This is a genomic window from Bacillus sp. FSL K6-1003 (assembly GCF_037964945.1).
In the GTDB taxonomy this organism is placed as follows: Bacteria; Bacillota; Bacilli; order Bacillales; family Bacillaceae; genus Bacillus; species Bacillus mojavensis.
Map to the genome: position 1 here is coordinate 3,218,725 of NZ_CP150176.1, position 115,343 is coordinate 3,334,067.

The 115,343-nt window shown below is 45.0% G+C and carries 113 protein-coding genes, 1 tRNA gene, 1 other RNA gene, 2 pseudogenes and 1 other annotated feature (1 of these 118 running past the window's edge); of the genes and pseudogenes, 31 read left to right on the plus strand and 86 right to left on the minus strand.

Annotated elements, in window-relative coordinates; all coding sequences use genetic code 11:
- Nucleotides 1–56: 56 nt before the first annotated feature.
- From NSU16_RS16490 to csoR, 6 genes are all read right to left on the minus strand, one after another.
- The gene (locus tag NSU16_RS16490; RefSeq protein ID WP_168748741.1) at nt 57–473 is read right to left on the minus strand and encodes a disulfide oxidoreductase; all 417 of its coding nucleotides are present in this window, start codon (nt 471–473) and stop codon (nt 57–59) included.
- Nucleotides 474–477: 4 nt separating this feature from the next.
- Nucleotides 478–1,146, minus strand: coding sequence for a DsbA family protein (locus NSU16_RS16495; RefSeq protein ID WP_010331877.1), 669 nt, complete (start codon nt 1,144–1,146; stop codon nt 478–480).
- A gap of 118 nt (nt 1,147–1,264) precedes the next feature.
- Nucleotides 1,265–3,376, minus strand: coding sequence for a heavy metal translocating P-type ATPase (locus tag NSU16_RS16500; protein ID WP_339191522.1), 2,112 nt, complete (start codon nt 3,374–3,376; stop codon nt 1,265–1,267).
- Between the two features lie 168 nt (nt 3,377–3,544).
- Nucleotides 3,545–5,956, minus strand: coding sequence for a copper-exporting P-type ATPase CopA (gene copA, locus NSU16_RS16505; RefSeq protein ID WP_168748744.1), 2,412 nt, complete (start codon nt 5,954–5,956; stop codon nt 3,545–3,547).
- 83 nt (nt 5,957–6,039) lie between these two features.
- The gene (copZ, locus tag NSU16_RS16510; RefSeq protein ID WP_339191525.1) at nt 6,040–6,249 is read right to left on the minus strand and encodes a copper chaperone CopZ; all 210 of its coding nucleotides are present in this window, start codon (nt 6,247–6,249) and stop codon (nt 6,040–6,042) included.
- Between the two features lie 76 nt (nt 6,250–6,325).
- Complete coding sequence (csoR, locus tag NSU16_RS16515; protein ID WP_010331880.1) at nt 6,326–6,628, minus strand: copper-sensing transcriptional repressor CsoR; 303 nt, start codon at nt 6,626–6,628, stop codon at nt 6,326–6,328.
- A 157-nt stretch (nt 6,629–6,785) separates the two neighbouring features.
- Between csoR and NSU16_RS16520 the strand changes: the two genes are divergently transcribed.
- Nucleotides 6,786–7,832: an oxidoreductase gene (locus tag NSU16_RS16520; protein ID WP_339191527.1), complete on the plus strand. Its 1,047-nt coding sequence runs from the start codon at nt 6,786–6,788 to the stop codon at nt 7,830–7,832.
- A 35-nt stretch (nt 7,833–7,867) separates the two neighbouring features.
- Here NSU16_RS16520 and azoRB read toward each other — a convergent pair whose 3' ends face one another.
- From azoRB to secG, 13 genes are all read right to left on the minus strand, one after another.
- On the minus strand, nt 7,868–8,494 hold the full coding sequence (gene azoRB / locus NSU16_RS16525) for an FMN-dependent NADH-azoreductase AzoRB (protein ID WP_168748747.1): 627 nt from the start codon (nt 8,492–8,494) through the stop codon (nt 7,868–7,870).
- Nucleotides 8,495–8,655: 161 nt separating this feature from the next.
- On the minus strand, nt 8,656–10,554 hold the full coding sequence (locus tag NSU16_RS16530; protein ID WP_339191528.1) for an FUSC family protein: 1,899 nt from the start codon (nt 10,552–10,554) through the stop codon (nt 8,656–8,658).
- Nucleotides 10,555–10,692: 138 nt separating this feature from the next.
- Nucleotides 10,693–11,349, minus strand: a complete 657-nt coding sequence (locus tag NSU16_RS16535) for a GntR family transcriptional regulator (protein ID WP_339191530.1) — start codon at nt 11,347–11,349, stop codon at nt 10,693–10,695.
- A 6-nt stretch (nt 11,350–11,355) separates the two neighbouring features.
- Entirely contained in the window at nt 11,356–12,297 is a 942-nt protein-coding gene (locus tag NSU16_RS16540) for a DMT family transporter (RefSeq protein WP_326332048.1), read from the minus strand.
- A gap of 93 nt (nt 12,298–12,390) precedes the next feature.
- Nucleotides 12,391–12,780 carry a YvaD family protein gene (locus NSU16_RS16545; RefSeq protein WP_168748751.1) on the minus strand — a complete coding sequence of 130 codons (390 nt, stop codon included), beginning with the start codon at nt 12,778–12,780 and terminating at the stop codon, nt 12,391–12,393.
- A 1-nt stretch (nt 12,781) separates the two neighbouring features.
- A complete protein-coding gene (locus tag NSU16_RS16550) occupies nt 12,782–13,135 on the minus strand; it encodes a multidrug efflux SMR transporter (protein WP_339191532.1) in 354 nt (117 codons plus the stop codon).
- 15 nt (nt 13,136–13,150) lie between these two features.
- Entirely contained in the window at nt 13,151–13,705 is a 555-nt protein-coding gene (locus tag NSU16_RS16555; protein WP_026014608.1) for a TetR/AcrR family transcriptional regulator, read from the minus strand.
- A gap of 113 nt (nt 13,706–13,818) precedes the next feature.
- Nucleotides 13,819–14,613, minus strand: a complete 795-nt coding sequence (locus NSU16_RS16560; protein ID WP_268449167.1) for an SDR family oxidoreductase — start codon at nt 14,611–14,613, stop codon at nt 13,819–13,821.
- A 178-nt stretch (nt 14,614–14,791) separates the two neighbouring features.
- Nucleotides 14,792–15,154, minus strand: a transfer-messenger RNA (tmRNA) gene (ssrA, locus tag NSU16_RS16565).
- A 174-nt stretch (nt 15,155–15,328) separates the two neighbouring features.
- Nucleotides 15,329–15,799 carry an SsrA-binding protein gene (gene smpB, locus NSU16_RS16570; RefSeq protein ID WP_010331890.1) on the minus strand — a complete coding sequence of 157 codons (471 nt, stop codon included), beginning with the start codon at nt 15,797–15,799 and terminating at the stop codon, nt 15,329–15,331.
- Between the two features lie 142 nt (nt 15,800–15,941).
- Nucleotides 15,942–18,278 (minus strand): ribonuclease R, encoded by a 2,337-nt coding sequence (gene rnr, locus NSU16_RS16575; RefSeq protein WP_010331891.1) that lies wholly within the window; start codon nt 18,276–18,278, stop codon nt 15,942–15,944.
- 18 nt (nt 18,279–18,296) lie between these two features.
- A complete protein-coding gene (locus NSU16_RS16580) occupies nt 18,297–19,037 on the minus strand; it encodes a carboxylesterase (protein WP_010331892.1) in 741 nt (246 codons plus the stop codon).
- Between the two features lie 130 nt (nt 19,038–19,167).
- The gene (gene secG, locus NSU16_RS16585; protein ID WP_003220028.1) at nt 19,168–19,398 is read right to left on the minus strand and encodes a preprotein translocase subunit SecG; all 231 of its coding nucleotides are present in this window, start codon (nt 19,396–19,398) and stop codon (nt 19,168–19,170) included.
- 152 nt (nt 19,399–19,550) lie between these two features.
- On the opposite strand from secG, the gene NSU16_RS16590 reads away from it, so the two are divergent.
- On the plus strand, nt 19,551–20,315 hold the full coding sequence (locus tag NSU16_RS16590; protein ID WP_339191533.1) for an alpha/beta hydrolase: 765 nt from the start codon (nt 19,551–19,553) through the stop codon (nt 20,313–20,315).
- Nucleotides 20,316–20,358: 43 nt separating this feature from the next.
- Here the strand turns inward: NSU16_RS16590 and NSU16_RS16595 are convergent, their stop codons facing one another.
- Entirely contained in the window at nt 20,359–20,592 is a 234-nt protein-coding gene (locus tag NSU16_RS16595) for a helix-turn-helix domain-containing protein (RefSeq protein WP_010331894.1), read from the minus strand.
- Nucleotides 20,593–20,744: 152 nt separating this feature from the next.
- Here NSU16_RS16595 and rghR point away from each other — a divergent pair, with 152 nt between their 5' ends.
- The 4 genes from rghR to NSU16_RS16615 all read left to right on the plus strand — a co-directional run bounded on the left by rghR (nt 20,745) and on the right by NSU16_RS16615 (nt 23,848).
- Complete coding sequence (gene rghR / locus NSU16_RS16600; protein WP_339191535.1) at nt 20,745–21,152, plus strand: transcriptional repressor RghR; 408 nt, start codon at nt 20,745–20,747, stop codon at nt 21,150–21,152.
- 28 nt (nt 21,153–21,180) lie between these two features.
- Entirely contained in the window at nt 21,181–21,600 is a 420-nt protein-coding gene (locus NSU16_RS16605) for a helix-turn-helix transcriptional regulator (RefSeq protein ID WP_168748757.1), read from the plus strand.
- Between the two features lie 92 nt (nt 21,601–21,692).
- Nucleotides 21,693–22,019 (plus strand): catDE operon transcriptional regulator CatR, encoded by a 327-nt coding sequence (catR, locus tag NSU16_RS16610; protein ID WP_168748758.1) that lies wholly within the window; start codon nt 21,693–21,695, stop codon nt 22,017–22,019.
- A gap of 128 nt (nt 22,020–22,147) precedes the next feature.
- Nucleotides 22,148–23,848, plus strand: a complete 1,701-nt coding sequence (locus tag NSU16_RS16615) for a methyl-accepting chemotaxis protein (RefSeq protein WP_339191537.1) — start codon at nt 22,148–22,150, stop codon at nt 23,846–23,848.
- Between the two features lie 44 nt (nt 23,849–23,892).
- Here the strand turns inward: NSU16_RS16615 and NSU16_RS16620 are convergent, their stop codons facing one another.
- The 4 genes from NSU16_RS16620 to opuBA are packed head-to-tail and all read right to left on the minus strand — an operon-like array spanning nt 23,893 to nt 27,334.
- Complete coding sequence (locus NSU16_RS16620) at nt 23,893–24,573, minus strand: ABC transporter permease (RefSeq protein WP_010331899.1); 681 nt, start codon at nt 24,571–24,573, stop codon at nt 23,893–23,895.
- Between the two features lie 15 nt (nt 24,574–24,588).
- Nucleotides 24,589–25,509, minus strand: coding sequence for a choline ABC transporter substrate-binding lipoprotein OpuBC (opuBC, locus tag NSU16_RS16625; RefSeq protein ID WP_339191538.1), 921 nt, complete (start codon nt 25,507–25,509; stop codon nt 24,589–24,591).
- Between the two features lie 11 nt (nt 25,510–25,520).
- The gene (gene opuBB, locus NSU16_RS16630; protein ID WP_339191539.1) at nt 25,521–26,174 is read right to left on the minus strand and encodes a choline ABC transporter permease OpuBB; all 654 of its coding nucleotides are present in this window, start codon (nt 26,172–26,174) and stop codon (nt 25,521–25,523) included.
- Between the two features lie 14 nt (nt 26,175–26,188).
- Entirely contained in the window at nt 26,189–27,334 is a 1,146-nt protein-coding gene (opuBA, locus tag NSU16_RS16635) for a choline ABC transporter ATP-binding protein OpuBA (RefSeq protein WP_326331496.1), read from the minus strand.
- Between the two features lie 284 nt (nt 27,335–27,618).
- Between opuBA and NSU16_RS16640 the strand changes: the two genes are divergently transcribed.
- The 4 genes from NSU16_RS16640 (at nt 27,619) to sdpC (ending at nt 30,472) form a co-directional block, all read left to right on the plus strand.
- Complete coding sequence (locus NSU16_RS16640; RefSeq protein ID WP_168748771.1) at nt 27,619–28,152, plus strand: GbsR/MarR family transcriptional regulator; 534 nt, start codon at nt 27,619–27,621, stop codon at nt 28,150–28,152.
- Between the two features lie 221 nt (nt 28,153–28,373).
- Nucleotides 28,374–28,850 carry a sporulation-delaying system protein SdpA gene (gene sdpA, locus NSU16_RS16645; RefSeq protein ID WP_326127873.1) on the plus strand — a complete coding sequence of 159 codons (477 nt, stop codon included), beginning with the start codon at nt 28,374–28,376 and terminating at the stop codon, nt 28,848–28,850.
- Nucleotides 28,847–29,818: a sporulation-delaying protein SdpB gene (gene sdpB, locus NSU16_RS16650; RefSeq protein WP_339191541.1), complete on the plus strand. Its 972-nt coding sequence runs from the start codon at nt 28,847–28,849 to the stop codon at nt 29,816–29,818. Before sdpA ends, sdpB begins: the two co-directional genes overlap by 4 nt.
- Before the next feature lie 42 nt (nt 29,819–29,860).
- Nucleotides 29,861–30,472: a sporulation delaying protein SdpC gene (gene sdpC, locus NSU16_RS16655; protein WP_339191543.1), complete on the plus strand. Its 612-nt coding sequence runs from the start codon at nt 29,861–29,863 to the stop codon at nt 30,470–30,472.
- Nucleotides 30,473–30,517: 45 nt separating this feature from the next.
- Here the strand turns inward: sdpC and sdpI are convergent, their stop codons facing one another.
- From sdpI to opuCA, 6 genes are all read right to left on the minus strand, one after another.
- Nucleotides 30,518–31,141 (minus strand): immunity protein SdpI, encoded by a 624-nt coding sequence (gene sdpI / locus NSU16_RS16660; RefSeq protein WP_326127876.1) that lies wholly within the window; start codon nt 31,139–31,141, stop codon nt 30,518–30,520.
- Nucleotides 31,138–31,410 carry a sporulation delaying system autorepressor SdpR gene (sdpR, locus tag NSU16_RS16665; protein WP_003243541.1) on the minus strand — a complete coding sequence of 91 codons (273 nt, stop codon included), beginning with the start codon at nt 31,408–31,410 and terminating at the stop codon, nt 31,138–31,140. Before sdpR ends, sdpI begins: the two co-directional genes overlap by 4 nt.
- A gap of 219 nt (nt 31,411–31,629) precedes the next feature.
- Nucleotides 31,630–32,319, minus strand: a complete 690-nt coding sequence (gene opuCD / locus NSU16_RS16670; RefSeq protein ID WP_339191545.1) for a glycine betaine/carnitine/choline/choline sulfate ABC transporter permease OpuCD — start codon at nt 32,317–32,319, stop codon at nt 31,630–31,632.
- 17 nt (nt 32,320–32,336) lie between these two features.
- Nucleotides 32,337–33,203, minus strand: a complete 867-nt coding sequence (gene opuCC, locus NSU16_RS16675; RefSeq protein ID WP_286059821.1) for an osmoprotectant ABC transporter substrate-binding lipoprotein OpuCC — start codon at nt 33,201–33,203, stop codon at nt 32,337–32,339.
- A gap of 64 nt (nt 33,204–33,267) precedes the next feature.
- Nucleotides 33,268–33,921, minus strand: a complete 654-nt coding sequence (opuCB, locus tag NSU16_RS16680; protein WP_339191546.1) for a glycine betaine/carnitine/choline/choline sulfate ABC transporter permease OpuCB — start codon at nt 33,919–33,921, stop codon at nt 33,268–33,270.
- A gap of 21 nt (nt 33,922–33,942) precedes the next feature.
- Complete coding sequence (gene opuCA / locus NSU16_RS16685) at nt 33,943–35,082, minus strand: osmoprotectant ABC transporter ATP-binding protein OpuCA (protein ID WP_010331907.1); 1,140 nt, start codon at nt 35,080–35,082, stop codon at nt 33,943–33,945.
- Between the two features lie 262 nt (nt 35,083–35,344).
- On the opposite strand from opuCA, the gene opcR reads away from it, so the two are divergent.
- From opcR to NSU16_RS16700, 3 genes are all read left to right on the plus strand, one after another.
- Nucleotides 35,345–35,902, plus strand: coding sequence for an opuC operon transcriptional regulator OpcR (gene opcR / locus NSU16_RS16690; RefSeq protein ID WP_339178230.1), 558 nt, complete (start codon nt 35,345–35,347; stop codon nt 35,900–35,902).
- Nucleotides 35,903–36,083: 181 nt separating this feature from the next.
- The gene (locus tag NSU16_RS16695) at nt 36,084–36,698 is read left to right on the plus strand and encodes a PH domain-containing protein (RefSeq protein WP_010331909.1); all 615 of its coding nucleotides are present in this window, start codon (nt 36,084–36,086) and stop codon (nt 36,696–36,698) included.
- A 157-nt stretch (nt 36,699–36,855) separates the two neighbouring features.
- Nucleotides 36,856–37,560, plus strand: coding sequence for a zinc ribbon domain-containing protein (locus NSU16_RS16700; protein ID WP_339191548.1), 705 nt, complete (start codon nt 36,856–36,858; stop codon nt 37,558–37,560).
- Between the two features lie 39 nt (nt 37,561–37,599).
- On the opposite strand, the gene NSU16_RS16705 is transcribed toward NSU16_RS16700, so the two are convergent.
- Entirely contained in the window at nt 37,600–39,417 is a 1,818-nt protein-coding gene (locus NSU16_RS16705) for a zinc-ribbon domain-containing protein (RefSeq protein ID WP_339191549.1), read from the minus strand.
- A gap of 132 nt (nt 39,418–39,549) precedes the next feature.
- On the opposite strand from NSU16_RS16705, the gene NSU16_RS16710 reads away from it, so the two are divergent.
- Nucleotides 39,550–40,011, plus strand: coding sequence for a GNAT family N-acetyltransferase (locus NSU16_RS16710; RefSeq protein ID WP_168748777.1), 462 nt, complete (start codon nt 39,550–39,552; stop codon nt 40,009–40,011).
- A gap of 45 nt (nt 40,012–40,056) precedes the next feature.
- Here the strand turns inward: NSU16_RS16710 and eno are convergent, their stop codons facing one another.
- Genes eno through NSU16_RS16730 form a run of 4 tightly spaced genes read right to left on the minus strand, consistent with a single transcriptional unit; the run spans nt 40,057 to nt 44,881 of the window.
- Entirely contained in the window at nt 40,057–41,349 is a 1,293-nt protein-coding gene (eno, locus tag NSU16_RS16715; protein ID WP_003151625.1) for a phosphopyruvate hydratase, read from the minus strand.
- A gap of 27 nt (nt 41,350–41,376) precedes the next feature.
- Nucleotides 41,377–42,912, minus strand: a complete 1,536-nt coding sequence (gene gpmI, locus NSU16_RS16720) for a 2,3-bisphosphoglycerate-independent phosphoglycerate mutase (RefSeq protein ID WP_339191550.1) — start codon at nt 42,910–42,912, stop codon at nt 41,377–41,379.
- Nucleotides 42,905–43,666 (minus strand): triose-phosphate isomerase, encoded by a 762-nt coding sequence (gene tpiA, locus NSU16_RS16725; protein WP_010331914.1) that lies wholly within the window; start codon nt 43,664–43,666, stop codon nt 42,905–42,907. Before tpiA ends, gpmI begins: the two co-directional genes overlap by 8 nt.
- Before the next feature lie 30 nt (nt 43,667–43,696).
- On the minus strand, nt 43,697–44,881 hold the full coding sequence (locus NSU16_RS16730) for a phosphoglycerate kinase (protein ID WP_268504629.1): 1,185 nt from the start codon (nt 44,879–44,881) through the stop codon (nt 43,697–43,699).
- Nucleotides 44,882–44,929: 48 nt separating this feature from the next.
- Between NSU16_RS16730 and NSU16_RS16735 the strand changes: the two genes are divergently transcribed.
- Complete coding sequence (locus NSU16_RS16735; RefSeq protein ID WP_154648864.1) at nt 44,930–45,082, plus strand: hypothetical protein; 153 nt, start codon at nt 44,930–44,932, stop codon at nt 45,080–45,082.
- Nucleotides 45,083–45,194: 112 nt separating this feature from the next.
- On the opposite strand, the gene gap is transcribed toward NSU16_RS16735, so the two are convergent.
- The 3 genes from gap to araE all read right to left on the minus strand — a co-directional run bounded on the left by gap (nt 45,195) and on the right by araE (nt 48,962).
- Nucleotides 45,195–46,202: a type I glyceraldehyde-3-phosphate dehydrogenase gene (gap, locus tag NSU16_RS16740; protein ID WP_010331916.1), complete on the minus strand. Its 1,008-nt coding sequence runs from the start codon at nt 46,200–46,202 to the stop codon at nt 45,195–45,197.
- Between the two features lie 46 nt (nt 46,203–46,248).
- The gene (cggR, locus tag NSU16_RS16745) at nt 46,249–47,271 is read right to left on the minus strand and encodes a gapA transcriptional regulator CggR (RefSeq protein ID WP_339191552.1); all 1,023 of its coding nucleotides are present in this window, start codon (nt 47,269–47,271) and stop codon (nt 46,249–46,251) included.
- A gap of 296 nt (nt 47,272–47,567) precedes the next feature.
- Nucleotides 47,568–48,962, minus strand: a complete 1,395-nt coding sequence (gene araE, locus NSU16_RS16750; RefSeq protein ID WP_010331918.1) for an arabinose-proton symporter AraE — start codon at nt 48,960–48,962, stop codon at nt 47,568–47,570.
- Between the two features lie 203 nt (nt 48,963–49,165).
- Here araE and araR point away from each other — a divergent pair, with 203 nt between their 5' ends.
- Complete coding sequence (araR, locus tag NSU16_RS16755; protein WP_339191553.1) at nt 49,166–50,254, plus strand: arabinose utilization transcriptional regulator AraR; 1,089 nt, start codon at nt 49,166–49,168, stop codon at nt 50,252–50,254.
- Between the two features lie 46 nt (nt 50,255–50,300).
- On the opposite strand, the gene NSU16_RS16760 is transcribed toward araR, so the two are convergent.
- Both NSU16_RS16760 and NSU16_RS16765 read right to left on the minus strand, forming a co-directional pair.
- Complete coding sequence (locus NSU16_RS16760) at nt 50,301–51,311, minus strand: LLM class flavin-dependent oxidoreductase (protein WP_339191555.1); 1,011 nt, start codon at nt 51,309–51,311, stop codon at nt 50,301–50,303.
- Between the two features lie 160 nt (nt 51,312–51,471).
- Nucleotides 51,472–52,344: a LysR family transcriptional regulator gene (locus NSU16_RS16765; protein ID WP_339191556.1), complete on the minus strand. Its 873-nt coding sequence runs from the start codon at nt 52,342–52,344 to the stop codon at nt 51,472–51,474.
- Nucleotides 52,345–52,444: 100 nt separating this feature from the next.
- Between NSU16_RS16765 and NSU16_RS16770 the strand changes: the two genes are divergently transcribed.
- Nucleotides 52,445–53,362 (plus strand): DMT family transporter, encoded by a 918-nt coding sequence (locus NSU16_RS16770; protein WP_339191557.1) that lies wholly within the window; start codon nt 52,445–52,447, stop codon nt 53,360–53,362.
- 39 nt (nt 53,363–53,401) lie between these two features.
- Here NSU16_RS16770 and NSU16_RS16775 read toward each other — a convergent pair whose 3' ends face one another.
- From NSU16_RS16775 to NSU16_RS16815, 9 genes are all read right to left on the minus strand, one after another.
- A complete protein-coding gene (locus NSU16_RS16775) occupies nt 53,402–54,745 on the minus strand; it encodes an amino acid permease (protein ID WP_268504627.1) in 1,344 nt (447 codons plus the stop codon).
- A 69-nt stretch (nt 54,746–54,814) separates the two neighbouring features.
- Nucleotides 54,815–55,053: a binding site (T-box leader), on the minus strand.
- 97 nt (nt 55,054–55,150) lie between these two features.
- Complete coding sequence (locus NSU16_RS16780; protein ID WP_339191560.1) at nt 55,151–56,185, minus strand: glycosyl hydrolase family 18 protein; 1,035 nt, start codon at nt 56,183–56,185, stop codon at nt 55,151–55,153.
- 105 nt (nt 56,186–56,290) lie between these two features.
- Nucleotides 56,291–57,013, minus strand: coding sequence for a lactate utilization protein LutC (lutC, locus tag NSU16_RS16785; protein ID WP_339191561.1), 723 nt, complete (start codon nt 57,011–57,013; stop codon nt 56,291–56,293).
- The gene (gene lutB, locus NSU16_RS16790; protein ID WP_010331926.1) at nt 57,013–58,452 is read right to left on the minus strand and encodes a lactate utilization iron-sulfur protein LutB; all 1,440 of its coding nucleotides are present in this window, start codon (nt 58,450–58,452) and stop codon (nt 57,013–57,015) included. Before lutB ends, lutC begins: the two co-directional genes overlap by 1 nt.
- Before the next feature lie 27 nt (nt 58,453–58,479).
- Nucleotides 58,480–59,196 (minus strand): lactate utilization iron-sulfur protein LutA, encoded by a 717-nt coding sequence (gene lutA, locus NSU16_RS16795; protein ID WP_213417999.1) that lies wholly within the window; start codon nt 59,194–59,196, stop codon nt 58,480–58,482.
- A 415-nt stretch (nt 59,197–59,611) separates the two neighbouring features.
- Nucleotides 59,612–60,214: a two-component system response regulator YvfU gene (gene yvfU / locus NSU16_RS16800; RefSeq protein WP_010331928.1), complete on the minus strand. Its 603-nt coding sequence runs from the start codon at nt 60,212–60,214 to the stop codon at nt 59,612–59,614.
- 19 nt (nt 60,215–60,233) lie between these two features.
- Nucleotides 60,234–61,349, minus strand: coding sequence for a sensor histidine kinase (locus NSU16_RS16805; protein ID WP_339191563.1), 1,116 nt, complete (start codon nt 61,347–61,349; stop codon nt 60,234–60,236).
- A gap of 3 nt (nt 61,350–61,352) precedes the next feature.
- Nucleotides 61,353–62,090 (minus strand): ABC transporter permease, encoded by a 738-nt coding sequence (locus NSU16_RS16810; protein WP_326331491.1) that lies wholly within the window; start codon nt 62,088–62,090, stop codon nt 61,353–61,355.
- Between the two features lies 1 nt (nt 62,091).
- On the minus strand, nt 62,092–62,997 hold the full coding sequence (locus NSU16_RS16815; protein ID WP_168748785.1) for an ABC transporter ATP-binding protein: 906 nt from the start codon (nt 62,995–62,997) through the stop codon (nt 62,092–62,094).
- 306 nt (nt 62,998–63,303) lie between these two features.
- Between NSU16_RS16815 and NSU16_RS16820 the strand changes: the two genes are divergently transcribed.
- Nucleotides 63,304–64,116 (plus strand): alpha/beta hydrolase, encoded by an 813-nt coding sequence (locus tag NSU16_RS16820; protein WP_026014611.1) that lies wholly within the window; start codon nt 63,304–63,306, stop codon nt 64,114–64,116.
- Between the two features lie 29 nt (nt 64,117–64,145).
- Nucleotides 64,146–65,345: a SpoIIE family protein phosphatase gene (locus NSU16_RS16825; protein ID WP_268504622.1), complete on the plus strand. Its 1,200-nt coding sequence runs from the start codon at nt 64,146–64,148 to the stop codon at nt 65,343–65,345.
- Nucleotides 65,346–65,399: 54 nt separating this feature from the next.
- Here NSU16_RS16825 and NSU16_RS16830 read toward each other — a convergent pair whose 3' ends face one another.
- The 7 genes from NSU16_RS16830 to lutR form a co-directional block, all read right to left on the minus strand.
- Nucleotides 65,400–66,689, minus strand: a complete 1,290-nt coding sequence (locus tag NSU16_RS16830) for an arabinogalactan endo-beta-1,4-galactanase (protein WP_339191567.1) — start codon at nt 66,687–66,689, stop codon at nt 65,400–65,402.
- A 63-nt stretch (nt 66,690–66,752) separates the two neighbouring features.
- Nucleotides 66,753–68,816, minus strand: a complete 2,064-nt coding sequence (locus tag NSU16_RS16835) for a beta-galactosidase (RefSeq protein ID WP_339192709.1) — start codon at nt 68,814–68,816, stop codon at nt 66,753–66,755.
- Nucleotides 68,817–68,834: 18 nt separating this feature from the next.
- Nucleotides 68,835–69,686, minus strand: a complete 852-nt coding sequence (gene ganQ / locus NSU16_RS16840) for an arabinogalactan oligomer ABC transporter permease GanQ (protein WP_339191569.1) — start codon at nt 69,684–69,686, stop codon at nt 68,835–68,837.
- Between the two features lie 3 nt (nt 69,687–69,689).
- Nucleotides 69,690–70,946, minus strand: a complete 1,257-nt coding sequence (gene ganP / locus NSU16_RS16845; RefSeq protein ID WP_339191571.1) for an arabinogalactan oligomer ABC transporter permease GanP — start codon at nt 70,944–70,946, stop codon at nt 69,690–69,692.
- Nucleotides 70,947–70,985: 39 nt separating this feature from the next.
- Nucleotides 70,986–72,251: an extracellular solute-binding protein gene (locus tag NSU16_RS16850; RefSeq protein WP_268447130.1), complete on the minus strand. Its 1,266-nt coding sequence runs from the start codon at nt 72,249–72,251 to the stop codon at nt 70,986–70,988.
- A 150-nt stretch (nt 72,252–72,401) separates the two neighbouring features.
- Nucleotides 72,402–73,394 (minus strand): LacI family DNA-binding transcriptional regulator, encoded by a 993-nt coding sequence (locus tag NSU16_RS16855; RefSeq protein ID WP_229149281.1) that lies wholly within the window; start codon nt 73,392–73,394, stop codon nt 72,402–72,404.
- 172 nt (nt 73,395–73,566) lie between these two features.
- The gene (lutR, locus tag NSU16_RS16860; protein WP_339191574.1) at nt 73,567–74,289 is read right to left on the minus strand and encodes an L-lactate utilization/bacilysin biosynthesis transcriptional regulator LutR; all 723 of its coding nucleotides are present in this window, start codon (nt 74,287–74,289) and stop codon (nt 73,567–73,569) included.
- Nucleotides 74,290–74,513: 224 nt separating this feature from the next.
- Between lutR and lutP the strand changes: the two genes are divergently transcribed.
- Nucleotides 74,514–76,205, plus strand: coding sequence for an L-lactate permease LutP (gene lutP, locus NSU16_RS16865; RefSeq protein WP_268504619.1), 1,692 nt, complete (start codon nt 74,514–74,516; stop codon nt 76,203–76,205).
- A 25-nt stretch (nt 76,206–76,230) separates the two neighbouring features.
- Here lutP and rpoN read toward each other — a convergent pair whose 3' ends face one another.
- Nucleotides 76,231–77,541 carry an RNA polymerase factor sigma-54 gene (gene rpoN, locus NSU16_RS16870; RefSeq protein WP_339191576.1) on the minus strand — a complete coding sequence of 437 codons (1,311 nt, stop codon included), beginning with the start codon at nt 77,539–77,541 and terminating at the stop codon, nt 76,231–76,233.
- Between the two features lie 78 nt (nt 77,542–77,619).
- On the opposite strand from rpoN, the gene yvfG reads away from it, so the two are divergent.
- On the plus strand, nt 77,620–77,838 hold the full coding sequence (yvfG, locus tag NSU16_RS16875) for a protein YvfG (protein WP_024122922.1): 219 nt from the start codon (nt 77,620–77,622) through the stop codon (nt 77,836–77,838).
- 9 nt (nt 77,839–77,847) lie between these two features.
- On the opposite strand, the gene NSU16_RS16880 is transcribed toward yvfG, so the two are convergent.
- The 15 genes and pseudogenes from NSU16_RS16880 to NSU16_RS16950 all read right to left on the minus strand — a co-directional run bounded on the left by NSU16_RS16880 (nt 77,848) and on the right by NSU16_RS16950 (nt 93,588).
- Nucleotides 77,848–78,816 (minus strand): polysaccharide pyruvyl transferase family protein, encoded by a 969-nt coding sequence (locus NSU16_RS16880; RefSeq protein WP_229149291.1) that lies wholly within the window; start codon nt 78,814–78,816, stop codon nt 77,848–77,850.
- On the minus strand, nt 78,795–79,961 hold the full coding sequence (locus NSU16_RS16885) for an aminotransferase class I/II-fold pyridoxal phosphate-dependent enzyme (protein ID WP_333513264.1): 1,167 nt from the start codon (nt 79,959–79,961) through the stop codon (nt 78,795–78,797). The genes NSU16_RS16880 and NSU16_RS16885 overlap by 22 nt, the downstream gene beginning before the upstream one ends.
- A gap of 16 nt (nt 79,962–79,977) precedes the next feature.
- Complete coding sequence (locus tag NSU16_RS16890; protein ID WP_229149294.1) at nt 79,978–80,616, minus strand: acetyltransferase; 639 nt, start codon at nt 80,614–80,616, stop codon at nt 79,978–79,980.
- Nucleotides 80,613–81,221, minus strand: coding sequence for a sugar transferase (locus NSU16_RS16895; protein WP_010331947.1), 609 nt, complete (start codon nt 81,219–81,221; stop codon nt 80,613–80,615). The genes NSU16_RS16890 and NSU16_RS16895 overlap by 4 nt, the downstream gene beginning before the upstream one ends.
- Nucleotides 81,218–82,735: an MATE family efflux transporter gene (locus tag NSU16_RS16900; protein ID WP_339191580.1), complete on the minus strand. Its 1,518-nt coding sequence runs from the start codon at nt 82,733–82,735 to the stop codon at nt 81,218–81,220. Before NSU16_RS16900 ends, NSU16_RS16895 begins: the two co-directional genes overlap by 4 nt.
- A complete protein-coding gene (locus NSU16_RS16905; RefSeq protein ID WP_268449100.1) occupies nt 82,732–83,766 on the minus strand; it encodes a glycosyltransferase in 1,035 nt (344 codons plus the stop codon). Before NSU16_RS16905 ends, NSU16_RS16900 begins: the two co-directional genes overlap by 4 nt.
- A complete protein-coding gene (locus NSU16_RS16910; protein ID WP_339191582.1) occupies nt 83,763–84,839 on the minus strand; it encodes a polysaccharide pyruvyl transferase family protein in 1,077 nt (358 codons plus the stop codon). Before NSU16_RS16910 ends, NSU16_RS16905 begins: the two co-directional genes overlap by 4 nt.
- A gap of 4 nt (nt 84,840–84,843) precedes the next feature.
- Complete coding sequence (locus NSU16_RS16915; protein ID WP_268447120.1) at nt 84,844–85,878, minus strand: glycosyltransferase; 1,035 nt, start codon at nt 85,876–85,878, stop codon at nt 84,844–84,846.
- A 24-nt stretch (nt 85,879–85,902) separates the two neighbouring features.
- Nucleotides 85,903–87,006: a biofilm exopolysaccharide biosynthesis protein EpsG gene (epsG, locus tag NSU16_RS16920; protein ID WP_339191583.1), complete on the minus strand. Its 1,104-nt coding sequence runs from the start codon at nt 87,004–87,006 to the stop codon at nt 85,903–85,905.
- 3 nt (nt 87,007–87,009) lie between these two features.
- Nucleotides 87,010–88,158, minus strand: a complete 1,149-nt coding sequence (locus tag NSU16_RS16925) for a glycosyltransferase family 1 protein (protein WP_339191584.1) — start codon at nt 88,156–88,158, stop codon at nt 87,010–87,012.
- Entirely contained in the window at nt 88,151–88,987 is an 837-nt protein-coding gene (gene epsE / locus NSU16_RS16930; protein ID WP_010331954.1) for a glycosyltransferase EpsE, read from the minus strand. The genes NSU16_RS16925 and epsE overlap by 8 nt, the downstream gene beginning before the upstream one ends.
- The gene (locus tag NSU16_RS16935) at nt 88,984–90,123 is read right to left on the minus strand and encodes a glycosyltransferase family 4 protein (protein ID WP_339191586.1); all 1,140 of its coding nucleotides are present in this window, start codon (nt 90,121–90,123) and stop codon (nt 88,984–88,986) included. The genes epsE and NSU16_RS16935 overlap by 4 nt, the downstream gene beginning before the upstream one ends.
- 11 nt (nt 90,124–90,134) lie before the next feature.
- On the minus strand, nt 90,135–91,955 hold the full coding sequence (locus tag NSU16_RS16940) for a nucleoside-diphosphate sugar epimerase/dehydratase (protein ID WP_339191588.1): 1,821 nt from the start codon (nt 91,953–91,955) through the stop codon (nt 90,135–90,137).
- Between the two features lie 234 nt (nt 91,956–92,189).
- Entirely contained in the window at nt 92,190–92,873 is a 684-nt protein-coding gene (epsB, locus tag NSU16_RS16945) for a protein tyrosine kinase EpsB (RefSeq protein WP_168748808.1), read from the minus strand.
- A gap of 5 nt (nt 92,874–92,878) precedes the next feature.
- Nucleotides 92,879–93,588, minus strand: a pseudogene (locus tag NSU16_RS16950) (YveK family protein).
- 245 nt (nt 93,589–93,833) lie between these two features.
- On the opposite strand from NSU16_RS16950, the gene NSU16_RS16955 reads away from it, so the two are divergent.
- The 3 genes and pseudogenes from NSU16_RS16955 to NSU16_RS16965 all read left to right on the plus strand — a co-directional run.
- Entirely contained in the window at nt 93,834–94,292 is a 459-nt protein-coding gene (locus tag NSU16_RS16955; protein WP_010331959.1) for a helix-turn-helix domain-containing protein, read from the plus strand.
- Nucleotides 94,293–94,366: 74 nt separating this feature from the next.
- Entirely contained in the window at nt 94,367–95,827 is a 1,461-nt protein-coding gene (locus NSU16_RS16960; RefSeq protein ID WP_339191589.1) for a carboxylesterase/lipase family protein, read from the plus strand.
- A gap of 10 nt (nt 95,828–95,837) precedes the next feature.
- Nucleotides 95,838–96,026: pseudogene (locus tag NSU16_RS16965) on the plus strand (hypothetical protein); the annotation flags it as partial.
- A 30-nt stretch (nt 96,027–96,056) separates the two neighbouring features.
- Here NSU16_RS16965 and padC read toward each other — a convergent pair.
- The 9 genes from padC to NSU16_RS17010 all read right to left on the minus strand — a co-directional run bounded on the left by padC (nt 96,057) and on the right by NSU16_RS17010 (nt 102,305).
- The gene (gene padC / locus NSU16_RS16970) at nt 96,057–96,542 is read right to left on the minus strand and encodes a phenolic acid decarboxylase (RefSeq protein ID WP_010331962.1); all 486 of its coding nucleotides are present in this window, start codon (nt 96,540–96,542) and stop codon (nt 96,057–96,059) included.
- 22 nt (nt 96,543–96,564) lie between these two features.
- Nucleotides 96,565–97,020, minus strand: a complete 456-nt coding sequence (locus NSU16_RS16975) for a DUF3237 domain-containing protein (protein ID WP_026014613.1) — start codon at nt 97,018–97,020, stop codon at nt 96,565–96,567.
- A 107-nt stretch (nt 97,021–97,127) separates the two neighbouring features.
- Entirely contained in the window at nt 97,128–97,835 is a 708-nt protein-coding gene (locus NSU16_RS16980; RefSeq protein ID WP_339192711.1) for an amino acid racemase, read from the minus strand.
- 15 nt (nt 97,836–97,850) lie between these two features.
- Entirely contained in the window at nt 97,851–99,206 is a 1,356-nt protein-coding gene (locus tag NSU16_RS16985; protein WP_339191591.1) for a serine hydrolase, read from the minus strand.
- 131 nt (nt 99,207–99,337) lie between these two features.
- Nucleotides 99,338–99,904 carry a hypothetical protein gene (locus NSU16_RS16990; RefSeq protein ID WP_010331966.1) on the minus strand — a complete coding sequence of 189 codons (567 nt, stop codon included), beginning with the start codon at nt 99,902–99,904 and terminating at the stop codon, nt 99,338–99,340.
- A 13-nt stretch (nt 99,905–99,917) separates the two neighbouring features.
- Entirely contained in the window at nt 99,918–100,175 is a 258-nt protein-coding gene (locus NSU16_RS16995; RefSeq protein WP_339191594.1) for a hypothetical protein, read from the minus strand.
- A gap of 37 nt (nt 100,176–100,212) precedes the next feature.
- Nucleotides 100,213–100,632, minus strand: coding sequence for an arsenate reductase (thioredoxin) (gene arsC / locus NSU16_RS17000; protein WP_168748814.1), 420 nt, complete (start codon nt 100,630–100,632; stop codon nt 100,213–100,215).
- 21 nt (nt 100,633–100,653) lie between these two features.
- Nucleotides 100,654–101,952, minus strand: coding sequence for an arsenic transporter (locus NSU16_RS17005; RefSeq protein WP_339191596.1), 1,299 nt, complete (start codon nt 101,950–101,952; stop codon nt 100,654–100,656).
- Between the two features lie 11 nt (nt 101,953–101,963).
- Nucleotides 101,964–102,305, minus strand: a complete 342-nt coding sequence (locus NSU16_RS17010; RefSeq protein ID WP_010331969.1) for a metalloregulator ArsR/SmtB family transcription factor — start codon at nt 102,303–102,305, stop codon at nt 101,964–101,966.
- 561 nt (nt 102,306–102,866) lie between these two features.
- On the opposite strand from NSU16_RS17010, the gene sacB reads away from it, so the two are divergent.
- The 6 genes from sacB (at nt 102,867) to NSU16_RS17040 (ending at nt 109,012) form a co-directional block, all read left to right on the plus strand.
- Entirely contained in the window at nt 102,867–104,288 is a 1,422-nt protein-coding gene (gene sacB, locus NSU16_RS17015) for a levansucrase (RefSeq protein ID WP_339191598.1), read from the plus strand.
- A gap of 76 nt (nt 104,289–104,364) precedes the next feature.
- A complete protein-coding gene (locus NSU16_RS17020) occupies nt 104,365–105,915 on the plus strand; it encodes a glycoside hydrolase family 32 protein (protein WP_339191600.1) in 1,551 nt (516 codons plus the stop codon).
- 126 nt (nt 105,916–106,041) lie between these two features.
- Nucleotides 106,042–107,604 carry an aspartate/proton symporter AspP gene (gene aspP / locus NSU16_RS17025; RefSeq protein WP_229149345.1) on the plus strand — a complete coding sequence of 521 codons (1,563 nt, stop codon included), beginning with the start codon at nt 106,042–106,044 and terminating at the stop codon, nt 107,602–107,604.
- Nucleotides 107,605–107,700: 96 nt separating this feature from the next.
- Nucleotides 107,701–108,285, plus strand: a complete 585-nt coding sequence (locus NSU16_RS17030; protein ID WP_339191602.1) for a TetR family transcriptional regulator — start codon at nt 107,701–107,703, stop codon at nt 108,283–108,285.
- A 77-nt stretch (nt 108,286–108,362) separates the two neighbouring features.
- The gene (locus tag NSU16_RS17035; RefSeq protein ID WP_268449058.1) at nt 108,363–108,698 is read left to right on the plus strand and encodes a multidrug efflux SMR transporter; all 336 of its coding nucleotides are present in this window, start codon (nt 108,363–108,365) and stop codon (nt 108,696–108,698) included.
- Nucleotides 108,698–109,012, plus strand: a complete 315-nt coding sequence (locus tag NSU16_RS17040; RefSeq protein ID WP_268449056.1) for a multidrug efflux SMR transporter — start codon at nt 108,698–108,700, stop codon at nt 109,010–109,012. The genes NSU16_RS17035 and NSU16_RS17040 overlap by 1 nt, the downstream gene beginning before the upstream one ends.
- Nucleotides 109,013–109,056: 44 nt before the next feature.
- Here NSU16_RS17040 and NSU16_RS17045 read toward each other — a convergent pair whose 3' ends face one another.
- Both NSU16_RS17045 and NSU16_RS17050 read right to left on the minus strand, forming a co-directional pair.
- Entirely contained in the window at nt 109,057–109,572 is a 516-nt protein-coding gene (locus tag NSU16_RS17045; RefSeq protein ID WP_339191605.1) for a DUF3231 family protein, read from the minus strand.
- Nucleotides 109,573–109,725: 153 nt separating this feature from the next.
- Nucleotides 109,726–109,801: transfer RNA gene (locus NSU16_RS17050), tRNA-Arg, on the minus strand.
- 280 nt (nt 109,802–110,081) lie between these two features.
- Here NSU16_RS17050 and clpP point away from each other — a divergent pair.
- The gene (gene clpP, locus NSU16_RS17055; RefSeq protein WP_003326811.1) at nt 110,082–110,678 is read left to right on the plus strand and encodes an ATP-dependent Clp endopeptidase proteolytic subunit ClpP; all 597 of its coding nucleotides are present in this window, start codon (nt 110,082–110,084) and stop codon (nt 110,676–110,678) included.
- A gap of 116 nt (nt 110,679–110,794) precedes the next feature.
- On the opposite strand, the gene pgmB is transcribed toward clpP, so the two are convergent.
- The 3 genes in view from pgmB to NSU16_RS17070 are tightly spaced (each overlapping or abutting the next) and all read right to left on the minus strand, a layout consistent with a single transcriptional unit that may run on beyond the window.
- Nucleotides 110,795–111,475, minus strand: a complete 681-nt coding sequence (pgmB, locus tag NSU16_RS17060; protein ID WP_268472079.1) for a beta-phosphoglucomutase — start codon at nt 111,473–111,475, stop codon at nt 110,795–110,797.
- Nucleotides 111,472–113,157 carry an alpha-glucosidase gene (locus tag NSU16_RS17065; protein WP_326196696.1) on the minus strand — a complete coding sequence of 562 codons (1,686 nt, stop codon included), beginning with the start codon at nt 113,155–113,157 and terminating at the stop codon, nt 111,472–111,474. The genes pgmB and NSU16_RS17065 overlap by 4 nt, the downstream gene beginning before the upstream one ends.
- A protein-coding gene (locus NSU16_RS17070; protein ID WP_339191606.1) for a glycoside hydrolase family 65 protein crosses the window boundary here: on the minus strand, nt 113,150–115,343 show its 3' portion. It continues 80 nt past the right edge of the window; 2,194 of the gene's 2,274 nt are visible here — the last part of the coding sequence; its start codon lies off the right edge, out of view; it ends in the stop codon at nt 113,150–113,152. The genes NSU16_RS17065 and NSU16_RS17070 overlap by 8 nt, the downstream gene beginning before the upstream one ends.

Below are 115,343 nucleotides of genomic sequence, written 5' to 3' on the forward strand. Positions count from 1 at the left end.
GCTCCTATCATTTGTACAAGTAAAAAAAGCGCCCTGCATTCGCGGGCGCTTTTTTCTTATTCAGATTTTTCACCTTTTAAAAGGCACATAAAAATGATGATCAAAATAAAAGCAATCAAGGCCAGAAACGGAATGGTTACAAAACCGAACCAGTTAATATATTGACCCGAGCAAGGCACACCGCTTATACATGGCTTGATGCCGCTAAAGCCCGGCACTTTTTGCTCCAGATAGTGCATAATCGAAATAAATGCGCCGATAATCGCCATCGGCAGCACATATTTTTTCACGCGTGTGTCACCCTGAAAGGTGGCGATTCCTAAAATCAGAACGAGCGGATACATGAGAATACGCTGGTACCAGCACAGTTCACACGGGATGAATTTTCTGATTTCACTGAAATACAGGCTGCCCAGCATGGCAATTAGAGCGACAACCCAGGAAGTATATAAAAAAACCATTCTATTTTTCATGCGCTTACTTCCCTTTCAGCTCTTTTTCTATCGTTTTTTTAATTTCTTTATAACTCGAAAAATCGCTTATCACTTTATCATTAACGTAAATCGTAGGCGTTGCTTTTATGTTCATTTTATTATTAAGAGCTGAATCCTTTTCCACTGCAGAAGCAAACGTTTCCTTATCAAGATTGTCCTTCAGCGTATCAGGGTTTACCTTCGTCGTGCTTTTTGCAATATCACCGAGAACCGCTGGCGTTACCCATTCCTGCTCTGTGTCCGGCTGCTTATCAAACAGCTTCTCATGAAATGCCCAGAAAGAATCAGGATCTTCTTTCCATACTTCCTCTGAGGCAAGAGCTGCTAACGTTGAGCCTTTTCCATGGAACATGACGTTCACGAAAGAAAATTTCACATCGCCCTTGTCAATAAAGTCTTTTTGGATTTTGGGGAAGATGTCGCTGTTAAACATCTTGCAAGACGGACATTTGTAATCTCCGAATTCCACTACTGTTACCGGTGCATCATCCTCGCCAAGCACAGGCTGGCCTTTGATAGACGGCTGTCCTGACACTGCTTCGTTGCCTTGCTCTGTTTTGTTATTAATGATGACAATTGCTGCTAATAAGACAACAACGACAACCGTAAGGATGACCGCGAATTTCGCAGAAGACTGCTGTTTCTTTTTCACTCCGACACCTCATCGTTTTAAAATTAAAAAAGAAGCGGATCTCCATTGACCCACTTCTTTATTTTAACAAGACAACCGTCTATAAGAAAAGCCCGAAATAGTGAATTCTGTCCGACAATTATCTCATTTTGAGGCGCATCACACGCATGGCGTTTGCAACAGCAAGAAGCGTAACACCGACATCTGAGAAAACCGCCTCCCACATGGTCGCAAATCCAAACGCTCCGAGTAAGAGGAAAATAGCCTTAACACCTAAAGCAAAGCCGATGTTTTGCCACACGATTCGCCGAGTCCGTTTGGCAATCCGAATCGCTTCCGCTATTTTCGACGGCTGATCTGTCATCAGCACAACATCCGCGGCTTCTACAGCTGCATCTGATCCGAGTCCGCCCATCGCCGCTCCGATATCCGCGCGCGCAAGCACCGGCGTGTCATTAATTCCGTCACCGACAAAAATGAGCTTTTCATTCGGGAGCAGCTTCAATTCCAGTGCTTCTACCCGCTCCACTTTATCCTCCGGCAGCAGCTCCGCATAAACCTCGTCGAGGCCGAGCTGTTTTCCGACTGTTTCTCCTGTCTGTTTTGAATCGCCCGTCAGCATGACTGTCTGTTTGATACCGAGTGATTTCAAATCTGCGATTGCTTGTTTTGCGTCTTCCTTTACTTCATCTGCTATGATGATCGCCCCGGCATAGCGCTGATCAATAGCCACGTGAACAATTGTACCGGCGTTTTCATCCGGGACGCTCTTAATCTGTTCTCTTTCCATCAGCTTCTTGTTCCCCGCAAGGATTTCTTTTCCGTTCACCTTAGCGAAAATACCGTGGCCGGATATTTCCTCATATGACTCGATTTTGTCTGGAGAAAGCGGCTTACCATAGGCTTTCCGGACAGATTCTGCAATCGGGTGCTGAGAGTGAAGCTCAGCGTATGCCGCGGCTTCGAGTAAAGTCTCCTTCGAAAGGCCTTCCGCAGGTTTGATCTCTGTCACTTCAAAGCTGCCTTTTGTCAGGGTGCCTGTTTTATCAAACACAGCGTACTTCACTTGATGTAAGGCTTCTAAATAATTGCTTCCTTTCACAAGCACCCCGGCCTTCGAAGCTGCGCCGATTCCGCCGAAGAAACCGAGCGGAATTGAGACAACAAGGGCGCATGGGCATGAAATGACTAAGAAAATAAGCGCGCGGTACACCCAATCAGAAAGTAAAGCGCCAGGAATAACCAGCGGCGGGACAAATGCAAGCAGAGCGGCGATGATGACGACAGCCGGTGTATAATACTTGGCAAACTTCGTGATAAAGTTTTCAGTCCGCGCTTTGCGGCTGCTCGCATTTTGAACCATATCTAATATTTTGGATACCGCGGAATCCTTATAGCCTTTTGTTACTTCGATATGCAGAACGCCGTTTTGATTGATAAAGCCGGACATGACTTCTTGTCCTTCTGCCGCTTTTCTTGGAACAGATTCTCCTGTCAGCGCTGATGTATCAACCATCGCTGATCCCTGTACGACTTTTCCGTCCAGCGGGATGCTTTCTCCCGGGTTGACGACAATGATATCTCCTGTTTGCACGTCCTCCGGAGAAACGGTCTTGATGCCGTCCCCTATTTTCATATTGGCGTAATCCGGCCTGATATCCATTAATGCACTGATCGATTTTCTTGAACGGCTGACCGCGGCTCCTTGAAACAGCTCACCGATTTGATAAAACAGCATTACAGCAACGCCTTCCGGGTATTGCTGAATCAAAAAAGCGCCGATTGTAGCAAGAGCCATTAAAAAATGTTCATCAAACACTTGTCCGCGGCTGATGTTTTTGACCGCTCGAACGACAATATCCCCCCCAATTATCAAGTAGGCGGCAAAGAATAATAAAAATTCCAGTATTGGGCCGGCATGAATCAAATATGCCGCTGCTCCGAGAATGACCGCTGCTGCCATTCTGATCAGCATATTGATCATTCTTTTTCGATAACCGTCATCTGCTGATTTCTTTTTATGTTTCGGACGAACAGTTACATGAGGATCAATTGATTTTACTTTTTTCTCGACCTTATTGGTGACCCATTGTTCTTCTTTGCCATCGGCTGAGACAGTCAGTGTGCTTGCTGCAAAGTTAACCGCGCATCCGTCAACGCCTTTGATGCCTTTGACGCCATTTTCAATTTTTTGTGCGCAGTTGCTGCAATCCAAACCGTCCAGAACATATTCCCGCTTCACTTGTTTCATTTGTCTCACCTTACCTTCCGATTTAGGATTCCCTCATCAAAGCAGATGAATGAGTGTGAGTATTAAAATTACATATATGAGCATATACTCATATACTAGTTACATTTATTATATGGTGTCTTCCAAGAAAGTGTCAATGAAAAATAAAAACCGGCAAAACACCGGTTTTTATTTTACTTTTTGCAGACGCAATGCATTCAGAACAACAGATACAGAGCTAAAAGCCATTGCCGCTCCCGCTATCCATGGCGCTAAAAATCCAAGGGCCGCGACTGGAATGCCGAGACTGTTATAGCCAAGTGCCCAGAATAAGTTTTGTTTAATGTTTTTCATGGTAAGTCTGCTCATACGGATGGCGTCCGCAATACTGTTCAGATCACCGCGAATGAGCGTGATGTCCGCTGTTTCCATCGCGATGTCGGTGCCTGTTCCAATTGCCATGCCGATATCCGCTGTGGCAAGCGCGGGTGCATCGTTGATTCCATCACCGACCATTGCTGTCTGGCGTCCTTCTTTTTGCAGGCGGGAAATTTCCGCTGCCTTTTGCTCAGGAAGGACCTCAGCAATGACGCTGGCAATTCCAGCTTCCTTCGCAATTGCTTCTGCCGTTCTGCGATTGTCCCCGGTCATCATGATGACATCCAGCCCCATCTCTTTCAGGCGGGTGACTGCCTCCCGCGATGTGTCTTTTATCGTATCGGCAACCGCTATAAGTCCCGCTGCGGCACCATCAATGGACACGAGCATCACTGTTTTCCCTTCTCCTTCAAGCTCCTCCATCCGAGGAAGAAGAGCCTCATGCTCAATCCGTTCGCTCTCCATTAACCGTCTTGTGCCGACGAGTATCGTTTTGCCTCCGGCTTCGGCTGATATACCCGCGCCTACTTTTGCTTCAAAATGGGTCAGCTTTGGTATCTCCAGCCCTTTATCTTTCACACCGGCAACGATCGCTTCACCTAGCGGGTGTTCCGAGCCCGTCTCAGCAGCTGCTGCGAACCGGAGCAGCTCTGTTTCTTCAAAGGCATCAGATGGAAGGGCATCCGTCAGCTTCGGCTTTCCGTTTGTCACTGTTCCTGTTTTATCAAGAACAATGGTATCAAGGCGATGTGTTTTTTCTAAATGCTCTCCGCCTTTAAAAAGAATGCCAAATTCAGCCGCCCGTCCGGATCCTGCCATAATGCTTGTCGGGGTGGCAAGTCCCAGTGCACATGGACAGGCGATGACGAGAACCGCAATAAACTTGCTGATCGCTTCAGCAAAATCACCTGGAGACGCCCAAAGATACCAAATAAGGAACGTGAGAACGGCGATCCCCAATACAATCGGCACAAAAATGCCGGAGATCTGGTCGGCGAGACGCTGAATCGGCGCTTTTGATCCCTGTGCTTCCTCCACAATTTTGATGATATGAGAAAGCGCTGTTTCTTTCCCGACGTTCACAGCCTTGATTTTCAGAAAACCGTTTGAGTTCACAGTCGCCCCTGTCACGCTGTCACCGGGAGATTTGTCAACGGGAAGACTTTCTCCTGTGATCATGGATTCATCTACAGCCGAGCGGCCTTCCAGCACCTCTCCATCGACAGGAATTCGTTCGCCTGGTTTGACATGAACAATATCACCAACAGCCACTTCATCTATCGGGATGATTTGCTCCTGTCCGTCTCTTACAACCGCCGCTGTTTTGGCTTGCAGCTTCATGAGCTTTTTAATCGCATCTGATGAGCGCCCTTTCGCCTTTGTTTCAAACAGCTTTCCTAACAAAATGAGCGTCAGCAAAATCGCGCTAGTTTCATAGTAAAGGCCGTCAGTATGCCCATGGGAACCGAGGCTTTGAATCGTAAGATAAAGACTGTAAGCATAAGCAGCCGTTGTTCCGAGTGCAACCAATACATCCATATTGGCGCTTTTATTTCTGAGCGCCTTATATGCGCCGACGTAAAACGGCCAGCCGATCAAAAACTGCACCGGAGTCGCAAGGGCAAATTGCATCCACGGATTGAGGAATAAATCCGGCACCCAAATGAACGAAGTAAATGTAAAATGGCTCACCATTGCCCACAGCAAAGGAAATGACAGAATAGCTGAAAAGATCAGTCTCGCTGTTTGCTGCCGTTCTTCTTTCTTTTTAGAAGCAGCGGCTTCGCTATCCTCATCGCCTTTCAGCTTAAGCTTATATCCGAGCTTATCAACGGCTTCTTTAAAATCGCTGACAGCCGCTTCTTTTGGGTTGTATTCAACTGTCACAGTTTCTAAAGCAAAGTTCACCGGAGCATTTGTAACGCCTTCTAATTTGTTAAGCCGTTTTTCAATCCGATTGGCGCATGCCGCACAGGTCATGCCCTCAATATCAAACTCAGCTTTTTCCGTTACGACGTGATAGCCCAGTTTTTCTATTTTTTCTTGGATTTTTTCTGTTCCTGTTTCAGCAGGGTCATAGGTGACATTTGACGTTTCCGTCGCCAGATTCACATTGGCGTCTGTGACACCAGGCATCCGTTTCAAGCCTTTTTCAATTCTGGCGGCACACGCCGCACAAGTCATACCAGATACTTGCATCGCAATTTCCTTTTGCTCACTCAATACACTCACTCCTTTATATACACCAGGGGGGTATATAAAAATGAAAGAAATATCGCACCTTCATCAAGGTGCGATACCGTGAATCAGTTGGCTACATCATAGCCTTGGTCTTCTATCGCATCCGCAATGTCTTTGACTGACACTTTGCCGGCATCAAACGTGACATCAACTTTCCCTGCTTCAAGATGAACGCGAACAGCGCTAACGCCGTCCAGCTCTCCCACACTCGTTTCAACTGCTTTGACGCAGTGCTGACAAGACATGCCTTCAACTTGTAATGTTTTGTGTTCCATATCAATACCTCCTATTTGTTTTGTCTGTTTTCATCCTACCATACCCCCGTAGGGTATTACAATGATGAAAGCATGATTATTTCGTTAATTTTTTAAATACGTCTAATAGCTCGGAAATGGCTTGGTCTCCGTCTCCGCTTTTGATGGCGTCTGCTACGCAATGATGGGCGTGATCTTCAAGCAAGTGGAGAGCCACTTTTTGCATCGCCGCCTGAACAGCTGAAATCTGCACAAGAATGTCAACGCAATATCGGTCGTTTTCCACCATATTTTGAATGCCTCTGACCTGGCCTTCAATCCGTTTCAATCGGTTTGTAATTTGATCCTTTTCTTTCGAGCTTTTATGGTTTAATGCTTTATGTTCATTATGCTTCTCCATGCGCACACCTCTGTTTCATATATTAATTCCCATTATACTGATTGTCCAAACCGTTGTCTAAGCTTGCGGCGGCAAAAAAATTCACTATGCAGGTTTTACCATTTGAAGAAAAGGGTATATACCTTTATCAAAGCACTTTTAAAAGGGGAGAAGAAAAGTGGATACGATACAGGTAGGGATATTAGGGTATGGACTGTCAGGCTCTGTCTTTCACGCGCCGCTGCTTGCCGTTCTGGATGAGTATCATATCAGCAAGGTGATGACGTCGCGAACGGAAGAGGTGAAGCGTGATTTCCCTGATGCCGAAGTAGTGCATGAGCTTGAGGAGATGACAAATGACCCGGCAATTGAGCTTGTCATCGTCACCACTCCGAGCGGCCTCCACTACGAGCACGCATTGGCATGCATTCAGGCGGGAAAACATGTCGTCATCGAAAAACCAATGACAGCCACTGCTGAAGAAGGGGAAAAATTAAAAAAAGCAGCCGACGAACGAGGCGTATTGTTAAGCGTATACCATAACAGACGATGGGATAATGACTTTTTAACAATTAAAAAACTGATTGATGACGGGTCTCTTGAAGATATCAATACATATCAGGTCTCCTATGACCGATACAAACCAGAGGTTCAAGCAAGATGGCGGGAAAAAGAAGGGGCTGCCACCGGTACGCTGTATGATCTCGGCTCCCATATCATAGACCAGGCACTGCATTTATTCGGAATGCCTAAAGCTGTAACCGCAAAAGTCATGGCTCAAAGAGAACATGCTGAAACCGTTGATTATTTTCATCTGACAATGGATTACGGTAAGCTTCAAGCCATTCTATACGGCGGATCAATCGCCGCGGCAAACGGCCCGCGTTATCAAATTCACGGACAGCATTCAAGTTTTATCAAATACGGGATCGACGGACAGGAAGATGCCCTCAGAGCCGGAAAAAAACCGGAGAATGACAGCTGGGGTGCGGATGATCCCGAATCATACGGTCAGCTGACAACAGTTCATGGCGAAAACAAAAAAACTGAAACCATTCCATCAGTTAACGGCTCTTACCTTACCTATTACCGCAAAATAGCGGACAGCATACGCAAAGGCGCGCCGCTCCCTGTCACAGCTGAAGAGGGAATTGATGTCATCCGGATTATTGAAGCGGCTGTGAAAAGCAGTGAAGAGAAACGGACCATTTCGTTAGAACAATAATTAAAGCCTCCCTTTATACGGGGAGGCTTTTTTCATTAGAATGTTTTTCCTGCTTCTTTTGCGCGGGCAATTGCATCTTCTTTGATTTGCTGTGCTTTGTCAGGCTCTGCATTATGGCCCTCTACGAAAATGCCATCGAAGGATGGAACGCCGAAGAAGTTCATCATAATGCCGATGTAGCGGTGGCCCATTTCCATTTCAGCCGCAGGGCCTTCTGAATAATAGCCGCCGCGCGCTTGAATGTGAATCGCTTTTTTATCAGTTAACAAGCCGACTGGACCTTGTTCAGTGTATTTAAAAGACTTTCCTGCTACTGCAACTGAATCAAGGTATGCTTTCATCACTGGCGGGAATGAGAAGTTCCATAGTGGCGTGACGAATACATATTTATCAGCAGATGCAAATTGATCGCTAAGCTCTCCTAAACGGCCCACTTTCGCTTTTTCGTTTTCAGAAAGTTCGTCGCCTGACTGGAGCTTGCCCCAGCCGCTGAATACATCAGCATCAATGTGAGGAATGTTTTCTTTGTACAAGTCGATATGTACAACTTCATCATTTGGATTTGCTTCTTTGTATGATTCAATAAACGCTTTACCTGTTGCCATGCTGTAAGAAGTCGCTTCATCATGCGGGTGAGCAGTGATATACAATACTTTTGCCATTTTTACCAGCCCTTTCAATTTTAAAATTACACATCCGTTATTATCATTCAGACGCGTCATGATTATTCTTTATCTCTTAAACCTTATTATAGGTGCAATAAAAATTGCTTTCAAATAAAATATCTCGAATTAAAGATTTTTTTCAAATCCGTACGAACAGCTTACTTTTCATAAGCTGTTCGCAAACCTGTATACAATGTGTAGAGCTCCCCGCTGATTCGCGGATAATACGGAAAACGCGGCACTTCTACAACAGCGGGCGGCATTTTCATCAGTACTGATTGCTCAGCCTGTTCAAAAAACGCTCTCAAATGGTTTATTTCTTGTTCAGAAACCGGAGAGGGCGGACGGTGATGGGCTTGAGCCGAGAGCAAATAATAACCTAAGTGCTGTACTCCAGAGATCGCCGCCCACAGCGTATCCGCTTTCGCTTTTGGAAAATCTCCAAGTGCTTTATCATATGCATCCCGAAGCCTGACTAAGCTCACTCTAAGCTGATGTCCGTCTATTTGCTGTCCTGCTAACAGCCTCTCCATAAACTGTCCTTCCAGCCGGATCACTTCCCTCATGTGTTCAGGCAGGCGTTTTGCTGAAAAACGTCTCCACAAAAGGATCGTTCCCAATAGCCCAATTGTGCTGCCGACAGCCACATCGGTCAGCCTCGCCGCTATAAAATAACCGGTCCCTAAGCCGCCATGCATGCTTTCTGTTATGACAAGCGCATTTGCGGTCAGAAAAGGAACCGCCAAAGCATAATTGCGGACAATCAGCATTTCAAGAAGAAATTGAAGCATTGTGATACATAAAGCGATATACACGCCGGCTGGCTTAAAGAACAGGATCGCCCCTGCCAGCATCACGCCAAGTACGGTTCCTGCCGAACGCTGAATAGCTCTATGCAGCGTAAAGACAACAGTCGTGCCCAGCATCACTGCCGCTGCAGAGAGCGGGATCCAATAAGAACGGTGAAAACCGAAGGCATTGGCAAACAAAGCAGCCGCAAACAGCACAATTCCATACTTTAATGCCCGAATCAAAACAGGTGACTTCCAGTCAAAGGCATTTCTCAGAAAATAATAGGAGGATGGCAGCCGGCTTGGCTCCGCATCCGATGGATCATCATTCCGTCCTGAAGCGATGCTCAAAACCTCGTTGATTCCTTCATACAGCTTCCGGGTTGGCTCCGCTTCATCCTCCTTGATCAGAAACGCATCGGAACAACGAGCCTGTCCAAGCATATCGGCAGTTTGGCGAAGTGCCTTTTCGAGCTGAACTGTATCTGCGTTTGGTGTTTCAGCAGAAAAATGAATGATGGCGATAAAGAGATTATCAGCTTTTTCCAGCAAGCGGATAAACCGTTCATCATGAGGCGACTTTCTCCATCTGTTTCCTTTGCCGAGCACCGTTTGACGGGCTGTTCTCAGCATCAGCACGGTCTGATGCTGCGCGTTATGAAAATCAGGAGCTCCGACAGCAGAAAGGCAAGATGCCAGCTGGCGGTATGTGGTTTGCAGCACTTCATTTTCCGGTCCATGTCTGTTATTGATCCAGCCAATCAAGGCGATTCCGGTGGCGAAAAGCCCGCCGGCAAATGTCAGTCCCGCTCTGAACGGAGCTTCTGAAGGATCTGCCGGCAAACCCGAACTCACCAAAAACGCAAGGACAAAAAACATGGGTGCTGGACCTTGAATCCCAAGCGCGCCAAAAATAAACATTGCAGCTGCCCCGATAAGCCCTAGAACAGCTGCCATGCTCCAAAAAGTCCCTGCCAACAGCATCCCCAGTCCAAACGAGACGGCGATCCCTATTGAAACAAACAGCAGCTTCAGGATACGTTTCGTATACGATTCCCCGCCTGCATATATAAAAACAAAACCGCCGATGCTTGCGGTTAGACCATAATCCGTGTGTCCCGACAATGCGCCGACAAACACAGGAAATCCTGAAGCGATGCCTGAACCGATCGCCTTTTTCCATGGAAAAGGAGTTGCATGAATGCGAAAGGCATCCTTGACGACACTTGGCACTGTTCTACGATTTTGATCAGAACACTTGTTCATATAACATAACCCTCTTCTACAACGAAATGATGTAGGTCTCTTCCCGTTTATTCGCCATAGTATGCCCAGAAACCGACTCATCTTCTCATTGGATATGCTCTCATCAAAAAAGACAGAGACCCATCTTCTCTGCCTTCATTACACAAGTTTTTTCGCAATGTCCTGCATTGGTTTGATCCAGTTGCTGTATGTCAGCTCAACCGCCTTTTTCCGGTCCTTCGCCTTATATGCTTGAATGATTTGCTTATGTTCTTCAATAGAATTCTGTGGAGACTTGAAAAAGAGGTACTCAAGCCGAAGAATATGCATATGAAGAACAGAGGTAAAATTGCTGATATATTCATTATCAGCCGCCTCAATAATCACATCATGAAACGCTTTATCAATGCCAAGCACTTCATAGATTTCGTTTTGATCAATTGCCGCTTTCATTTCGTGATTGATGGCTGTCAGCTGCTCTATATGAGACGATTGAATGTTTTCAATCGCCAATTCGGCAGCGGTGGACTGGAGAGACGCCATCGGCGGATAGACTTTGAAGACATCGTTTTTTTCAATCTGTGAAATTCGTGTTTCTTTTCCCGGCGACATTTCAACAAACCCCTGCATCTCTAATAATTGCAAGGCTTCTCTGACCGGTGTTCTGCTGACGCCAAGCGCTTTGGCTAATGCGTCATCATTCAATTTTTCTCCGGGCATGAGCACTCCTTCCACGATCCACTTTTGAATTTGCTCAAACGCAAGCTTTTTGGCAGTCTGCCGTTTCGGCTTCGGGGCATTTGACGGTATCGGCATAAAGCATCACCTCTGAATATTGTTTTTTAATGCTGCCGTTTTGCCGGCACTTTTCTTCTGTGAAAGGACAAAAATCATGACTAAAATGCATGCCGCTCCTGCCGCCTGAAACAACCCAAAGGACACGCCAAGCCAAAGAATAGAAGACGCGACTGCGGCAACTGGCTCTGTGCATCCCAGCATGCTCGCCTCTTGGGGAAATAAATATTTCAAGCTTTCTAGATACATGCAGAATCCCAATAACGTTCCGAAAATGACAATAAAAGCGACCGATACAATTCCAGAAACCGTCCAGCCTTCTGCCTGGACAGCCCAAGGCGGATGAATAAAGCTCATGCCGACGCCCCCGATCAGCATCCCCCAGCCTATGACGATAGCCGACCCCCATGTTTTCAAAAGAGAACTGGAATACAGCGTATAGAAGGCAAGCGCGCCAGCAGACAGAATCCCCCACACAACAGACAAAGGAGAAACTGTTAAATTGCTGATGTTTCCATTCGTCAGCAGCAAAAAAGTGCCTCCTAAAGCCAACAAAAGCCCCAAAAAATCGAAAAACTGAAAGGAATTCTTTCGGGTTAGAAGCAAATACAGCATAATCAGAACAGGCGCTAAGTATTGGAGCAGCGTGGCCACCGCTGCGTTCCCGTTGCCGATTGAAGCTAAAAATGTATACTGAACACCCAGCATGCCGGCAATCCCGAAAACAATAAGCTGGACAGCCGCTTTTTTATCTTTCCATATGCCCCAAACTGCCCTCCTGTTTTTACCGGCGGATACTATAATCAGCACCAACAGGCCTGATAACAGTAAACGCACCGTTACAAGCCACTCCACCGATACATCACTCGTTTCAAATAAATGCTGGGCAACCGTACCCGATAATCCCCAAAAAGCGGCTCCGACAATCACCATAAAAAAGCCGTACAACCGTTGTTTCTGAGTCGCCAACGTATATCCTCCTGACATGTAATATGCAATATATTACATATTGTATCGTTAAATTTTCTGAAAACAAGGTGTTTTCGATAAATAAAAGCAGTGCTACTCGCACTGCTTAGATAAAAGTCTGTGAATAAAAAATAAAGGATAAATCAACAGGTATCCATTAAACAGCCACCATGCAAGATCAAAATCCCCGCTAAATGTCCAGAATGATAAAGCCTGAAGGCCTGAACAGAAGGTCAGCACAAGAGAAATCAGCGCCATTTGCCTCCATATTGCTCTTTTGACGCGCTGCAAATACAAGCTGTACAAACCAGTCATGGAGATTAAAATATCCAAGGGAAAAAAGGACCAATTCCAAGCGATCATAAACGGATCTTGATAATGTTTAAAGGCCCAGCTTTCCGGCATTAATGAAAAGCCGGCAGACAGCCAGTACAATATAAAACCGATATCAGTCACGAGAAAGAACAGTTTCATCACTCTCATGTTACTGCTCACTTTTATGTACCGTTTGAGGCTCCGCCCCTTGATCGATCAGGTTTAAAGACACAACACCGGCAATAATCAGCCCGATTGAAATCAGTTTCATGACACTTATATTCTCTTGAAAATACAAAAACCCAACAATTGTGATCAGGACAATGCCCATCCCCGACCAGACTGCGTAAGCAACAGATACATCGATAGATTTGAGCGTAAGCGTCAGAAAGAAAAGACTCCCGCCATAAAAAAACATCAATAGCACGCTCGGCAGAAGCCTCGTAAAACCCGATGAAAGCTTCATACTGACTGTTCCGGCAACTTCAAATAAAATGGCCATACATAAAAACATCCACTGCACGCGCCACCAGCCTCCTCATTTTTCTGTTATGCCGTTACATAATACATCTACGATTGATTCAAGAACCTCTCCTGTTGTGTACTGATGTTTAAGGGGATAATCAGGATCGTACACTTGGTTGATGCTCCCTATATACATTTGAACCAATAAATCTATATTGATGTTTCTGATCTTCTTTTGCTCCTTGCATTCGTTTAACAAATCGATAACAACTGACCATTCTTCCTTCATAAAGATGTCTAATGTGAGCCACGCATCGTAATGGGATTTCTTCAGCTCTTGTAATAACCCCATGTTCAGCAGTTCCATTTCCTTTGGAAGACCGATCAGCAATTGCTTCACCTTTTCAAGCGCATCTAGGGTCTCATCTTCATAGATGCTTTTTTCCATTTGCTTCATCTCTGAGATGAACTGCTCCACGACGGCCTCCGCAAGCTGATCTTTCGACGAATAGTGCGCATAAAGCGTCCGCTTGCTTGTTCCAAGCGCTGCCGCCAGATCGTTCATTGTAAATGAAAAACCTTTCTGTCTGATCAGCCGAATGGTTTCCGCCAATATTCTTTTCTCCAAATCAACCACCTCGCTTTTGGTACTATAAAAACTATTTCGGTACCAATATTATACGATAGCAGGTTCTGGAAATCAATATAATAAAAAAACCTCATCCCAGAGGGAGAGGTTTTCTAAAAGACGCTGCGGACCAAGCCGCCGTCCGCCCGCAGTGCCGCGCCATTAATTGCGGAAGACAGCGGACTGCTTAGGAATGTAACAAAATGGGCAATTTCTTCCGGCCGAATCAGCCTTTGGATAATTGAAGTCGGACGGTTTTCCTTCATAAAACGGGTCTCGGCTTCTTGAACAGTCAGGTTTTCACCAGGATAAAGAGAGTTCAGCATTGTTTCCACTCCCTCTGTTAAGGTTGAACCCGGCATGACTGTATTTACCGTTACATTTGTGCCGGTTGCCAGCTCAGCCAAGCTGCGGGAAATGGAAAGCTGCATCGTTTTCGTCGCGCTGTAATGGGCCATTTCCTGTGAAGGCATGATTGCCGCTTCACTGGCAATAAAAATCACCCGGCCTTCTTTTTTCTCTATCATCTTGTGTAAATACTTGCGTGTGAGCCTCACACCGCTCATAATATTCACTTCAAAAAATCGGAACCACTCCTCATCAGGAATATCAAAATACTCCGCCGGTTCAAAAATCCCTAAATTATTGACCAAAATATCAACCTGCGGATATGCCTGAAACAGGTCATTGCAGCCTTCATCGGTTCCAAGGTCAAATGCGGCCGGATGAAACACAGCCTCTGCATGCTGTTTTTTTAAATCGTCTATCGTCTGATTCACTTTTTCTTCCCGGCGTCCGTTAATGATAACCGCCGCGCCTTCTTCCGCTAACGAAGCGGCAATCGCTTTGCCGATCCCCGACGTTGAGCCAGTCACCAGTGCGGTTTTTCCATGCAAATTCAGCTTCATTGGTTCATCCCTCCGTTTTTGTTTCCTCTTATTTATTAACAGAAATGTGATTGGTGAAACATCTGCTGTAAAACCAGTATGAAACAGCTGGGATTGAAATGGAAGTACGCACTTTTTGGTGCCTGTTATACGAAAAAAAAAGCAGAACCTGTAAAAGGTTCTGCTTTTTTTGCATTATGTATGGAGACGGTGGGAGTCGAACCCACGTCCAGAAACATCGATTACTTAAGCGTCTACGAGCGTAGCCTGCATACTTATGTTTTCACTCATCTTCTTGCCTGCGGGCGGGCCTTCCGAGAGCTAGTCTGTTTGTCTCTTCTTACGTTCTCAGACAGGAACGCAAGCGTAGCCTACTTGGATGTGCTCTTCACAGACACATAGGCAATGTCAGGAAGAGCTCGCTGCGCTTATTAGGCAGCTAATGCTACGTTTTGGTTAAAACTGTTAGTTTTGCCAGTTATATTTATGTGCGTGTTTACGAGATCGCCTCTCGGCTCGCAGCTCAAGCTCGATCCATCCCTGTCGAATCCGTAACGTCCCCTTGTTATAAGGGAAATACGGGAGAAATATCAAGCTCTCACTCAAACTGGCTACATTCCTATTATAACATGATCACGGCTTATTTCAATTGACAAATCCTTCAAGAAAAGACCGTGTCATCTCATCGTGAAATCAGTATAGCACAGGCTGGATTTCAGTATCAAGCGTTATGCTTTTAGAACCCTTTTTGACTGTCTCTGAACGCTCTTTCAATTTCACGCTTCGCATCCTTGCGCTTCAGATCTTCACGTTTGTCATAGTTTTTCTTCCCTTTACCCAGACCGAGAAGAACTTTGGCAAAGCCGTTCTTCAAATATAGCTTGAGCGGAACGAGAGAATAACCTTTTTCCTTCGTTAAGCCGATCAGCTTATTAATTTCCTTACGGTGCATTAACAGCTTTCTTGTCCGGAGCGGATCGTGGTTATAACGGTTTCCCTGCTCATACGGGCTGACGTGCATATTGTGGAGAAATACTTCTCCCCGTTCAATTTTGGCGAAGGAATCCTTAAGGTTCACGCGGCCGGCGCGAATTGCTTTGATTTCTGTTCCTTGCAATACAATGCCTGTTTCATATGTTTCTTCTATAAAATAATCGTGATTGGCTTTTTTGTTTTGAGATAATACTTTTCCTGACCCTTTCGGCATGCCAGAACCTCCTCTCACTAAGGAAAACTGTCCACCTTTGCGATACGCTCTATTTTACCAAATGTCACGCATGGCGACAATGAAAAGCTGTTTCCGAAAGAAAGCAAATAGAGCACTGCGGCCCTATTTGCTGGTTGAGCTGCTATTTCTTCTTTTTCCGTTTCTGCTTCGGTGCGTTTTGAAAGCCTCGTTTTTTCTTTTTCTTCTTCGGCTTTGTGAACCACTCTCCTTTTTCCTCGGAAGGAGCAGGAGATACAGGCGTATTTGTGCTTAACACGCGTTTTCTGGCAGGTTTTCCGCGTTTTCGGCTGCGGCTGTCCATTTCTCTCGGACGACGCGGGGTGCCTTTCATACCGACGATCTCGAAGTCAATATTGCGCTCGTCTTTATTGACGTCAACGACTTTGACTGTAATTTCATCCCCGATACGGAACACATTCCCCGTCCGTTCGCCGATCATCGCAAAATGCTGCTCGTCAAAGCGATAATAGTCATCCGTCATAAAGCTGACGTGGACGAGTCCTTCAATTGTATTCGGCAGCTCGACAAACATCCCGAAGTTTGTCACAGAGCTGATCATGCCGTCAAATTCTTCACCAATTTTATCAAGCATATATTCCGCTTTTTTCAAATCATCTGTTTCACGCTCTGCGTCAACTGCACGGCGTTCCATTGATGAAGTATGTTCAGCGATATCCGGAAGTCGTTCAGCCCACTTCTCCTGTGTCGCTTCATCGACTTTGCCGTTGATTAAGTACGTTCTGATCAAACGGTGAACGATCAAATCCGGATAACGGCGGATCGGCGATGTGAAATGGGTATAGAATTCCGTTGACAGGCCAAAGTGCCCCAAGCTTTGCGGATCATATTTCGCCTGTTTCATGGAACGAAGCATGACAGTAGAAATCACTGTTTCCTCCGGTCTGTCACGAACAGCGTCAAGAATGCTTTGCAGCGCGCGCGGATGAATATTTCCCGCTGTACCTTTTACAACATAGCCAAATGTCGTCACAAACTCTAAAAACTTTTGCAGTTTTTCAGCATTGGGCTCTTCATGTATCCGGTAAATAAACGGAACGTTCATCCAATGGAAATGCTCTGCAACAGTTTCGTTCGCAACAAGCATAAATTCTTCAATCAGTTTTTCGGCGACAGAGCGTTCTCTGATCACAACGTCCTTGACCGCGCCTTCTTCATCAACAAGCACCTTTGCTTCTTTGAAGTCAAAATCAACGGCGCCACGGTTCATCCGCTTTTCGCGAAGAATTTCTGCCAGTCGCTCCATGTCTTTGAACATCGGCACAAGCGGTTCGTATTTTTGTTTTAATTCTTCATCATCATCAACAAGAATTTGATTCACATCGGAATATGTCATTCTTTCCGTTGTTTTGATGACGCTTTGGAAGATTTCGTGCTCTGTGACTTCACCCTGGCTGTTAATGGTCATTTCACAAGAAAGTGTCAGGCGGTCAACCTTCGGATTTAATGAACAAATACCATTTGACAGTCTGTGCGGAATCATCGGAATCACACGGTCAACCAAATACACACTCGTTCCTCTTTCCATCGCTTCTTTGTCAATCGGCGAATTTTCAGTCACGTAATGGCTGACGTCGGCAATGTGAACGCCAAGCTTATAGCTGCCGTCATCCAGCTTTGTCACTGTAACCGCGTCATCCAGGTCCTTCGCGTCTGCTCCATCAATGGTAACAATGACCTGATCACGGAGATCACGGCGGTCTTTCAGATCTTTTTCATCAATCGTATCAGGCGTGCTTGTCGCTTGTTCCATTGCGTCGGCAGGGAATTCTCCCGGCAGGCCGTGCTTATGGATGACCGATAAAATATCAATGCCCGGATCATTTTTATGGCCGAGAATGGATTCAATCTCACCCTCTGCGTTCATGCGGCCTTCAGGGTAGCTGGTCAGCTTAACAACAACCTTATGTCCTTCAGCCGCTCCGTTTTTCCCGCTATTAGGAATAAATATATCGCTTGTGATTTTTTTGTCATCCGGAATCACAAAACCGAAGTTTTTTGTTTCTGTATACGTTCCGACAACACGCTGAATCGCCCTTTCTAAAATGCGTATGACGGTGCCCTCTTGTCTGGAGCCGCTTGACTGCGAATTCAGGCGTACCATTACGATATCGCCGTTCATAGCTGTATTTAGCTCATTAGGCGGAATAAACACATCGCTTAACGATGTATCCTCAGGCAGCAAAAAGGCAAATCCCTTCGGATGCGCTGAAAGCTTTCCTTTAATTAAATTCATTTTTTCCGGAATGCCATAACGGTCGCTTCTCGTCCGCACGATAAGCCCTTTTTCTTCCAGCGCAACCAGCGCTTTGACGAGCTCTTTAAATTCCTCGGCTTCCGTAATCTGTAACATCTCCTCAAGTTCCTGAACAGTCAGAGGCTTATATGCCTCTTCCTTCATAAACGAGAGAAGCTTATCCATAAATGCTTCTTTTTCCATCATCCGACCTCCTGTTAGTTACCAATCCAGCTTCTCTAAAAATTCATACACATCCTGATGTACGATGTCCCGTTCCTTGTCCAGCGTGATAACATGGCCTGATTCCTCATACCATTTCAGCTGTTTATCGTCAGTTTCCACTTCATTATAAATAATATTGGCACTTTCGGTATTAATCATGTGATCATGACGGGCTTGCACAACAAATGTCGGAGAATAAATCATATCGACATTCTTTCGCACATCGGCAATCAAGTCTTGCAGCGCCTTAAGGGTTTTCATCGGCGTTTTTTCAAATTCCTTCATTTCCTCTTCTATTTGTTCCGGGCTTTTCCCCTCGAATTTTTTGTAATTGCGCGCATAGGAAAGGACGCCCTGATACATGACCTCTTCGCTTTTGATATGCATTGGCGCGCACATTGGAACAATTCCCTTTATGGGTACAGTGTAACCCAATTTCAGCGAAAAAACCCCGCCAAGCGACAGTCCGCAGGCAGCAATGTTCTCATAGCCTTCAGATTTTAAATAATCATAGCCATCCATGACGTTTTTCCACCAGTCTTCCGGCCCCGTATGTACCAATTCTTCAGGAGGAACGCCGTGTCCTTCATATTGTGGCGCGTGGCACGTATAGCCTCGTTCATTCAAATAACGTCCCAGCATTCTCACATCCGCTGTATTCCCTGTAAAGCCGTGCAGCAGAAGCACCGCTTTGTCTCCGCCTTTAAATGTAAATGGTTTTGGTGTCACAACTTTCATGCTCATTTCTCCCTTTCTTTCTGCACGATCATTTTAGTTTTCCACAGTTTGATCAGAAAAAAACGCTCTGATATCAGCCAGAAACGTGAAAAAGGCCTGACTTTACATCAGACCTTATACAAACATTGCCCTATAGGATATAAGCAAGCGCAATCGTCAACACGAAAAACAAGACTGCCAGCACAACCGTAATGCGGTGCAGAATCAAATCAAGACCTCTTGCTTTTTGTTTCCCGAAGAGCTGCTCCGCTCCGCCTGAAATCGCACCAGATAATCCGGCGCTTTTACTGGATTGAAGCAAAACGACAATAATAAGTGCAATACTGACGATAACCAATAAGGTAATCAAAACCGCGTGCATCCCTTACACCTCCAGACTCACTGGCCTACATTACTTCTATTTTACATGAAAAGGTTTGGCATGTCACGCCGTATCAGACGCCAAAAGGCCGGATAAGACATTTTGTTTTGGTTAGCCTATTCATATGAATTGAGCGAAAAAGGAGAACAGCAATGCCGATCGTCAGCACAGTCAATAAGAAACAACTATATTATGAGGAATATGGACAGGGAATCCCTGTCATTTTTATTCACCCGCCAGGCATGGGACGCAAGGTTTTTTATTATCAGCGCCTTCTGGCGAATCATTTCAGGGTGATATTTCCCGATTTAAGCGGTCATGGCGACAGCGATCACGCAGACCAGCAAATCTCGATTTCCTATTACGCAAACGAGATCGTGCAATTTATGGATCGTTTGCACATTGATCAGGCTGCAGTATTCGGGTATTCCGCCGGCAGCTTAATTGCACAGCACATTGGCTTCACCCGGCCGGACAAAGTGTCTCATTTGGTGTTGACCGGCGCTTACCCCGCTGTTCATACCATGGTCGGTCAGCAGCTTCACAAAATGGGAATGTATCTTCTTGAAAAAAATCCCGGCATGCTGATGAAAATCATCGCCAGCAGCCATACGAAAAACAGACAGCTCCGAAATCTATTAACGAGTCATATGATGAAAGCTGATCTTGGCCATTGGTATCAATATTATCAGGATTCGCTCCGCTACAGCTGCCTTGGACAATTGCGCCGTTTTAACATGCCGATGCTGTTTATGTATGGCGGCCTGCGCGACTGGACCTTTACACATGCAGGCTATTACCGGAAAGCATGCAGCCACGCTGAATTTTTCAGGTTGGAATATCAGGGCCATCAGCTGCCGACAAAGCAATGGAAAACTTGTAATGAACTTGTGACGGGTTTTGTATTGACACATTAATCAAAGGCTTAGAAAACGCTTGGTTTCCCCAGGCGTTTTTGCATCATTGACTTTTGTCAATGAAATCATAGTAAAAAAGATCCTCAAACTTCAAGTCAAAATAGTGAAGCATTTTTCCGATCACAAGCTGTCCCGGCCGTCTTTCTCCATTCAGCACACGGCTCAGTGTGGCGGGTGAGACTCCGATTTCCAGCGCAAGCTGATTGAGGGAATAATCGTTATTGACCATATACTGCAATACATAATCACGTCTAATCTGTATCTTTTCTACTGGCACTTTCCTCACCTTCCGTTCATGAAAAAACTTTTTTCTATACATTTACATTACGGCGTTTGTTAACTTTTGTCAATACATTTCCAGCCTCCCTATTCCCTTTAGTCAATAAACATACTAAAATATGAGTAACAGTGAGGGACGGGGTGAGACATATGGAAAGCTTTGGCGAACAATTACGGGCATTGCGTGAGGAGAGAAAGTTAACCGTCAACCAACTGGCGACTTATTCCGGTGTAAGTGCGGCCGGCATCTCCAGAATTGAAAACGGCAAACGCGGCGTTCCTAAACCTGCCACCATCAAAAAACTGGCGGAAGCCTTAAAAATTCCTTATGAAGGGCTTATGTATAAAGCGGGATATATCGAAGAGGTTCATGAAGCCAGAGCGCCTTATGAAACGAAGTGCCAGCTGCTTGAAAAGGCGGAGGCTTATAACCTGAAAAATCTTGCCCTTCTTGAGAGTGAAAAATGGCAGTATCTCAATAAAGAGGATTTGCTCATGCTGGATCATTATTTCTCCTTTATTTCAGACGAAGCCAAAAAACGATCTGCTGATCAATAACTCTTAGTAGAAATGCGAGGCGATTATCATGTCAACATTCGGACAGGAATTAAGGGCGCTGCGCCGCGCCCGCAAACTAACAGTGAACCAGCTTGCAGTGTATTCGGGCATCAGCTCAGCGACCATCTCAAAAATAGAAAACGGCAAGCGCGGCACACCGAAGCCCGCGACCATAAAAAAGCTCGCAGCTGTGCTGAAAATACCGCACGAAAACCTGATGGCAGCTGCAGGGCACATCACCGCTTTTCCTGAAGAAATTCGAGAGGCTTCGGAAGGCTATCAGTCTATTTATGCGATTTATCAGACAGCAGTCACTCGCGGAGCGGGGAACCTGTCTCTTTTTAACAGCAAGGAATGGAAACACCTCTCAAAAAAGGATATTGAAAATCTCAGCAAATACTTCGATTTTTTAGCTTCCGAAGCGAAAAAACGCTCTTCTTCCACGTGATCCTCTGCATCTCTTTCCGCATTTTATCAATCACGCATGCATACGTTCCCTCGTTATTTGCGTTATAATAATGACATACGAGGTGAAAAAGTATGAACCAATCAGAAATGTGTCCTAGATTTGAAAAAGCAGTCGACATCTTGAGCAAACGCTGGGTTGCTTTAATCGTTTTTCAACTGTTGAACGGTCAGCAGCGATTTAGCGAAATAGAAGCAGCACTTCCAAATCTAAGCGGCAGAGTTCTGTCAGAAAGGCTGAAAGAACTTGAGCAAGAAGGAGTGGTTAAACGGGACGTCATCCCCGAAACTCCGGTTCGCATCGAATATTCATTAACCGACAAAGGAATGGCGTTAGCGCCCATTCTGGGTGAAATCTCCAAATGGGCGACTGAATGGATTGACCCTTCCTTTCATATGTAATTGCTAAAACGGTTCTGATCTCAAAGGAGAGAAGAGCCGTTTTTTATTTTTTATTTCCAGGTGAAAAAACAATTTCTCAGCCGATATATAGTACATCACATCACTTTTTTTAAAAGGAGAACACTTATATGCGACTGACGATTTCCCGCAAATTCAGCCTGGTATTTTTGACACTAATCCTCATCAATCTGCTTACAGGCGGAATAGGCGCTTTCAATATGCAGCACATCATCAAAAAGACAGATGAAATCAACACAAAATGGATAGACGGCATTAAAGAAATCACATCTATTAATTATTTGACAGAGCACCTTTCCGCTACGGAAAAAGATTTCCTGATTTATACAGACAAAGACAAAATGGATACGCTGGAACAAGATATGAACCAGATCCTTAAGGATATCAATGAAAAGCTTGATAACTATGAAAAAACAATCTCTAACGACAAAGAACGCAGCATTTTCGAACAGCTCAAGACTGAAGTCAACTCATATACGAATATTCATAACCAGATTTTAGAGAGCGGACGCACGAATGATATAGATAAAGCAAGGGGTTTATTGGTACAGACTGAAGCAAGCTTTGAGGATATGAAAAAATCAATCACTGAACTGGTTGACTTTAATAAAGAAGGCAGCAACACGGCAGTGAAAGAAACCAAGGACGTTTATTATAAAGGCCTCATTTACACGGCTTTGCTTCTGGCAGCTTCCATCGTCATCAGCATATGTATTTGGCTTTATATCAATCGCAGCATTGTAAAACCGATTATTCGAATGAAATCATCTGCGAATGAAATCGCCGAGGGCAATCTGTCAAATGACATAGAGCCGCTGGCCTCAAAAGACGAGCTTGGCGATCTGAACGAAGCGCTTCAGAAAATGGTAGGGAATTTAAGAGATATCGTCGGGTATTCAAAAGAAATTTCCACCCGCGTGCTTTCTTCATCACAAGTGCTGACCACTGCAACGAATGAAACAAGAACCGGCAGCAGGCATATTACCGAAACGATGAACGAAATGGCTGAAGGCTCCGAGCAGCAGGCGCAAGACGCTGTGACGATTGCCGAATCAATGAATGAATTTACAGAAAGCATTGATAAAGCCTACAATCACGGCATGACGATCAGCGATACGTCTCAAAACGTTCTCGAACTCGCCGTAAACGGAAACGAAAATATGAATACGTCAGTGCAGCAAATGAATACGATACATCATATCGTTCAGGAAGCCGTTCACAAAGTGAGATCGCTGGAACAGCATTCACAGGACATCAACAAGCTTGTTCAGGTCATCAACGGCATTGCCGAGCAAACGAACTTACTGTCACTTAATGCCGCAATTGAGGCAGCCCGCGCAGGAGAAAGCGGCAAAGGCTTCGCTGTTGTGGCTGAAGAGGTCCGAAAGCTAGCAGACGGCGTATCTGACTCCGTTCAGGATATCACTAAAATAGTAGGCGGCACACAGCAGGAGATCAACACTGTCATTCAGTACCTGGAAAGCAGCTTTACCGAAGTAGAAAAAGGTACCGAAAACCTGACTGACACCGGACAGGCCATGCAGAACATTAAGCAATCGGTCACCTATGTAGCGGATAGCATTAAGGAAGTAACGGACGGATTAAAGCAGTTAACAAACCAATCGATCACAATTAACCAATCGATTGAAAATATCGCCTCCGTTTCTGAAGAATCCGCCGCCGGCATTGAAGAAACATTTTCCATTACCGAGCAATCCGCCCATTCAATGGATCAAGTGCTTCAAAATGCTGAGGAGCTTGAGCGTTTGGCGAAAGAACTTAATGAGAAAATGGATCAGTTTACAATTTAAATATGAAAAAAGAGGCTGGAATCATCCAAGCCTCTTTTTTGTTCCTATGCAGCTGTTTGAATACGTCTCACCTTGGTTCTTTTTTTCTTAACCGGATGTAACGCCCGCTCCAGCCAAGCCATGAGCAAATCAGCCGCAACCGCCATTACAGCAGTCGGAATCGCGCCTGCTAGAATAATCGCCGTTCCGTTTGTGGCGTTTGACCCGCGGACAATCATATCCCCAAGGCCGCCAGCGCCGACAAATGTGCCGATGGCTGTAATGCCGATGGCGATGACGAGAGCCGTTCGAAGGCCTGCCATAATGACAGAAAGCGCGAGCGGGAGCTCAACCATCCGAAGAATCTGGAATTTCGTCATCCCCATCGCTTTTCCTGATTCTAAGGTTGCGTGTTCAATGCTGACAATGCCTGTGTACGTGTTTCGGATAATCGGAAGCAGGGAATACAAAAATAATGATAAAATCACGGTGTTTGCACCGAGCCCCATAACAAGCATCAAGACTGCCAGCATGGCGAGCGCCGGAATCGTCTGAATGACATTTGTAACGGCGAATACCCAACCTGACAAGCGGCGGAAATGCGCAATGAGAATCCCCACCGGAACACCGACAACAGCGGCAAACAAGACGCCGTAAGCCGACATGAGAAAATGGCGGCCGAATTCTTCTATGACGTAGCTGCCGTTCTGTGCATAATACGACATTAACTGTTCAAGCACATTCATTGGTCAATCCCCCTTTCACGATTCGAAGTAGTGATGCTTTTGCAAATATTCCTTGGCAACGACAGACGGTTCTTTTAGGTTACCGTCGACTTCATAGTTGAGCTCCTGCATCGTGGCTGTATCGATTTTTCCGATCATTTTTTGAATGATGCTTTCCAGTTCAGGATGTTCCTTCAGCACCTGTTCCGGAACAACCGGAGAGCAGTCGTACGGCGGGAAAAATTGTTTATCATCCTTTAGCATTTTGAGATCATAGGACTTAATTCTCCCGTCCGTGGAGTAAGCGAGGACAATGTCCATTTTTCCGCTTTTTACCGCGTCATACACAAGCCCGATCTGCATTGGATACGTGCCGCCGAATGTCATGCCGTAGGTTTTCGTAAAATCCTGATAGCCGTTCCCCTTCAGCTTCATCCAATAGTTGTCGACGCCCAGCTTTAATTGCGGCGCCCATTTTTTGACGTCTGATACGTTTTCTAAATGATATTGGTCCGCAAGCTTCTTGCTGACGGTAAAGGCATACGTATTATCAAACCCGTAGGAGCCATACCATTTTAAATCATATCTTTTTTTAAACTCCCGCTGTGTCAGCGCCAGCGCTTTGTCCGGATCTTTTTCAGGTTTCATCCTCAGCGTGCCTGTCAGCGCGTCACCTGTATATCTTGTGGCCGCTATATCGATTTCTCCGTTCAATAAGGCCTGCTGCTGTACCGCGTTGGAGCCTAGATTTTTAATGGTCGTTGTTTTTAGATCCGTATGGTGTTCGATCAGCTGGCCAAGCATGCTGGCGATGATTTCTGATTCACTCATGCTTTGCGCGCCGATTTTAATGGTCTGGTCTGAAGCGGCGCTGAGACCTGGAAGCGAACAGCCGCTTAGCATCAGCATTACTGCGAGCGGTAAACCGATCATCCACTTGAGATATTTTCTTTTCATGAGCCACCTCCTTATGAAACTTCCTTTAATCTCTGCATGCCGGCAGGTGTCAGTTTTCGTTCAGTTACTGACAGCACATAATCAATGACAATCGCCAATATCGTGACAGGAACCGCTCCTCCGATGATATATTCCGGCTGATATAAATTCAGGCCGATGAAAATATAATCACCCAATCCGCCGCCGCCGATAAAGGACGCAAGCGTCGCCCATCCGATTAAATAAATCGTAGATGTTCTGATCCTCGCCATGATGACGGGCGCGGCAAGCGGCAGTTCTACGAGGCGAATCTGTTCAGCAGCCGTCATCCCGATGCCTTTTCCTGATTCAAGCAGATTTTTGTTAACGCCGCGAATCCCGGTATACGTGTTGCGCAGGATCGGCAAAACGGAATAGAAAAACAAGGCCGCAATAGCCGGGACTTTTCCGACTCCCAAGAGCGGGATAAAGAAAGCGAGGATTGCCAGACTAGGCAGCGTCTGAATGATATTTACAATACCGATAATGGTGCCGGCTCCTTTTTTCATTCTGGTCAGCACAACCCCAAGGGGCACAGCGGCAGCAATGCCTAAAATGACGGCGATGAGAGAAATGGTGATATGCTCATATGTTTTGTAAAGCAGCTCGCCCCCGTTGGTTTGCAAAAATTCAATAATATGATTCACGTCTTACAACCTCCCTATGACAATATTGCGAGCTGTTTTTCTTCTCCCCAGATAGACTCATATACAATGTCAACCAGGCTCGCTCTCGTCACAATTCCTATTAAACGGCGGTCTTCATCTACAACCGGCACATACTTTACACCCCGTTTTAAAATTTTGTGTACTGTATCCCGCAGCAGTGTGCCCCCCAATACGGTGTAGATGTCTTGATGCAGGACCTCGCCTACCAGATTGGCTTTCTTCCGGCATTGATCAATGATTTCCACATCCACATAGCCTAGAAGAACATGGCTGTCATCTACAACCAGCAGCGAGTCGACACGCTTCTGCCTCATCAGCTGGATCGCTTCAGAGAGCGTTTTATCTGCCGTAATGGTCACCGGGTGTGTACTCATCATTTGATCAACCCGCTCAACTTCAGGACTTGATGACTGAATCAGGCGCTCCTTGCCGATAAATTCCTCAACAAATTCGTTTGCCGGATTTCTCAGAATATCATCAGGCGTTCCGACCTGAACAATCTCTCCGCCTTTTAAAATGACAATCCGGTCTGCAAGCTTAATCGCTTCATCCATATCATGGGTAACAAATACGATGGTTTTATGTAAGGTTTTTTGCAGTTTTTTAAATTCTTCCTGAAGGGAATCCCGCGTAATCGGGTCAAGCGCCCCAAACGGTTCATCCATTAAGATAAGCGGCGGTTCCGCGGCAAGTGCCCGTAATACACCTATTCGCTGCTGCTGTCCCCCGCTTAATTCATGAGGATAACGGTCTAAATAGTCAGGTCCCATATCGACCAATTTTAAAAGCTCACGCGCACGTTCTTTCCGCTGCTGCTCCGGCCATTTCAGCAGCTTAGGCACAAGTGAAATGTTCTGCTGAATGGTCATATGGGGGAACAGACCGATCTGCTGAATGACATAGCCGATCTTACGCCTGAGTTCTACCGGGTTTTGTTCCATAATGTTCTCGCCGTCAATAAAAATCTGGCCGGCTGACGGCTCAATTAATCGATTAATCATTTTCATCGTTGTCGTTTTTCCGCAGCCGCTTGGACCGATAAAACAGATAAATTCACCTTTTTCAATCTCCAGATTCACGCTGTTCACAGCTTTTTTGCCGCCCTTATATGTTTTCGAGACATTTTGTAATGTCAGCAAACATCGCACCTCCAATATTAAATTCATTCAATTCGTTCAATTCATATTTAATTTTTCAGACAATTGAATGCTTCTCATTATAGAATAAAGTTTATAAAATAAAAAGTTTACAATTTGTTCATATTATTTATAAAGTATGTGTAAGCCCTGATTTACCCGTATTGACCGGTAATGATCTCCTTATTGCTCCAATTTCCTGCCAAATTCTATGGTTACAGCATTTCCGCCGCATCAAAAATGTGGTATATTGACATCGGAATTGTAAGCTGAAAGGATTGAAACTGTTGGAGAAAGATCCGTTAACGATAATTGAACAGACTGAAGACCACCTCATAGAAAGAATCGCGGAAAACATGCAAGCATTTGGAATGCCCTCTACCGTTGGCCGTGTGCTGGGCATTATTTATATGAATCGCAAGCCGATGACGCTGACGGAATTATCAGATGCGACTGGCATGAGCAAAACGCGAATGAGCCAGGTCGTGCGGGACATGCTCGATGCCAACATCGCCGAGAAGGTGTTCGAAAAGGGCGTGCGAAAAGACTTATACGATGTTGAAGAGGATTACTACCAAACCTTTATCACACTGTTTACAGCCACTTGGAGCAAAGTCGTCAGCAAAAATAAAATGATGCATAAAAAACTCAACCGGGAGCTGCTCAGTATCTTGGATGAAGAGCTTTCTCCTGAAGCGGAAGAAAAGGTGAATGAGCTGTTGAAGGAATTAAAGGAATGGCTCGACTATTACAATTGGCTCGGCCGTCTGATTGAATTTTTTGAGAGTGAAGAGATTTTTAAATATGTACCGAAACCGTAAAAAGTTCCCAAATTCAATTCTGGGAACTTTTTTAAGTCCAATCCAAATGGTTGCATATCAAACTTCAAGACAACAAACAAAATAATGCATAATTTACATTAATTTATTTATTATCCATTTTTTGTTGATTATTCTGACTAGCTATTATATAATCTTTTTGAAATGATTATATTAGCTTAGAGGAGGTAATCTAAATCAAAAAAAAGGGAATTATAACTGTAATGACTATATGTTTCCTATTATTTTCTTCTTATTACTTTAGTAATATTTCACCTCAGAATCCACTGTTCAAAAAAAATTTTTTGCAACAATTGTCTCCCCAAGGCTTTGGCTTTTATAGTAAAAGCCCTACTGAAGAAAACATTTCATTTCACACAAAAGAAAATTTAAAGTTACCTAATGCACTTCCCAATAATTTTTTGGGGATAAAAAGAGAAGGAAGAGTTCAGGCAATAGAATTAGGCAAAATTGTAGAGAATATCGATCCAAAGAATTGGAAAACTTGTGAAAACAACAACTCCTGCACAAATTTAGAGAAACAAATAAAACCTATTAAGGTTAAAAAAAATGAAGATTATACACATCTTAGCAAAGGAGAATACCTAATATATCGCCAAAAACCACTCTCATGGTATTGGATAGACTTTAAACAAACTACCTCTTTTGAAAGAAAGGTGCTAAAAATAAAAATAGTATGAAGATATTAAATAGTTTAGAAGGTTATATTGACACCTATAATCCATGGAAAAATACATATGCACTTTTTAGAAGTTTACTTGGTTTCTCAACATTACTAGTACTATTATTTAATAGTACTGATATTTTATTTAGTTATAGTGCAAATAATGTCACATGTGAAAATGTCTATATCCCTACCGCCTTTTGTTTTGCTAAAGAATATAGTATTAATTTTGAGATTATAAGATACTTAATGATTTTTATATTAACCTTAGTGGTTATAGGATGGAGACCTAGATTTACCGGTTTATTTCACTGGTATATTTGCTATAGTATTCAAACTTCAGCTTTAACTATCGATGGTGGAGAGCAAATTGCAACTGTTCTTTCTTTTCTTATATTACCTGTTACATTATTAGATTCAAGGCGTAATCATTGGAATATAAAGAAAAAAAATAATGAATCTTTCACAAAGAAGACAGTATTGTTTTATATAATGACAATAATTAAAATTCAAGTTTTTATAATTTATTTAAACGCAGCTTTAGAGCGATTGAAAAATAAAGAGTGGGCAGAAGGAACAGCAATTTATTATTTCTTTTCTGATCCGGTGTTTGGATTACCTGAATATCAACTTAACTTATTGAATCCACTACTTGAAAGCAATTTTATTGTTGTTATCACTTGGTTAGTAACTATTTTTGAGCTGTTCTTAGCAGCAAGTATAATTTCAAATATCAGAATAAAGGGAATTGCGCTTGTTTCAGGAATATTATTTCATATCGGGATAATATTCAGCATTGGTATTGTAAGTTTTGGCTTGATCATGATATCAGCATTAATTATATATCTGCATCCTGTACAACAAAATATCACTATGAATTGGTGTTCTCCTTTATTTAAATATATATATGTAAAAGGAAAGAGAAATTTCAAAAGAATAGGAGGTGAATCAGTCAAGTTCCTTACAAAATTGTTTCATAACTAACATTTAGATAATGGAGAAATAACTTAATGGAGGTATAATAATTTGAAAAGTAAATTACTTAGGCTATTGATTGTTTCCATGGTGACGATATTGGTTTTTTCATTAGTAGGATTCTCTAAGGAGTCAAGTACATCTGCTAAAGAAAACAATACATTTTCTGGAGAAGATTACTTTAGAGGACTTTTATTTGGACAAGGGGAAGTTGGTAAATTAATTTCAAACGATTTAGACCCTAAACTCGTAAAAGAGGCAAATAGTACAGAAGGTAAAAAGTTAGTAAATGATGTAGTCAAATTTATAAAAAAAGATCAACCACAATATATGGATGAATTGAAACAATCGATTGACAGCAAAGACCCTAAAAAACTCATTGAAAATATGACAAAAGCAGACCAACTTATCCAAAAATATGCTAAGAAAAATGAAAACGTAAAATACTCTTCTAATAAAGCAACTCCATCTTGTGGGCTTTATGCCGTCTGTGTAGCAGCTGGATATTTATATGTTGTGGGCGTTAACGCAGTTGCATTACAAACAGCTGCCGCGGTAACAACTGCAGTGTGGAAATACGTTGCCAAATATTCCTCTTCAGCTTCTAATAATTCTGATTTAGAAGCGGCTGCTGCAAAAACCCTAAAATTGATTCATCAATAATCCATTTAATTGAGTGTCTTGCGGATTGCTCCGCAAGACACTTTTTCATCGTGAACCGTTTAATTTTTTGTAATAAAGATATGAAGCTAGTGTTGAAATAACTAATGCTAGAAGAACTAGCACAATCATAATAAGAATTATATATTCTCCTGTAAAAAATGAAAGAACAGCTATTATAAAACCACACACTACAAGTACTTTAGAGGCAAAGCGATTTCCCAGTTTCCAAACAGTCTCATCTTTTAATGTCCAAGGTGTCCTCAATCCAATAAGATGGTTTTGTTCTGCTAGCTGCATTGAATTTCCACCAATAATTAAAAAGATACCAACACCAATCCCTATTATTAAATCAATATTCAGTTCGTATCCTATACTTATCAATAGAGTTGAGAGTTGTAGAATATATAAAAGGATTAACATATTATTAGAAGCTAGGAAAAGCAATGCTTTATTTTTTTTCGTAGACTTAATAGTTAACATATAAAAAGTAAGATAATAAATAAGCATAACAACAGGTATAATAAATATTGTTAAAGGTTTAGATACAATTGCAGCCGGTTTATTTCCTGACCATTGTATCGGTATTTCTTCTGGAAGGTATTGATATAATATAATTGAAGTCAAGAAACTCAAACATACAATAATTATGGAAATTATGTTTTTCTTCATAAATCGTTATCCCCTTTATTTATAAAGTTAAGCATCCAATTTATTGAGTCTTGAAGTACTGTTGTATTTAGAGAGTAATAAATAAATTGTCCTTTGCGGTGGTCACTTATGACTTCCGCTTGCTTTAAAATATTCAAGTGGTGCGAAATACTCGGTTTGCTGATATTAAAATGCTCAGCAATATCTCCCGCAGTCATATCCCCTCCTTTTAACAAATCCAAAATTTTTCTCCTTGTTGGATCTGATATAGCTTTGAAAACATTATTCATAGCGTTTTCTCCTTTACAAAAAAACATTTAGACATTTAGGTATTTGTATAAATGTATTATTATTATAACTTGAAACTTTTTTAAAAACAACCCTCAAATTGGTTATATTATTTGATATTTGTTTTTTTTCAAATACTTGGATGATATAAACACTGGAAAATATGTTTAACAGATACTAACACATGTTGTTTATTTTAAAAAAAACCACCTCGGTTGTATTTAAATAGAGGTGGTTTTTCTATCAGCTATAATAAAATTTCCTTTTTTCTTTTTCATCGGGCTTAACGTGCGTTCAAGCCAGCCCATGACCAAATCAGCTATCACCGCCATAAGGGCTGTCGGGATCGCACCAGCTAATATAATCGCGGTCCCGTTTGTTGCGTTAGATCCCCTGACGATGATGTCTCCGAGGCCTCCGGCGCCGACAAATGTCCCGATGGCTGTAATGCCGATGGCAATAACGAGCGCGGTGCGAAGGCCGGCCATAATGACAGAAAGCGCCAGCGGAAGCTCGACCATTCGCAGCACTTGAAACTTTGTCATGCCCATCGCTTTTCCGGATTCAAGATAGGCATGTTCAATGCTGACAATGCCTGTATACGTATTTCTGATGATCGGCAGCAGTGAATAAAGAAATAACGATAAAATGACCGTATTGGCGCCAAGCCCCATCACTAGCATCAGCACGGCCAGCATGGCGAGTGCCGGCACCGTCTGGATCACGTTCGTGACGGCGAAAACCCAGCCGCTTAATGTTCGATATCTGGCAATCAGGATGCCAAGCGGAATACCGACGATGGCCGCAAACAAAACGCCGTACACCGACATCAGAAAATGGCGGTAAAACTCTTGCAGCACATAACCGCCGTTTTGCGAATAGTAAGTGCCAAGCTGCTGTAATACTTCCATTTAATCTGCCTCTTTTCTTAGTCAAAATAATGATGTTTCTCTAAAAATTCCTTTGCCACAACAGACGGCTCCTTCAGCTTGCCGTCTACTTCGTAGTTGAGCTCCTGCATGGTTTCCGTATCAATCTTCCCGATCAGTTTATGAATAATGCCTTCAAGCTCAGGATGGTCTTTAAGCACCTTTTCCGGAATCACAGGTGAACAGTCATACGGCGGGAAAAACTGTTTGTCGTCTTTTAGGATTTTCAGATCATACGCCTTAATCCGGCCGTCTGTGGAATAAGCAAGAACGGCGTCCATTTTCCCGTTTTTGACTGCGTCATAGACAAGTCCGATTTGCATCGGATAGGTTGTTCCAAACTCAAATCCATACATGCTGACAAAGCCTTTATATCCGTCGCCCTTCCGTTTCAGCCAGGCATTGTCGACGCCCAGTTTATATTCAGAAGCGTTTTTCTTCAGGTCAGACACAGTGTTTACATGCTCCTTTTCCGCAAACTTTTTTGTTACGGTAAAGGCGTATGTGTTATCAAACCCGTAAGAATCAAACCACTTATATTTAAAACGTTTATCAAATTCTTTCTGCACGATATTTAACGCTTTTTCCGGATCCTTTTCAGCCTCCATTCCGAGGGTGCTCGTTAAATCGGTCCCTGAGTAGCGCGTGGCGGAGATGTCAATGTCACCGCCAAGCATCGCCTGGTGCTGAACATAGTTTGATCCGAGATTTTTGACTAACGCCGTATTTAAATCCGTATCATGTTCAATGAGCTGCGCAATCATATTCGCTAAGATTTCTGATTCTGTCATGCTTTGCGCTCCGACCTTGATCGTATCTTTGGAGGCGCCGCCAAGTCCCGGCAAAGAACAGCCGCTCAGCAGCATGACAAAGGCGAAAGCGAGCGCGCCGATCCATCTGATTTTTTTCGTTTTCAACACAGCCAACTCCTTAAGAAACTTCCTTCATTCCTTGCAATCCCTTCGGTGTCACTTTTCGTTCCGTCACGGCTAACAAGTAATCAATGATAATGGCTAAGATCGTTACCGGCACAGCACCGCCAATGATGTATTCAGGCTGATACAGGTTCAGTCCGATAAAAATGTAATCACCGAGACCGCCGCCGCCAATAAATGAGGCAAGGGTCGCCCAGCCGATTAAATAAATCGTTGATGTACGGATTCCCGCCATAATAATTGGGATCGCCATCGGAATCTCGACGAGCCGAATCTGCTCCCAGACGGTCATTCCAATCCCTTTTCCTGACTCAAGCAGATTTTTGTTTACACCTTTAATGCCTGTATACGTATTGCGCAGAATCGGAAGCACCGAATAGAAAAATAAAGCGACGATCGCCGGCACTTTTCCCACACCGAGAAGCGGGATAAAAAACGCCAGAATCGCCAGACTTGGCAAGGTTTGCACAATGTTGACGGCACCTATAACCGCGCCAGCGCCTTTTTTCATTCTGGTCAACAGAACACCGAGCGGCACCGCAACGATAATGCCCAACACAACAGCAACGAGCGAAATGTATAAATGTTCACCTGTTTTATACAGCAGCTCACCGCCGTTCGTCTGTAAAAAAGTCATCATTTGATTCATGTATAAGAGCTCCTCCCCTGATCAGATCGTCATTAGCTGGTTTTCCTCACCCCATATGGAATCGTATACGATGTCCACAAGGCTTGCTCTTGTCACAATCCCTGCTAAATGGTGCTCTTCATCAACAACGGGAACATACTTCATTCCTTGCTTCAAGATTTTCCGGACGGTATCTCGGAGAAGGGCTCCTTTTTGCACGGTATACATATCCGATCGGTACACTTCACCAACAACGCTCGCTTTTTTGCGGTTTTGATCAATGATTTCAACATCTACGTATCCCTTCAGCACATTTTGCTCATCTACAACAAGCAGCGAGTCGACGCGTTTTTCTCTCATCAGCTGAATGGCCTGAGAAAGCGTTTTGTCCGCTGTGACCGTGACAGGCATCCTGTTCATCATCTGCTCAACCCGCTCAATTTCAGGTCTTGTCTGGATCAGGCGCTCTTTCCCGATAAATTCCTCTACAAATTCATTTGCCGGATTTCTGAGAATCTCATCAGGTGTGCCGACCTGAACGATTTCACCCGCTTTTAAAATCACAATCCGGTCAGCTAGCTTAATAGCTTCGTCCATGTCATGGGTCACAAAGACAATGGTTTTGTTTAACGTTCTCTGCAGTTTTTTAAATTCTTCCTGAAGGGAATCCCGCGTGATCGGGTCAAGCGCTCCGAACGGTTCATCCATTAAAATGAGAGGGGGTTCCGCAGCCAGTGCGCGCAGCACGCCGATTCTCTGCTGCTGTCCGCCGCTGAGCTCGTGGGGATAACGGTCTAAATATTCAGGGCCCATATCAACAAGCTTTAACAGCTCGCTCGCCCGTTCTTTCCGTTTTTCTTCAGGCCATTTCAGCAGTTTCGGGACGAGTGAAATGTTCTGCTGAATGGTCATGTGGGGAAACAAACCGATCTGCTGAATCACATAGCCGATTTTTCTCCTCAGTTCAACCGGGTCCTGTTCCATTATGTTTTCTCCGTCGATAAAGATCTTTCCTGACGACGGTTCAATCAGTCGATTAATCATCTTCATCGTCGTCGTTTTTCCGCAGCCGCTCGGGCCGATAAAACAGATAAATTCACCCTTGGCAATATCTAAATCAATGCTGTTCACAGCTTTTTTGCCGCCTTTATATACTTTTGACACTTGTTCTAATTTCAGCAATCCGTGCACCTCCGCAGGTTTCCATTCATTTTTCTGAAAAGTATAATCTTTATTATAATTTGAACTTTATAAAATAAAAAGTTTACAATGTGTTGAAATTATATGTTATTTACAGATATTTATTGCTATGACTCAGGCAGAGAAGGTGTTCTTACAATTACGCCGGATACCTCTCGCTTCCTCCGCATACAGCTGTTTTCAACAACTGGCAGAAATATGATATATTGACACCATCAATTGCCATTTGAAGGGATGATCAGCTGTGGAAAAAACTGCTCTCGACATCATTGAACATGCTGAAGAGCATCTCATTGAGAAGATTGCCGAAAATATGCATACGTTTGGAATGCCTTCTACTGTCGGGCGTGTGCTCGGGATTATTTATATGAATCGAAAACCGATGACGTTAAGCGAGCTGTCAGAAGCAACAGGCATGAGCAAAACACGGATGAGCCAGGTCGTCCGTGAAATGATTGATGCCAACATTGCCGAAAAAGTGTTTGAAAAAGGCGTAAGAAAAGATCTTTACGACGTAGAGCAGGATTATTACCAAACCTTCATATCTTTATTTGCGGCGAATTGGACAAAGGTCGTGAGCAAAAACAAAGTGCTGTATAAAAAATTAAACCGGGAGCTGACAGATCTTTTACAAAGGGACGGGCTTACCCCCGAAGTGGAAGAGAAAGTCAATCAGCTGCTGAATGAATTAAGAGAATGGCTCCATTACTATGACTGGCTGAGCCGCTTAATTGAGTTTTTTGAGAGTGAGGAAGTATTTGAATACGTGCCGAAAACAGCTGAAAGCAGCTCCCTGAAGTAAGGGAGCTGCTTTTCTACATGATGAGATGAATAGTGGAAACATCATATATGAGAACATCATATACTTCCTCCATGTGACATTGGCCTTACCCAGAGGCTGATTCTTCGCAAACGTTTATAGCCGTTCGGAAACGCCACATGCTACAATAAAGTGACTATGTAAATAGGAAGGATGTATCTATATGTTCAAGAAAATTGCAGCAGATGCACTCGGATTATCAGATATCGGAAAAATTATCGAACCTCAGGATTATGACAAAACAGATGCTGATGACTATGTCATGCATGAAGACAACGAAAAAATTTATTTCCTGATTAAAACAAAAGCCGATGAATATTGCTTCACGAATCTGGCGCTGATCCATGTTGACGGCGAACGTGCCACTTCCTCTAAACGAACGCTGAAACGCTACCCTTATTCCCAATATAAAATCTCTGATGTTTTTCTGGAAACCGCCGGGAAAGTCGATTTGGATGTTGAAATCAAGTTCAAGCTGGGCTCTGAACAATTTGATATCGATGTGCATAAAGAGCAAATTGAAAAGCTAAAAGATCTATATAAAGCCCTTCTCCGTATTTCTGAAACGATCTATGAAAATGACATTTTGATCAATCAGGCTGAACAAAGTCTTGAGCGAGCAGTCACCATCCTTCAGCATACCCGCCCTGAGCACGTCAATATTGAAACACAATACAAAGAGCTGACCGAATTTGGATTTACATGGGTCACTTCCGTCCGCTCGCAGTACCATATTAAAGATTTCGGTGACGTATTTGAAAAATATATAAATAACTAGAAAAGACACGGGTTCGCATCTGGCAGCCCGTGTCTTTTTTCTGATACATATCTTGGAGAAAATTTTTGGATAGATATTGGTTACTTTTCTACTTTTTTCTTTTATAATGACCTTATTAGTCTATTTTCCCTATATTACATGTAAAAGGAGTCATCATATGTTTTGTCCTCAATGCGGCCATCAAGCAGATGGCGGAAAATTTTGTGAGAAATGCGGATCGCCTCTTCCACGCCAAGCGGGCGAAAATCAAGGAGCACAGGCCGGAGCTGAGGCTGCAAAACAAGCAGCAAAGCAGTTCGGTTCATTTGTCCTGGCTGTTCTGAAACGCCCTTATCAGGAGTGCAAAACAACAACAGGCGGCGAACAGCTGATCAGCGGAATCATTACAATGGTGCTTTTCAGTTTACTAACTCCGCTGATGTTTTATATTCTTTTTTCAAATGGTCCCGGCAGTGCGAGCTTTACAGAAATCTTTTTCAAGCCAACCATTTACTTTGCCCTTTATATTTTCGGGTTGCATGCATTGATCTTTTTTTCCTTAAAAATCGCGGGAAACCACGTGTCATTTAAAGATTCACTATCCAGATTTGGTGCGTTTCTTATTCCGTTTACAGCTATTTTGATTTTTGCACTTCTATTGTTTTTATTACATACAGATCTTTGTTTCACCGTGTTAGCAATTGGTTTAATTGGCGCATTCTTCGCAATTCCCCCTGCGATGCTGAGCAGTTACCAGCATTCCTATAAAGGAAAGGCTGATATCATTTACTCAACCATTGTGATTTATCTGATCACGTGCGTTGCGTTTCGGCTCATCATCGAACATTATATCAAAGAGATTTTCCGTTATATCTTCTTTTAAAAAACAACCCCATCACCTGCTGGTGATGGGGGTTTGTTTTTATTGAATAGATGTTAAATAAATTCTTCCGTCTTTCACTACGCCGGTGTAGGTCCAGTTGTATGTTCTGCGCTTTGTACTGCCGCCTGATTTTGTAATATCAAATTCTTCATATGTTTTAATTGTGATAGTCGAGCCGCTTTGATTAAAGCTTTTTACCTCTACATCAATAAATACTTCAGTCGTCCCCTCGCTGTACAGCTTCTTAACCAATTTCTGCTGATCATTATATAATGAACTTCCTTTTTCCAGATTGCCTTCCATAACCGCAAATTCATTTAAATTCACTGCGGTTGATTGATTTGTCAGATAACTAACCATAAATGATGTCACTTGTTCATCCGTGACATCGCCGGTCGATGGGCTTACGCTTGCTTTCTTGCCTTTTGCGTCTGCCCAGGCTGACGTGTACGTCTCTGCATGATCATTTTTTATTTTCTTTATGTTTGTTCCGGCAGAATCAAAAGTTGATTCCGTATCTTCGAAAATCCACTTTTTCTGTTTTTTATCATATGAAAGCAGATATTCATAGCTCGGGCTTTCATCCGACATTTCAGGTTTCGTATAGTCATTATAATTAGCGGACTGGTGAAGTTCTTTTCCTTTTACCGTCGCCTGCCATGTACCGTCATTCTTCTGGGATAGAGCAAATGTATCCAAATCAAAGTCTGTTTCCAGATATTTATCTTTCAAGTAAGAATCCGTGTTTTTCATCGAGTCTACGTTCTCTTTTACTTCGGCTTTCCAACTGGCACTTGCCTCTGTCATCTGAGCTGTATTTCCATCAGAAAGCGCTTTGGAATATTGCTTTGTCGTTTTGACAATCGTGTTCATGATTGTTTCTTGTGTGTCTTGGTCAGGAATTAACGTTAACTCCATTTCTTTGCTATCAATCGGCACGCCCGCTGTTTTTGTTTTTCCCCATGGAAACTCCGCTTCGACCGCAGCTGTCATTGATCCGTCTGTCAGAAGCGGGCCGTATGTGACAGATTTGAACGGATCTTTATGAATGAATGTACCGTTAATGAGCAACTCTCCCTTTCCATCCTTGATGTCATCCGCTAAGCTGAATGTTACATTGTCTGCTTCTAATGAGAGATCAACATGGAAGCTGTTGTCACCAACCGCCTGAATGTCTTCCTTTTTCACAAGATCGACTACATCGTTTTTCAGTTTGGCTGAGACAGTATATTCGCCGGGAATGTACGGTCCGAGGGTTTGTGCTTGATCCGCTTTCTTTATAGATCCTGCATCCTCTTTATTCACATAGAGATCCGTATGTTTATAATTGCTGGTTACTTCAAAATAAACAGGTACTATTTTTAAATCATAATGGTCAAACACTAGCAAGCTTTTCCCATCTTTCTCCGCGTATACAATATCCTTTTGGACTGTTTCAGCACGCAGCGATGCAAAAAGCTCATCTTTTTTGTCAGGATGATCCTTCAAATATGTAAGAAACGGCTTTACATTATTTTTAGTCAGCTTAAGCTTATCATTTACCGGCGTAAGGAGAGACGCGATTTGGTCTTTATCTTCCTCATTTACAGCCTGTTCAAACTTGTCGACTAACCTATCCTTTGAAGTCAAGTACGCTCCGGTTTTATATGCGGCGAATAATATGACGCACGCTGCGGCAATGCTGCTCCATAACATGATGGTTTTCTTAGGGATTGGTTTTCGCGGTGCCTGCCTCGTTTCAGCAGTGCTTGCTGTTTCTTTATTTGCCTGTCTGCCGCTCCCTCCGATCGGGGTGCCGCACTCTTTACAAAACTTGGCCCCTTCATTATTTTTTTGACCGCATTCCTTACAAAACATGTGACTTTCCTCCTATTTGTTATCCACTATTTTGTACATATTTCCTATGTTACATATTTTATAATAGAATGGTATGAAATTGGAGGAAATCACGAAAATATCTCTATAAACATGTGAAAAGGTGGAATGATGATGCAACAGCTCACCATTCAAAAAGCGACAAACTATGATCAAGCGCTGTATGAGCTTCTGCTGCTCGCCGATCCGTCAAAAGAAATTGTTGATGAATACATTGCCAGAGGAGAATGCTACACAGCTTATATATCGGGCGAATTAGCTGGTGTATACGTGATCATCACAACTAGACCGCAAACCGTAGAAATCGTTAACATCGCAGTAAAACAAACCATGCAACAACAAGGCATCGGCAAGCTTCTTATCCGCGACGCCATCGAAAAAGCGAAACATATGGGAGCAAAGGTGATTGAGATTGGCACTGGGAATTCCAGCATCCATCAGCTTTCTCTTTATCAAAAATGCGGATTTCGCCTGCAAGCGATCGACCATGATTTTTTTATTAGACATTATGAGGAGGAGATCTTTGAAAACGGCATTCAATGCCGTGATATGGTGAGGCTTTATTTGGATCTGTAAAAAGCACCAAAAAAACCGCCGAGATTTCTCTCGGCGGTCATTTTATTACTTGTTTAAGTTGTAGAAAGAGTTAATACCGTGGTATTGAGCAGTTTCAGCCAACTGATCTTCGATGCGAAGAAGCTGGTTGTATTTCGCAACACGGTCCGTACGTGACGGCGCACCTGTTTTGATTTGTCCTGCGTTTGTTGCCACAGCGATGTCAGCGATTGTACTGTCTTCTGTTTCACCAGAACGGTGAGAGATAACAGCAGTGTAGCCTGCGCGTTTCGCCATTTCGATTGCATCGAATGTTTCAGTCAATGTACCGATTTGGTTTACTTTGATCAGGATAGAGTTGCCTACGCCGTTTTTGATACCTTCAGCAAGTTTTTTCGTGTTTGTAACAAAGAGGTCATCACCAACAAGCTGAACTTTTTTGCCAAGACGCTCAGTAAGAAGCTTGTGGCCTTCCCAGTCGTTTTCGTCAAGTCCATCTTCGATAGAGATGATTGGGTATTTAGAAACCATTTCTTCGTACCAGTCAACCATTTCAGCAGACGTTTTCACAACGCCTTCGCCAGACAGATGGTATTTGCCGTCTTCTTTGTTGTAGAACTCAGAAGATGCAGCATCCATTGCAAGTTTTACTTCTTCGCCAGGTTTGAAGCCGGCTTTTTCGATTGCTTCAACGATTGTTTGAAGCGCTTCTTCGTTAGAACCAAGGTTTGGAGCGAATCCGCCTTCATCACCTACAGCTGTGTTCATTCCTTTAGCAGAAAGAACAGATTTCAGGCTGTGGAAGATTTGAGCGCCCATGCGAAGTGCTTCACGGAAGTTAGGAGCACCTACAGGCATGATCATGAATTCTTGAATATCTACGTTGTTGTCAGCATGCTCTCCGCCGTTGACGATGTTCATCATCGGTACAGGAAGCGTTTTTGAGTTGAATCCTCCAAGGTATTGGTAAAGAGGAATCTGTAAGAAATCAGCAGCAGCACGCGCACAAGCCATAGATACGCCAAGGATTGCGTTCGCACCAAGTTTGCCTTTGTTTTCAGTACCGTCAAGCTCGATTAAAAGCTGATCGATTGCGTTTTGTTCAGTTACATCAAAGCCAAGAAGCTCTGGAGCAATGATTTCGTTTACGTTGTTAACAGCTGTTAACACGCCTTTTCCAAGGTAACGGTCTTTGTCGCCGTCACGAAGCTCAACTGCTTCGTATTCGCCTGTAGAAGCTCCGCTTGGCACTAATGCGCGGCCGAATGCTCCTGTTTCTGTATATACTTCAACTTCAACTGTTGGGTTGCCGCGGGAGTCTAATACTTCGCGTGCATAAACATCAACAATGTATGGCATGAGTTTGTCTCTCCTTTGAATTTCAGCTTATTTTTGAATTAAAGATGTTCCAGTCATTTCTTTCGGTTTTTCAACACCGAGAAGGTCTAATAACGTTGGTGCAAGGTCGCCTAGGATTCCGCCTTCACGCAGCGTGATGCCTTCTTTCGTTACAATTACAGGGACTGGATTTGTTGTATGTGCAGTGTGCGGTTCGCCTGATTCTGTGATCAGAATATCAGCATTCCCGTGATCAGCGGTAATGATGGCGTGTCCGCCTTTAGCGAGAATCGCGTCAACGACTTCGCCTAAGCATTCGTCCACTGCTTCAATTGCTTTAATTGTAGGTTCAACCATTCCGGAGTGGCCGACCATGTCTGGGTTTGCAAAGTTAAGGATAATCGCGTCATGCTTGTCAGCTTCGATTTCTTTGACAAGCGCGTCCTTCACTTCATACGCACTCATTTCAGGCTTCAAGTCGTATGTTGCGACTTTCGGCGAGTTGATGAGAATACGCTCTTCACCCGGGAATTCAGCTTCACGGCCGCCGCTCATAAAGAACGTGACGTGCGGATACTTTTCAGTTTCTGCAATTCGAAGCTGTTTTAATCCTTGCTGAGATAATACTTCTCCGACTGTATTATCAAGATTTATCGGTTTAAACGCCACATAGCCGTCAACTGTTTCACTGAAGTGAGTCAGGCAGACGAAATGCAGGTTTTTCGGATAATTCTCGCCGCGGTCGAAATCGCGGAAGTCTTTGTTTGTGAACGTGTTGGAAATTTGGATGGCGCGGTCCGGTCTGAAATTATAGAAAATCACAGAATCGCCGTCTTGGATTTTCGCAACAGGCTCACCGTTTTCTTTTGTGATGACAGATGGAATGACGAATTCATCGTGGATTCCATTCGCATATGAATCATCAACAACATCCAATGCGCTGCGGTAAGTCGGGCCTTCGCCGTATGCCATTGCGCGGTACGCTTTTTCTACACGGTCCCAGCGTTTATCGCGGTCCATTGAGTAGTAGCGTCCGGAAATGCTGGCGATTTCTCCGACACCGATCTTCTTGATTTGTTCGTTCAGCTGGTTGATGTACGTTTTCGCAGTTTGCGGACCTACATCACGGCCGTCAAGGAAGCCATGGATATATACCTTTGTCAGCCCTTCTTTTTTCGCAAGCTTTAACAGCGCGAATAAATGATTGATATGGCTGTGCACGCCGCCGTCTGATAAAAGGCCGAACAGATGCAGGGCTTTGTTGTTTTCTTTCGCATTGCTGATCGCGTCAAGGAATGTTTGATTTTGTTCGAACTCTCCCTCGCGAATGGCAACATTTACGCGTGTTAAGCTTTGATACACAATACGGCCCGCACCGATATTTAAGTGCCCTACTTCGGAGTTCCCCATCTGTCCGTCAGGAAGACCTACAGCCTCGCCTGAAGCAGTCAGTGTCTGATGAGGATACTGATTCCAATAGCGGTCAAAATTCGGTTTTTTCGCCAAAGCGACTGCGTTCCCTACTGTTTCGTTTCGTAATCCGAACCCATCAAGAATGATGAGTGCAGCTGGTTTTTTACTCATATTGACCTTCCTCCAATAATTGAACGAATGACTGTGGCTCAAGGCTCGCGCCGCCGACCAAAGCACCGTCAATATCGGACTCTGCCATATATTCTTTAATGTTTGCAGGCTTTACGCTTCCGCCATATTGAATGCGAAGCTTGTCTGCCGCTTCTTGGCCGAAGCTTTCAGCGACGGTTTTACGGATATGCGCACACACGTCGTTCGCATCTTTAGATGTAGAAGATTTGCCTGTTCCGATTGCCCAGATTGGCTCATAAGCAATAACAGAAGCTGCAACTTGTTCTTCAGAAAGACCCGCTAGGCCTTTTTTCACTTGGTCAGCCACAAGATCATTTGTTTTGCCGGCTTCACGCTCTTCAAGCGTTTCACCAACACAGATGATCGGCACAATACCGTGTTTGAAAGCAGCATGTGCTTTTTTGTTAACTGTTTCATCAGTTTCAGCGAACATTTCACGGCGCTCAGAGTGGCCGATGACGCAGTAGTCAACGCCAAGGTCTTTCAGAGCAACCGGGCTGATTTCGCCTGTGAACGCGCCGCTTTCTTCAAAGTGCATGTTTTGAGCGCCGACTTTAAGGTCAGTGCCTTTCACAGCAGAAGTCAGCTTTTCTAAGAAAAGCGCTGGCGCGCAAACAACAGCTTCCGCTTTGTCTGCTGCTGGAATGGAAGATTTCACTTCTTCAACGAAGCTGACAGCCTCGCCGAGTGTTTTGTTCATTTTCCAGTTACCGGCTATAATTGGTTTTCTCATCTGTTCCACTTCCTTATAGCAGTTTTAAAATTATTTATCGTTCAGTGCAGCTACCCCTGGAAGCTCTTTGCCTTCCATGAACTCAAGAGATGCGCCGCCTCCTGTTGAGATGTGGCTCATTTTGTCAGCTAGGCCGAATTTTTCAACCGCTGCTGCAGAGTCTCCTCCACCGATGACAGAGTATGTATCTTTCGCCTCTGCCAATGCTTCCGCAACCGCTTTTGTTCCTTGAGCGAACAAATCGATTTCGAATACGCCCATCGGTCCGTTCCACACGACAAGTTTGCTGTTTTTGATGACATCAGCATACGTTTCGCGTGTTTTCGTACCAATGTCAATCGCTTCTAAATCACTAGGGATTTCAGAGATCGGCACAATTTTTACGTTTGCATCGTTAGAGAAATCATCTGCAACGAGTACATCTTCAGGCATGTAGAAGTTAACGCCTTTTTCTTTCGCGCGATCCATAAATGTTTTCGCAAGCTCGATTTTATCTTCTTCAAGCAGAGATTTACCAACCTCATAACCAAGCGCTTTAACGAATGTGTAAGCAAGACCGCCGCCGATGATCAGGTTGTCTACTTTATCAAGAAGACTTTCGATGACGCCGATTTTATCTTTTACTTTCGCTCCGCCGATAATGGCAGTGAACGGACGATCAGGGTTGGAAATTGCTTTTCCGAGTACGTCAAGCTCTTTTTCCATTAAGAAACCTGCAACCGCTGGCAGATGCTCGGCAATTCCAGCTGTAGATGCATGGGCACGGTGGGCAGCACCGAATGCGTCATTCACATATACATCTGCAATCTCAGCAAATGCTTTTGCAAGCTCAGGATCATTTTTCTCTTCACCAGGGTAGAAACGTACGTTTTCCAATACAAGAACGTCTCCGTCCTTCATGTCGGAAATTTGTGATTTTACAGCATCACCGTATGCTTCATCCGCTTTTTTCACTTCTTTGCCAAGCAGTTCGCCGAGGCGTGCAGCAACAGGAGTTAAACGAAGCTCCTCAACGACTTCGCCTTTCGGGCGGCCTAAGTGGCTCGCAAGAAGGACTTTCGCGCCTTGGCCTGCAAGGTGTTTGATTGTCGGAAGTGCAGCACGGATACGTGTATCGTCTGTTACTTCCCCGTCTTTCATTGGAACGTTAAAGTCAACGCGGCAGAATACAACTTTGCCTTTTACGTCGATGTCTTTGAGAGTTTTCTTATTCATGCTTTAGGAGATCCTCCTTCAAAATGGTTTGCATGCAGCACGAAAAACGTGAAACCGTCTGATCAAGCGATGACTCCGCGAGGGCAGATCGCATACTTTTCGGCACAGGGCAGATCGTCTGAAGCCAGGGCAGTGGCCGCAGGCGAAGGCGCCGGAAAGCTGCAAAGCGCAGATGCTTCTCTTTCACAGAACGTTTTCTGAAAGCCGGTCTTCATGGAAAAAGGGAAAGGGAGTCCGTCCCCTTCCCTTGTCCGCTTTCATTATAGCGCTTCTATTCAAAAGAACCAAGTATGGTCCTTTTTTCAGCTATGAATTAAAGACCTTTTTTAGCGATGTAAGCTGCAAGGTCAACAACGCGGTTAGAGTAGCCGCTTTCGTTATCGTACCAAGAGATTACTTTTACCATGCTGCCTTCCATAACCATTGTAGAAAGAGCATCGATTGTAGAAGAATTTTTGTTTCCGTTGTAGTCGCCAGAAACTAATGGCTCTTCGCTGTAGCCAAGGATTCCTTTAAGATCTCCTTCAGCTGCTTCTTTAAGAGCTGCATTTACATCTTCAGCTGTTACTTCTTGGTTCAGTTCAGCAACCAAGTCAACTAAAGAAACGTTTGGAGTTGGAACACGCATTGCTCCGCCGTTCAGTTTGCCTTTTAGTTCAGGAAGAACTAGAGAAACTGCTTTAGCAGCACCAGTTGAAGTTGGGATGATGTTTTCAGCTGCTGCACGCGCACGACGGTAGTCTTTGTGCGGAAGATCAAGAATTTGCTGATCGTTTGTGTAAGAGTGAACTGTTGTCATCATACCGCGTTTGATGCCGAATTTGTCGTTAAGTACTTTTGCAAACGGCGCAAGGCAGTTTGTTGTGCAAGATGCGTTAGAAATAACGTCGTGGTTAGCCGCATCGTATTTATCTTCGTTAACACCCATAACGATTGTGATATCTTCTTCGTTAGCAGGAGCAGAGATGATTACTTTTTTCGCGCCAGCTTCTAAGTGTTTCGCAGCGTCTGCGCGTTTTGTGAAGAAACCAGTAGATTCAACAACGATTTCAACGCCTTGTTTACCCCAGCTAAGTTTAGCAGGATCGCGTTCTGCAGAAACTTCAATTGTTTTACCGTTAACAACAAGGTTGTTACCGTCAACTGAAACCTCAGCGTCTAATTTTCCGTGTACAGAATCATATTGTAAAAGGTGAGCGAGCATGTTAGCATCTGTTAAATCGTTAACCGCTACTACCTCAACTTCAGGATTGTTTAATGCTGCGCGGAATACGTTACGTCCAATACGACCAAAACCGTTAATACCGACTTTTACTGCCATGATTGTTTCCTCCTTTAAATAAGTGAGAGATATTTATATTGAGGGATTATTCATCCCTTAATAACTTCTTTGCGGCTCCTTCGTCAGTGACGAGAACCGTGTTGCGCGGCTTTTTAAAGTAAGCCTCGATCGCCCCGGCTTTTGATGATCCGCCGGCTACCGCTATAATATCGGGAATGGCGTCTATGTCATCCAGCTGCATTCCGACAGAATGCACTTTGTGGACCACTTCGCCGTCCGCGTTAAAGTAGTAGCCGAACGCTTCTGTCACCGCGTCTTTATCATCTATTTTCTTTAAGTCTTCTAAAGGTGTGTTTCTCCGCTCAGCCATAGTTTTAGCTTCGCCGATTCCGTGAACCAGCATACTCGCTGATTTAATCGTGTTCAGCACCTCTTTGACAGAAGGTTCTTCAATAATAGATGAATAGGCGCCTTGTGACAGCTGTCCCGGAACAAACAAAAGCCGGTAAGTGCCTGAAGCCTTTTCCGCCATATGCGCGCATATGGTGTTCGCCTGGTTTTTTACGTCTTCGCCTAAACCGCCTCTTGCAGGCACAAACAAAAGCTCGCGGTTTTTAGAATCCGGCGTCATCATCTCGGCGACAGCTTCAATTGTCGTACCGCCGGTCACAGCGACGATATTTTTGCCTGAAAATCTTTTTTTCATACATGCGACAGCCGCTCTTCCCATTTCTTTTTTGACCCATGGGGAGTGGTCGCTGTCTCCGGATACGATAATGACATCCTTTAGATTTAATCGTTCTTTTAATGTCTTTTCCAAAAGCGTCAAACCTAAAACATCTTTCATCGTATCTTCTAAAACGGAAAGCAGTTCATAACCCTCTTCTGTCAGCGTCATGCCGTTTGTTTTAATATCGACCAGATTCTGTACCTTTAAAAACTGAACCTCGCTTCTCAGCACACGCTCGCTGATTCCGAGACTGGCAGAGAGGCTTCTGCGGCCGATGGGTTCTGTCAGCCTGATATACTGCAAGATTTCGAACCTCTTTTGCATAACGAGCAGAAGATCAGGCAATAATTTTTTTTGAGCTTGTATTAACTGGTTCATGACTCAAACGTTCCTTCCTTTTTTTGCTGGACATCAGACGTCCCGCTATGACAAAAAACGTCCCATCATAGCCAAAAAAAATTATTTCTGCTTTCTTTAATTATTTTAACAGGGTGGAAATGTTTATTCAACTGTTAAGAGCCAATTCATCGACAATATTCGCGCAGTTTTATGCAGCTGCGTTTCTCTTTCATTATTTTTCCCTCTATATTTCTATCTTATACAGCAAACCTTTAATGGTGCGCACAAAATAAAAGCCCTTCTCAACCGAAAGGGCTTCATTTTTTAAAGCGTTTTCATTTTATCCAAAGCTTTTCTATCTCTTCGAGCGATTTATTCTTCGTTTCCGGACAGATTGTGACGACAAACAGGAAGCAGAGAATGTTAATGACGGCAAAGATCCAAAACGTGTAGGCCAGTCCGAACGAGCTGATCATCATCGGCACAAACTGCCCGATCGCCCAGTTTGCTCCCCATAAAAAGATGGTGGCGATCCCAGCGGCTCTTGCCCGCAGATGGTTCGGGAAGATTTCAGAAATCATAATCCATGTGATCGGCCCGACCGATACACAGAACGCGGCGACAAAACCTAATATAAAGAAGATCAGCATAAATCCGCTTGTTAACTGAAAATAAAACGACGTTCCGATTAAGATCATGAAAATCGCCATAAAAGCTGAACCGATGGACATCAGTTTTTTGCGCCCAACTTTATCAATCAATAAAACCGCGATGACAGTAAAAATGACCTCCACTACACCGACAATACAGGTTGTCACAAATCCGGCATTTTGTCCGAATCCCATCATTTTAAAGATTTCCGGCCCGTAGTAGGTGATAGCGTTCATGCCGATCACTTGATTAAAGAGCGCCAGCAGGATTCCAATAATAAGCGCTTTTCTGAGGCCTGGTTTGAAGAGCTGTGATAGTGAGCCCATTTGTTCTATTTTTAAAGAGTTTTCAATGTTCTTCAATTCTTCTTTTGCGACAGTTTCTCCATTAATACGTGTCAGAATCGATAACGCTTCTTTTGTTCTGCCCGCTTTCGCCAGCCATCTTGGACTTTCCGGCACGACCAGCAGGACAAGGAAAAAGATAACAGATGGCACCATTCCGTAAGCGAGCATCCATCTCCAGCCGGTTTGCACGCCCCATTCATATGTTCCGGAGCGCTGGACAGCGAGATTAATAAAGTACGTTGCGGAAATGCCCAGTATCGTAAAGAGCTGATATAAGGAAGATAAACTTCCGCGTATGGCGGGCGGCGCCGCTTCCGTAATATAAGTGACGGATAATGACGAACCCATTCCGATCCCCAAACCTCCGATAATCCTCGCAATGATTAAGGTCGACACGTCTTGTGAAACAGCAGAAACAACTGCTGATACCGCAAATAACAGGGCCGCTGTCATTAAGATTTTTCTGCGCCCGAACCAGTCGCTTAAGAACCCGGATATCCCGACTCCCGCAACTCCTCCAATCATAATGCTTGAAATGACAAGCCCCTCCATGAACGGACTCAGGCTGTATAAATCCTTGAGAAAACCAATAGCACCAGAAATAACTGCAGTGTCATAGCCGTACAATAAACCGCCAAGCCCCGCCGCGCATGATATCAAAATCACAAATCCCATTGAATGGCTTCTTGTTACAGGAGCATTTGGTTCTAATTGAGTTGGAGTGTTCTTCATTTCTCTGCCCTCCCGAAAGTTGAGTAAAGCGTTTACATTTCCCATTACAATTGTACGTACTTATTTAAAATTTTAACGAAATTTGTTCTTTATTAGTACGTACAAATATAGAATAATCCTGTTTGTATTTTCTGTCAATGTTTTCTTGTATAGATCACTGTGATATACTAAAATTTGTCCGTATACATTTTGGAGGAATAGATATGTTACCAAAATATGCTCAAGTAAAAGAAGAAATCAGTTCATGGATTAATCAAGGTAAAATTCTGCCCGATCAAAAGATCCCTACCGAAAACGAGTTAATGCAGCAATTTGGCGTCAGCCGGCATACCATTCGTAAAGCCATTGGAGACCTCGTATCGCAAGGGCTGCTATACAGCGTGCAAGGAGGGGGCACCTTTGTCGCTTCACGCTCCGCTAAATCAGCGCTGCATTCCAATAAAACGATCGGCGTTCTGACGACCTACATATCAGACTATATTTTCCCGAGCATCATTAGGGGAATCGAGTCTTATTTAAGCGTGCAGGGATATTCTATGCTTTTGACAAGCACAAACAACAATCCGGACAATGAACGCAGAGGTTTAGAAAACCTGCTGTCACAGCATATTGACGGGTTGATTGTAGAACCGACCAAAAGCGCTCTGCAAACGCCGAATATTGGCTACTATCTCAATTTAGAGAAAAACGGCATTCCTTTTGCGATGATTAATGCGTCATACGCCGAACTTGCCGCACCAAGTTTTACTCTCGATGATGTGAAAGGCGGCATGATGGCTGCGGAGCACCTGCTCTCTCTCGGCCATACGCACATGATGGGTATTTTTAAAGCTGATGATACACAAGGTGTCAAACGGATGAACGGATTTATACAGGCGCATCGTGAGCATGAGTTATTCCCTTCCCCGGATATGATTGTGACGTTTACGACGGAGGAAAAGGAATCGAAGCTGCTGGAGAAAGTAAAAGAGACACTGGAGAAAAACAGCAAAAACATGCCGACTGCTATCCTTTGCTATAATGATGAAATTGCATTGAAGGTGATTGATATGCTTCGGGAAATGGATATCAAGGTGCCTGAGGATATGTCCATCGTCGGGTATGATGACTCTCATTTCGCGCAAATTTCTGAGGTGAAATTAACCTCTGTGAAGCACCCGAAATCTGTTCTGGGTAAAGCTGCCGCAAAATATGTTATTGACTGTTTGGAGCATAAAAAGCCTAAGCAGGAAGATGTCATTTTTGAACCTGAGCTGATCATCCGTCAGTCCGCAAGAAAGCTGAATGAATAAAAAAGCAATGTATGGGTTTCCCCTTTACATTGCTTTTTTATGGCCTTTATCTGTTTTTCCAAATGTCAGCCACGATTTCAAATGAACGCATTCTGTCAGCGTGATCAAAGGTTTCTGAGTTGACCATAACTTCATCGGCCTGAGTTGTTTTGACAAAGTCTTCAAGCTTTTTCTTCACTTCTTCAGGACCGCCGACGATGGTTGAACTGAGCTGTTGATGAACCATTGCTTTTTCATATGGGCTCCAGATTTGATCCATGTCTTCTACTGGCGGCTTCAGCTGGTTTGGCGTACCGCGGACAAGATCAAGGAATCGCTGGTAATGGGATGTAGCCAGGTGCTGTGCTTTCTCGTTTGTATCTGCGGCGATAATCGTTACGCCGACCATTGCATACGGTTCGTTGAGCACTTCTGACGGCGTAAAGGAATTGCGGTACAGCTCCAACGCGGGAACCGTATTCGCCGGTGAGAAATGAGCAGCGAATGCAAACGGAAGGCCCAGTTCACCTGCCAGACGGGCACTAAAGTCGCTTGAGCCCAGCAGCCAAATCGGCACATCTATGCCCTCTCCGGGAATGGCGCGGACTTGATTGCGCACATTTCCTGATGGTTTAAAGTAATTGCGCAGTTCCTCTAATTGTTCTGGGAAATCTTCACCGCTGCTGATGTTTCTGCGGAGCGCCCTTGCAGTCAATTGGTCTGTTCCCGGTGCACGTCCGAGCCCCAGATCAATCCGTCCGGGATACAGCGTTTCCAGGGTGCCGAATTGTTCAGCGATTACAAGAGATGAGTGGTTCGGGAGCATAATGCCGCCGGAGCCGACGCGGATTTTCTTTGTGCCGCCGGCAATATGGCCGATCAGTACGGCGGTGGCAGAGCTTGCGACACCTTCGATATTATGATGCTCTGCAAGCCAATAACGGTGATAGCCCCACTCCTCTGCACGGCGCGCCAAGTCCATGCTGTTTCGGAATGACTCTGCTATCGTTCCCCCTTGAACAACAGGAGATAAATTCAAGACAGAAAGCAAGGTTTCTTTGCGTTGGTTGTTAGACATATTGTTCTCCTTTGCAGTTGTGATATAAGTAAACAGCCTCATGCTGTTACGTCTCTATCGAAAGGACTTCTATCACACCTTAACACAACTGCGTTTAGGATGAAAAGAATTTGATTCGATGAAATTCGAACAATAAAAAAAGGCGTTCATCATTTGATTTTTACATAAAAAGCTCCTGTGCCATCTCAATGAAAAGCTTAGCCGCCAAAGAAGCCTCATGTAATGAAGGAACGGCAAGCTGCACATCCCGATACACCTGCGGATCGAGATCCCTAGTCACCACATGCTCCGGCAGCGTTATCCCCGACATCGACATTTCTGATAAAATCGCCAGCCCCAAGCCTTCTTTGATCATGCTGATCGTGGTGTTAACGTTATAGACAGTGAAAGCAGTGTGCAGCGTTGAACCAGCTTGCTTGAACTTATCGATAAAAGGAGATTCATAGCCGCCGTCACAGACAACCATCGGCTCACAATCGAGATCTTTCAGCGTAATGGCTGGGCGGCTGCACAGCGGGTGATCATCACGCAGCACGACGACCATTTTGTCTTTTTTCAGCCGAATGTACTCCATCTTGTCTGCCGGATACAGAAGAATGCCGGCATCAATCATCCGTGTATGGAGCCACTCCTTGACTTCGTCTACGGTTCCTTCATGCAAAACAAGCTCCAATTTCGGATACCTTTGTTTAAACTCGCTGATCAGCTTCGGCATAAAATAAGCGGAGGCGGTTGGAAATGTGCCGATGTGAATCGTCCCCAGCTCAAGCCCTTTTTCTGCCGCTGCGACCTGCTCAACTTTTTCGATTCCTTTTAACACTTCTCTGATATGGACTAAGATCTTTTTTCCCGTGTCCGTCAGCATCAGGCCGTTTCGGCGGTCACGGATGATCAATTTCACATCAAGCTCGGCTTCAATCGCAGAAATGGCATGGCTGACAGCCGGCTGTGTCATGTTCAGCAACTGTCCCGCTTTTGTAAAACTCCCCGTTTCAGCTACTTTGACGAAAACTCTTAATTGTGTAATGGTCATAACTATTCACTTATGCTCCTCATAAAAAAGATTCATTTTATTTATCTTATGTTCTACCGTATCATATGATAGAAATGATCTACAAGGAGTGATCAAAAAAGTGAAACAGCTATCAAAAACGCGGACAGCGCTCTTTCTCGCCTTTCTCGTTATCATGTGGGGCATCAATTGGCCGCTGTCGAAAGCCGCGCTCGCCTTTTCGCCGCCTTTATTGTTTGCGGGCATCCGGACGCTGATCGGCGGGCTTTTATTAGTGATTGTTGCACTGCCGCGTATTCATAAACTGCGTTTTAAAGAGACGTGGCCGATTTATCTTGTTTCTGCTCTTTTAAATATTACGTTATTCTACGGACTGCAAACGATCGGGCTGAATTATCTTCCGGCTGGTCTGTTTTCCGCTATCGTATTCTTTCAGCCGGTGCTGATGGGTGTCTTTTCTTGGATGTGGCTCGGCGAATCCATGTTTACGTTGAAAGTGATCGGGCTTGTGCTCGGTTTTGCCGGGGTTGCTGTCATCAGTGCCGCGGGCTTTGGCGGTCATATTTCTGTCATAGGGGTTCTGCTGGCTCTAGGTTCCGCGCTCAGCTGGGCATTCGGAACAGTATTTATGAAAAGAACAGGCAGCCGCGTCGATTCCATCTGGATGGTCGCCTTGCAGCTGACGATTGGCAGCGTATTTTTGCTCGTATCCGGCTTCTGGACAGAGAGCTTTTCCGCGATCCAATGGACAGTCCCATTTGTCGCCAGTCTAATGTTCATCTCAGTGTTTGTCATCGCGCTTGGCTGGCTTGTTTTTTTTACGCTTGTCGGTTCAGGAGAAGCAAGCAAGGTCGCGTCCTACACCTTTTTGATTCCGCTCATTTCGATCGTAGCCAGCTCCATTTTTCTACATGAACCGCTTACCTTAAGCCTCTTGGCGGGTCTGCTGCTGATTGTCACAAGCATCTGCCTCGTGAATTCAAAATCAAAAGCACAGAAAGCTGCGTTCATTTGTGTAAATGAGAAGGCTTCACAATAATAAAACCCTCTTGTCGGATGTGACAAGAGGGTTTCTTATTTACTGGTGCTTGCGGCCTTTAACCAAATATGCAACTGTAATCAAAAGGTAGATCGCCGCAGTAATGCTGGTAATGACAATTGACGTTGTCATGATGACCCCGATCAGAATGGCGAGTAACGCCAGAATCGCAAACCATGTGGTGTACGGGAACCATTTTACATAATAGGCTGGTGTTTCTGTTTGCCCTTTTCTCGATTTCAAATGAGCAAATCCGATGATCAGCCAAATAAATAAGACTGTATATCCCAATGACCCCATTAAGTAATTAAACGTCTGGCTTCCGGCGAACAGAGAAATCAATACACCAATATATAAAGAAGAAGTGCACATCAGGATCGCAAACATCGGGACGTTTTTCGATGAAAGCTTAGAAAAGACCCGCGGCAATCTTCCGTCAGTTGCCTGTGTATACAAAATGCGGGACGATCCGTATAAACCTGAATTCATAGAGGAAATGATGGCAAGCAGGATGACTGCATTCATGATATGGTCTGCCCCCGGAATGCCTACCATTTTAAAGACCATCACAAAAGGACTTTCTGGAACTGAATTCACTTGATTCCACGGGATCAGGCTGACAATGATGAAAAACGGCAGCAGGTAGAACGCGACAATCCGTGTCAGTGTGCTGCGGACAGCTTTCGGGACAACCTTTTCCGGGTTCTTTGTTTCAGCAAGCGTCACACCGATAATTTCTGTACCGCCGTAAGAGTAGATGACGACAAGCATCGCCGTAATCAGCCCTGTGCCGCCGTGCGGGAAAAATCCGCCGTGCTCTGTCAGATTCGAAAACCCAGCCGCTGTATGATCACCGAATGATACAAATAAGAGCAGCAATCCTAATAAAATAAAGATAACAATAACGGTAATCTTGATCATAGCCAGCCAATACTCAGTTTCGGCGAAGATTTTTACAGAAAGCAAGTTCACAATCGTAACAACAAGAGAAATTGCTAATGCCAGCACCCAGATCGGGCAGCCCGGCAGCCAATATTGAATAAAAATTGCAGCGACAACAGCTTCAGCCGCAATGTTAAGCACCCACATTTTCCAGTAGATCCAGTCCAAGAAATATGCAGCGTAATTTCCTAACACCTGCTGCACAAGATCACGGAAGGTTCTCGCGTTTCGGTTGCGCACAGCCATTTCTGCAAGCCCCTGCATAATAAACAGCAAAATAATGCCGCCGAGCAGGTATGCGATAATGACCGATGGCCCTGCCACATCAATTGCCGAGCTGCTTCCTTTAAATAAACCTGCACCGATTGCTCCGCCCAGCGCCATCATCATAATATGACGGGATGTCATCGTGCGTTTTAATGTCTGATTGTCCTTTTCCATCCTTTTTTCCCTCTCCTTCTCGTCTTCAAAAACAAAAAAAGCCCGCCGTCTCCTATCTATACGAATAGATAAAGAGACGACGAGCCTTCGGCTGACCGCGGTACCACTCTTGTTGATTCTTCCTAGAAGAATCCAGCTTTTTGACCCTGTAACGAAGGTTAGCCGTTAAAACATAAGGAATATTCAATCTATTCCGTTTCGTCCTACCACTCCCGGGCGAGTTCAAAGAAGAATCAGACTGCGTCGCACCACCCCGCAGCTCTCTGTTACTGATCCTTTCTTTTACTGCTCCCATTCTATGTGTTTTAGTTTTCTGAAAAACTCAAATTTTACGTTCTGAATATATTAACATAATATACGTGCTTCTGTTTTCTCTGTCAATAACTTGCGAGAAAAAACAAACTGTTATTTTGTCCCTTTTTGAACGGCCTTCCAGAAGGATTCCGATTCGTGTCCTAAAGCGTAGACAGAGACACCGGCTATTTTATATTGTTTCGCCAGGCGGCTTTTTGTTTCGATTGTTTTTTCATTTTCATACCAAACGACATGTTTATGTTTCTTTTTGTCAATGTAAGAAAACGTCATAGAACCTGTTTTTTTATTGAATGCCGGCTTTGCTTTCTGCTTCTTAATGAGGGACTTGATGTCATTCCATTCCCTCGCTGAGCTGTCGCTCCCGTCTTTCAGATCCCAATCATAGCCGTAAGCAGGGACCCCCATGATCACTTTATTTCCTTTGATTTTTTTGACAGAAAACTGCAGCGAGCGCTTGATCCAGCTTGTGCTTGCCACTGAGCCAGGTTCGCCCCAAATGCCGTGTTCGTCGTAAGTCATGACTTGTACATAGTCCGCATATTTTCCGATTTTCGCATAATCATACGGCCAGCTCCAGTCATCGTTTTTATTATCGGCGCTTTTGGCCGGAACGGATACCATTGTTTTGATATGTTTCTTTTTCAGAGCTTGTGAGACATATTGAATGAAGCTTGAGTATGCAGAACGGTCTTTCGGATTAACTGCCTCAAAGTCAATATTGACTCCGTAATAGTGGTGCTTTTTTGCCAAAGAAATAAGCTGGTCAGTGAATCGTTTTCTCGCTGTTTTGTCAGTCATGACCCGATGCGCTAAGTTTCCGTCAAAATCATAAATAGCGTCATTATAATTGGAAATGACGGCCCACGTTTTGATTTTATTTTTTTCCGCGTATGTAAGCTGCTTGCTCGGGACATCGCCAATCACACGTCCGTTTTTATCAAACGCAAACGTATCGGTGGCAATAGAGCTGATATATTTATGATACTTCGTAAGAGAATTGTATGATGCCGTATCCCCAGTTGTATAGCCTAATGTCATACCGGCCGCCTTTGCTTCTGTTTTTGTATACATAAACAGAACGATTGCTATCGCTAGTGAAACAGCTATGATCAGCCATTTTTTCATTTCGTTTCCTCCTTTTTCACGTCATACTCTTCTCATCGGCCAAATTTTTGGAAAATGAAGTTTTTTCAAGCAGAAAGCCCGGCATAGGTAGCCGGGCTTTCTGGATCATCGGTCAGATACGAGAATATAAGCTGCTTTTACCGGACCGTGAACACCGACCACCAAATCCATTTCGATGTCGGCGGAGTTGCTCGGTCCTGTAATGTAGTTAATGCACGAGGGAACCGTGATGCCGTCAGCAATATTTTGCTTGATGATATCACTGGCTTGTGTCATTCTCGGCACGATGCTTGATTTTGGCACAATGGCGATATAGGTTGTCGGCAGAAGGCTGACAGAGCGGCCGATGTCTTTTGAAGAATAAAGGACAACCGTACCCGACTCGGCCAGTGTGATTTCACTGAATGTAATCCCCACATTGGCTTGCTCCGCTTTTTTGATATTTTCTTCACCTTTGTCAGCATCCCATTCCCAGACTTGCGTTCCTTCACCAGGCCAGTCTTTGGTGAGCAGGCTTTTTAAACCGTAAGCCTCAAACCGGGGATCCTTGGGAATGATGACAGGCCCTCCGGAAAACCGGCTGACTTGTTCACGCAAGGCATCGTACAGACCGGTTGAATCCGTCTCAATCAGCTCAGTATGGATTTTGACACAATGGTTTTTGAGCACCGTGACTAAATCATCGGGCGAATACCCTTCAAATGTTTTATATTGCGGCTGATGCGCCCACTCAGGGACGGCCACGCCGCCTTTTCTTCTTTCACGGCCAAGGCGTGACGCGATCCGGTTTAAAAAGCTTTCTTGATTCTGAATGGTTCCCTTCGTCATCACTGCTCCTCCTTTGTGTGCTCAGCTGTCTCTCTGTCTGTAAACCAGTCTCTGAATCTTGATTTATGCGGTGCCGGGAAATCGCGGATTTGCGTCCAGCCTTTTAGCGGACCGGGTCCTTTAGATATTTTGTCATCCTCTGTAAAAGGCGTCATGGCGGCAGGCGCCCATTTTGAGCCCATTTTATAAAGCGACAAAGAGGAAGACCCAAGACCGAACGCTTTCATTGCAAGCTTTTCACTGATCGGCGCTCTGCCTTCTTTTTCGACGATGTTCTGACGATGCTTGAGAAGCAGCTCATGAAGCGGAATTTTGACCGGGCAGGCTTCTGAACAAGCTGCGCACAGTGTAGACGCGTACGGCAGCTCCTTGTAATCGTCATAACCGCCGAGCAGCGGCGATAAAACGGCTCCAATCGGCCCCGAGTAAATCGAGCCGTATGAGTGTCCACCGACATGGCGGTACACAGGGCAGACATTGATACAGGCCGCACAGCGGATACATTGCAGCACAGACTGAAATTCGGTGCCCAGAATGTTGGACCGGCCGTTATCCACGATGACAAGGTGGAATTCCTCCGGGCCGTCGATTTCGTCTTCCAGTTTTGGGCCGGTTAAGGCCGTAATATAACTCGTCAGCCGCTGTCCGACAGCGCTTCTTGTCAGCATGCCGACAAGCACTTCAAATTCGGAAAATGACGGGACAATGCGTTCCATTCCCATGACAGTGATTTGGGTTTTCGGCAATGTCGTGACAAGCCGCCCGTTTCCTTCATTGGTTACAAGGCTGACTGAACCCGTGTCGGCAATGGCAAAGTTGCAGCCGGTAATGCCGATGTCGGCTTCCAGAAATTTTTGCCGCAGGATGCCGCGCGCATGCATGACGAGCTCTTCCGGTTTCTCTGTCTGTTTATAATCCAGTCTTTCTTTAAACACATCGCGAATCTGCTCTTTATTTTTATGAAGAGCCGGCGCCACAATATGTGACGGCGGGTCGTGATCATCAATCTGCAAAATATATTCGCCGAGGTCGGTTTCGACCACTTCGCAGCCTTCCTTCTCCAGCACTTCATTCAGATTGATTTCTTCTGTCACCATAGATTTAGACTTTACGATTTTTTTGCCGTTTTTCTTTTGAATCACGCTGCGGATATAAGAGGAAGCTTCTTCAGCTGTTTCAGCAAAATAAACGTGTCCTCCTCTGTTTGATACATTGGATGCTAGCTGTTCCAAATAAAAATCAAGATTTTCAAGGACATGCTGCCTGATCTCCTCAGATAACGAACGCCATTCTTCCCAGTTTCCCAGCTCTTCGGCCGCTTCCAGCCGTCTCGTCCGCAGTCGCTCCTGCGCACCCGAGACAGCGCCTCTCATAAATTCATTATCGATCCCCTGTGATACCCGCTCTTTAAAAGCGTCAGTACCGATTTTCATCGCCATGATCCTTTTCCCCCTCTGTATCCAGTGTTATCTGCTGTTGAGCACTTCGGCGATGTGCATCACTTTGACATTCTTGTCCTTACGATCAAGCCGACCTCCGATATTCATCAAACAGCCGCAGTCAGCGCCGATGAGCACCTCTGCTCCCGTATCCTCCACACATGCGACTTTCTCATCAACCATCTGCTCAGAAATCTGCGCCATTTTGACAGAGAATGTTCCTCCGAATCCGCAGCAGTTATGTTTCCCCGGAAGTGACGTGAATTCAAGCCCCTTCACATGGCTCAGCAGTTTCATCGGCTCCTCCGATACGCCGAGCAGCCTTGTCATATGACATGACGTATGTAAGGTCGCTTTTTTATGAAGGGTTGCGCCGACATCCTCTACCCCAAGGACATTGACGATAAAATCGGTTAATTCATACGTTTTATCGGCCAGCTTCTGCGCTTTATCCGCCCATTTCGGATCATCTTTAAACAGGTGCGGATACTCCCTGAACATTGTGGTGCAGGAACCGGATGGACTGACGACATAATCTGACTCCTGAAACGTTTCGATCATTCGTTTCATTGCTTTTTTGGCGTCATTTACGTAACCGCTGTTGTAAGCCGGCTGGCCGCAGCAGATCTGCCCCTCCGGAAAATCAACCTCACACCCGAGCCGCTCAAGCAGCTCTACCGTTGCTTTTCCTACGTTTGTTTGAAACATATCAACAAGACAAGTGACAAAAAGTGAGACTTTCATGATGAACCCCTCTCTCATCCCCAATATATGATCTGGTCATCTGATGACCTGAAGTTAAAGCGTTTACCAATATCGTACACTATTTGGACACAAAAATGAAAGCATTTTCTAATGATTTCAGCAATAAAAAAACGCCTGTACACAGGACAGCGCGTTTAAAAAAGCGATACTGCTTTTTCATGTTCTTGCACACACTTTCTGTATTTCTTATATGTTTTCACAAAGAGATAAAGGAACGAAAGACCTCATGAGCGCAAAAGCATTTCAAACAAAAAAGCACGGACGAACGCTGAACCTGACATATCCATAACCCCGATGTATAGTACAAGCTTTGCGGACGGACAGATAAGAAAACCAGAAAATAACCATGTAAATAAAAAGGAACCTGGTTCTGTACGATTCACCAGGTTCCTCATTAAATCCATCCTTTCTCCTCAGCTATACTAGCCGCTTCTGTCCGGTTTTTTGCATTCAGTTTTTGGATGATTTCTGAGATATAGTTTCGGACTGTGCCTTGAGATAAATAGAGTTCAAGTGTGATGTCTTTTGTTGTCTTGCCTAAAGCAGCCAGCCGCAGTATTTGTTGTTCTCTTACAGTCAGCGGATTTTCATCACGAATCATGTTGAAGGTTAATTCCGGGCTGAACATCCGTTTTCCCTTTACACACTTTCGTATGGCATCTGCCAGATCGTCGATTTCCCCATCCTTCAAAAGATACCCATGTACGCCGGCTTTGACGGCGCGTTCAAAATATCCCGGGCGGGCAAAGGTTGTCAGAATAATGACCTTGCTTTTACAGCCTTTTTTCATTAGCTCCTCTGCAACCTCCAGCCCGCTGTAAACCGGCATTTCAATGTCCATGATGCAGACATCCGGCTCCAGCTTGAGAATGGCTTTCAGCGCCTCTTCTCCATTTAACGCTTGTCCGATGACCTTCATATCCTCTTCCAGGTCAAGCAAGGATCCCAGAGCGCCTAAAAGCATTCGCTGGTCCTCGGCAATAAATAGACGAATCATCTATTTCGTCCTCCTCCTATCATTCTGCTTTTCTAATGAGCGGAATCGTCAGTGTTAACACCGTTCCGTTTTGGGCTGAAAGAGTCAGTCCTCCGTCAATAAACATCAGCCGCTCTTCCATTCCCCGCAATCCATTTCCAAACATCTTCTCCTTCACCGCTCCTGTTCCGTCGTCCCGTATCACAACGGTCATTTTGTCGGCATATTGAGAAATGGTGACTGCACAATGGGTCGCTTTGCTGTGCTTGATGATATTTGTCACTGCCTCCCGCATACACATACTGACAATATTTTGAGTGACGGGAGAGATGTCTGAAAAATCTTCGGTCCCTTCGTATTGAAAGGTAATATTACCCGCTCTTAAAATGTGCCGAATGTTGGCTAGCTCTTCCGTCATGGTGACCGTTCTCATATCCGCAACAAGCTCACGAACTTGTTTGAGTGCCGCACGCGAGCTTGTTTCCATTTCTTTCGCTTCAAGCTTGGTCCGTTCTGCATCTGCTGCCGCCAGCCGCTGAATCAGCTGGCTTTTTAACGTGAGGAGCGAGAGGGTATGGCCGAGTGTATCATGAAGATCGCGTGCTATCCGAACACGTTCCTCCCTTTTGGTGAGTTCCTTTATATGTTCGTTGGCTTGGTCAAGCTTTTTTTCAAGCTCTATTCTTCGAAACATGGAACGAATTCCGAAGGGAGAAATCAGCATAATGACCAGAAACGGCAGAACAGAAAACAGCTCCCTGATCGAAGCCGAATCCGCCAGAAAATGATACAGGCAAGGAAATATCAGCATGAAGACAAGCCCAAAGAAAGCACGGTTGAACTTCGTTTTCTCACGGTAATAGCCCACAAAGTTTGCCGGGAAAAAGCCTAAATAAATATAGCTGATATGATAAAACAAACTATAAATAAAAATAATGGCCATTTGCGCGCATAACCAATACGTAAATGAAGGTCTGTCCGCACTGACGAACAATTGACGATATGTCACAACAAACAGGAGCAGCATGCCATATCCCAGCACTTGTTTGCTGCCTGATTCTCTCAATAAAGAAAGAAACGGCATAATGGTATACACCAAAAAGATATAAGGGAAAAAACCGAAATGCTTTGGAAATATGGATTTTATAAGTTTCATGTATTACACCGCTTCTTGTTTTCTTCTTATATACTTAAATAGTAGCATGAAGATCAGTAAATAAGCGATTAACATCAGAATATTTTTCCAGGTTGGAAGCTCGCCTTGAACAAGAGCCCACGCTCCGCTCCCAAAATGATAAGACGGGAGCCATTGACCTATGTTTTTCAATATGTCCGGCATGACCTCGATCGGCATCCACATGCCCCCGCTTATCGCCAGCAGCATGTAAAGCACATTACTGACCCCGGCTGCCGTTTCTACTTTTCTCATGAGACCGATTAATGTCCCTAACGCTAAAAACGGAAATGCCCCAATTAAAATCCAAAGCCCGCTCATGACCCATTCAAACGGTGACAAGTCAATGCCGTTTATGATGGCGCCGGCAAGAAAGATGACAGTAATAGATAAAAGATGAATGACACTTTGCCCGATCATCTGAGCCGCCAAATAAATATGATCCGGCAGAGGCGTGATGCGGATAAAAACTGACCAGCCTTGTGCCCGTTCTTGTACCAAGCGGATTCCAAGCGTCATCATAGACGAACCCATTACGCTGAAAGTAGTCATAGACATTAAATAATGGGCATTCCAGGCGCCTTTGTCAGCGACATTGGTATTCACTACGTTTGTAAAGAGATAGTAAAAGGCAATCGGCATAACAAGCGACCAAAACACAAAATATTTATTCCTGAGCACCCTTTTCATTTCAGCTATGCACTGTTTCCTTAACATGTTCATCTCACATCGCCTCCCTGTTCCCGTCAGCAAGCTGTCGAAATGCCTCATCAAGTGTTCCTTGTTCGATTCGAATATCACGTGCATTGATGTGTTCTTGAAAGATGAGCGCCAACACTTTATCAGTATTTGACGTTTGAATACTGACTCGCTGATGCTTTTGCGTCACTCGTTCTACTTCCGGATGCCGATAAAGCTTTTCCAATGATTCATCCGATGAAACCTTAAAAGAAACAGACTGTTTCTGAATCCTTGCCCTGATTTGTTTCGGCGTTTCGTCTGCGGCAAGCCGTCCTTCAGCAAAAAACAAAATGCGCTGTGCGGCATCATCTGCTTCCTGTAGATAATGAGTTGAAAAAATAATGGTCTTTCCTTGATCCGCCAAGCTATTCACTGTCTTCCAAAACTGGTGTCTGGATGTCGTGTCCATTCCGACAGTCGGTTCATCAAATACTAGTAACTCCGGATTGCCAGCAAGTGCCAAAGCAAAGCTCAGACGGCGTTTTTGGCCGCCGGATAATTTCTCTGCCGGTGTTTTCAAATCTTCTTTTGTGAGTGCTGTCAGCGAAACAAGCTCTTTCATGGATAATGGATGGGGATAATAACTGCGGATAAGCTCGAGGGTTTCGCAAACCTTTAATCCCGGCATAACACTTACCTCCTGCAGCATGGTGCCGATTTTTTGACGCACCTGTTTTTCATCAGGCTGACGGTTAAATAATTTGATTTCACCCTCACTTGGCTTCAGCAATCCCAGCATCATAGAGATCGCTGTTGTCTTCCCTGCGCCATTCGGGCCGAGGATGGCGACAATCTCTCCTTTTCCTATGCTGAATTGAATGTTCTTCACTGCTGTTTTTTGCTGAAAATATTTTGTGACATTTCTTACTGACACAACCTCATTCATCACATGAGCACCTCCTGATTGCTTACATCAATTGTAAAATACCGGAACATATAATTTTTAGTAAGGGGTGTCATGATTATGAGATGACAAATGTCATTTGTCTCATTCAGATGATATGACCGCCTTATATTATTTCCAGCACCCAGGCAATCCTCCCGCTACATCTTCCCATCAATCCTGCTCTCCATGCCGCATGTCCTCTATCTGCAAGACTCCTATTTACTTTCATAGAATGCCCGCAATTCACACCCCAAAGTGGTATGATATACATAGTAATCTTCATGTCGTTTTGGCTGAAAGGAGCAGACTATGAATCAATCAATTTTGACTAGGAATCATGTGAAGGTGAGGGGGAACGGCACAACACCAATTGTATTTGCACCTGGATTCGGGTGTGATCAAAGTGTGTGGGATGCCGTAGTTCCTGCCTTTGAAGACGAATATCAGCTGATTTTATTTGATTACGTGGGTGCGGGGAATTCTGATTTGCGGGCATATGATATGAATCGTTACAGCACACTTGACGGCTATGCACAAGATGTTATCGATGTTTGCGAAGCCTTAGATCTGTCAAAAATTGTGTTTGTGGGGCATTCTGTCGGGGCTGTCATTGGCATGCTTGCATCATTACGCCGTCCTGAGCTTTTTTCACAACTGATTATGGTGGGGCCTTCTCCTTGCTATTTAAATGATCCGCCTGAGTATTACGGAGGTTTTGAGGAAGAGCAGCTCCTTGGGTTAATCGAGATGATGGAGAAAAATTACATTGGCTGGGCAACCGTTTTTGCGGCGACCGTAGTGAATCAGCCGGATCGTCCAGAAATTAAGGAAGAGCTGGAAAGCCGTTTTTGTTCTACTGATCCTATCATCGCACGGCAATTCGCAAAGGCGGCGTTTTTTTCAGATCACCGAAAAGATCTTCCAAAGGTGACCGTGCCTTCGCTTATCCTGCAATGTTCGAATGATGTCATTGCACCGTCAGCAGTAGGTGAGTATATGCAAAAGCATCTCCCTTACAGCACACTCATACAGATGAAAGCCAACGGGCACTGCCCGCATATGAGCCATCCCGAAGAGACAGTACAGCTGATCAGGGATTATTTGAATGCATACGTGATTTAGGAACGAAAGGGATAGAGGTGACCCTCTGAATGGATCAACAATTGAATTATGCACCATGCGGTTTCCTTACTTTATCTGAAGAGGGTACAATTTTAGCTGTCAATCACACCTTGCTTAAGATTCTTGATTATGAACCGGAACAGGTGATCGGCCAGCATATCAATGCTCTTTTAACCGTTCCTGCAAAGCTTTTTTATCAGCTTTATTTTGTTCCGCTTTTGCAGCTGGAGCAACACATTGAAGAAATGTACATCTCCCTGGAAACAAACAATGGGGAAGAAATCCCGGTCCTAGTAAACGCTGTTCAGAGAACGGATCAGGAAGCTGCTGTAACAGAATGCGTTGTCATTCCGATGCGGAAGCGAAACGAATATGAAAATGAGCTGCTGATTGCCAGAAACGAGGTCGAGGAAGCACTGCTCGCCAAACAGAAAGCAAATGCGGAGTTAGAAAATGCTTTGCGGACGCTGAAGGAGAAACAAGAAGAGCTTCTCGCGATCAATAAGGAAAATCAGCAATTCAGATCGAATACAAAAAGAGAGCTTGAACTCGCCAGAAAGATCCAAGAAAATTCATTGACCGAACCGATGATGACGGATCATATTCAAATTGAATCGTATTATAAAGCATCCAGTGACTTATCAGGCGACTTATATGGATTTTATCAAATCGATGAGCACCGCTACGGCTTGATCATCCTTGATGTAATGGGACACGGCATTTCTTCTGCATTAGTTACGATGTCCCTCCATCCTTTGTTCCAGCGATTAATGACGCAGGGACTCAGTCCCGACAAAGTCATGAAAGAGTTAGACTACCATCTTCACAGCTTGTTTCAAAACGATGAGGAGGCAAGGCATTATTGCACCGCTATTTGTCTTATCATTGATACAGACCGGCAAAGAATTGAATATGTCAACGCGGGCCATCCGCCCGCATTATGGCAGGATGCTAAGGGAACCCAATCAACGCTGGACACAACCGCTCCGCCAATCGGGATGTTTGAAGAAGCGGTGTTTCAGTCAAGCACCCTTCACTATACACACGGCGGAAGGCTGCTTCTGTATACAGACGGTGTGATGGACCCGACGGCTTCATGTTATTTAATCCGTTTATTAAAGGATCATCCTGTTTTACCTATAACTGAACTGAAAAACAAAATCCTCTCATCTCTTCAAGCTGAGCCTAAAAATGATGATGAGTGTTTTATTTTAATAGATGTAAAATAAAAGAATCCATGAGAGATAACAATGCATTGTTACGCCTCATGGATTTTCATTTTTTCAGTGATTTTTCGGGATATGGCCTGTTTCCGCGTATTTGAATACCTGCAAGGACGGCAGCGGGTGTCCGTTGAAATCAAACAAAGCTTGATTATCCACTGCACTTCCCCCGTACCACTTACCTGCGTCTTCAGGATCGTATTCGGCTGCATAGCTGGCGGCCCAGCCGGAACCGTATGTTTCCCATATCGTTTTATTTCTCTCCAATTGCGTCTTCGGGCCGACAGGAACCCATGCAGGCTCCCAATAAAAAACACCCAGTCCGGCCGGTCCTGTTTTTGCCACTGCGTCCATCACATCTCTTACGGCATTTGCCTGGCCTTGCATTGAAATCGGGTATGGCAGCGTCTGACTGCTTTTAGGCGCTGTGTTTTCATGTCCGTCTCCGTCCTCAGCCGTATAGGTGTATGACGTTTCCGCCACCATGACTTTTTTGCCGTACGTATCCGCAACAGCTTTCAGTACGGAGGACAAATTGTGTAACGTACCGTGCCAGAATGGATAATATGAGCTGGCAAATACATCATAATCGACTTTGTTTTTGTTGAGGGTTTCAGCAATATATGAATATCGTCCTGGCGTTTCTGGGTTGGTGAAATGCAGCGCGACCAATATGTCTCGATTTGTTTCCCTGACTGCCCGGCTACCTTCATTGAATAATTGACTCATCTTCCTCCAATCCGTTTCACCGGCAAATGCTCCTGTTGTTTCGTTTCCGACCTGTACCATACCGATATCAATGCCTTCCCTGACCATGGCCTGCAGACTTTGTTTTGTAAATGCATAGAGCTTTGCTTTCTTTGCTTCGAAGCTTAAGTTCACCCAAGCTTTTGGCACCTTCTGTTTTGCAGGATCAGCCCAGAAATCGGAATAATGAAAGTCTGCCAGCAGCTTCATCCCATTCGCGGTTGCCCTTTTTCCGATTTGGATGGCTTTTTGAACATCATTATTGCCTCCCCCATAACCATTGCCATGAGCGTTATACGGGTCATTCCAGATGCGGACGCGGACATAGTTGACGCCTGCTTGCTTTAAGGTTGTAAAGATGTCCTGACGTTTCCCGCTTGCATTGTAAAAGGTCACACCGCTGTTCTCTAAAGCAATAATGCTCGACACGTCAACTCCTTTGATAAAGTCCTTGTTCATGCCCGCTACCTTTTTAACAAAAAGGTCATCCGCACGAAGCTCCGATACATATTTCTTCCCCTCTGCCGCAGCATACCCAGTCGAACTTCCGGTCCCGCTCCAGACGATGACAGCGGCTAACAGCATGATGATTTTGCTTTTCATATTTCCACCCTCTCACGTAAGCGATTTCAAAAAAGACCCCGCCCATATCGAGCGGAGGCACACCTAATGTGAGTTCACGACAATTCTCACTTCATATTTTTCCAAGATCAAGTCTCCTGAAAGCATTTCACCAGTAACGATATCCTTCACACGCTTATCAAACGAAACCAGCTGCTGTTGTTCCGTAAAATTCATGATGAAAATATAATCATTGTGCTGATCCTGTCTCGCCTGTACGGAGACGCCTTTTCCATGCTTAACCGGAAAAACCGGAGATAAAGACAGTTCTTTTATCAAACTCAAATAAAAATCCCGGTGAAATTGATCCTCTAAACGCGCGCCGATAAAATACGCTTTTCCTTGTTCATATTGATGGCTTGTAACCGCGGGGGTATGCGCATAAAAGTCATCCTGATACACACCCTCTGCCGTTGCGGCTTTCAATTCGATCACCGTTGCATAATCTTTCATTTCATACGTTTGATTGCGATAGCTGACAGCATTTCGATCTTTCGGATACAGCGTATCTGTTTCGAGCGTCTCAATTCCAAATATCGTTTGCAAGTCTGGATGCCAACCGCCTGTGTACGTTAAATCATGCTCATTGACGATTCCGCTGATATACGTCATCACCAAGGTGCCCCCGTTAGCCGTAAACTTCTTTAATCGCGAAATGGTTTCTTCACTGATTACATACAGCATGGGGACGATCAGCAGCTTATACGTTGAAAAATCATGTTCTTTTGTAATCACATCGACCGGGATATCCTGTTCCCAGAAAGTGCGGTAATGCTGCTGCAGTGTTTGCGGATAACGCTTTGTCGCTTTTGCAAACCCCTGAGCGTCCTGAAGCGCCCAGTCATTTTCCCAATCATACAAAATAGCAGCTTCAGACGGCCTCTTCGTTCCAACGACATCAGCAAGCTTTTCCAATGTCTCCCCGACTTTTGCCACTTCTTGAAAGACACGGTTCTTTGGGCTGTTGTCATGATCCACAATCGCCCCATGCAGTTTTTCCGACGATCCCCGTGATTTTCGAAATTGGAAATAGAGAATGCTGTCTGATCCGTGGGCAATCATTTGCATAGATGAAAGCAGGTTCATGCCGGGACGCTTTGCTTTATTGACGTTATGCCAATTGACAGCGCTGGGCGTACACTCCATTAATAAAAAGGGCTGCTGCTTCAGGCTTCGGTAAAGATCATTGATAAAGCCGACCTTCATCGCCAAATCTGCTGTGCTTTCCCAATCATTGTGCCACACAGGATAAGCGTCCCAGCTGATGACATCCACATGCTTTGCAAATTTGCTGTAGTCCAGGCCTTGATACGGAATCAAATCCGGTGTGTCAGCCATAAAGTTCGTTGTGATAGGAATATCAGGCGTCAGTTCTTTCAGCGGAATGATTTCATTTTCATAAAACGAAATGGTTTGATCCGTGACAAACCGGCGCCAGTCTAAGTTCAGTCCATGCAAGCCATTTTCTCCAATCGGGGAAGGGCTTTCAATTTGAGACCAGTCATTAAATGTATGGCTCCAAAACGGTGTCCACCACGCGTTATTCAATGCCTTGAGACTATTGTCATATTTCATTCTCAGCCACTCTCTGAAAGCGTTCTGGCATAGGTCACAGTGGCATTCTCCTCCATATTCATTGGAAATATGCCACATCAAAAGCGCCGGATGACCGCCGTATCTTTCTGCTAATAAACGGTTGATGTGCCGCGTTTTTTCACGATAGACCTTGGACGTCAGACAGTGGTTGTGCCGTCCGCCGTGCAGCTGTTTCACCCTGGAGGCATTGACCCGCAGCACTTCAGGATAGGTTTGCGACAGCCAGGCAGGACGCGCTCCGCTCGGCGTTGCTAAAATGACACGGCCGCCGATGCTGTGAATACGGTCAAAAACATCATCAAGCCAATCAAATTGATATACACCTTCCTCCGGCTCAAGCGCACTCCATGCAAAAATGCCGACAGAAAACGTATTGGTATGGGAAAGCTTCATCAGCTTTATATCGTCGGCTAAAATATCCGGCCGATCCAGCCATTGATCAGGATTGTAGTCTCCTCCGTGGAGCATAAACTTCGCTTTTGTAACGTGCGTTTTTTCAAGCTTTGACATGATTTTCTCCCCCTTATTCTCTTATCCTTTCGTTCCGCCTGCGGTTAATCCGGACACAAAGTTCTTTTGCAGCATGATAAAGATGACGGCGACCGGTATACTGATGAGCAAGGCACCCGCCGCAAATGTCGTATAGCTTGCTCCCATGACATCATTGACTAAATTGAATAAGCCTACGGGCAATGTATATGATTCCGTTGTTCTCAATATCGTTGATGACAAAACAAAATCTCCGAGCGGACCGGTAAAGCCATTCATCGCAACCACTGCCGCCATCGGTTTTGATAAAGGCAGGATGATCTGCAGAAAGATCCTCGTGCTGCTTGCTCCGTCCATTTTTGCACTTTCGTCTAAATCAATCGGAATGGAATCCATATATCCTTTCATCAAGTACGTATTCATCGGGATCAGGCCGCCGATATAAAGCAGGATCAGCAGCCAATGGCTATTGACCATTCCTAATATTTGAGCCAGCACAAACAGGGCAATCAAAGCAGAAAACTGAGGGATCATTTGCAGCAATAAAAAGAGTGTTAATGCGTATTTCCTTCCTTTAAACCGAAAGCGGGAAAATGCATAAGCCGTAAACGTCACACAGATCAGTGAGCCAGCCATCGTAAACAGGCTGATTTTTATCGAGTTGATATACCACTGCACATATTGAAGGCTTTCTTTGCCCGCAAATAATTCTTTGTAGTGGTCAAATGTCGGATTCTTCGGAATGAGGGATGTACTGATTAAACTGTTGCCGGGATTAAAGCTGGCGCCTGCCGTCCAAAGGAGAGGATACACAATGATGACCGCCATGCAGGCTAAAAACAAGTAAGAGAAAAGGAGCCGCACAAATTTTCTGACCTTCATATCTGCCAGCATGTCTTATGCCTCCTCTTTAAAAGACTTCGTCTGTCTGAATTGCCACAATGCAATGGCAATCACAAACACAGACAATAAAATGGTTAAAGCAGCCGCAAGGGAATATTGGCTCGACTGCATCGTCAATTTATAAATCCACGATACAAGGATATCTGTTCCGCCGGCTGTTGATCCGGCTACAGCCGGACCGCCACCATTGAAAAGATAAATAATATTAAAGTTATTAAAATTAAATGTGAACTGTGTAATGATAATCGGAGACATCGCAATGAACACCATCGGGAGCGTGATGTATCTCAGCTTTGAGAAGATGGAAGCGCCATCAATTGTCGCCGCTTCATAAAGATCTTCAGGAATCGATTGCAAAACACCCGTTGAAACAAGGAAGATATACGGAAAACCAAGCCAGCCCTGCATGAGGATCAGCGCCAGCCTCGACCAATTCGCATCTGTCATCCACGGAAGCGGATCAATGCCAAAGAAAGCCAAGATGTCTTGATTCATTGCGCCGAAACTATCGTTAAACAAACCGGCAAAAATTAAAATCGTGACAAAGCCGGGAACAGCCCATGGCAAAATCAAAATGGTCCGGAAAAACCGTTTAAACCGGATGTCTTTCTGATTCACAATGATCGCCAGACATATCCCCAGACTGACTTGCAGAGTGGAGGCACAAAGTGTCCACACCACTGTCCAAGCCAGCACATCAAAAAAGGTCGAGCGCCAAATATCAACAGTGAAAATATCAGTGAATGTTTGAAAACCAACCCAATCTACTAATTTAGCAGGAGGGGAATGATATAAATCATAGTTTGTAAAAGCTAAGGCAAAGCTGAATAAGATGGGAAAGATCACTGCGAAAATTAAAATAAACAGAGATGGTCCGCTGACGACATATGGATAGCCTTGAGCAATAATATTTTGATATTGTTCTTTGAGAGAGCTCATAGGCTTCTTTTCATCTCGCCGTTTTCCGCTTTGATAAGCGTCTCGCAAATTCACATAATATACCGCGAGTCCAAAGCATGTCACAATGACAGCGATAATGCCTTCCGCCAGCAAAAACACCGAGTTATCCCGCGGCACTTCTGTTCCCAGCGTAAAAATTCCCCAAAGCCCCATATTCAGCAAATCTCCAAATACCGCAAAAAACGATGCGCCCAGTAGGAGAAACAAGAGGCCTTTTATCCATTGTTTGTTGTAGAATTGCCCAAGGCCCGGAATGATTGACAGTAACAAAGCGACTTTACGATGCTGCACCGTTTTCACCTCTCTTACAATACAAATCTTCTTTTCTCTTTATTTTCCGCTATGCTTTGCCTTCATCTGCCCTTTGGCCGTTTCAGCAGCCTGATCTAAGGCTTTTTTTGGGTTCGCTTTTCCTGTTGCAATCGTTTGTAATGCTGAATCCGCCGGGGTCCATATTTCGTTCATTTCCGGTATATTCGGCGTCTGCTCTGAGTAGCGGGATTGCTCGGTGACCGCCCGTGCCGCTTCGCTTTTCATGATCGCCTTGTCACTCGCTAAAGATTGAACGGCCGGAACTTCTTTCGTTTGTTCATATCGTTTTTTAGAATTCTTTTCATTAGCCAGAAAAACGGCTAACTCTTGCGCCAGCTCTGCATGTTTTGAAAATGCGCTGACATTGTAGCTTTTGACGCCGATAAACGAGCTCATGTTTTTGCCGTTTTCCAGCTTAGGAAGCTTTGTGATGCCATAATCAATTCCCGCTTTTGAAAAGGCTTCTACATTCCACGGGCCTGAGATTATCGCGGCAGCCTTTCCTTCTGTAAACAGCGATTCGAGTACATTGATTCCCTGCTCTCCGACAATGCCGGCCGGGAATAAGCCGTCTTGATAAAACTTCTGAATCAGCTCAGCACCTTTGACAGCGCCTTCATTATTGATTCCAAGATCAGACGGGTCATCGTTTCCGTCCTTATCCTTTCCAAAGATATATCCGCCGTACCCGCCCATGACACTTTGCGCGTAATAAATTTGATCAAATAAGGCTAAAAATCCAAATTTGCTGCCATCAGCCGTTTTTTTAGAGTAGTCGTACCACTCTTCCAGCGTTTGCGGCAATTCGTCCTCTGAGATGAGATCTTTGTTATAAAAAAGCACTGTTGTTTCGACGGCTTTAGGCAGGCCATAAAGCTTCTGATCCACCATTTGAGACTGAATGGATGCGTCTGTGTAGAGCGATCGAACATCTTTTTCGACGTTTAATTCTTTGATTAATCCCTCTGTGACAGCCGTTCCGATCTGGTCACCGGGCATCGTTAACACGTCAGGCCCTGTGCCGGCCGGACCGTCCATACGCAAATCTTCAATCTGCTGGGCATAAGGTTTTTCAACAACTTTGACCTTTACATCATGCTCTTTTTCAAATTCGGCAACAGCGTCTTTAATGCCGATGCTTTTTTCTTTATCCTCCCACACGACAAGCTCCGAGCCCTTTGAACTTGTTTTTTCGCTGCTGCTTTCCTGCGGGCCGCAGGCGGTTAAAGATAAACTGACAGCCACGCAGAGCATGACACCGGCGTACTTTTTTACCATTTTCATCAATTGTCACCCTTTCGCTCTTAATGAAAGCGCTTTAAAAATAATATAGCACGGCTGAGAAAATGTGTAAACAAACTATTTACTAACATCGGTAAATTTTTTTATCAAATAAAAAATGACTTAGACTCCTAAGCCATTTTGAAATATGATTTAATTTAGGCTCTTTCTAACGATTAATTCAGCCCCCATATATAACGTTTTAACCGTTTTCCGTTTTTCCAGCACTCGCTCAAGCAATAATTCCACAGCATTTTTACATAGTTCCTTGATATCAATATGAAAGGTTGTCAACGGCGGAGAGACGTACTTGGCAAAGCTGATGTTATTGATACTCACGACGCTCACTCTGTTTGGTATCGCGATGCCTTTTTCATTCAGGGCTTGCAGACAGCCGACCGCGATCGGGTCTGCCGCGATAAAAAAGGCGGTCGGAAGCTGATCGCCCAATGCTTCAATCGCTTTAGTCATCAGGCGGTAGCCATTTTCGACGGAGAAGCCGCGGTGGCATAAAATATAGCGCTCGTCCAGCATCCCTTTTTCCTGCATATAGGATCGGAACGTTTTTTCACGAATATCCATTTCATCCTGATTCGTGTTCGGATTTTTGTACGTGCCGCCAATAAATCCGATATTCTTATGCCCTTTTTCAAGCAGGATGTTTACCGTTTTCTTCGTCATTTGCGCTAAGTCCGGCCTGACCGAATCAAAATGGTCGGGATCAGGGGAAGAGTCAATAAAAACGCCGTTCTCCGTCAGATTTCTGAGAAACGCTAATTCTTTATCAGAAAAGGTGCCCACGGCAATAAAACCTTCTGTATGAGCTGGAATGCATTCAATACCGTCCGTTATTTTATAGGTCGTCATGTCGACATTGAAGGTTTTCGCCAAATTCTCTACTTCTAATCTCATTGTTTTGAAATAGACATCTTCCAGCTCCTCTTGATCTGTCAGCCAATATAAAAAAGCGATGTGTTTCACCAGCGGCCTTACAGTTTTCTTGCGATAATTAAGTTTCTCTGCGGCTTCATAGATCTTTTCACGCGTCTCGTCCGGTACAGAAAGGCTCTCATCGTTATTTAAAACGCGGGAAACGGTTGAAATCGAAAATCCCGCGGCTTGTGCGATATCTTTAATTGTCGCCATTATATCTGCCTCCATTTTTAAGCATGCCAGTGACCATTTTAGTAAAACATTTTACTTCCTTTTTCTTAAATGTCAAGCAGTGTAAGCTGCACAAAGTAAATAAGACTGAACCATTGCAGCTCAGTCTTGATTGTTTGTATGCACGAGCAGCATTGCCCGGGAAATGAGTCGGTTATTGGACGTTTTCCTCAAAATATCTCGAAAGGACATCTTCCACATTCGTCAAGTGTGCCAGCATCGCTTCTTCCGCCTTTGCTCCGTCCTGGGCAGCCACGGCATTATAAATCCGTTCATGCTCCTCGTAAAGCCGCTGCACCGAGGTCTTCTTGGAAAACAGCCAGATTTTCCGCGTTTCTCTCATGGTTTCCAGAAGCAATGATGATACGTGATTCATCAAATGTTTGAGCAGATCGTTTTGTGAAGCGTCAGCAAGTGCCAAATGAAAAGCGAAGTCTGCTTTTTCACCGAGCTCCCCGTCTGTTTCAATCTCACCCATCTCCTTTAATGCCGCATAAATGCTTTTGAGATCCTCTTCTGTCCGTTTTTCGGCAGCTAATGAAGCCACGCCGATTTCAAGCAGTTTTCTGACCTCGAGCAGCTGTTTGACATCTTCTTTTTTCATTAAAAGTGCGGCTGACAGAGGCTGAGAAATTTGATCGGGTTCAAACTCCTTCAGGTAAGTGCCTTCGCCCTGTTTCATTTCGACAAGCCCCATCGCTTTTAATGCGGAAAGCGCTTCGCGCACCGCTGAACGGCTGACTTGAAAGCTTTCGGAAAGCGCCTGAACGGAGTCTAATTTATCCCCTGGCTTCAGTTGGCCGTTTTTAATCATTTCTAATAATGCATCTGCTACTTCTTCATATATCTTCTTTGTTTTAATCTGTTTATATTTCAATGCAATTCACCCCGCAACTTGTAGGTCTGGCTGTTTACGATCTATTATACTCCCTTTTGGGCGCCGCCAAAAGATTTAGATAATTTCGTTAAAAAGTCTTGTACTTTGATTTTTTTCAAAATATAATGCTAGGTAACTGGTCTTATTATCCAGTCATCAGATGATCATATCATCTTTAGAAACCGCTTACAAAAAGCCGGTTATGTTTGAAGGAGGGGTTTGGGATGCAATGGACACAGGCCTATACGCCTATAGGGGGAAATTTGCTTTTATCTGCGCTTGCCGCACTTGTACCGATTATTTTCTTTTTTTGGGCACTCGCCATTAAACGAATGAAGGGGTATACCGCGGGATTGTCCACCTTGGGAATCGCGCTGCTGATTGCGGTACTGGTTTACGGAATGCCGGCGGAAAAAGCGCTGATGTCCGCTACACAAGGAGCCGTATACGGCATTCTGCCGATCGGCTGGATCATTGTGACGTCTGTTTTTTTGTATAAAATCACCGTAAAAACGGGACAGTTTGATATTATTCGCAGCTCTGTTCTCTCCATTACCGACGACCGCCGGCTTCAGGCGCTGCTGATCGCTTTCTCATTCGGGGCTTTTTTAGAAGGGGCGGCGGGCTTTGGGGCGCCGGTCGCGATTTCAGCCGCGTTGCTTGTCGGCCTCGGTTTTAACCCTCTTTATGCGGCGGGAATCTGTTTGATTGCCAATACAGCACCAGTAGCCTTCGGGGCGATTGGGATTCCGATTACAGCCGTTGAAGGGCCTACCGGAATTCCGGCGATGGAGATTTCTCAGATGGTTGGGCGTCAGCTGCCGTTTTTATCAGTATTTATTCCTCTGTATTTAATTATCATTATGAGCGGGTTCAAGAAAGCCTTTGAGGTGTGGCCGGCGATTCTCGTTTCCGGTGTTTCCTTTGCCGCTGTTCAGTATCTCAGCTCCAACTTTCTGGGGCCAGAGCTGCCGGATGTTTTGTCGGCGCTAGTGTCGATGGCTGCGCTAGCTGTGTTTTTAAAATGGTGGAAGCCGAAGAAAACATTCCGGTTTGCGGGGGAACAGGAATCGGCAGCCGCGATTGAAACGGCAAAACTGCACCCTGATGCACCGGCTTACACCGGCGGGCAGATTTTTAAGGCCTGGTCGCCGTTTCTGCTGCTGACGGTGATGATTTCTGTTTGGGGCATTCCTTCGGTCAAATCCGCGCTGACAGGGCATTACGAAGGCACAGCCGTTTTCTTGAAGTGGCTGAATGTGATTGGAGAAAAGCTGACTTTTGCTCCTGGGGTGCCTTTTTTGAACAATCAGATTGTCAATGCTGACGGCACTCCGATTGAAGCGGTCTATAAGCTTGAGGTCCTCGGTTCGGCAGGCACCGCAATTTTAATTGCCGCATTGCTGTCAAAATTCATCACGTCGATTTCGTGGAAAGACTGGGGAGCTGTTTTTAGCGAAACACTGCAGGAATTGAAATTTCCGATTTTGACGATCGCCTCGGTCGTTGGTTTTGCATATGTCACCAACTCCTCGGGGATGAGCACGACGCTCGGCATGACGCTTGCGCTGACAGGCTCGATGTTTACCTTCTTTTCGCCGGTTCTCGGCTGGCTCGGCGTTTTTATTACCGGCTCGGATACGTCAGCTAACCTGCTGTTTGGCAACCTGCAGAAAGTAACGGCCTTATCGGTCGGAATGGACCCTGTTCTATCGGTCGCGGCCAATTCATCAGGCGGCGTCACCGGCAAAATGATTTCTCCGCAATCGATCGCGGTCGCGTGTGCGGCAGTCGGACTCGCCGGGAAGGAGTCGGATCTTTTCCGCTTTACAATTAAGCACAGCTTGTTTTTGCTGCTGCTCGTCTGTATCATCACCTTTTTGCAGCACCAGTTCTTCAGCTGGATGATTCCGTAAAAAAATCCTCCTTACAGGGAGGATTTTATTTGTACCGTTTTCTGGCTGCCGATGACGGAATGTTCAATTGATCGCGGTATTTCGCCACTGTGCGTCTGGAGATTTGGATGCGGTGCTGTTCATATAACAGGTCGGCAAGCTTTTGATCTGAGAGGGGTTTTGTTTTATCCTCGTGCTGAATCAATGCTTCAAGATGCGTTTTAACCGCATAATTGGATGTATCGCCATCCCCAGAGGCCTCTGCTTTTCCTGAGAAGAACATCTTCATCTCAAACAATCCGTAAGGCGTTTGTATCGTTTTTCCTTTAATGGCCCGGCTGATGGTTGATTCATGCAGGCTTAGACAATCCGCCACCTCTCTCAGTGTCAGCGGCTTCATGGCGCTCCGCCCTTTCAGGAAAAAATCACTTTGACGCGCGGTCAGCTCATTTACAATTCTGGTGATCGTCTGCTTCCGCTGCCTCAGCGCGCGGCTCAGCCAGCGCCACTCCTGATATTTAGTAGATAAATAGGAAACCGTATCCTGACAGGCGCCCGACGATAGAAGCGGCCTGTACTGCGGATGCAGCTCAATCTCCGGGAACGAGCGGCTGTTCAGTTCCGCTGTAATGTGGCCGTTTTTAACGGTGATGAAAATGTCGGGTTCAATATACATATCATGCTCCGGACTGGCAAACAGAAGGCCGGGTCTTGGGTGAAGCGCAGCAATTTTATCAGAAATGTCCTGAATCGTGTGAAGCGGCATTCCAGTTTCTTTTGAAAGCGCTTTCCAGTTTTTTTGCGCAAATACATCAAAGTGTTCTGAAACAAGCAGTTCTGCCTGTTCATTTCTGCTCGGGAGACGCTGTAATTGCAGCAAGATACACTCTTGAAGAGATCTTGCGCCGATGCCCGCTGGTTCAAGCGACTGAAGTTTTCTCAGAACCGCTTCCGCTTCCTCTGCCGAAACGGACAGGCGCCGGGCTGCTTCCTCCACATCTTCCTCCAGATATCCGTTTGAATCTAGCGAATGTATCAGATAATTAAAAATCTTTTTTTCAGTGTTTGACAGATTCATATCCAGCGATTGCTGTTTGAGGACATCCTGCAGTGTTTTTTGCGGATTGCTTAATTGAAGGCCCGCCTCCTGCCTGCTGATCCTGTTTTTGTTTGTTTTATGGTAAGATAGTGGCGGTGTGTCTGTTTCCTTTCGTTCAATAAGAGGGTTTTCCAGTGAGAGCTCATCAATGTATTCGGCCAGTTCCGCCGAATGATAGCTAAGCAGCGTGATGGCCTGCCTGAGCTCCTGTGTCAGTTGAGGCTTTAGTACTTGTACTTGCTGAAGTTTCATATCCATCTTGCTCACTCCCCTTTCTTCATTGTACATGATTGGGATGACACCGTATACATTTATGAAAAAGGAGCTGCCAAAGAAATGTCTGAACTTTTTTCTGTACCGTATTTTATTGAAAACTTAAAGCAGCATATTGAAATGAACCCGTCTGAGGATAAGATCCACGCAATGAACAGCTACTACCGTTCTGTGGTCTCAACACTGGTGCAGGATCAGCTGACAAAAAACTCAGTTGTCCTGAAGCGGATTCAGCATTTAGATGAAGCCTACAACAAGGTAAAACGCGGAGAATCAAAATAAACCTTCCGCTCACATATGAGCAGGAAGGTTTTCCTTCTTTGAGGCGTCCCGAATGATTTGAGTGTTTGGCACTCCCTCCATCCAAGTATGATAGTAATTGGCGTTTTTTCCGTAGGAATTATCAATGACCGTGTTTTCTTTTTGAAGAAGTGAAGACAAAATGTGGCCGTGCAGCCTTGACGTTTCCACCGATTTGTAACGGCTGAAAAAACGAATGGCTTTATTGATGATGTAATCTGAATATTTTCTCCATATAAATGCGATTGGCAGAGGATTGCCCGCTTTTTTGTTCAGGACGTTCAGCGTTTGGAGAAAAGCGATTGTCCGGCGGTCTGAAGCTGATAGCACGGTGCGCCAGTCATAGCTTTCCGCTTGCGCATGTCTTTGAAGCTCATCATTTGCTTCATGATCTGTTCTGATAAATCTCAACTTTTGACCGGTCGGCTGTTGTGTCGGAATGATGGGAAACAACTGGTGGGCCATATCAGGCAAGAGCTTGATATGATTGTTTTGAAAGTACGCCTGTGCCGTGGCATAGGAGGCTTTTTCCCTTGTGATAATATGCAGATTTGAATGGGCAGAGAAAATGTCAGCTGTCCGTTTTAAGTTATCTTCATTCTGATAATAAATCGATTGCGGCAGGATGACGATTTTGTGGTCCGGATAGGTTTGAACAATTTTCTCTCTAAATCCTTGATAGTACGGATATAAATCCCCGAAGTTACCGCCTCCCTGACAGACGATGATCAGATTCGGATCAAGCTTTCGTCCGATTGGAAAATTGTCTGGGTTCCAGCGTTTTCTGACCCGAATGTCATTTTCTTTAAAGAAGGCTTCCGTTCCTTTCATAATAAACAAATCCCCTACATTTCCGTATAGAGGATAGTCGGCGTAAATGATTTCGGATTGCTTCGGTATCATATCGAGCAGCCCGGCCAGTTTTTTCTTCAGGCTGATCATTGAATGCTTGCTGTCCATCTCTTCACCTCTGTTGTTTGGAATAAGTGTAACAACACATCGATTACTCGGTCTTGATCTTCTTCGGTCATATTTGTTCCGGATGGGAGGCAGATCCCTCGCCTGAATAAGGTGTCGCACACACTTTCAGAATCTGTATGGGAATAAAATGCTGATGACGCAAACAGCGGCTGGGTATGCAGCGGCTTCCAAAGCGGTCTCGCTTCAATCTGTTCTTCAGCAAGATGCTGAACCACGTCATATGGAGTCAGCCCGTTATCTAGCGTGAGTGCAGTAAGCCAGCGGTTGGACACGCCTTCCGAGTATTCCGGCATAAAGCAAACGCCATCTATGCTGCCAAGCGCTTTTTCGTACCTCGCAAAAATCTCCCGTCTTTTCTCCACCCGCTCATCCAGCACCTCAAGCTGGGCAATACCGACTCCTGCAAGGATATTGCTCAATCTGTAGTTGTGCCCGATTTCACTGTGCTGATAATGAACAGCAGGATCGCGGGCCTGTGAAGCGAGAAATCTTGCTTTTTCAATGGCGGCTTCATCGTCTGACACAAGCATCCCGCCTCCTGAAGTCGTGATGATTTTATTTCCGTTAAAGGAATAAATGCCGAAACGGCCGAATGTCCCGCTCTGCTTCCCTTTATAGACCGAACCGAGGGATTCAGCCGCATCCTCAATGACCGGCACTCCGTATGAATCGCACAGGCTTACAATGTCATCCATTTTCGCGCTTTGTCCGTACAGGTTGACGGCAATGACCGCTTTAGGCGGATTGCCATTTCGTTTCGCTTCCTCCAGTGCTCTTTCAAGGGCTTTCGGAGACATATTCCACGTATCTGGCTCAGAATCGATAAAGACAGGTACCGCTTTTTCATATAAAATCGGATTTGCCGTTGCCACAAATGTAAAAGACGGACAAAACACGGTATCTCCCGCTTTGACATCCAGCAAACGTAGCGCCAAATGAATTGCGGCGGTGCCTGAGCTGACCGCAGCCGCCCCTTTGGCGCCGACTCGTTCAGCCAATTTTTCTTCAAAAGTATTCACAAGCGGCCCAAGCGGCGCAATCCAGTTTGAGTGAAAGGCTTCTGAAATATAATGCTGCTCCCTGCCGCTCATATGAGGGGCTGATAAGTAGATTTTTTTATGCATGTAATCATCCTTTGCTTTAGGTTTGAATAGAAGAAATCACGCGCGCCGGGGTGCCTACAGCCGTTACGCCGTCAGGGATGGAGCGGATCACCGCAGAGCCTGCGCCGACGATGCTCCAGGAGCCGATTGTGATCTGCGGAATGACGGAGGCCCCGGTGCCCACATGAGCCCCTTCTTGAACCGCAATACCTCCAGAAAGCGTGGCGCGCGGAGAAAGATGGACGAAGTCGCCGATCTGATTGTCGTGCTCTGCGATCGCGCCCGTATTGATGATACAGTGGGCGCCGATCCGAACATCCGCCTGAATAATCGCACCGGCCATAATAACCGTTCCTTCCCCGATGACAGCCGATTTGCTGATGATGGCTGACGGGTGGATTAATGTGATGAAATCTTCTTTATATAATCCCAGCCGCTCTGCCAGCTGTTTTCTGACCCTGTTGTTTCCAATTGCAATCACAAACATGACGTCAGGGATCAGCCTGCGCACTTCAGAAATGGCTTCCGAGGGACCTGTGTACAGCTCACTCCCGGCAACAAATGTGCTGAATTTATCGTCCAGCACCGCAGCTAAGCGCGTGTCTGAACGGGCGCTTATGAGTTCTCTGATCACCTTTCCGTGACCGCCGTCTCCCACAATGGCCACGTTTCTCATGAAGACACATCTCCGCTTCCTGTGAAGCGTTCTGCCGTCACATGATTGGTTTGCTGAATGCCTTCTGAAACAAGAACTTTGCGTACCGTCAGACATAAAATTTTCAAATCGAGCAAGAATGAACGGTTGTCAACGTACCAAACATCCAGTTCAAATTTCTTTTCCCAGGAAATCGCGTTTCTGCCGTTGACCTGCGCCCAGCCTGTAATCCCGGGCTTCACCTCGTGGCGCCGTGCCTGCTGTTTTGTGTAAAGCGGCAGATAATCCATCAGCAGCGGCCGAGGGCCGACGAGACTGAGGTCTCCCTTCACTACATTCAGCAGCTGCGGGAGCTCATCAATGCTCAGCTTTCTGATCAGCCTGCCTGTTTTCGTAAGCCGGACTGCATCCGGCAGCAGGTTGCCCTCACTGTCCCGTTCATCCGTCATCGTTCTGAATTTATAGAGGGTGAACGGCTTCCCCCCCAGGCCGGGCCGTACTTGTTTAAAAAAGACAGGCGATCCTATTTTCAGCCTGACAATGGCGATGGTGAAGAGAATGATGACACTCGTGCAGCACAATAAAAGAATAGCGGCCGTCAGATCAAAAAGACGTTTCAGGATCAAATATTTACAGCTCCTTTCGTTTTTCTAAACCGTTTCAGCACCATCTGTCGTTCTTCTTTCGTACAAACAAGCATAAAAGCGAAAACCGCGTAGCAGCAGCTGACAGCGGCACCTGCAGCAATCAGTGATGTCCAGCTTTCAATGGTGATACATAACTGGATGGCCTCACAAACCGCCCATGCAAACAAAGCGGCAAAGACCGGACCGAACATGCCTGTAAAAAACACATGCTTTTTGTAACCGGTAATGCGTGAGACATAAAGCGGCGTAAAGATAACATTTTTCAGCACAAGCGATATTGCCCCGGCAAGTGTAATGCCGTAAAGCCCAAGATGAGCCGGCCCGCTTAATGTGACCGCCAGCACAACATTCACTGCGCCTAACAGCAGAGTGACGAGCGCCGGTGTTTTTTGTTGATTAAAGGCGGTCCATATATAAAACAGCGGCATAAAGGCAAGGCTGACCGCCAAATATCCAGCGTGAATATATAAAAGCGGCGCTACAGAGGAAAAGGACGGTCCAAGCCAGATCGTCAGAAAAGGCCCGGCCAAACCTCCCAATAAGGCAGCCGGAAGCGCAAGCAAAAGCCCGTTCAGTCTCACTGCCTGATTGGCGTACTTGACCAAGCCGTCCATATCGCCTTTTGAATAATAAGAAGTAATGACAGGCGCAAATAGAGATGCGACTGTTCCTGCCAAACTGCGCAGCAGCAGCGGAAACTGGATAATCGCCGCATATTTTCCCGCTTCAGATGCACCCAGCACCAAGTTGGCGGTTAATAGGTCGATCTGCAAAAAAAGCAGCACGCCGATCTGATTGACTGAGTTCCAGGTTCCTGCCTGAAACAGTTCCTTGCTTACGCGAAATGACAAGTCTTTCAGCTTAAATGAAAACCATGGAATCAGTTTTCTGAAAAAGTGGAAAGACAGGATAGACGCTATGACGGCACCGGCTAAAGCGGCAAGCTGAATCTGCCAGATTTTTGGCGTGAAGCAGGCAAACAGCGCCAGCACACACAGCACGCGGATGAGCATTTGCACCGCCTGAATGGAACTGGTGATATACAGTTTGTTGGCATAAAACGGCGCCGCTCCAAACCCCGCCATCAAAAAAGTTAAAAGAAACAGCAGACTTCCAATCAAAATCGACAGCCGAACATCAGCCAAAAGATCCTGTGGGACGTTCATGAGGCGGTCAATAAAAAAAGCCGCACTCATAAGAGGCAGCAGAAGCAGCAATGAAATCAAAACAGACGCAGCCAAATAATTGCTGATATACGCATTTGCTTTTTCCTGCTCTCCCCTGTGGGCTGCGACAGAAAAAAAACGCACAACCACGGAGCTGAGCGCCACCGTGATAATGGAGAAATAATTAATCACATTTTGTGTTAAATTCACAAAGCCGAAAGCCTCCACACCAAGCGTTTTGACAATAAAAGGCGTCATCCAGACAGACAAGAATACGGACAAAAGAAAAGCTGTGAGATTGGCGCTGAAGTTTATGGTGAATTTCATGCCTGCTTTGCACTGCCTTTCATGGTTCCGCGAGTCTCAAAAAACAGCTTGATGAGAAAGATCAGCCGCCATTTGCACAGCGCTAAGACCAATCGCTCGCCTCTGCCTAATTTCTCATGCTGGAACGGTGTGTGTCTGACAGCCTGCCGCACCATGTCATAGGATAAAATCTGTCTGATCTGTTTTTTGATGTCTTTCGGCGGCTGCGGTGAGGCACAGGCGTTTGCCAGAAGCATCGGAAGCTGGTGCTTGCAAATATACACATCCAAATCTTCTTTGCACACAGCCGATAAGCCGCGCTGATTATAAAATGCGATTTTGGCTTGATATTGTTTTTGGATATTTTCATCCATTGCAGGTTTATAAGGAATTTCCGTCAGGCTGTTCGGATTTTCACGGTATATGTACAAGCCTTCATCCAGCATTTTTACCCGCTCGGCTTCATAAAAAGCAGATAAATTAAAGGGCGAGTCTTCAGCAAAACGGATGTCTTCATCAAACCACAGGCTCGCCCTTTCCAAAAGCTCACGGCGATACACATACCGCCATACATACCAGATAAATCTCGTTTCGTGGGCTTGTCGGAGCTGCTCAGCTATATCCGCTTTTGTCAGCACACGGCCTGTTTCGAGCTGCGGCGGCACGTATACCCGCCTGTCTTCGGACTGTTTATAAAATCCGCAGCCAGCAATATCGAGCCGGTGCTGCTCTGCTTCGTCTGCAAGTCTTTGAAACATGGCGGGAGAGACATAATCGTCTCCGTCTACAAACCCGATATACGTACCCCGCGCCGCTTTGATTCCCGCGTTTCGAGCCGAACTCAAGCCGCCATTTTTTTTATGAATGACTTGAACTCTTGTATCCCGTTTCGCGTATGCCTCTGCCATCTCACCAGATCGATCGGGTGTTCCATCATTAACCAGGATAACTTCTATATCAGAAAGCGTTTGGGTCAGCAGCGAATCGATGCAATCTTCAATAAAAGGTTCAACGTTATACATTGGGACAATAATGCTGACGAGCGGTGTCATCGTGCTTCACCGCTGATTTTATCGCGCAGCCCTTTAAAATACATGTCCCGCGGAAAGCCGGCACGGTTTGTTTCTTTTGTCAGCAGCTCTTTCACTGCGGCTGTCACACGTTCCGGCTCCGGCTGTTCAATCAGCTTCATCATTGGAACCTCTTTCAGCCATTGGTAGCCTTCCATGACCTTGTGATCAAAAGAACGAATCACGACACATGGCGTTCCTGTCAATGCACAAAAAATCATGCCGTGCAGCCTGTCAGTGACAACGGCTTCAGCGCTCTGCAGCTTAGACCAAAGCGCTTCCAGCTCCTGTTCCCGTGTATCGCGGCTGACCCGGCGCCCGACCGTTGTCGTAAAAGCTTTGATCTCGCCAAATTCATCAAAAAGAGCGGTCTTCACACGGTTTCTCTGTTCCTCCTGAAGCACGCTTTCCTGATCCTCGCGCAAACATATATACACCCCTTCGCGTTCCGCAGAGGCATTGCTTCTATCTAAATACAGCACCATATCGGGCTGCTTCAGGATCTTTTTTTCTTTAAAATGCCGCTTCATAAATTGGTACGTAGTCTCATCACGCGCCATCAGCAATAAACCGGGGTGCGCGTTATAAATTTTCTGCGCCCGTTTCAGCTCTTTTCGTCCCTTTTTCGTATCAGAAAAATGAACGGTTGCCGGAAGCTGTACGATTTGGTAATCATGAAACGTTTTAATGATAAAGCGGCGCGTCCACTCTTCATACCGGTATAAATCCCCCATGTTTCCGCCGCCGATGATAAAGACCATATCCTCCGGGTGGCGGGAGCGAATCAGCGCTTTTGCTGATTTGTATATGTCCTTCATATCGACCTCAACGATTTCAAAATCGGAGTATTCCTGCTCAAGAAACGCTTTGCTGGCATAAGCAATGGCATGATCCCCCAAATTATCATGGGAAGGCAGCAGGGTCAGTATGATTTTCTTCTTATGTGCGGCAGCCTTTACCGGCTGATCGGCCGCACCCAGCAAAAATTGGGACGGGTACTTAACCTTTAACAGCAGCCATTCTGCAAGATTGATTTTCAATGAATGTAACGACATCTCTTCACCCTCTGATTTTCATTTTGTACTCGATCACTCGCTGATACACGGCGGACGCCATGGCAACGAACGGAATCATTCTGTATTTCGCCATCAGCAGCAGGCATGACCGTTTTGCGTCAAAAGGCGCTGTCCCCGTTTTCGACAGGCTGCCTTGAAACACCGGATCAGCGCAAATCACGCCGACCGTTTTGAGCCTTTCCAAAAGGCGCCGGCTGCCGCTTGTTTTCCATTCGTTCAGCAGACAGATGGTGCTATGGAGAACGATAAAGAAATCAAGCTCCTTACGGTACTCCTCCAGCTTGTTGTTTTCCTGTAAAAACGCTGCGTTCGCCTGATACAGCGCCAGTCCTGATTCAAACAGTTTTTTCTGATAACCCTGCACGATGGAGGAAAGATGAATTCGGTAATGGTAGAGAGGCGCTTCTACATAGGAAACCGAGCGGGCGAAAAAATGTGCCCTGAAGCTGAAAAACTGATCCTCGACATGCTCCAGCTCACCTCTGAGCGGGAACGAAAGCCGGTGCGCGTCAATCATGCTTCTTCGATACAGTTTATTCCACGAAAATCCCCGGACCTTCCCTTCGAATAACGCCTTGATATAGGACTCCTTGGGCTGATCCCGATAGGTTTCCGCAATGTCTGAGACAACGGTTTTTTCAGTGTCCTCAAACTCTGCGGCGTAGTTGCAAATCACCAGATCGGTTTCCTCTGATGCTGCCTGAACCATTTGCAAGCAATAATCAGGCTCGATCCAATCGTCTGAATCTATAAATGCCACAAATTCTCCGCGGGCCGCCTCGATCCCTTTGTTCCGAACAGCACCGAGCCCTTGGTTTTCCTGGTGAATGACTCTGAATCGTTTATCCTTTTGCGCATATTCTTCCGCGATGTCCGGGCTGGCGTCTGCCGAACCGTCATTGACGATGATAATTTCAATATTGTCCAATGTCTGGTTCTTTAACGACTCAAGACAGTTTCTGATATAGGTTTCTGTATTATAAACAGCGACTAACAGACTAACCGCAGGTGTTTCCATAATGACCGGCTCCTCTTGCATAAATTACCGGGAAAAAATCGTTCTGTACGGCAGAACAGATGAATCAACCGGCATAAGCAAATAACTGTATAAAAAATAACAAACCACAATGGCGATATAGATCAACGCATTCGATTTCTCATCAAATATTCTGACAAAATAAGGAACTAAGATCATTTGATACAGCCCGAAGTAAATATTAAATCTGGCAAAGATCACGTCCTTTGTGGCCAAGAGACCGAATAAAAACCCGAGAAGGCACAAATTAACGACAATATCGATTTGCGGCCACAGCTTTCGGAGACGCTCTCTGTAACAAAAGGCCAGAAACAGCGGCAGGACCAAAACAGCGATTTTGACCACATTCATTCCGTTTGTATTGGTCATCAGCCACTTTTCATAATGGCTGTATGAGCTGTTTTCAAGCACAACGACAAATACCGAAATAAATTTCTGGTATAAAAAGGTCATGCCGAGAAATAAAGCTGAGAGACCGAATATTGCCGGTGACCAGGCTTTTCTTCTGACAATAAAATAGACCGGAATCATCACCAGCGCTGAGGAGTGAAAGAGCGAACTGACTAGCACAATCAGAAAGTAACGCTTCCAGTTTCCATTGATGATATAGCGAATCGCCCAAAACAAAGCGGCTGCCACCATGTATTGTCTGATTCCGTTAAAGGATGCGTAATAATGAAAGGTTCCTAAAAATAAAAAGACGCTCAGCTCAAACGGTCTGCCGTAGTCTGCCAGCGTCTTGATAATAAAGATATAGGTCACGGCCGCAACAGTGACATACATGATTTGCGGGTCCTTCGTGATGAAATTCATCAGCCATAACAGCGCGGTAAAGCCCGGATCTGTTGCCGTTTTCGCTGTGCCAAAACCGAATATCTGCCAAATGCTTTGATAGTCTCCTGCCATTTGATACAGCAGCGTATACGTCTGAAAATCTGTTCCGACCCTGTAACGCAGCCCTGAAACAAGCACAAGTGAGGCAAGCGGAATCCAAATGAGAAGCTTGTTCGGTCGATAGTCCGTAGCAAGTGACCCATCCCGGCCGCCGCACATTTTAGCAAACCAAGACCAAATATATACAATTCCCATATTGACGACATACACAATCATTTTTTATTGTCCTTTTTCAGTGCTAATCTGATATAAATTCATCAATGCACCTACATTTTGCTGCGCATCATAGCCGAGTTTTGCAAGGGTACTTTTAACGAGCTCCCGCTTCGGCCTGCCTGCGGCGGCCGCTCTAACAATCGTTTCAGCCCAAATGTCCATCGGCTTAGTGAGACTCACCCTTTTCACAAGTCCGAGCCCCGTATCGACTTTTTCTGTGATCGTGTCGGAAATAATACACGGAAGACCCGAAGCCTGCGCTTCCACAAGCACAACAGGCAAGCCTTCGTACAATGACGGCATGACAAATACATCAAAGGTGCGCATGAGCTCATGAATGTGTTCTTCAGTTCCTAAAAAGAGAACATCGGAAAGCAGATTCAGCCGCCGCGCTTCCTCCTCCATCTGCTCCCGCAGCGGACCGTCTCCTGCGAGAACCATCTGAAAGCGAACTCCCCGTTTTTTCAGGTGAACGGCAAGCTTCAGCAAAAACGCGTGATTTTTCACTTCATGAAATCGGGCCACATGACCAATGATCAGCCGGTCAGACGCTATGCCGCGTGCTTTTTTTTCGTCATCGGGCGCCTGCCCGGCTGGAGAGAACAGATCAAGGTCTATTCCGTTCGGCAGCAGATGAACCCGCTTCCGCTCCATATTGGATCGCCCGAATAAAAACCGTCCCGCATCCTCTCCGCAAGCGCACAATTCAGTCGCATATGACAAAATGAGGCGTCTGAACACCATCAGCTGCAGGCGGTCCTTCCAATTGAAGGCGGTCTTCCACGAGGTGTTATGGGAATGGCATACTCTGACCTGCACTCCAGCTAGCCTTGCCGCAAGCGCGATAAAGCCGGTTTGAAAATCTGTGTGCGCATGAACCGCGCTGAACGGCCCGTTTTCTTTTATTGTGTTTCTTACATTCTTCACAAATGTGATGGGATTGCTTTGTCCGATACTCGGGACATAAAAAAGCCGCCCGCCTAGCGATAAAATTTCTTCATCATAAGCGCACGGATCATTTCGATAGGTTAAAAAATCAAATTGCACCTTGCTTCTATCCATTTTCCGATATAAATTCATGACCATGGTTTCCGCGCCGCCCCTGTTCATGCCGCTGAGAACATGGAGCACGCGCTGTTGGCTGTTATTCATGCTTCACAAGCCCTTCCTTCTGATTCATCACTCTTTTTTTATGGTAACGATTCATCACAGCAGGAGGCATAAACGCGCGAATGAGCGGTTTTGCGATATATATGTAAGCGGAAAAAGGAAGCTTCAGGCGTCTGCAAGCCTGGTATACAAGAATGGCGTTGTCGATTGAGTAGGTAAAAGACCGCCTCTTGAATGCGTCGCTGTCTTCCCTTACTTTATACAGCGCTTCTTGGAGGTTATAGCCTCGAAAGCCCTCTTCAAAAAAGCGGAGCCACAAATCGATATCCTCCATTCGCCTTGTCCGCCGCACCGAACGATAGCCTTTCAGCGTCTGGTAAGCGCTGGCTCTCATCATGATTGTCCCATGGCAAAACGGCGTCCCTTTCGCCATAATGGCCGGATCCGGAACAGAAGGCAGCATCCGTGTGCCCCTTACGCCAAATTCATCAAACACAAGCATGCCGGTGCCGACCACCTGGTAGTGCCGATGCTTCTCTAAAAAGGCAACCTGCTTCTCCAGACGGCGCGGAAAGGACAGATCATCTCCGTCCTGGCGGGCGATATACTCGCCTGTCGCATAAGAAAGACAGTGATTTAATGAAGCGGCAAGCCGCTTGTTTTTTTGATTGTGAATGAGCTTGATGCGGTCGCTGTAATGAGCGGCATACTGCTTCGCGATACGGAGCGTGCCGTCTGTTGACGCATCATCGCACATGATCAGCTCCCAATTTTTATAGGATTGGCTGAGAATGGATTCAATGCTTTCCGCCAAAGTGGATTCACAATTATAAATGCCCATAATGACAGAAACTTTCGGTCCTGAATTCATACGCTTTTCTCCTTTTTATCCATGTACACGGAATAAATATCTGCCATTTCTTCTACCGTTCGCGCTTCAGAAAAGCGCAAGGCTGTTTGGCGGCCTTCCTGTCCAAGTGTTCTGCGCAGTTCCGGCTCAAGGTAGAGCTGTTCAATCCGGTCAGCAAAAGCAGCGCTGTCGCCCATTTTGATGAGGAAACCGTTTTTTCCGTCACGGATGATTTCCCGGTGTCCGCGGTTATCAGTGGCAATTGCCGGCTTTTCCGCCGCCATGCCCTCAAGCACATTCATGCCGAGGCCTTCTCTGATGCTGGATGCGACAGAAACATCCGCAAGCTGGATCAGCTCGTGAATATCGCGGCAAAAGCCGTAAAAGCAAACATTGCGGGAAGCTCCTAGCTTTTCAGCTAAGTCCCGATACGTTTGTTCCATCGCTCCTTCTCCGGCAAAAACAAGACGGAGTTCCGGTATCTTATCTTTCAGCAGTGCTGCAGCTTCAATTAACAGCTTCTGATTTTTATTGAGGTTCAATTCAGCCGGATAGATCAATATAAAGTCGTCTTTTTGGAAGCCGTGCTTTTCTCTCAGCCTATGCTGCTCTTCAAGGCTGACTGGCCTGAACCTGTCTGTATTAACGCCGATGCCGTGAATTTTTTCTGTCATCCCGCCCGGTCTTTGAAGCGCTTTCGCTCGCGTGTAATCTTCTTCATTTATGGTGATCAGGCAGTCTGTATAGGCAGAAAGCCATTTTTCAACCGGATAATAAAGGACCCAGTTTTTCATCGGCGCTCCGCTGCAAAAATGAAATCCGTGTGCGGTGTAGAGCACCTTTGTTCCGTTCCGTCTCGCTTGCCTTGACGCAAGCCGTGCGAGAACGCCGCCGACCGGCGTATGGCAATGGACGATGTCGTACTCGTTGGTTTCGATCACTTTCTTCAGCTGTCTGTAAACGGCAAGGTTCTGAGGATGGAAGGGTGACCTTCGGATCGGAATGGAGAATTTCTCATCGACATACGGCAGTCGCGTCTGCCCGCTCGCAGCAACATGAACCTCCCAGCCCAATTGTTTAAACCATTTAAAGTAAGGAAGATGAAAGGCTTTAAAATGATAATCGACAGTGGCACAAAATAATATTTTTTTCGTCATCTTCACTCCCCCTAACGAATGCCGGCAGCCGTCATTTCGTTTGATGTGTCTATTGCCGCAAACAGCCGCTCTCTGAGCTCGGCTTCCGGCAGCTGATTGAAATCTTCTATAAAACGCATCAGCAATGGCCAGTCGCCGTCCACCGCTTTGCCGATATGGATTTTCGGAAAAACTTGTTCGGCATGAACTTCATTTTTGTTCAGTAGCTCCTCATACATTTTTTCACCCGGGCGAATACCTGTGAACTCAATTGGAATCTGCTCCGTCGTGTAGCCAGATAAATGAATGAGGTTTTTGGCGAGATCGACAATCTTCACGGGCTCTCCCATATCAAGAACAAAAATCTGCCGGCCTTTCGCCAGCGCTCCAGCTTGGATGACAAGCCGTGACGCTTCGGGAATGGTCATAAAATAGCGGGTCATCGCCGGATGTGTCACTGTAACGGGACCGCCTTTTTCAATCTGTTTCTTAAAAATTGGAATGACGCTGCCCCGGCTGCCGAGAACATTGCCAAAGCGAACCGCAACGAATTTCGTTCTGCTGAATTTCCCCAGATTCATAATAATCATTTCGGCAAATCGTTTCGTTGCTCCCATTACATTGGCCGGGTTCACCGCTTTATCCGATGAAATGAGCACAAACGTCTCTGTCCCGCACATATCTGCCGCTTCCGCCACGTTTTTTGTTCCGATGATGTTGTTTTTGACTGCCTCTTCAGGGTTGTGTTCCATTAAAGGCACGTGCTTATGGGCAGCCGCGTGATAGACGACGTGCGGTTCATATTTTTTCATTAAGGTAAACATTTTGTCACGGTCTTGCACATCCGCAATTTCCGTGTGGAACACGATGTGTTTTCCGAATCGTCCATTCAGTTCAGAATAAATAGAATGAATGCTGTTTTCCCCATGGCCGAGAAGAACGATTTCCTTCGGCTGGAACGCACTGATCTGCCGGCAGATTTCCGAGCCGATTGAACCGCCCGCTCCGGTGACGAGAACTGTTTTTCCTTTGATGCGGTTTGAAATTTCGCTTGTGTCGAGGGTTACCGGCTTCCTGCCTAGCAGATCCTCGGCCTTTACATCTCTGATTTGACCGGCAGTGCGCGTTCCAAGCAGCATTTCATCAAAATGAGGCATGATTTTGATGTTCACTCCGGTTCGCACGCATTCTTTGTACAGCGCCTGCAGTTCATGGGTACGGAGAGAAGGAATCGCAATAATGATATAGTTAATTTTGAGCTTTTGTACCGCAGGCATGATACTTTCTTTTCCGCCGATGACGGGCAGCCCCATCATTTCCAGCTTATGTTTCGTTTGATCGTCATCAATAAAAGCGACAGGTGTAATGTCGGGATCATCTTTTTGCAGCAGTTGCCTGACTATCAGGGTTCCGCCTGATCCCGCTCCGATAATCAATGCGCGGGCCGATGTTCTGCGTTTTTTTCTGATGCTTTCTTTTAAGATTCTCGATAAAACGCGGGTTCCCCCAATGAACAGAAGCTGTAGCACCCAGCACGCTGTTAACAGCCGGAAAAACATCGTATGATACACAGCGTACTGTATGATGCCGGTCACAGCGGCTGAAATCGTAATGACCTTAAGCAGAGCAATCAGTTCGCCGAGTCCGGTGTATGTCCAGACCTGTTTATACTGATGGAACAGGATAGCACATACATGATAGCTGAGGAGCAAGCTGACTGCGGTAAGCAATAATGCTCCGGAGTCATAAAATTGATAAGAATCTTTTAAAAATTGATATCCTGCAATAACTGAATTTAAAACGAGATAAGTATCCAGCGCGATAATCATTGACAGTCTTCTCCGGTAACTCAACCTTTTCCCCCCTAATACTTTTATCGGTTTAGCTGCGGCGGTTTTCGTCTTCTAAAAAATCGACAGCAGCTAAACCGATAACATTTCCTATGTATATCAAATAAGTGGGCATTTAACCCGTCCTCACGCCCCGCCAGCGACGACCAGCATCTAAGGCAGCCTGTTCAAGCTGCCCACAGCGGAGCCGAGTGCCTCCATTGATACAGGTAAGGAGACATCACCTAAAAGCACAAATTAATAGGAATAGTGTTCTGATTTTTTCATTTTCTTTTTATTTAAAAGAGCACCTAGCAGCTTTGCATTGGATTGCTCCAGTGCGTCCTTCGCTTTCAGGACGGTATCGGTTTTTGTTTTTCCGCTTAAGACAACGAGCACGCTTCCATCTGTCTGGTTCGCTAAAATTTGAGCGTCCGCGACAGCTAAGAGCGGAGGAGAATCAAAGATCACCAGACTGAATTGGTCATAGATATCTGATATCAAATCTCCCATTGCTTTCGAGGATAACAGTTCAGCCGGATTCGGCGGCGTCGGTCCGCTTGTCAGCACATATAAGTTATCGATCGGTGTCTTTTGCACCGTTTCACTGAGAGAAGCATTGCCGACCAGCACATTTGTCAGCCCGGTCAAATTTTCAACCTGAAACGTCTGGTTAATTGTCGGTTTTCTTAAATCGGCATCCACCAGCAGCACTTTCTTTTCCTGCTGCTGCGCAAAGACTGCCGCAAGATTCGCTGCACTGAACGATTTTCCTTCACCAGGCACAGAGGAGGTGACGAGAATGGACCGCAAGTTGGTCTGTACGGATGAAAACTCAATGTTTGTCCGAATGGTGCGATATTGTTCCGCAACAATTGATTTATGATGTAAAACGGATATTTGAGCCAAACCTCGCCTTGCTTTCTTTTTTCTAAAGACCACTCACTTCACTCCTCGAAATGTTTTATCCAACCCTGCGATTCCGTTTCTTTTTGACATCAGGGACAGAGCCCAAGCAGGGCAATCCGGTTTTCTCGCTGAGCTGCCGTGCGCTTTTGCACGTATCATCGAGAAAATGCAGAAAAAATGCCAGTGTAATGCCGCCCATCACGGCCGCTCCAAAAGCCATGACCATATTTCTCATCCGGGACGGCTTAATCATTGAGCTTTCAGAAGCCTTCGCCTCTGAAAGAATATGTACGCCTTGCACATTCATTCTTTCATCTACTTCTTTTTCAAACTTGTTCACTAACGTATTTGCAATCTTAGCCGCTCTCTCCGGATTGTGATCCTGAACGGCAACGGTGATGATTTCCGATTCATTTTCACTGCTGGTCATCACTTTTCCTTTCAGCGAGGAAGCCGATTCAGAAAGATGTAACTCCGCCTTGACCTCTTCCATCAAGGCCGTGCTTTTGATAATCGATTGAAACGTGCTGCTGTACTGAAGATTTCTCTGGATGTCACTGAGATTCGAGTTTTCTTCACCGTCTGATTCATGAATCAGCACTTGAGTCGACGCCTGATAAGTCGGTGAAATGACCTTAAATTGGACAAAACCTGTAATAAAGGTGACGCCTATTGTGATGAGCAGAATCAGCACGAATCTATGTCTGACAATTGCGTATAATTCTTTAAAACTCATATTCTCATTCATATATTCATAGCCTTCAGCCTTCTCACGGCTGGCTTCCCGCGCCCCTTTCTGTTAATGATTGGATTATAAAAGAAAACTTTATTATTTAAAAATTGCAAAATAAGCCAATAAGTTCTCTTTAGAGAACAAAATCATGATTTTCCTCTTATTTACTGCACTTCCCTTATTATTTTAAATTTTATAAAGAACGAATAATTCCTTATAATGAACGAAATAACGACAGGAATAGAGGAGAATTTCATATTATGATTGGAAGAATTATCCGCTTGTACCGCAAAAGAAAAGGCTATTCTATTAATCAGCTGGCTATTGAGTCAGGCGTTTCTAAATCTTATTTAAGCAAGATTGAAAGAGGCGTTCATACGAATCCGTCCGTTCAATTTTTGAAAAAAGTATCAGCAACCCTGGATGTCGAATTAACAGAATTATTTGACGCTGAAACGATGATGTATCAAAAAATCAGCGGCGGAGAGGAAGAATGGCGTGTGCATCTTGTTCAAGCTGTTCAAGCTGGAATGGAAAAGGAAGAATTGTTCACTTTTACGAACAAGTTAAAGAAAGGGGAGCCTGAAACCGCCTCCTACCGAAACCGAAAGCTGACAGAATCGAATATAGAAGAGTGGAAAGCGCTGATGGCGGAAGCGAGAGAAATCGGCCTGACGGTTCAGGAAGTCAAATCCTTTTTAAAAACGATGGGAAAATGAATATCGTAGAAGGGCTGAGGTTCGCATCATCAGGACAAATCTGTTTATAATGGGGGAAAAAGGGAGAGAATGCTATGTCTGAATCAATGGTCAAAACGCAATACGGCACAGTGAAAGGCATTTCAAAAAACGGTGTCCACATATGGAAAGGCATCCCCTACGCAAAGCCGCCCGTCGGACAATTGCGGTTTAAAGCACCTGAGCCGCCGGCGGCCTGGGAAGGCGTACTGGACGCAACTGCGTACGGCCGGGTTTGCCCGCAGCCGCCTGATTTACTGTCATATTCATACCCTGAACTCCCCCGCCAGTCTGAGGACTGCCTGTATGTAAATGTATTTGCACCTGACACTCCGGGCAAAAATCGTCCTGTCATGGTGTGGATTCATGGCGGCACATTTTATCTCGGCGCAGGCAGTGAGCCTTTATACGACGGCTCGAACCTGGCAGCTCAGGGAGATGTCATTGTCGTCACTCTGAACTATCGGCTGGGACCATTTGGTTTTTTACATTTATCTTCCATTGATGAAGCGTATTCCAACAACCTTGGACTGCTTGACCAAACCGCGGCTCTGAAATGGGTCAAGGACAATATTTCTGCGTTTGGCGGCGATCCGGAAAATGTAACGGTGTTTGGAGAATCAGCGGGCGGTATGAGCATTGCCGCGCTGCTAGCCATGCCTGCTGCAAAAGGCCTGTTCCAGAAAGCAATCTTAGAAAGCGGCTCTTCCCGAACCATGACAGAAGAAAAAGCGGCAAGCACCGCGCATGCTTTTTTACGAATCCTTGGAATTAACGGTCACCAATTGGACAGGCTGCATACTGTGTCTGCTGAAGATTTGCTTAAAGCCGCCGACCAGCTGCGAAAAACCGAAAATGAAAATATCTTTCAGCTGTTATTCCAGCCTGCCCTTGATCCGAAAACACTGCCTGCTGAGCCGGAGAAAGCCATCGCTGAAGGGGCTGCTGACGGCATTCCGCTGTTAATCGGAACAAATCGTGATGAAGGGTATTTATTTTTTACGCCGGATTCAGAAGTTCACTCTCAGGAAACAATTGATGAAGCGCTTGAGTATCTATTGGGTCAGCCGCTGGCAAAGAAAGCGGCCGATCTGTATCCGCGCTCTCTCGAAAGCCAAATTCATATCATGACGGATTTGCTGTTTTGGCGCCCGGCCGTCGCCTGCGCTTCCGCCCAATCCCGTTACGCACCTGTCTGGATGTACCGATTCGATTGGCACCCGGACAAGCCGCCGTACAATAAAGCGGTTCACGCACTGGAACTGCCGTTTGTGTTCGGCAATCTAAACGGACTGAAACGAATGGTACAAGCAGACATTACGGATGAGGTCAAACAGCTTTCACACACGATACAATCAGCGTGGCTTGCCTTCGCAAAAACAGGAAGTCCAAGCTGCGAAGATGTACAATGGCCGGCTTATACTGAAGACAAACGAGAAACCTTGATTTTGAATTCCAAACTTTCTATTGAGCACGATCCTGATGGTGAGAAGCGGAAAAAACTATTACACTCATAAGGAGAATCACATGGGAAAAACAGGCTGCATGGGTGCCGTCATCGTTGTGGCAGCATGTATCTTCATTTTATCAGCAGTCGTTTATTTACAAGACACCGCCTATTACCAGCCCATCCGCTGGATTGGGATTCTACTGTTTTTTGCGGGAATTGTGATGGTGCCCACATACTCAGCAAAAAGAAAACCCGGTAAAGAGAAGTCATTCTCTCTTTACCGGGTTTTTGTTTTCTTACAATTTCCCTGCGCGAATATCGTCTGTCATTCCTTCATAAGGCGCCTTAGAAATGACTTCCTCATTATCGGCTCCCTCATTTTTCAGAAATGTAATGTCAGCAAATTCGGGCACTACGTATTTGGGATAGGTTTCGTATTTCTCGCGTGATTCCTTCATCAGGTCAATGTGGTCATTTTGGTAGCAGACCGTAATTTCAGGATGTTCATGCACCCATTTTGGGAAGAAAATAATGCCGTGCATCCGTTTTTCATTCGGCATAAAGTTTAATGAAACATCTGTACCTGTCGGCTCTGTCCAAGACACTTTATATACGCCCTCTGTCAGTTTGACAATGTTCACTTCCTGATCCCGAACCCAGCGTCCGGCCACCATTCCGCTATGAATTCTATAATCAATTGTATGGTCATTTTTAATATAAATCTCGTATTCCCAACCGTTTTCGTAAGTATAAATCATGTGGCTTCCGATAAAGTTTTCCATATTTCACACTCTCCTTAGTCTTTTACTCTACTTCATAAATGTCTAATCGAACGTAATCAGGGGTTCTTTCTGCGGAACCGATAAACAAGCGGTCATGCAGCCATTGATAGGTTTCACTGCCTGTCTCAAATGTCGGCACCGTGCGGAAATAAACATGCTCGGTGTCAATCACTTCCCCGGCCGCTGCTCGTGTTCGGAACGGCTCGCTGACTTGCCGTATTCCATTGTTTTCAAGGTAAATCAGCTCATGATCTGCTGTTTCTATGACATATCTGGCAGATAAATCTGTTCTGCCGTCAGCGCGAATGATTTGCGAATCAGCTCCGCCAGGCAAAATACGTCCTTCCACTTCTCCGGTTACTGTTCCCGATCGAATCGGAATCCATCGTCTCAGCCCTAAACCTGTCTCACCAATGGTGATTGGAGGATCAACCTTAATGTCTAGGGAGACGAATTTTTTTAAAACTGGCTTCTTCATAAGCACCACCTGATCTCCAGAAGAAATCATGTAACTATTTACATGTTTACTTTAACACCATTGCGTGAGGCTGTCAAACGATAAGAACACAAAAAAACAAGAGCCGATTACATACAGCCCTTGTTGAATGGTTCATTTTGATAGGTAAGATACGTGCTGACCGTGCTTTTTGCGAGGCAATCAGAGGAATCGATAATCGGGATATCACCGTGAACATGATCTAACACCGTGTTTAAATCTGTGCAAGCCGAAATGATGAGATCCGCTCTTTTACTGATTTCCAAGTATAACTCACGCCATATGTCCTGAGTTTTCTGAACATGATTCGGCTGTTTGATCGCGGCGATGAGCTGATTGACTTCCCGCTGCCAATGTGCCTCATGAATAAACTCATATCCGCCCGCCTTCAGGCCTTTTTGATAAATACAGGATTGTATGGTTGAGTCCGTTCCTAAAACAGACACTTTTTGCGCTGAACCCGGGAGCGCCTTCATCGTTTCCTCAATGATAAGTAACAAAGGAATCGACAATGCTTGCTGGATGTCTTCAAAATAGACATGCGCCGTATTACAAGGAAGAGAAATAAAGTCCGCACCGGTCTTCTCCAGCTTGACGGCCCCATCGATAATCGCTTTTTTCATTTCATTATGATCGATAGGGCGATCGACATAAAAAGGGGTCGGACAGGAATAAATCATCATTTGCGGGTAATCGATATCATGTGAAGCGCCATATAGCTTCTGACAGTAATCAATGACCTTATCTAAAAATGGAGAGGTCGATTTCGGGCCCATTCCAGCTAATATCCCAATCATCAAATTCATTCCTTTCTAATTCGTCCGGACCGCTTCTCCCTCTGTTCCGTCCTGATAAACGATAAAACTTTTCGCAGTATCATCCCCTAACATAAATTCAACTTCAACAGGCAATGATTGCAGAAAGAAACGGGTTTCCGAGGAAGGAAATAATTCAAACCTCATCTGTCCGGTGATTTGCAGATAAAGCCGCTCATTCTCAGCTGTCACCGTTGCAGCGGTACCATCGTGAAAGGAGTAGCTGCCAACATAGCGGCTGTAAATCGCTGTATCAATTTCTTTTTTCTTTTTATCAGCTGGACGTTCAGGGATCTTATAAGGCTGGTCAAATAAAATATTCTCCGCTGCCTTCAGTATCGCTTGTTCATAATCAGCATCCTGTTCCATATTGCTCAAATAGATCAGCGTTTTACGATAATCTATATATCGGATCATCATCGTCGAATAGCCGGGCCACCCTCCGCTATGGCTGACAATCCGCCCTTTTTCAGGACTGTTTTGCAGCACCCAGCCAAATCCGTAGTCAACCGTTTCCCCATTGCTCAGTTGTACAGGAGAAAATACGGCTTCCTTAGAAGCCTTGCTGATCAATTTGTCCTGATATAAAGCCTGATCAAATCGAAATAAATCGCTTGTGACAGAATTCACTGTACCGTCTCCCTGTATTCCATCCAGATACACAACATAGCTCGTTTCCTCAAGGTCATCTGGAAGAACGTACTGGCCGGAATGCACATCATACACATATCCATACGCATAGTCATCGATCTGCTCAGGACGCAGCCTCCTGTTATATACTCTCGTGTTCGCCATACCGACCGGGGTGAAAATATGTTTTTTCAAAAAATCCGCATAGCTCATGCCGGATGCCTTCTCAATCAAAACTGCCAGCAGCACATACCCCGTATTGCTGTACAGCCAGCCTTCATTCGGAGCAAAATAGCAAGGGGGCTGCTCATTCATCAGCATATCCACTACATCCTGATTCACTGCGACCCTGCTTTTATCCCAATTGACAAAAAACCACTCTATATATTCCGGAAGCCCGGATGTATGGTTCAATAAGTGCCGTATCGTAACGCCTTCATATGGAAATCCGGGAATCCAGCGCTCCACTTTATCCTCATAACCAAGCATCCCTTTCTCCTCCAATAAAACAACTGCCAGCGCTGTAAAAGGCTTTGATAGTGATGCCAGCTCAAACAAAGAATTTTCTTGCAAAAGCCGTTTTTCCGGCAAATCCGCATAACCGAAAGCGTGATGGTATAAGATGCCGCCATCCTCTGCAGCTAAAACCGCCCCGTTGAAATGATTTCTTTCGCCTAATGTTTCAAATAAAGTCTTAAGGTCATTCCTTTTATCCTGCTTCATTGTTTCACCTCCCCTTTTTTGTACGATACTGAGCTATTAATGTTTCAATTATTTTGAAAATATGAAAAAAGCTGATCAATCCTCAAACAGGAAAAATCAACTTTAGATTTACACGAATCAAAAATCCCTTTTTACGCAGTCGGAGAAGGAACTCTGGCGGCTGCAAAACGGGTTCTCGGAGTCGCTTGAATGACTCCAGCGGCAGTACTTCTCATTGCAACTGTCACCGTATCTCCGGCGTTTAACTGAAGAATTTCCGTAATGGCTACGACAGCCGGGAGATTCCCTGCTTGAAATGTGTTATTTCCGCCTATCACATCTTGATTCACAAGAAATACGACTTCTAAGTTGAAGTCAACAATCGCATTCGTTTGAAACTCAACTGATGCGTTAAGAGAATATACGCCTGCTGTTCTCGGTGAAAATGTAGATGTGTTGGGGTTATATTCATTCGCCAAATCAAATTCTACATTTTGAAATAAGACTCCACTAGCTGCATTTGCAGCCACTGACAGATTTGTATTGCTGGTGGCTCTGAAAGCGGAAATAGGCTGGTTCGTATTTGCTGTAGCTGGTGCAAAGCCCTGGTTTTGTTGAGCGGATGAGGAATTTCCATTTCTTCCTTGCATGACACTTGGGGATAAAAGAGGTTCCGGCCGATCGTTCCTCTTAATCCATTTAGTTGGCCGTGGCGGCATGACTTTTTCCTCCCTATACATTTTCTATCGCTTCTATCATTTGTTTGCTTTCGCAATACATTATTATATTGATCGTTACAGGCTTTGAAACGGTATCTGCCCGACAAAGCTCAAATACAGAAATAAAAGCAGCTATTCCAAAACAGAATACTGTTTCTATTAAAAGATTTATAAAAAAGATATAAGATCCATTCACACTTAAATTGCCATTACGAGATTCAGCAATGCCAATATCGTTAGGTCGCCCTCTGTTATCTGCGGTCACCATCATAAAAAAGCCGGAAGACAATTCTCCCGGCCTTTCCAGCTTATTTACCTGTTTCCGCAAAACGTTTGAGCCGCTCACCGATTTCGTCACGAACACGCTGAAAGAACGCCCATTTTTCCGCTTCGGATCCTTCCGCTTTTGCAGGGTCATCAAAGCCCCAGTGCTCGCGCTTGACGTGAGGCGGCGTCATCGGGCATTTATCAGCCGCGTCTCCGCAAAGCGTCACGACAAGATCAGCACTATTTAAAATAGCCGGATCGATGATATCTGATGTTTGGCCGGATATGTCGATCCCCGCTTCCTTCATCGCTTTTACAGCATTCGGATTGAGCCCATGCGCTTCAATCCCCGCGCTGTATACATTCCATTCATCTTCTAGATATTGTTTCGCCCAGCCTTCAGCCATTTGGCTGCGGCAGGAGTTGCCCGTGCATAAAAAGTAGATGGTTTTTTTAGGCATGTTTGTTCATCTCCCAACGATTTAGTGAATGATCAATAACCAGATATAAAGGCCGAATAAAGTAATCAGCAGGGTCGGAACCGTCAGGATAATCCCTGTTTTCACGTATGTCCCCCAAGAGATTTTCACTCCTTTTTGGGCGAGAACATGAAGCCATAACAGCGTCGCCAGCGACCCAATCGGCGTGATTTTCGGTCCCAGATCAGAACCGATGACATTTGCATAAATTAAGGCTTCTCTCATTATTCCATGTGTATCTGTACCGGCTATCGCAATAGCATCAATCATGACGGTCGGCATGTTATTCATTATCGATGATAAAATAGCCGCGATAAAACCCATTCCAATGGTTCCCGCCAATAGCCCCTGATCTGCGGCTATCTGTATAAGGCTGGACAGAAGGTCTGTTAAGCCGGCGTTTCTTAACCCGTACACGACGACATACATCCCAATGGAAAAAAACACAATCGCCCACGGTGCCCCTTTGACCACCTGCTTCGTATGAACGGCCGGGCTGTTCTTCGCCATAATAAGAAAGAAAACAGCCACCGCACCAGCGATAAAGGATACGGGGATGGACCATATCTCGCTTACAAAATAACCGATTAATAACATGCCCAGCACAAGCCATGACATACGAAACATGTTTATATCTTTAATGGCGTCAGCCGGTCTCTTCACCTGACTGAGATCATAATGTTTCGGAATCCCTTTTCTGAAAAATAAGTATAAAACGAGTATGCTTGCCGCAAGCGAAAAGAGATTCGGGACAATCATCCGTGCCGCATATTCAATGAACCCGACGTGAAAGAAATCGGCCGACACGATATTGACCAAATTGCTGACCACAAGCGGAAGCGATGTTGTATCAGCGATAAACCCGCTCGCGATAATAAATGGGAACACCAGCTTTTCTTCAAAACGCAAAGCCCGCATCATCGCAAGCACAATTGGCGTTAAAATAAGCGCCGCACCGTCATTGGCAAAAAACGCCGCCACGACAGCGCCTAAAACAGAAATATAAATAAACATACGCAGGCCGCTTCCTTTAGCCGCCTTTGCCATATGCAAAGCAGCCCATTCAAAAAAGCCAATGTGGTCTAAAATGAGCGAGATGAGAATGATCGCCACAAACGCCAGAGTGGCATTCCATACAATGCCCGTAACGTCCGCCACATCCTTCACGCTCACAACCCCCGCAAGCAAAGCCAAAACCGCTCCCCCGCAGGCTGACCAGCCAATAGACAGATGTTTCGGCTGCCAAATAACAAAAATAAGTGTAAGAATAAAGATCATTGCTGCTAAAACCGCTGAACTCAAACGAGAACCTCCTACTTACAAGAAACTTGAGTTTCTTTTTTCTGAATAGACTGCAACACGTCATCATTTGATCTGATGTGACCGAGAATCGATTGAATCAATCCATATTCAGGACAAGCCGAATTAATTGAATAAAACCGCCACTGTCCCTTTTTCTCTTCATTCACAAATCCAGCCTGTTTCAGCTTCCGCAAATGCTGGCTGATAGCTGGCTGGCTCATGTCAAACATCTCGACAAACTGGCAGACACAGTATGTTTTTTCCTCCAGCTTCTTCATGATCAAAAGCCTGGTTTGATCATGAAGAAGCTTCAGGCAGCGACTGATTTCAGTAGATGTCAAGGCATGCTTCATGAAAGCATCAGCTCCCTTCCGCGTTCATTGTATAATCCACTGAATATATAAGTCAATACTTATATAATAGAAGAAATAGGACCTCCGCTTAAAAATTTTTTTTACGGAAATGGCTTTATTTATACTGTCGTTATTGATGAATTTACATTTTTCATCACTTTTGTGTTGTTCGGTTAGGCTTGATAAAAAGGAACTTTATACCCATGCGAAAGCTTGTGATAACCTATAGAAGATGTAAAGAAATAATCAGCCTGATTAGTCCATAAGACCTGTACTCTTAAAATCTTTTTATTCATTTTCTATCAAACAAAAGAGGAAAATAGACCCGTTGAAATAAGGTCCAGTGTCTAATAGAATAATGTCGAAAAGTAAATTACGCAGGTTTGTTACTGATAAAGCAGGCAAGACCTAAAATGTGTTAAGGGCAAAGTGTATTCTTTGGCGTCACCCCTTTACATATTTTAGGTCTTTTTTTATTGCACGTAACCGACTTGCCACTCAACAGGAGGGCTGGAAGAAAGCAGACCGCTAACACAGTACATAAAAAAGGAGACATGAACGATGAACATCAAAAAGTTTGCCAAACAGGCAACAGCATTAACCTTTACAACCGCACTGCTGGCAGGAGGCGCGACTCAAGCGTTTGCGAAAGAAGCAGATCACAAACCGTATAAAGAGACATACGGCATTTCCCATATTACCCGCCACGACATGCTGCAAATCCCTGAACAGCAAAAGAATGAAAAATATCAGGTGCCTGAATTTGACCAATCGAATATTAAAAACATCTCTTCCGCAAAAGGTTTGGACGTGTGGGACAGCTGGCCATTGCAAAACGCGGACGGCACAGTCGCAAACTATCACGGCTATCACATTGTCTTTGCATTAGCCGGAGACCCTAAAAACGCGGATGACACATCAATTTACATGTTCTATCAAAAAGTTGGCGAGACTTCCATTGACAGCTGGAAAAACGCAGGCCGTGTCTTTAAAGACAGTGACAAGTTTGACGCAAATGATCCCATCTTAAAAGATCAAACACAAGAATGGTCAGGATCAGCTACATTTACATCCGATGGCAAAATCCGTTTATTCTACACTGACTTTTCCGGTAAACATTACGGCAAACAAACACTGACAACTGCGCAGGTTAACGTGTCAACTTCAGACAGTTCTCTTACGATTAACGGTGTAGAAGATCACAAATCAATTTTTGACGGGGACGGCAAAACGTATCAAAATGTTCAACAGTTCATTGATGAGGGCAACTATAGTTCAGGCGATAACCATACGCTGAGAGATCCTCACTATGTGGAAGATCACGGCCGCAAATACCTAGTATTTGAAGCAAACACAGGAACTGAAGACGGCTACCAAGGCGAAGAATCTTTATTTAACAAAGCTTATTATGGCAAAAGCTCATCATTCTTCCGTCAAGAAAGTCAAAAACTTCTGCAAAGCGATAAGAAACGCACTGCAGAATTAGCTAACGGCGCACTTGGCATTATTGAGCTTAACGATGACTACACATTGAAGAAAGTCATGAAGCCGCTGATCACGTCTAACACAGTGACTGACGAAATCGAACGTGCAAATGTCTTCAAAATGAACGGCAAATGGTATCTGTTCACTGACTCTAGAGGATCAAAAATGACAATCGACGGCATTACGTCTAACGATATTTACATGCTGGGTTATGTTTCCAACTCCTTAACAGGCCCGTACAAGCCGCTGAACAAAACCGGCCTTGTGCTGAAAATGGATCTTGATCCTAACGATGTGACCTTTACTTACTCACACTTTGCCGTACCGCAAGCTGAAGGTAACAATGTCGTTATTACAAGCTACATGACAAACAGAGGCTTCTATGCAGACAAGCAGGCAACGTTCGCGCCAAGCTTCTTATTGAACATCAAAGGCAAAAAGACATCTGTTGTGAAAAACAGCATCCTTGAACAAGGCCAACTAACAGTTAACAAATAAACGCAAAAGAAAATGCCGATACCCTATTGGCATTTTCTTTTATTTCTTTATTAAAATCTAAAGCGGAGAAACCGAAATGACATATAAAAAAACATGCAAATGGTCAGCGGTATTCCTTATCTTTTTAGGAATCCTTTTGTTTATAGACCTATGGCCAAAAGAGGAACCGGTCAAAAAATCAAAATCAACCCATAAGCCGGACTACCGGGCGGCATATCATTTTACGGCTCCTGACAAATGGAAAAACGACCCACAAAAACCCATCTATTTCGATGGAAAGTATCATTACTATTATCTGTATAACGGGGATTATCCAAACGGCAACGGCACGGAATGGCGGCATGCCGTATCAGAGGATTTGGTGCATTGGACAGATGAAGGCGTGGCGATTCCCAAATACACAAATCCAAACGGCGACATCTGGACCGGATCATTCGTCATCGATAAAGAAAATACAGCCGGCTTTGGCAAAAATGCACTTGTCGCCATTGTGACTCAGCCTTCAGCCAAAGACAAAAAGCAGGAGCAGCATTTATGGTACAGCACAGACAAAGGGAAGACATTTAAGCCCTACACTGCTGATCCCATTATGCCCAATCCGGGGACAAATGATTTCAGAGACCCTAAAGTCATATGGGATGATCAGGATAATAAATGGGTAATGGTCATGGCCGAAGGAACAAAAATCGGCTTTTATGAATCCGATAATTTAAAGGATTGGCAGTACACAAGCGGTTTTATTACGAAGCAGGCAGGCATGATCGAATGCCCCGACCTATACATGATGCGGGCAAGTGACGGGACGACGAAGTGGATTCTCGGCGCAAGCGCAAACGGGAAACCGTGGGGCAAACCCAATACGTACGCCTACTGGACCGGTGGCTTTGACGGAAAAGAATTTTCTGCGGATCAAACCGAACCCCAATGGCTTGATTACGGATTTGACTGGTACGGGGGCGTAACGTTTGAGGACGGGAAAGACACAGATCAATTGAATAAGCGTTACGCGCTGGCTTGGATGAATAATTGGGATTACGCGAATAACACGCCGACCCGAAAAAATGGCTTTAACGGCACAGACTCAATCGTGCGTGAAATCCGGCTCCAGCAGCAGGACGGCACATACAGCCTCGTCTCACAGCCTGTTGAAGCATTGCAGCAGCTTTCCGCTTCCACTGACGAAGTGAAAGAACTGAGTGTCAGCGGCTCCAAAACCCTGTCCATAACAGGCGATACGTATCAGCTGGATATGGATCTTTCTTGGTCAGACATGAAAAACGCCGGCGTCCGGCTGAGAGAATCGGCAGACAAAAAACGCCATATTGATGTCGGCATATTTGCTGAAGGCGGCTATGCGTATGTCAACAGAGCTTTCACAGACCAGCCTGATAAAAGCAAAAGGTTCGTTGAAAGCAAAGCGCCCTATGACAGCAGCAAACAAAATGTGCACTTAAAAATACTCGTTGATAAAACAACGATAGAAGTGTTTGTCGGTGACGGGAAAACCGTTTTTTCAAATGAAGTGTTCCCAAAATCCGAGGATAAAGGCATTACTCTTTTTTCTGAAGGCGGCTCAGCTTCCTTTACAAATATAAAAGTGAAACATTTCGATACGATTCATCAATAAAAACAGATGCAGCGCTTGCTGCATCTGTTTTTATTGTGAGAGCCGAAAGCCATCAGCAGGTGCGTATTGTCTGTTTCATATTGGGCATTGTAAGAAATATAAGGCTTGTTTCTAAGGAGGAAGCGGATGTCTAAACAAGGAAATTTTCAAAAATCGATGTCGCTGTTTGATCTGATTTTGATCGGGATGGGAGCTATCTTTGGATCAGCATGGCTGTTCGCTGTCAGTAATGTCGCTTCAAAAGCAGGACCCTCCGGCGCTTTTTCCTGGATTATGGGAGGAGCCATTATTCTGTTAATCGGACTGGTGTACGCGGAGCTCGGAGCCGCTTTGCCCCGCACTGGAGGCATCATCAGGTATCCGGTTTATTCACACGGCCATCTGGTCGGCTATTTAATTTCATTTGTCACAATTGTCGCTTACACAAGCCTGATTTCGATTGAAGTCACAGCTGTCCGGCAATATGTGGCCTATTGGTTTCCGGGCCTGACCAAAGAGGGCTCTGACTCCCCGACTATCGCAGGCTGGATTTTGCAGTTTGCCTTGCTCTGCTTGTTTTTCCTGCTGAATTATTGGAGCGTCAAAACCTTTGCTAAGGCCAATTTCATTATTTCTATTTTTAAATATATCGTTCCGGTCACGATCATTATTGTGCTGATTTTTCATTTTCAGCCAGGGAACTTATCGGTTGAAGGGTTTGCGCCTTTTGGTTTTACAGGCATACAGGCCGCCATTTCGACCGGGGGTGTCATGTTTGCGTATCTCGGGCTGCACCCTATCGTATCTGTTGCCGGCGAGGTGCAAAACCCGAAGCGTAACATCCCAATCGCATTAATTATCTGTATTATCGTTTCCACCATCATTTATACTATTTTGCAAGTTACCTTTATCGGTGCGATTCCGACAGAAACACTGAAAAACGGTTGGCCGGCAATCGGCCGTGAGTTTTCATTGCCGTTTAAAGATATTGCGGTCATGCTTGGTTTAGGATGGCTTGCAACGCTAGTCATTCTGGATGCGATCCTGTCCCCCGGAGGAAATGGGAATATATTTATGAATACGACGTCTCGTCTCGTTTACGCCTGGGCACGGAACGGCACGTTATTCCGTGTATTTTCAAAGGTCAATCAAGAAACCGGTACCCCCCGGGCGTCTCTATGGCTTTCGTTCGGTCTCTCGATATTCTGGACGCTTCCCTTTCCTTCGTGGAACGCGCTCGTCAATGTTTGTTCTGTTGCCTTAATCCTTTCTTATGCGATTGCGCCGATTTCTTCAGCCGCACTGAGAGTAAATGCGAAGGACTTAAACAGGCCATTTTATTTAAAAGGAATGAGCATTATCGGGCCGCTTTCATTTATATTTACGGCGTTTATTGTGTACTGGTCAGGATGGACAACCGTTTCCTGGCTTCTCGGCTCACAGCTCGTCATGTTTTTGATCTATCTCTGCTTCAGCAAATACGCGCCTAAAGAAGATGTAAGCCTTGCCCAGCAGCTGAAATCAGCCTGGTGGCTCGTCGGATTTTATGTCATGATGCTGATTTTTTCCTATATCGGCTCTTTCGGGCATGGCCTAGGCTTGATCAGCAATCCCATCGATCTCATTTTGGTTGCTGTCGGCTCGCTTGCGATTTATTATTGGGCAAAGTATACCGGGCTCCCGAAAGCCGCGATTGATTATGATAAATAAAGAAGCAGGAGTTTCTCTTGCTTCTTTTTTCGCTTTACAAACGCCATCACTCAAGATAAAATGAATGATAGTCAGTCATTACAGGAGGTGTTCCTCATGCCAAAACAAACATCAGGAAAATATGAAAAGATTCTGCAGGCGGCGATTGAAGTCATTTCTGAAAAGGGACTCGATAAGGCCTCCATCTCAGATATCGTAAAAAAAGCCGGGACTGCCCAAGGAACGTTTTATTTATATTTTTCATCCAAAAATGCTTTGATTCCGGCCATAGCGGAAAACCTTCTCACTCACACGCTAGAGCAAATCAAAGGAAGACTGAATGGCGAGGAAGATTTTTGGACCGTCTTACAAACCTTAATTGATGAGACGTTTCACATCACAGAGCGCCATAAAGATATTATTGTCCTCTGCTACTCGGGGCTTGCCATCGACCATTCCATGGAAAAATGGGAGACCATTTATCAGCCTTATTATTCCTGGCTGGAGAACATCATTAATATGGCGGTTGAAAACCAAGATGTGATTGAAGGCATCAATGCAAAGTGGACGGCAAGAACCATCATCAATTTAGTTGAGAACACAGCAGAACGGTTTTATATCGGGTTTGAACAAGATGAAAATCTTGAAGTATCTAAAAAAGAAATTTTTACATTCTTAAAACGGAGCTTAGGTAAAGCTTAAAAAATGACTGGGTGACACCGCTCATTTTTTAATATCTAAAAATGACTGACGTTCATTCATAAAAAGAGGTGTTTATGTTGTATTGGATGCTTGTTTTAATAGCAGGGCTTCTAGAAGTGGTTTGGGCCTCCTCCCTCAAACATGCGGATACGCTTTTTGATTGGATCATCGTATTTCTATTAATAGCGATAAGCTTCATACTGTTAATCCGCTCTTATCGAAAAATCCCTATGGCCGCAGCGTATACTGTATTTGTCGGAATTGGAACGGTCGGAACCTACATGACCGGGATCTACTTAGGCGAATCCTTCTCAGCAGCCCAAATCTTCTTTTTAATGCTGCTGCTAGCCGGCATTTTAGGAATGAAGCTTTTCACAAAAGAAAGTAAAACTCAGCCGAGAGGTGAAAAATAATGGCGTGGTTTTTATTATTCATTGCGGGTATAGAAGAAATTATAGCTGCGATCGCCATGAAATATATAGACGGCACAAAGAAAAAATGGCCATTTATTGTGATGACTGCCGGATTTGCTTTATCTTTTTACTGCCTTTCACAGGCCATGCAAATCCTGCCATCCGGTGTTGCTTATGCCGTTTGGACCGGTATAGGCAGCATAGGTGTAACAGCAGTCAGCCTGATTTGGTTTAAGGAACGGTTTCAGCTTTCTCAGCTGATTTCTCTTTGCCTGATCCTTGCCGGTGTCATCGGCCTGCGTCTTACGTCTTAATCATAAAAGGGCATATACAGATAGCTGTATATGCCTTTTATCTTTTACTCATCATCTTGATGTTTATGAAGGTGAAGCGGCGGCGGGATCAGCCAGCCCTTGTTTTTCAGCAGCCTTAAGTATTTTGCTCCTGTTGCTGCCTTGCTCATATGAAATTGCCCAAACATCATGGCAATGTCTTCGCGGATCGACTGCCCCATAATTTTGCTGCATGTCACAAGACCCGCAGCATTCTGCGCCGCTGCAGATGCGGCCACATCCGGATCGAGAAACCGCGCGCCCGGCGGAATCTCGTGAAGATCTGCGTCCGGCGGCTCAGGAGAAGCAGGTGGAAGCGCCACGCCGTTTTCTTTCAGAATATTGCTGACCTGTTTGATTTCATCTTGACACTTCTCAATGGACTCATGAAGCAGCTTCTTTAAGTCGGCATCACCAACATGATGCAATAACATCTGAAAATTGCCGATCATTTTATTTCCCGCCATCACATAACTCCACAAGCTGAATACCTCACCATAATGCATCGGTTCTTCTTGCGGATTACCGCTTAAAATTCCCATTGTCATCCTCCTTAGCAAATTCAATACTGTTCATTTACCTACGATGCCCTGCAGGGGGAAAATTATGTATTTGCGAGAATGTTTTCTTGTACAACACAAAAAAGACAAGAGCGGCAATCGCCAAACCCTTGTCTTTCCTGTTGTTCTATTGGACGCGCTCGAAGGGATTCGAACCCCCGACAGACGTGGTACCGGAAACCACCGCTCTATCCAACTGAGCTACGAGCGCATATTGACATATTTTCACTGCGTGATGATAACGTCAGCATAACTCATTATACGGCATTTCAGCTAAAATAACAACCCTCTTTTTGAAAGGGCTGTTTTTTTAAGAAGACACATCATCTTCTTTCAGAACCTCACATACGATGGTTTGAACCGTTGTATTTTTGGGGAAAATGGGAAAAAGAGAAGAGTTTGCATGTCAAGCCAGCTTTTTGTTTGACCTTTATTGACCAAAAATGTATCATGTAACTACATACTTACCTAAAAGGTGAAGGAGGAGCATTATGAATTTAATACCTACAGTCATTGAACAAACGAACCGCGGGGAAAGAGCGTATGACATTTATTCTCGTTTATTAAAGGATCGTATCATCATGCTTGGATCTGCGATTGATGACAACGTTGCGAACTCCATCGTGTCACAGCTTTTATTCTTAGAAGCAGAAGACCCTGAAAAAGATATTTCTATTTACATCAACAGCCCGGGCGGCTCTATCACAGCCGGTATGGCGATTTATGATACCATGCAGTTTATTAAGCCAAAGGTATCTACAATTTGTATCGGTATGGCTGCATCAATGGGTGCGTTCCTGCTTGCTGCCGGAGAAAAAGGCAAACGCTATGCGCTTCCTAACAGTGAAGTTATGATTCACCAGCCACTTGGCGGAGCGCAAGGTCAGGCAACAGAAATTGAAATTGCTGCGAAACGCATTCTCTTGCTTCGCGACAAATTAAACAAAGTGCTTGCTGAACGCACAGGCCAGCCGCTTGAAGTCATTGAGCGCGATACTGACCGCGATAACTTCAAATCAGCCGAAGAAGCAATGGAATACGGCTTGATTGATAAGGTTTTGACACGCAACACAGAAGAGCAAAAGTAATACTGCGACCTGCAAGAGACATGTCTCTTGCAGGTTTTTTCATGCTAAAGGAATTTACATACTGACAAGTGAACATACATACAAAATATCGGAAATGCAGCCCCTTTCTCCTCCTTTCACTTTTGAACAATGTTTATTCTATACGACTTCCACTCTTCATTGAGCACATCAAACGACAAATCGCAAGTTTGCCTGACAATCAAATCAGCATCATGCATTGATTGTTCATGACCGACTCCAACCGCAAACATCCCGGCAGATTTAATGGCGGCGATACCCGCTTCAGCGTCTTCTATTGCCGCACAGTCAGCCGGAGAGACGCCAAGCAGCGCTGCGGCGGTTAAAAATATCTCAGGATCAGGTTTCCCGTTCGCAAGAGCCGTTGGATTAACAATCGCATGAAAATCGTTAATAATCTCTAAACGTTTTAAAACCTCGGGGGCGTTGCGGCTTGAAGATGCTAACCCAATTTTTATCTTTTCGCCTTTTAATTCACAAAGAAGCCTGCCGATTCCAGGCAAAAGATCTTCCGGCGTCAATTTGCTGATCAACGTTTGATAATATTTGTTTTTTTGATGCAGGAGATCTTGCTTCTCCGCATTTGTATACTTTGCTTCTGCACCGCTCCTGATCAGTATGTTTTCAAGCGACTTTTCTCTGCTGATTCCTTTGAGGCTTTCATTCACACTTCGGTCAAAGGGAATACCGATTTGTTCTGCGATGTGCCTCCAAGCGAGAAAATGATATTCAGCAGTATCTGTTATCACTCCGTCTAAATCAAAAATGACTGCTTTCATATGCTGATGCCCATCACAGCTTCATAAGGTGCGAGGCAAATGCTCTTCAAGTCAGCCCGCTCCTCCGAATAGTTGGAAATGAGCACTTTCCAACGCTCATGAATCAGTTCCTGAGGTAATTCGAACAGCGCCTTGTCTTCCGACAAATTCACAACGACGAGAAGCTTTTCCCCTTGATATTCACGGATATAAGAGAAGATTTGCGGGTCATCCTCCAGCAGCAGCTGATAATCTCCATCTATCAAGATCTTATATTGCTTCCGCAATTGAATGAGCTTCTGGTAATAGTAGAAAATCGAATCTAGATCGTCCAAGGACTCCTTCACATTGATTTCATGATAGCGGGAATTTACCGCTATCCAAGGATCTCCAACTGTAAATCCCGCATGTTTTCTGGCATCCCATTGCATCGGTGTTCTCGCGTGATCCCTTCCTTTTTTCGTTACAGCTTTTAGAAAATCTTTTTCTGACATCGTTTTGTTTTCAACGACTAATTCACGATATGCATTTTTTATTTCAAGATCGTCATACATTTCCAGCGGCATATCACTGTTGACCATCCCGATTTCTTCTCCTTGGTAAATAAACGGGGTTCCTTTCATCCCGTGAAGCACCGTTGCAAATGCCTTTGCACACAGCTTTCGCAGCTCGCCGTCATTGCCCCAGCGGGATATGACCCTTGGCTGATCATGGTTTTCAAAATACAGGGTATTCCAGCCGACATTCATTAACGCGTTCTGCCACCTTGTCATTGTCTTTTTTAAAGCGATCAGATCAAACGGCTTGATCTGCCATTTCCCATTTGGCGAATGTGGTTCCGTATCAATATCCATATGTTCAAACGTAAAGATCATATTCAGCTCATGTCTGCTTTCATCCGTATACTTTTTCGCCTCTTCTGTATCGGAACCGTTTGCCTCTCCCACTGTCATGCAATCGTAATGAGACAGCACTTCCCGGTTCATCTCTTGAATAAACTCATGCAGGCGGGGACCGTTTGAATGATAGCGGCCGACGATATAGCGGCGGCTGTCATCTGTTTCGTAGTCCGGAAAATCGATGTATTTCGAAATGGAGCCGATCACATCCATGCGCCAGCCGTCAACGCCTTTATCCATCCAGAACCTCATCAAATCATAAACTTCCCGGCGTACCGCTTCATTTTCCCAGTTTAAATCAGGCTGCTTTTTCGAAAAGTAGTGCAAATAATACTGCCCTGTTCCTTCATCAAATGTCCACGCCGGCCCCGAGAAGATCGACCCCCAATTGTTCGGCTCTGAGCCGTCCGGTTTTGGATCTTTCCAAAAATAATAATCCCGGTAAGGATTGTCCATTGACTTGCGGCTTTCAGCAAACCAGGCATGCTCATCTGACGTGTGGTTCACGACCAAATCCATGATGATTTTCATTCCGCGCTGATGCACTTCATCAATTAACTGAAACATATCTTCATTTGTCCCAAATTTTCCGTACATGTTTCTGTAGTCGCTGATGTCATAGCCGTTATCATCCTGCGGGGAATCAAACACCGGGGAGAGCCAGATCACATCCGCCCCGAGATGTTTGATGTAATCCAGCTTTTGAATCACGCCTTGCAAATCCCCGAATCCATCTCCATTGGAATCATAAAAACTGCGCGGGTAAATTTGATAAACAACAGCTTCTTTCCACCATTCACTCATCAGGCGTTCTCCTTTCATATCGCTCATTTAGCACAACCGGCTCCTCATAAACTTTCATGTGCAGCGGCTCGCCTTTTAAAATTTCAAAGATGGCGCTTTTTTCGTCAACCGTAACATTGATTAAGCGGTGTCGATAATTGATTTTGAACGAATATCCATCCCAATCTTTCGGCAAAAACGGAGCAAATGACAGCGTCTCATTCGTGACGCGCATGCCGGCAAAGCCCTGAACGATCGCGAGCCAGCTCCCCGTCATTGATGTAATATGCAGGCCTTCTTCCGTGTCATGATTGTAATTGTCAAGATCAAGCCTTGCTGTACGCTTACATAATTCAAGCGCTTTCTTTTCCATCTTAAGTTCGGCTGCGAGAACCGCATGGACAGAGGGCGACAGGCTTGATTCATGAACAGTCATTGGTTCATAAAATTCAAAGTTTCGCCGTTTTTCTTCCATTGTAAAACGGTCATGAAAAAGATAAATGCCTTGAAGCACATCTGCCTGCTTAATAAAATTCGAGCGGAGAATCTTGTCCCAAGACCAATTCTGATAAAGGGGCCGCTCAGCTGGATCTAATTTATCCGCTGATTGCAGGTCTTTATCCAAGAATGTGTCATGCTGAATGAAAATTTGCAGGTCTTCACTATACGGATAGTACATGTGCTGAATGATATTTCGCCAGACCTTCAGTTCTTCTTCCTGCACATCAAGCAGGCGGTGTTTTTCCGCTGAAATCCTTTCGAGATTTTCTAATGTGTACTCCAACGTCCAAGCCGCAATGACATTTGTATACCAATTGTTGTTGACATTGTTTTCGTATTCATTCGGTCCTGTGACGCCGTGGATCATATATTTGTTTTTTCGTTTTGAGAAGTGAACGCGGTCCGCCCAAAACCTGCTGACACCAACAAGAACGTCTATCCCGTATTCTTTCATATAGTCGTTGTCGCCTGTATATTGGATATAATTATAGATCGCATAGCAAATCGCGCCATTGCGGTGAATTTCTTCAAAGGTGATCTCCCATTCGTTGTGGCATTCATCACCTGTGAACGTCACCATCGGGTAAAGTGCCCCCTTCAATCCCAATTTAGCGGCATTTCGTTTGGCAGCCTCCAGATGGTGATAACGGTATAAAAGCAGGTGTTTCGTCACTTCCGGATCGGCAGCAGCCAAATACATCGGCACGGCATATGCCTCAGTATCCCAATATGCGGCGCCTCCGTATTTTTCGCCTGTAAATCCTTTCGGCCCGATATTCAAACGGGCATCGCCCCCGTAGTATGTCGAGAATAACTGAAAGATATTGTAGCGGATTCCTTGCTGAAGTTCCTCATCTCCTTTAATCTCTATGTCTGCTTTTGCCCATCTTTCCTTCCATTGATCAGTGTGCCTTTGTCTTGCTTCATCATATCCGTTCTCTAGAACATCCGCCAAAAGCTCCTTGCCTTTCGATAAAAGCTCTTCCTCCCGAACATCACGGGAAGTCGTGACAATAATAAACTTTTTCAAAGAAGCCTTCGTTTGGTAGCTGTAGCGATTCTCAGCATACATGCCAGCTGTTTGAAAGCTTTCACTGACAAAGCCTTCTGTCACGTTTGCCATTGCTGCCGAAACAGTAAAACGCGGTGTTCCAAATGGATTTTCAATCGTTTTTGTGATGACATGGCCGCGGTGAGAATCAGCCCCTTTCGCTTCTTCCTGCCAAAATTGTTCCTGGTAGTTAGAATCTTCATTTGCGACATTTCCGTCCAGGTAAGGAACAAGCGTAATGACAGCATCTCCCGTAAGGCACTCCGCTTCGTAATGAATTGCACAAAGCTCTTTAACGGCAAGGCTAAGAAATCGCTCAGATCTGATTCTGACGGTTTTATCCTGAATGCGGGCAACAGCGCTACGCCGCAGAATCCCCTCTTTCATATTAAGTTCTAACTCAAATGATTCGATTTGGTTTTGATAGAGATCGACTTTTTCACCATCAATATATAAGTCTATGCCAATAAAATTCATCGCATTGATCACTTTGCCGAAATACTCCGGATACCCGTTTTTCCACCAGCCTACCCGCGTTTTGTCAGGGAACCACACGCCTGCGATATATGTGCCTTGATGGCTGTCACCTGAATAGCCTTCTTCAAAATTCCCTCTGACACCCATATAGCCGTTGGCAAGAGAAGTCAGGCTTTCC

Coding starts and splice junctions, on each gene's coding strand:
- NSU16_RS16490 (WP_168748741.1), bottom strand. CDS start 473: ATGAAAAATAGAATGGTTTTTTTATATACTTCCTGGGTTGTCGCTCTA.
- NSU16_RS16500 (WP_339191522.1), bottom strand. CDS start 3,376: ATGAAACAAGTGAAGCGGGAATATGTTCTGGACGGTTTGGATTGCAGC.
- copZ (WP_339191525.1), bottom strand. CDS start 6,249: ATGGAACACAAAACATTACAAGTTGAAGGCATGTCTTGTCAGCACTGC.
- csoR (WP_010331880.1), bottom strand. CDS start 6,628: ATGGAGAAGCATAATGAACATAAAGCATTAAACCATAAAAGCTCGAAA.
- azoRB (WP_168748747.1), bottom strand. CDS start 8,494: ATGGCAAAAGTATTGTATATCACTGCTCACCCGCATGATGAAGCGACT.
- NSU16_RS16530 (WP_339191528.1), bottom strand. CDS start 10,554: ATGAACAAGTGTTCTGATCAAAATCGTAGAACAGTGCCAAGTGTCGTC.
- NSU16_RS16535 (WP_339191530.1), bottom strand. CDS start 11,349: ATGCCGATACCGTCAAATGCCCCGAAGCCGAAACGGCAGACTGCCAAA.
- NSU16_RS16545 (WP_168748751.1), bottom strand. CDS start 12,780: ATGAGAGTGATGAAACTGTTCTTTCTCGTGACTGATATCGGTTTTATA.
- NSU16_RS16560 (WP_268449167.1), bottom strand. CDS start 14,613: ATGAAGCTGAATTTGCATGGAAAAACCGCACTGGTGACTGGCTCAACG.
- smpB (WP_010331890.1), bottom strand. CDS start 15,799: ATGCCGAAAGGGTCAGGAAAAGTATTATCTCAAAACAAAAAAGCCAAT.
- rnr (WP_010331891.1), bottom strand. CDS start 18,278: ATGGAAAAAGAAGCATTTATGGATAAGCTTCTCTCGTTTATGAAGGAA.
- NSU16_RS16580 (WP_010331892.1), bottom strand. CDS start 19,037: ATGAAAGTTGTGACACCAAAACCATTTACATTTAAAGGCGGAGACAAA.
- secG (WP_003220028.1), bottom strand. CDS start 19,398: ATGCACGCGGTTTTGATTACCTTATTGGTTATCGTCAGTATTGCACTT.
- NSU16_RS16590 (WP_339191533.1), top strand. CDS start 19,551: ATGCCGATCGTCAGCACAGTCAATAAGAAACAACTATATTATGAGGAA.
- rghR (WP_339191535.1), top strand. CDS start 20,745: ATGGAAAGCTTTGGCGAACAATTACGGGCATTGCGTGAGGAGAGAAAG.
- NSU16_RS16605 (WP_168748757.1), top strand. CDS start 21,181: ATGTCAACATTCGGACAGGAATTAAGGGCGCTGCGCCGCGCCCGCAAA.
- catR (WP_168748758.1), top strand. CDS start 21,693: ATGAACCAATCAGAAATGTGTCCTAGATTTGAAAAAGCAGTCGACATC.
- NSU16_RS16615 (WP_339191537.1), top strand. CDS start 22,148: ATGCGACTGACGATTTCCCGCAAATTCAGCCTGGTATTTTTGACACTA.
- NSU16_RS16620 (WP_010331899.1), bottom strand. CDS start 24,573: ATGAATGTGCTTGAACAGTTAATGTCGTATTATGCACAGAACGGCAGC.
- opuBC (WP_339191538.1), bottom strand. CDS start 25,509: ATGAAAAGAAAATATCTCAAGTGGATGATCGGTTTACCGCTCGCAGTA.
- sdpA (WP_326127873.1), top strand. CDS start 28,374: ATGACTATATGTTTCCTATTATTTTCTTCTTATTACTTTAGTAATATT.
- sdpB (WP_339191541.1), top strand. CDS start 28,847: ATGAAGATATTAAATAGTTTAGAAGGTTATATTGACACCTATAATCCA.
- sdpI (WP_326127876.1), bottom strand. CDS start 31,141: ATGAAGAAAAACATAATTTCCATAATTATTGTATGTTTGAGTTTCTTG.
- sdpR (WP_003243541.1), bottom strand. CDS start 31,410: ATGAATAATGTTTTCAAAGCTATATCAGATCCAACAAGGAGAAAAATT.
- opuCD (WP_339191545.1), bottom strand. CDS start 32,319: ATGGAAGTATTACAGCAGCTTGGCACTTACTATTCGCAAAACGGCGGT.
- opuCC (WP_286059821.1), bottom strand. CDS start 33,203: ATGCTGCTGAGCGGCTGTTCTTTGCCGGGACTTGGCGGCGCCTCCAAA.
- opuCB (WP_339191546.1), bottom strand. CDS start 33,921: ATGAATCAAATGATGACTTTTTTACAGACGAACGGCGGTGAGCTGCTG.
- NSU16_RS16695 (WP_010331909.1), top strand. CDS start 36,084: ATGTTCAAGAAAATTGCAGCAGATGCACTCGGATTATCAGATATCGGA.
- NSU16_RS16700 (WP_339191548.1), top strand. CDS start 36,856: ATGTTTTGTCCTCAATGCGGCCATCAAGCAGATGGCGGAAAATTTTGT.
- NSU16_RS16705 (WP_339191549.1), bottom strand. CDS start 39,417: ATGTTTTGTAAGGAATGCGGTCAAAAAAATAATGAAGGGGCCAAGTTT.
- NSU16_RS16710 (WP_168748777.1), top strand. CDS start 39,550: ATGCAACAGCTCACCATTCAAAAAGCGACAAACTATGATCAAGCGCTG.
- eno (WP_003151625.1), bottom strand. CDS start 41,349: ATGCCATACATTGTTGATGTTTATGCACGCGAAGTATTAGACTCCCGC.
- gpmI (WP_339191550.1), bottom strand. CDS start 42,912: ATGAGTAAAAAACCAGCTGCACTCATCATTCTTGATGGGTTCGGATTA.
- tpiA (WP_010331914.1), bottom strand. CDS start 43,666: ATGAGAAAACCAATTATAGCCGGTAACTGGAAAATGAACAAAACACTC.
- NSU16_RS16730 (WP_268504629.1), bottom strand. CDS start 44,881: ATGAATAAGAAAACTCTCAAAGACATCGACGTAAAAGGCAAAGTTGTA.
- gap (WP_010331916.1), bottom strand. CDS start 46,202: ATGGCAGTAAAAGTCGGTATTAACGGTTTTGGTCGTATTGGACGTAAC.
- cggR (WP_339191552.1), bottom strand. CDS start 47,271: ATGAACCAGTTAATACAAGCTCAAAAAAAATTATTGCCTGATCTTCTG.
- araE (WP_010331918.1), bottom strand. CDS start 48,962: ATGAAGAACACTCCAACTCAATTAGAACCAAATGCTCCTGTAACAAGA.
- araR (WP_339191553.1), top strand. CDS start 49,166: ATGTTACCAAAATATGCTCAAGTAAAAGAAGAAATCAGTTCATGGATT.
- NSU16_RS16760 (WP_339191555.1), bottom strand. CDS start 51,311: ATGTCTAACAACCAACGCAAAGAAACCTTGCTTTCTGTCTTGAATTTA.
- NSU16_RS16765 (WP_339191556.1), bottom strand. CDS start 52,344: ATGACCATTACACAATTAAGAGTTTTCGTCAAAGTAGCTGAAACGGGG.
- NSU16_RS16775 (WP_268504627.1), bottom strand. CDS start 54,745: ATGGAAAAGGACAATCAGACATTAAAACGCACGATGACATCCCGTCAT.
- NSU16_RS16780 (WP_339191560.1), bottom strand. CDS start 56,185: ATGAAAAAATGGCTGATCATAGCTGTTTCACTAGCGATAGCAATCGTT.
- lutC (WP_339191561.1), bottom strand. CDS start 57,013: ATGACGAAGGGAACCATTCAGAATCAAGAAAGCTTTTTAAACCGGATC.
- lutB (WP_010331926.1), bottom strand. CDS start 58,452: ATGGCGATGAAAATCGGTACTGACGCTTTTAAAGAGCGGGTATCACAG.
- lutA (WP_213417999.1), bottom strand. CDS start 59,196: ATGAAAGTCTCACTTTTTGTCACTTGTCTTGTTGATATGTTTCAAACA.
- yvfU (WP_010331928.1), bottom strand. CDS start 60,214: ATGATTCGTCTATTTATTGCCGAGGACCAGCGAATGCTTTTAGGCGCT.
- NSU16_RS16805 (WP_339191563.1), bottom strand. CDS start 61,349: ATGAAACTTATAAAATCCATATTTCCAAAGCATTTCGGTTTTTTCCCT.
- NSU16_RS16810 (WP_326331491.1), bottom strand. CDS start 62,090: ATGAACATGTTAAGGAAACAGTGCATAGCTGAAATGAAAAGGGTGCTC.
- NSU16_RS16820 (WP_026014611.1), top strand. CDS start 63,304: ATGAATCAATCAATTTTGACTAGGAATCATGTGAAGGTGAGGGGGAAC.
- NSU16_RS16825 (WP_268504622.1), top strand. CDS start 64,146: ATGGATCAACAATTGAATTATGCACCATGCGGTTTCCTTACTTTATCT.
- NSU16_RS16830 (WP_339191567.1), bottom strand. CDS start 66,689: ATGAAAAGCAAAATCATCATGCTGTTAGCCGCTGTCATCGTCTGGAGC.
- ganQ (WP_339191569.1), bottom strand. CDS start 69,686: ATGCTGGCAGATATGAAGGTCAGAAAATTTGTGCGGCTCCTTTTCTCT.
- NSU16_RS16850 (WP_268447130.1), bottom strand. CDS start 72,251: ATGAAAATGGTAAAAAAGTACGCCGGTGTCATGCTCTGCGTGGCTGTC.
- NSU16_RS16855 (WP_229149281.1), bottom strand. CDS start 73,394: ATGGCGACAATTAAAGATATCGCACAAGCCGCGGGATTTTCGATTTCA.
- lutP (WP_268504619.1), top strand. CDS start 74,514: ATGCAATGGACACAGGCCTATACGCCTATAGGGGGAAATTTGCTTTTA.
- rpoN (WP_339191576.1), bottom strand. CDS start 77,541: ATGGATATGAAACTTCAGCAAGTACAAGTACTAAAGCCTCAACTGACA.
- yvfG (WP_024122922.1), top strand. CDS start 77,620: ATGTCTGAACTTTTTTCTGTACCGTATTTTATTGAAAACTTAAAGCAG.
- NSU16_RS16880 (WP_229149291.1), bottom strand. CDS start 78,816: ATGGACAGCAAGCATTCAATGATCAGCCTGAAGAAAAAACTGGCCGGG.
- NSU16_RS16885 (WP_333513264.1), bottom strand. CDS start 79,961: ATGCATAAAAAAATCTACTTATCAGCCCCTCATATGAGCGGCAGGGAG.
- NSU16_RS16890 (WP_229149294.1), bottom strand. CDS start 80,616: ATGAGAAACGTGGCCATTGTGGGAGACGGCGGTCACGGAAAGGTGATC.
- NSU16_RS16900 (WP_339191580.1), bottom strand. CDS start 82,735: ATGAAATTCACCATAAACTTCAGCGCCAATCTCACAGCTTTTCTTTTG.
- NSU16_RS16905 (WP_268449100.1), bottom strand. CDS start 83,766: ATGACACCGCTCGTCAGCATTATTGTCCCAATGTATAACGTTGAACCT.
- NSU16_RS16910 (WP_339191582.1), bottom strand. CDS start 84,839: ATGTCGTTACATTCATTGAAAATCAATCTTGCAGAATGGCTGCTGTTA.
- NSU16_RS16915 (WP_268447120.1), bottom strand. CDS start 85,878: ATGGAAACACCTGCGGTTAGTCTGTTAGTCGCTGTTTATAATACAGAA.
- epsG (WP_339191583.1), bottom strand. CDS start 87,006: ATGATTGTGTATGTCGTCAATATGGGAATTGTATATATTTGGTCTTGG.
- NSU16_RS16925 (WP_339191584.1), bottom strand. CDS start 88,158: ATGAATAACAGCCAACAGCGCGTGCTCCATGTTCTCAGCGGCATGAAC.
- epsE (WP_010331954.1), bottom strand. CDS start 88,987: ATGAATTCAGGACCGAAAGTTTCTGTCATTATGGGCATTTATAATTGT.
- NSU16_RS16935 (WP_339191586.1), bottom strand. CDS start 90,123: ATGACGAAAAAAATATTATTTTGTGCCACTGTCGATTATCATTTTAAA.
- NSU16_RS16955 (WP_010331959.1), top strand. CDS start 93,834: ATGATTGGAAGAATTATCCGCTTGTACCGCAAAAGAAAAGGCTATTCT.
- NSU16_RS16960 (WP_339191589.1), top strand. CDS start 94,367: ATGTCTGAATCAATGGTCAAAACGCAATACGGCACAGTGAAAGGCATT.
- padC (WP_010331962.1), bottom strand. CDS start 96,542: ATGGAAAACTTTATCGGAAGCCACATGATTTATACTTACGAAAACGGT.
- NSU16_RS16975 (WP_026014613.1), bottom strand. CDS start 97,020: ATGAAGAAGCCAGTTTTAAAAAAATTCGTCTCCCTAGACATTAAGGTT.
- NSU16_RS16980 (WP_339192711.1), bottom strand. CDS start 97,835: ATGATTGGGATATTAGCTGGAATGGGCCCGAAATCGACCTCTCCATTT.
- NSU16_RS16985 (WP_339191591.1), bottom strand. CDS start 99,206: ATGAAGCAGGATAAAAGGAATGACCTTAAGACTTTATTTGAAACATTA.
- NSU16_RS16990 (WP_010331966.1), bottom strand. CDS start 99,904: ATGCCGCCACGGCCAACTAAATGGATTAAGAGGAACGATCGGCCGGAA.
- NSU16_RS16995 (WP_339191594.1), bottom strand. CDS start 100,175: ATGATGGTGACCGCAGATAACAGAGGGCGACCTAACGATATTGGCATT.
- arsC (WP_168748814.1), bottom strand. CDS start 100,632: ATGCCTAAAAAAACCATCTACTTTTTATGCACGGGCAACTCCTGCCGC.
- NSU16_RS17010 (WP_010331969.1), bottom strand. CDS start 102,305: ATGAAGCATGCCTTGACATCTACTGAAATCAGTCGCTGCCTGAAGCTT.
- sacB (WP_339191598.1), top strand. CDS start 102,867: ATGAACATCAAAAAGTTTGCCAAACAGGCAACAGCATTAACCTTTACA.
- NSU16_RS17020 (WP_339191600.1), top strand. CDS start 104,365: ATGACATATAAAAAAACATGCAAATGGTCAGCGGTATTCCTTATCTTT.
- aspP (WP_229149345.1), top strand. CDS start 106,042: ATGTCTAAACAAGGAAATTTTCAAAAATCGATGTCGCTGTTTGATCTG.
- NSU16_RS17030 (WP_339191602.1), top strand. CDS start 107,701: ATGCCAAAACAAACATCAGGAAAATATGAAAAGATTCTGCAGGCGGCG.
- NSU16_RS17040 (WP_268449056.1), top strand. CDS start 108,698: ATGGCGTGGTTTTTATTATTCATTGCGGGTATAGAAGAAATTATAGCT.
- NSU16_RS17045 (WP_339191605.1), bottom strand. CDS start 109,572: ATGGGAATTTTAAGCGGTAATCCGCAAGAAGAACCGATGCATTATGGT.
- clpP (WP_003326811.1), top strand. CDS start 110,082: ATGAATTTAATACCTACAGTCATTGAACAAACGAACCGCGGGGAAAGA.
- pgmB (WP_268472079.1), bottom strand. CDS start 111,475: ATGAAAGCAGTCATTTTTGATTTAGACGGAGTGATAACAGATACTGCT.
- NSU16_RS17065 (WP_326196696.1), bottom strand. CDS start 113,157: ATGAGTGAATGGTGGAAAGAAGCTGTTGTTTATCAAATTTACCCGCGC.